This window comes from Acetobacter sp. AC2005, assembly GCF_037901235.1.
GTDB classification, from domain to species: Bacteria; Pseudomonadota; Alphaproteobacteria; order Acetobacterales; family Acetobacteraceae; genus Acetobacter; species Acetobacter oryzoeni.
Genome location: NZ_CP149625.1, coordinates 2,442,843 through 2,552,526 on the forward strand (window position 1 = coordinate 2,442,843; position 109,684 = coordinate 2,552,526).

The window sequence follows — 109,684 nt, forward strand, 5'->3', positions numbered from 1 at the left end:
GTATTCAGGATGGTCTTTCAGGTGCCGGGAGAGGTATGTCTTTCCTACGATACCTTTGAGCTTAAGCAACACATCCTTCAGCGTCATAAGATCAGGCAGCGTCTCACCCATTCCCGCCTCCTTCCAGTGCGTGGATACGCACTCTGATCTGCGGAAGTGTCTTTAAGGAGATAAGTTTGCGGCCACAGAACTGATCACCGCTAACAGTTTCACCTACGTAGCTGTCGGCCTGAACAATATCGGTCAGAATACGGCTCTTGAACACCCATTCATCCTCACCCTTGATTCCTAGAAGAAGACTGAGCGTCACGCTTGGCCCATCTGTAGGCTCGACACCTTCTGGTAGAACAGAGCGCAGCACATCAGGATGAGCAACCCAATCCTCCAAGAACGCCACGGCCTTCCGAAGATCCTCCACTTCGCATCCTTTATGACCGGCGCGGTAAACATACTGGAACGCCTGTGCCATGTTGCCGGACATGTAACGGGTTACATCCCAGACATGCAGGCCACTTTCTGTTTTGTAGTGGTCGGGGGTTATGGCGTTCATGAGGTTGCCTTTTTGGTTGGTGGAGTAAATCGAGGAATCAGCATCCATGCCTCGATATCGACCTCAGCAATATTATCGCCCATCATATCAACCCAACCATCCTCGCCTTGAGGAAACTCATTGTTGGCAAGCATGGTATCGCCATTCTTCAAATGAACAACGATTGTCTGGCGGAAGCCGGGAGCTTTCTTGATGTCGGTGTTCCAAGCCGCTGCATCTGCTGCTTCAAGAGCAACTCGCGCATAGCACCGGGCGACTTCTTGACGGTTATCTCCCATGTTTTCCCATTTCAGGGGCTTTCCGTTGCGCTCATATACATATTCGGCAATCGCCCGTGCAGCCGCCTCAATGCGTGCGTCAGTCATGCCCACCTCCTTTTCCGTGCAACCCGTTGGCCCTTGCGCTGCTGTGCTGGTGTTTGGTCGCCAGCTCCAAACCAGTAGTAAACCGGGAACGTCCCTTCATCACGGGCGCGCATGAAATCGCCACCGATACGGCACCTGCGCCCTTTTGCGTCAAAGCAAGCTGGGTTTGTACCGCCAATCCATGACGTTGCTTTGTTTATCCATGTCTGGAAGGTATCAAACTGACCATCTGGCTCACGGTCTGGCTGTTTGTTGGTCATTTCCCGGCCGCCATAGCTGCATCAATGGCGGCGCGTAAATTGCGTTCCGCTTCTGGTTTATGGCTTAGGGTACAAACCCCGCAGCCAATACCCGTATCGTATTTTTTTGGCTCGTATACATGAATGCAGCACTGGCCCAACCACTCCAACCGCCGCGTATCAGCCGCACATTCTGCCCGGGCGCGTTCCTCGGCCTCTTGGGTGTATTTGTTCGCAATGGCGATGCACTCATGTATATCCGTATGTTTATTGAATAAGGCGTATGCTAGAGCGGATACCTGTTCCTTTCTCGTCCTCATGGCGCGGATCCTAGATTGCGGATTTTTTCTGCTATTCCCGCAAGGGCTAGATATCGACCTGTAAGAAAGGCATCATCTGCAATGCTGCCTTTATCTGGCGTGAATTCATCACATATTTTCGCACACCGCTGCCGGTCGGAATTGAGGGGAGTGTATCGGTCGGGAAGGCCTGTAGTCTCCGTATCAAAAAAGAGGATCATGCGAATTCTCCTTCATTGAGGGCGCTCGCTTTGGCAGAGGCGGCTTGTTTGACATTTTCCGATTGCGCAGCATCGAACTGGTCAAGCTGGGAGAGCAAAAGCCGGTAATTGTTCGAGCCTGTGATCTTTTGGAGAGCTGCAACATCAGCTGCATTATTGATTGCTGCCATTGCGCGCTGGGAGCGCTCTTGCAGGTCTGCTGGGGGTTGTGGCTTCTCAGTCCGCAACGGCTTGACCGTGTAAAGCTTCTTGCTTCCACGCGTAACTTGCAGGCCAAGAGCAACATTTTCGTCAATATTGCTCATATGGCTGACACGAATACCGCCTACTTTAATGCCGCCAAACTTTACTTCTGGGTCACGGTAAAGCGTGCAGGATTTCCCTGCATATGTTTTCCCATCATTGCCCCAGATAGCCACCAGAACGCGGCGCATGGATTTGCACGGATACCATGGCTTGCCATTGCAGCCTTTATAAAACACAGCGATAGGCTGGTCCGCATTGCCTTGCTTTACATCTTCAATGGTAATCGTAATCGGGCCGCCTAGCAGATCATCTGCATTAAGCTGATCTGACTTAGCGATGATGGTTTTTGATAGATCGACCATTATACCATGATCTCCTCAGGATTTTCCCGCCGTTCCGTGTCGATCAGGCGCAGGTCTGGGTTATGTAGGGCGGCCTCATATTCGGCCTGGTAGCTTTTGATCTTGGCTTCGAGGTGTGCAGCTGCATCCAGCAGAAGCGCCTGAAACTTCGGGTCTGAGTAAACACGTTTGACCATCATCTTTCCGCCGCCAAGGGCAGGGAAGCTGATGAAGTCTAGCCAGCGCCTACCAGAGACCATTAAGCCGGTCTGTATCTGGGGCATGTATTCGATAGGCACGTTCTGGGAGCAGATTGTCTGCATTTGCAGTCCTGAAAGCCGTGACTTGCATTCAATCAGACCGTCTTCACCCACAAGTCCGTCTGGCGAATAACCAAGGGTGAATCCCCATTTATCATTCGTCATAAAGCCAATTTCGGATACAGGTGCGACATGCTTGGAATAGAGGATCTTCGCCTCCATTTCGTCTTCATGTCCGCGCTGCATCGCAAAGGTCTGGAAACTTTCATCTCCAATTCCATTTACGCGCTGGCCCAGAATGTCCAGAATGACGCGCTCGGCCGTATCGTTCTTTGCAATGGCAGAGCAAGTCTTGGTGAGTAGCTTACCGATTAGGCTTGCGGTCAACACTCCACAACGCGCCTGAAACCACTCATCTGTTCCTTGCTCCAGATCCTTGTAGATTTTGAGAGCCATCACGCAGCCTCCAGAGCACGAAACGGATGCGCACTCCTTACGGCTTCCATGGCGTCCCAATTTTGCAATTCCAGCCGCACGTATTCACGTGTCAGATTGGAAAGTGCCTTCATTGCCATGTCGCGTTTATCATCTGGGACATGCTGCAGAATAAGCGAGTGCACGACTGCTTCGTGTTCATTCCACGCGCTCATGCCGCACACTCCGCAACTTTGCGCATGTCGTCATTATGCGACAGGGCAGCAGACTTAATGCTTTCCTTCCGCTTTTCGCGTAGTTCACGCACTGCGCAGACCATATCGCCGATAGCTTCTTCTGAGTATTCGATCATCGTGTCTGCAAAACCGCGGTCTGAAAACTCATCCCGCTGCATACGCATGATGATCTGGCAGTGCTGATCTATTGCCGCTTCATATTCACGGATTTCACGCGCTACATGCGCTGGCACATCGTCTGTATTAAACATGCCATCACGCACGGCGTTTGCGTACGCCTTGTTTGTGTAAGCCATTTTCTACTCCTTTGTGGAGAAACATTCGGCCAATGCGGCCATGCAACCCGCTGCGGACAGCGGGAAACATTGCGGCATCAGTAGGGGTAGGGAGCGCCGAACAGATTGCAGCCGATCATGACGACCAGCTCGATCAGGTATTCAGCAATTTTGCGGCCCGGTTCCGTGAAAACGATGAGCGCGAACAGGCCGTAGAAAAACACAGCCAGACAGAACAACTGCCCCAGTGCCGTAAACTGCAACCAGTCGCATACATCCCGCGCACCGCTTCCAATGCGTTCTGGCCATTCTTTGTTTTGGAGAGTGTTCATCGCCCATCACCTTTTGTTCGTGATGGGTTATTATGTCGCTCATACCGACATATCTTGTCAACAAGAAATGTCGCACATTACGACATTGGCACATAAAAAATATCCCGCTCCGAATTTGGGGCGGGATGATTGGCGTGACTTTGCCCGTGCTTGGGCGAGAAAAGGGCAGGGATTGGGCAAAAAATCCCGCCGGGTTAGGGCGGGATTTCTGTCTCAGCTAGTCTACCGTTCCTCGTCGGCCCCTTCTTTCGATTCTTCATCGTCTTCGGCGTCGCAATATTGCGATTCCAGAAGAATGACATAAAAACCGACAGGCCACCAATGGGGGAATGGTAGACCAGCGATAGTGAGGCGGGGCATTTCTTTCTCCCTTCTGCCTGACACTAAAACTGTATAACAGAAATTCATGCCGGAAGGGGGAGAAAGATGGAGCCCAAGCTATCAAGCTAATTACGGAGAGCCTGAGGTTTTGGGTAGTGTGGGAGATGTGCCTAGCGAAGAATGAAATTCGTATAGGTCACGTGTGAATGAAGGAAAGTCCCTTAAAAATCGCTCCAGCTATTGCTAGCAATGCAGCAATCTGGGCGAGAGATGGCAGCTTAGCGATGCGACCTTTCATCTCGGCTACTTCGACGCGAACATTTGACAGATCGTCTTTGGTCGCCATAGTTGTTTTAATTTCGGCAAGCGTCACCTGTATGGCATTCAGGGCGTCCTGAACCTTATCCATCTTGTCTTCAAGTTTGCCTATGCGTCTTTCCATATCTGAATCATGGGGAGGGCCACCGCCGCCGTCAATACCTGATGGCGGGGTTCCGCTTCCAGAGAAAACATCTCTTATTACGTTGTCAGCCATCAGCTGAAGTCCACTATAGGTGCAAAAAATTCGTGAATGAATCCGCAATGACCGCAGGCTGCCGCGTAGGTTGGGTAATATTGCCCAAGAGTCGATGTAGGGATCACTGTTGTTTCATGCTTATACCCTATAAGCTGAAACCCGCCCACCGTGCCGCACATAACACATTTTAGGACAATTCTACGCTCGTTCAAAAAGTCCAGTAACCGCTTTTGTCGAAGGTAAAATGCCTGATCTCCAGCATTCATAGGAGCCATATTAATAGGTGTATGGGGAGGAATATTATTATTATTCATCTGAGTGTCTTCCTCGTTCGCTTGCTATCTGGGTTTGATATGCTATTGATGTTCACGTTTCGTTCTGACATACTCGCCACATGTTACGGGCACACAGAATCACTGGCGAGGGGTTAAGCAGCATCGGTATCGATGGCGGCCTGTATCAGAGCAAGCGCCATCCGTCTTTGTTTCTCGTTCATGTCGCGCCAGAGCCCGAGCCAAGCAGCCTCCTCAGCATTATCGAGAGTTTGCGCAGACGTGTTCGGAGAAGGAATGCCTCGATAAAGGTAGTCCATGCTAACCTGATAAAAATCAGCTAGGGCACAAAATGTCTGAAATCCGGGGTCTTTCCCGTTTTCAATTTCAGTAAGATGGTTGCGGCTTATTCCAATAGCCTCTGCGGCAGCCGCCTGCACTAGACCCTTAGCCCGCCGCAGCGCCCTGAGACGGGCACCCATTGTTTCCGCATGATTCATAAGTGAACATTCGCATGTAATGAAAAATTACGAGTCGGTATTAGCGACATTTTTTATTGACCGAGAATGTCGGTATGTGCGACATTCGGGGCATGGAACCTAAAGAGCTTTTCAAGAGAGCGGGTGGCTGTGCTGCGGTTGCCACGAAACTCGGTCTCCGCGCCCACTCAACCGTTCTTGGGTGGAAGCGCATCCCCCCCCATCATTGCCCCACTATTGAGCGTATCTTCGGCATCCCCCGCGAAGAACTGCGCCCCGACCTGTTCAAGCGCACCCCAGTAAGGGATGCCGCCCAATGACTGCCGACATCGTTCCCTTCAAGATTGAGCGGCAGGACGATGGCGAACTGCGCATCAGTGATGTGGAGCTTTCCAATCATCTTGGGTATGCCGAAGTGCGTAACTTTCGAAAAGTAATTCGGAAAAACCTTGATGATATAAAGGAACTCGACTTTTGCGCCACACTGGCGCAAAAGTCCTCTGGTGGCCGCCCCGAGAAAATCTACTGGTTGACAGAGCGGCAAGCCGTTCACATGACCTACAGAGCAGATACACCAGAAGCGCGTCAAATAGCTATTCTTCTGACTAAGGCTTTTGTGGCCCTGCGCCGCAAGGCAGAACGACACCTTCCGCTTCCTGAGTTCTTCCGTCTTCAACTCATTAACGATCAGGTGCGCCAGTGGCAGCGGGAATATCCCGCTACGTTCTTTATTGAACTGCATCGTGTTCTTGGGTTGCGGCGTCCAGCCATTGGCAATCACTCTAACTGTTCTCATTTCATCAATCGCTACGTGTATCAATTTCTGTTTGGAGCGCTTGGCTTAGATGCCATACGCAGCGCCAACCCAGCAGATGAGGAACATGTACGCGCTCACAAGCATCATCAGGTGCTTAGGGAGAAGCATATGCCTCGCCTAAGGCAACATCTCGACAAAGTTGGTGCATTACTCGCCAACGCAGTTTCGATTTCTCATTTCGATGACATGTTCAATCGCTCTTTCCCATCAGTGGATACGCAAATTGGCTTCATGTTTGCGGAAACTCCGCTGCTGGCTATTTCTCGCACCCCAGCGCAGGAGGCTACGCGATGAGTTACGTTGCTGAATCAATCCATAATATGACGAAAGAGGATCAGCGTGCATGGGCCCTTATGCAAACTGGCCCCGGCCTTATGGTAGATCGCATTGCCGAGGCCGAAGAACTCCTTAATTGGCTTCTTTCTGCACCAGTTCCCTCAACAGTTTCTCAATCCTCTGAAGGGTTGCTGTCTGCTTTGCCATTTCAAGATGCATCCTCTCAAGAACAGCTTGGTTCGGGTGTGGTTTTTCAAGCGCCATCGAATTCATCCTCTCCAAAAGATGGTGAAAGCGTGGGGGAGGTTACGACTCCCTCACGCACTGAAACGGTAACCCCATACACCCAGCCGGTCATGCAGCCTTGTACGCATACCCGTACGGACGGGGAGGGTGTGTGATGAGGGCGTGGACTGCGGCGGAAGTGAAATCCCTCGAACGCATGGTGAATGCGGGGAAAAGTTGGGCAGCGATCTGCTCCGCGCTCAACCGCACTGTGGGTAGCTGCCAGTGGAAGGCAAGCTCCGCATTAGTGATTTCTGATGAAGTCAAGAAAAAGCGTTTGGAAGACAGCTTGAAAAGGCGCGGGGAAGCGCAGCGGGGCGCTGTTACTAAACTGAAGGAAAAAATGACCTCCATTGGTAATACTCATGTGCGTTCTGAAAATCCCAATTTTCGCACGCGCCCATGCAGCAGATGCCATAAGGTTTTTACAACGCGCCATAAATGCCGCTTCCTTTGTGATAGCTGCAATTCATATGCTTCCAGCATGGGTTGGTTCTAATGGCCGGCTCCGTAAACAAGGTCACGCTTGTTGGCAATCTGGGCAAAGATCCGGATGTGCGTACCACGCAGGGCGGCGCGAAGATCGTGTCTTTCTCGCTGGCCACCAGTGACACATGGAATGACCGCGCATCTGGCGAAAAACGCGAGCGCACCGAGTGGCACAGAGTCTCTATTTTCAATGAACGTCTTGCAGATGTAGCCGAGCGCTTCCTGCGTAAGGGCCGCAAGGTATATCTGGAAGGCTCCCTGCAAACCCGCAAATGGACGGATCAAGGCGGCGTAGAGCGCTTTACAACGGAAGTCGTTCTTGCGGCTTATCGTGGCGAGTTGGTGCTGCTGGATAATAAAGACGCAGGCGATGCCCCGCGCCAACAGCAGGGCCGCAGCCAGAACAATCAGCAGTCCGGTGGATGGGATAGCCCGCAAGGCAATCCCGATCTGGACGATGACATTCCGTTCTGAGCCTAACCAATGCACGCCGCATCAACCCCCAGCTTGTCGGCTACGTCCTGTAGCAAAAGCACGCGCTGCCTGATGGTGGCGTGGGGGTTGAGCTGCGCCCAGATGATCGCGTTGCGCACAATGGCGTTCCAAAGGAACGGCGTGCCGTGCGGGATGTCTGGGGCTGTATCGCAGGCATTCAGTAAATCGGGGGAGTATGTGCCCCCGAATTCTACAGTTCCGAATTCAGTCTCCTTCTTCATCGTTTCTCCGATCTCCCGTTCTTGCAAAACGGAGAATGGACGATGAGCATGGAACTTTTTAGGGAAAATCTTTCCCGAAATGTCACCCCAATTCCCTCGAACGAAACATGCGCTGAAACGGTCAGTGAGGCCATGCAGCGCCGTTACGGGGATTTACGAAACGCTGCCAAACGAGTGTCACGCGCACGCGGCTGGTCGGTAAAAGCTTTCAAAAATTGGTTCTACGGCATGAATGCGCCTCGCATGCAGGACTTGATTGTCCTGATGGCGGACTGCCCTGAGCTGGAGAAGAAGGTCGGCCAGATGGTCGAAGAAACAAGGAAATGCCTACAGCAATCCAAACTCTGAAATGGCGTGGCTTCGGCTTTGACCGGGGCGATGGGTTCTTTGAGATCCGCATGGGCCTGCTTGGTTTCGCTTTTTTGCGGCAGGACGTTTGGGTTTCGTTGCGCGCAGAACGTGAAAGTTTTGAGGTTCTTGCGCGTGAGAACGAAAGGCTTCGTGCTGAACTAGACAAGACGAGCGACAGGCTGCGGGCGGTCATTATTGCAGCTTCTCCGTCAACACGGATTACGTGGGGAGGTGGAGAATGAAGCGCGGCAACAGCATGGATGATGCTGATGTTTTCAGAATTGTTGACCGCGCAATCAACAAAGCCGGGTCGCAATCAGCCTTCGCAAGAAAGGTTGGGATAACCCGTTCAGCACTCTGCAAGCAACACAATGCCAAAACGGCCAAGGGATATACCAATGAGGTTCTTCTCGCCGCCGGGATCAAGCGCTTTCAGCCGCCTGCCGAATATTACCTGATGGATGAAATCTGATGACTGAATTTCCAAAAGATCACAATGAGACTGCCAACGTTGGCGGCATTGCCGCTGACCGCCTGCGCTCTATAATCGAACGCGTTGAGCGCCTGGAAGAAGAGCGCAAGGCTCTGGCAGGAGACATTAAGGACGTATTCACCGAAGCGAAATCCGCTGGCTTCGATGTGAAAGTGCTGCGTCAGATCATCCGTATTCGTAAGCAGGAGCCTGCCGAAGTGGAAGAACAGGAAACCTTGCTTGACGTTTATCGCCGTGCGCTTGGGATGTAAGCCATGTTGAAAACGCTCCTATCCCCAGACGCTAAACTCCAGCGTGAGAACACTCAACTGCGGGCAGAAAATGCCCGCTTTCTGGAGGCTGTCACGCGCCGGAATGCTGAAAACATCAGATTGCGCGAAGAAAACCGGCAGCTCCGTTTGCAGAACAATGCGCTACGCCTTGGCCGCCGCCGTGATGGCGCAGGACGGTTCGCATGAGGGTAATTCGCTTTGAGCTTCCTGAACCCTATCCATTGCTAAACCACAGCATAGGCCAAAGCCGTTTTGCGCTTACACGGATGCGCCAGAAGATGGCCCGCGCTGTTGCCTGCGCGACTGTTAACATGCGCGTTCCTGAGCCATTTCAGAAAGCGCATGTATCTATTGAGCGTCATTCCTGTGGCACGCCGGATCATGACGGCGTACAGGGTGGGGCCAAGTTCCTGATTGATAGCCTAACCACACCAAAGTTGCTCAATGTAAGGAAGCCGGGAGCGCGCCAGCGTGTGCGGAATAAACGCGGTCTGGGCTTCATTGTGGACGATGGGCCGGAATATGCCACGTTCGATATTCGCGCTGTCAAAAGCCGTTTATGCGACCAAAAAACAGTGGTGACGATTACGGAGATATTGCCGTGATTATCAGTAATTTTTCACCTGCGACCCCGTACCCAACGGGGCGCAACCCTGCTAACATGACGAAGGCCGCCCGGCTCCCCCGAACCAGCGGCCTTCTGACCACAATCTTGGAGTAGCAAGACGATGGCTAATCACGCTATAACACCAGTGTACAATGATTTAAAGCTGATTTCCACCCCTGAAAACATCATCAGGACAGAAGGTATGCGCCGAATATTGGCCTGCCGGCGTGCGCTCATGTCTGCGCTGAAAGATGCCATCAACTATGGCTATTCAGATGCCGAGATAGATGAACTGTATGAGACAGAGGCATCTGTTTTCAAGAATATGCGTGAATGGGAGGCGCTGTAATGAGCGCCCGGGCGAGAGATTGGGCCTATTCTGTGCATCTGCCTATTTGTCAGAAATTCGTGCTTGTGGCGCTTGCTGAGCGTGCGAATGACGATGGGCTTGCTTGGCCGTCTGTGCGCACCATTTGCGACATGACTGGGGCCTGTGACAAGGCTGTTCGGAACGCCCTCAAGCAGCTTGAGCAGGGGGAATTTATTACTCGTGTTTCGAGTGGAACGCGCTCCAAAACATACCGTCTGAGCATCGAAAGCCAGAATGAGATACCGGTATCTGGTACCGATCAACCGGTACGAGATACCAGTCAACCGGTACGAGATACCGCGGTACCAGATACCGGTTACCCGGTACCACATACCACCCAACCGGTATCTGGTACCGGTCAGACCGGTACGACGTACCGACAAACCGTAAAGAACCGTAAAGAACCATTAAGCGCTAAGCATGCGCCGGACGCTGATTGGGTGAGTGCAAACTGGATGCGTCTTGGCAACGAGGTTCTCGATGCGGCTGGCGTTGATCCGGCGAAGCCGATGGTTCGAACGGGAGAGGTTCGCCAATGGCTGGCTGATGCCCGAGACCGGGGTTACGGATACGATGCTGCCCGAGAGGTGATCCTTTCTGCCATTCGCGAGAAATGCGAGCGCGGTGCCGGGCAAGGCAAGCCGCCGGCATGGTTCCGCATTCCCGTGCAGGAAGCTCTGGCCTCTGGCGCCATTGCCGCTTCTGAGGCGACTGCCGCTGCAGCGGAGCCAGAATGGACGCGCCAGATGGGCAAGGATTACACGCTCTACGCTCGCAATGCGATCGGGCGTCAGGAGCGGCCCATTTCGATGCGTGAGTTTCAAACCGCGTGGATGGCGCAGCACAACATTCCGCAGGGAGAGGCGGCATGAGCGGCACATTTGACAGGGCAGAGCTAGGCGCTGAAATGCCGTTCGATCTGCAAGCTGAGCAAGCCATACTTGGCGGGGTTATGACAAATTCCCGCGTTTATGACGATGTTTGCGATGTGCTGGAGCCGCGATATTTCTACTCTCCGCTCAACCGTCTGATCTACGAAACATCCGAACGCCTGATCATCGCCGGGACAGAGCCAAACCCGATCATGCTCCGGCAGGTCTTGGTCGGCAGCCCGGAAGTGGAGGCCGCCGGTGGATGGGAGAAGATTGCTCCGATCATCACCGGAAGCCTTGTGGGTGTGATGGGAAACCGGCGTTACGCGGAAACGGTGCGGGATCTGTGGGTGCGTAGGCAGATGCTCGAACTGTCGGGTGATATGCGGGAAATGGTGACACGCCCAGATGGTAGGACGGCGCAGGATGTTGTCGATCACGTTGAGGAAGCCATGCTGACCATCAGCCGTGATCGTTCGGACATTCGGACGGTTGGCGTGAGTGATTCCATGGCGTCCGTGCTAGAGGCGGCGCAAAGGGCTTCGCAGATTGATGGCGTAATCGGAACACCAACTGGATATGCTCGGTTCGATGCTATGTCCGGGGGTCTGGAAAACGGCACGCTGACCATTCTGGCAGGCCGTCCAGCAATGGGGAAAACCGCAGCGGGGGTTGGCATTGCCATTCGGGCAGCCAAAGCAACGGGCAAGCAGGTTCTCTACTGGTCTGGCGAAGTGAGTGACCGGCAGATTTCCCAGCGCCTCCTTGCTGCAAAAACCAATATTCCCGTTCAGTGCATCCGTTCCGGAAAGAACCGCGGCGAAGAAGTCGGGCAAGGCGAATACGCGTCAGGCACACCGTTGAGGCAGGAGCAGTGGGATCGAATTGTATCAGCCCAGCTAGACGCTGCTAAGATCCCGCTGGTGATCAACGATACTCCGGCAATCACGGTCGCAAAGCTCTACAGCGTTGCGCGGCGTATGGCGCGCTCCAAGAAGGGGCTAGCCATGGTTGTGGTGGATTATCTGGCGCTGATGCGTGGCTCCCAAACAGCGCGAAAGCAAGGACGCTATGCAGAAGTTTCCGAAATCTCCGCCGATCTGTTGGCCATGGCAAAATCTCTGAACGTGCCAGTGATCGCGTTGCAGCAGTTGAACCGAGACGTGGAAAAACGGGACAACAAGCGGCCAACAGGGGCTGACCTGCGAGATAGCGGCAACTTGGAGCAGGACGCCTCCATGATCGTGCTGCTTTACCGGGAGGAATACTATCTCGCGAAAGAGGGGCTGCCGGAGCAGAAGCAGGGCGAGACGATGGATAAATTCATGCAGCGGCAGGAGGACTACTACCGCAAGCTGGATGCATCGCGAGGTAAGGCCGTCTGGATTGTGGACAAGAATCGCCAAGGCAGCACCGGCGATATCCCAATGCTGTTCAATGGGCCGCAAACATGGTTCCGCGACATGTCCGAGGGTGAAGAAAGCCCAGCATGGTAAAAACAGCCACGAGGTTTCACGGAGAGCGTGGTTAGAGCATGAGAACGATAAATGACAGCAGAAGCGGATATGGCGCACTCTGCGGGAAGATATGGGGATTTTAGGGGTATGTTGATAATCGGAGATTTTGTGGGTGCCGACCTAATAGGCTGGCACGAATGGCCGACAAACCGGCGTGAAACAGCGCAAGAGCCACACACCAATCTGCCGCCCATACACGAGCCAGAGCCGGGGTTGCTGGATGAGGAAATCCTGCCGCTTCGGGATGATTGGATGAAGGGGCCGAAAGGGTAAGTTTTCCCTGTACTTTCTGGGCAATTCGTGATTCCATCAACGTATGAATTGGCGCGAAAACCTACCAGACTTTCTGAAGCCCGGTAACGTGGGAACATACGCTCCACCGGTTGATTGGAATGTGGCCTGTGCATTGCAGAATGTGCGGGCTGGCGTGCCTTTGACTGAGGCGCAGAAAGAGTTGGTCAAGAATGCGCGCGACTGACCGCACACCGCCACGCATCGTGATCGGGCTTTGGCTGATGTTGGCGTTTTTTGAAATTGTTGCAGGATTGGGTGGGTAATTATTCCTTCGCTTCTTCCCCTTTCATTCTTTGAACTTGCCCAGGTAATTCATAAAGGTAGACAAGCATCATGCGTGTAAGATTGCCAAGGTCTGCAATTTCTTGGGGAGAAGGCTCGTCTTCATCGTGTGCTGATTCGTTGCCTATTATTCGGATGTGGTCTGCCCAATCGCGGATATCGGGTGTGAGTAGTTGGTTTTCAGCAAGTATTCGTATGCGAGCAGCAAGCGATTTCCCAGAAGCTCCGGGAATATCCCGAGCTTTATCTTTAGTGGCCAATTCAAGCGAGCGTCGATATGTCATGCCGGCAGCACAAACATTACCAGAGATCCGGCTACGCTCTCCTTCAATGAAGGCCCTTTCCACATTATCTGGCAGGAAGAGAGGCGCAGTCGGTTTGGGAGGCGGTGGTGATATATTAGAAACTTTAACACGCGCAGTAATGTCGACATCTCGGCTCAATGCGATATTTAACGGCAACGTAATTATATGCGCATTGCTGCTTAGGAGATTCCTTGGCGCATCAGTGATTTTTAATCCGACAGGCAGGAAGCACCCTCGGCAGAAACAGGCAAGATTGTAAGATCTTCCGCCGCCTCCATCGGAATCAAGATATCCACAAATATCCATCGTAATGTTTTTTTGAGAGCAGCGAGGGCAGTCAAGAGCAATGGTCGCCATACAAATCAATCCACAGAATGTTGCGCACCAGTTAGCCGAAAGATTGGTCAGACGGACATGCGCGACTTCTGATCCAGCTTCAAGAGCTAGTGCCTTAATGAATGAGTATCGTCTCGCTTCTCCAGATGTCCAGAGGGCTCTCGTTATAGCTCTTATTTCGCGCGTAGCTATAAAAGGGGAATAAACGTGAATAAAGTAATCGCCCGGCCACGCTGCATTATCCCCCACGCGCAAGATAATGGGCCTACGCCTGAACGGGCGGCGAAATCTGTTTTCACTCGGGGTAATCCACCCCGCGTGCTGACAACCGTGCAATCATTGCTTAACGCTGGCGATATCACGCAGGACGATGCAAACGCAGGTGAGCGTTGGTATAGGGATTATACCTTCGCGTATGAAGGCATCATCGAATTTCCAGAAAATCATGTGTCGGACACAACTGTGAAGCATGATGATCTTTCTTGGAATATGACGCGGGCAAATGCCGCAGGGCGGTTGTTCGATGTGCGCAGGGCTTTGGGTGAGCGGGCAAACCAGATCCTACGGTTGATGTTGGTGGATGAGTTGAGTTTTCGGCAGTTGGGGGAAATGTTCTTTCCGCGCGTATCATCAGGGTCCGCCCATAGAAAAATATCGGCACAATGCGCAATGCTGCTGGGCCAGTTGAACGAGTTCTATAGGTCGCTGCGGTGCAAAAATAAAAAGACTTGTACCCCTAGCGAGGTTTCTGTATACGTTTAACCACAATGCAATAACTACGTTCACAAGCCGCCACAGTGCGGCTTTTTCTTTACCCGGACAAAATGCAGATACTCAGGCATGGCGACATCGTGCGTTTCAAGCGCTGTGACGCCCTGTGTGTTGGCATCGTGTCCGGCCTGTCGCTTCTTTGCGGCATCATGCCTGCAACAGAAAATACATGGCACCGTGCTGACCTTCCGCTGTCGATGCTGGAATGCGCGAACGCGGGGCTTCGTCCTGATGTGCGTATCCGGTGTTGGCCACGGTTTGGTTTGATGCGCGGGAATGTATCAGGGCGCGCTTCCAATGCGCTGCTGATTGCAGTCGGTGGGCGTGTTCAGCGCGAAGCAATGTTGCGGCAGTTCGAAAACAGTTTCGGGGGCGGCCATCCTTTAACGATGTAGCGCGCATCGCCATCCTGTTCTCTCTAACCGTTGGCTCCCGTGTAGTAGGTATTGGTCAACGGCATGGGCAAAACGTGCCGCCTTAAATTAGCAGCGTTAAGACAGGAAGCGCATTTTTCATTCTGGAGTGTTGGATATGGCCGGACGGCCCAGCAAGTACCAAGAAGGATTTGCTGAGCAGGCAAGGAAGTTGTGCCTTCTCGGTGCAACAGATCAGGATTTAGCAGATTTTTTCGAGGTAAGTGAGCAGACAATAAATGCCTGGAAATCTGCGCATCCTGAATTTCTTGAGTCCATAAAAAAGGGGAAAGATTTAGCCGACGCTGAGGTGGCTGATCGTCTTTTCCAGCGCGCTCTTGGATATTCTCATAAGGCAGTGAAGATCTTTAATGATCAAGGGCGCCCTTTGGTTGTTGATTATGAAGAGCATTATCCCCCCGATACTGCCGCAGGTATCTTTTGGCTAAAAAACCGCCAGAAAGACAAATGGCGCGATAAGATTACTCAAGAGCATTCCGGCCCAGACGGTGGCCCGATAGAAGTGAAGGGCGGCGGCGTTTCCGGCTTGCTCAACGCGGCATTACAGGAAGATGGCTCTAACTCAGGCTGATATTGCTGATTACCGCAAACTGCGCGGTATCTGGCGTAAAGATCCTGTTCTGTATGCTCGCCAGCGCTTGGGGCTTAACCCGACCACGCAATAGCGTCAGTTGCTGGAGGCTATTGCCCCGCCGGGTGCCAAGGTATCGGTGCGGGCAGGTCATGGCGTCGGCAAGTCGGGCTCTACGTCTGCGGCGATCTGGTGGCATCTGGAGTGTTACGAATACTGCCGCATTCCATGCACGGCCCCGACTGCGTCACAGCTTTACAACGTTCTTTGGGCGGAGCTTTCCAAGTGGGGGCGTCGGTCTGAAGAGCGAGCGCGTGCAGATGGCCTGCCGGAAGAATTGTGGCTGGCAAACCTGTTTGACCGCAATCAGGACAGGATATCCGACAAGGGCCAGCCCGCTGAGTGGTACGCTGTTGCCCGCACAAGCCGCCGGGAATCTCCTGACGCATTGCAGGGCTTTCATGCTTCTGACGTGCAGATCACGGATGATAACAGGGCGGTAGAGCGTTCATCGTCTGGTGGCTCAATCATGTTCGTGATTGAAGAAGCCAGCGGCGTCCCTGATGAGATATTCGAGGTTGCGGAAGGTGCGCTTTCTTCCCACGGTGCGCGCCTGCTTATGGTCGGCAACCCAACGCGCAACACAGGCTTCTTTGCGCGTTCTCAGAAGCAGGACAGGGCGCTGTACACGGCGCTTCATTTTCGCTGTTCTGACAGCCCGTTGGTTGATCCCAGCTACCGCGCCAATCTGGTGCGCAAGTATGGGGAAGGTTCAAACGTTGTTCGTGTGCGTGCTGATGGGGATTTCCCCAAGCAGGACGACGACGTTCTGATTCCGTTGGAAACGGCAGAAGCGGCGCTTGCGCGTGAACCTGCCAGCGGGAAATACGAGCGCAGGTTGGGTGTGGACGTTGCCCGCTTTGGTGATGACAGAACAACATTTGTTCTGCGTGAAGGCCCGCGCGTTGAGAAAATAGAAATCAGGGCCAAGCAGGATACGATGGCCACAGCCGGAATGGCGGCAGATTTCTTTCGCCGCTGGGACGCTGACAGCATTTACGTTGACGTTGTTGGTGTGGGTGCTGGCGTTGCTGATCGGTTGCGTGAACAGAAGTTGCCGGTCGTGGACGTGAACGTGGCCTGCCGTGCGCCTGATGAGGTTGTCGCGGATGATGCCAAGCCTGCAAAACTGCGCGATTATCTGTGGCTGCAGGTGGCCGCTTGGTTGCGTGCTGGGGATGCCTCCATTCAGGCTGACAGCAAAGACAACGCAGAAGATCTGGCCGCCGAACTTTCAACGGTTCGGTACGGTCTGGACAGTTCCGGCAATCTTCTGGTGGAAAGTAAGGACGCCATGAAAAAGCGTGGTCTGCGTTCTCCTGATATTGCCGATGCTTTGGGGCTTACTTTTGCGCCGGAGCCTAAGAAGGCTTTTAACTTCAACTCCATACTGAACCGTATTTAATGCTCTCTCGTATCCGCTCACTGTTCCGGCCATCCATTGAGCCGGACCCGCCGCGTGTGCGTGATGAGCCGCGTCTTGTGACCGACGGAAAGGAAAAGCTGGACTGGGGCCGGATCGCCCCGAGCGTTGGTGCGCCGTCATTGCGCGATGCGTTCAAACCCTACAAGCCCCCACCGGGCGTGCAGGGGAATGGGCAAGCGCCGCTAGCCATGGACAGCGGAGCTGCGACCGGCTCTGCGCTCATGAGTTGGATTGGGGAGGCCGTTTCCGAAGGGGTTGTTTTCCTCGGATACCCGCGCCTTGCTGAAATGGCGCAGCGGGCTGAATACCGCAATATGGTGGAAATCCTTGCCACGGAATCAACCCGTGAATGGATTGACTTCCAAGCTGTTGGCAAGGACGATAAAGGCCAGCGTATCGAGCAGTTGCGCAATGAGTTCATCCGCCTGAAAGTGCGTGAGCGTTTTCGGGAAATGTCCGAAATGGACGGATATTACGGGCTGGGCCTGCTGTATGTGGATGTGGGGCAGGCGCGCATGAGCGATATAGTTTCCACGCCTTTACTGCTTCGTCCCGAAACATTCAGGAAGGGATCGCTAAGGGAGTTGGTTGCTGTCGATCCGATCTGGGCTGCCCCAAATCAATACAGCACGTCAACGCCGCTCGCTTCTGATTTTTACAAACCCTCTACGTGGTGGGTGCAGGGCACGAATGTGCATCACACGCGGCTGCTGCGGTTTGTGTCGCGTGATGTGCCAGACATCCTTAAGCCGACATATAACTTTGGTGGTCTTTCACTGGCTCAGATGGCCAAACCATATGTCGATAACTGGCTGCGCACTCGCCAGAGTGTTTCCGATCTGATCAACGCCTTTTCGGTTGTGGCTCTGTCCACAAACATGACGTCCTATCAGCAGGATCCAGAAGGGTTGCTTGCCCGCGTGGAGGCATTTAATCGCTTTCGCTCTAATCGCGGCACGTTCTTGCTGGACAAGGATAGTGAGGAAATCCAAATCCTGAATGCTGCGTTGGCTGGACTGGATAAGCTGCAAGCGCAGGCTCAGGAGCAAATGTGTTCAGTGGCCCAGACTCCGCTTGTGAAGTTCACAGGCATTACACCCAGCGGCCTGAACGCTTCTTCTGATGGCGAAATCCGGGTGTTTTACGACCGCGTGCACGCTTATCAGGAAAACACATTCCGCGGTCCTCTCACAACGATCATGCATATGTGCATGTTGAACCTGTGGGGCGAAATAGACCCCGGCATTACGTTCGAGTTCAATACGCTGTGGCAGGCGACCGATGAAGAAGCCGCAGCCATCGAAAAGACCAAGGCTGATATTGATGCCGAGTATATTGATCGGGGCGTAATCTCGAACAGTGAGGCGCGGGACAGGATCGCGGCTGATCCCGAGAGTATTTATCAAGGCGTGGTAGAGCGAGGCAGTGAAGCGCCAGAAGTTCCTGATGGGGGCGATAATCTTTCATGACGACACGCTTTATTGCTCAATCCGTAGAGCCGGATGGGCGCAAAAAGCGTGCGCCAAATGTGCGGCCCGTCTTTTCCAATCAGGGTATCCGGGCGAAGTATCATGCTGTTCTGGTGCATCATATTTCCCGCATGCGGCAGGACGTTCTCAAGCGCGTCTTAGCTGCGTATGAGCAGTTTGACGCACAGCAGGCGCAGGATGAAACGCCACTAGAACGCCTTAAGCGCACGTTCTCGAATATTCTGGGGCAATGGCAAGAGCACTTTGACAAGCACGCCGAAAGTCTCGCCTCGCAGTTTGTGCAGCAGGCTTCCGGCCATGCGACCAGAAGCGTTCGGAACAGTCTGCGCGATCTTGGTTTTACGGTGCAGTTTCAGGCAACACCTGCCGTAAAGGAAGCGGTAAACCGGGCTCTCACTGAAAACATTGGTCTGATTAAATCCATACCGACTGAATGTCTGGATGAGGTTCAGGAACTGGTGGAAAAGTCTGCTTTGGCCGGGCGTGACCTTGGCACGCTCACCGATGAGATCAAGCGCCGGTTTGATGTTGCTGATAGCCGAGCGGCTCTGATTGCCAGAGACCAGAACAACAAAGTTTCGGCCAGCATAACGCGCAGACGACAGCAGGATCTAGGTATCTCGGAAGGTATCTGGCTGCACTCTGGCGCAAGCAGACACCCGCGACCCGAGCATGTGGCCGCTAACGGCAAGCGGTTCAATCTGGAGAAGGGGCTTTATCTCGACGGGCATTGGACGATGCCCGGTGAAGATATCAACTGCGGGTGCACATGGCGGCCTATTTTACCGGGGTTTAACGATGGTTAATACAGACCGCGTGCAAATTGCACTGGATGCGGTGCAGAGCGTGCGCGAGAAATCGCCTGAAGGACACTTGCGGATTACGCAATGCGTTCTCTCCAGCGCATGCGTATGCCCTTACTATGGGCGTGAAATACCGGGCTGGCGTGAGTTGGGGCTTGAGCCTGAAACGATCTACCAGCTCTACCGCGACCCGACAGCGCTGGCGCAGGCCGCCGATACCATGCGCGGCAAGCCGGTTCTATTCACGCACCAGCCTGTTTCTGCTGAGGATCATCCTGCGGAGATTACAGTCGGCAGCGTGACAGATGCGCGGTTTGAAGATCCTGACCTTGTTGGCTCGTTCACGGTCTGGACGCAGGACGCTATCGACGCAATCGAAAGCGGAGAATTGAAGGCTGTATCAGCGGGGTATGCGTACAAGGCGATCCCGCAAGGTGGGGTGCTGAACGGCCAGCCCTACAGCCTGACGATGGTTGATATCGTGTTCAACCATCTCGCACTTGTCGCAACGCCGCGTGTTCCTCACGCAATCATTGGAGATGCGGCGCTTTCTTCCACGGAGAATACATTGTCACAGACAAATGGAACGGCGCTGGAAAAGCGCCGCACTAAACTGCTGGAGGCTATCAAGCCACTTCTGGCCGCAGATACAGACATTGAGGTCTGCAAAAAGGCCATCGATGACGCAACATCAGCCACACCTCTGCCACAGGGAGCCCCTGAACCCGGAAAGGGAGCAAGGGACGGCGATGTTGCAGACGCACTGCGCAATCTTCTTGCGACCCGCGTGCCTGACGACATCCTGGATCAGGTTCTGGCGCTGTTTCAAAATAGTGAAACGGACGGTGGTCTGAACGTAGGCGGCACGGACGATGATCCGCAGGAGATGGCCGAACGTATGAAGGCCGCTGGCCTTACTGATGATCAGATTGCCAAATGCATCGCCGCTATGACCACGCAGGGTCAGGATGACACTCCGGGCGAACGTGAGGCCGCAGGAGCAGCGCGTGCAGATGCCGAGAAAGAAGCGGCCCGTCGTGCGGAAGCTGCTGGCGCTGCGCGTGAGGATAAAGAACGCGGAATGGATAAAGGTATTACCAAACAGGCGATGGATGCGGCTCTCGCCAATGTTGCCGCAACAGTAGAGCGCAACACGATTGCCCGCATGAATGCACTTCATGCCGCGCGGGATGCCGTGAAGCCTTTTGCCGGTGAAGTAGCGCTAGATAGTGCTGCGGCTGTGTATCGCTTTGCCCTGAAAGAAATGGGCTTGGATTGCACAGGCATTCCTGATGCCGGGCTTGAGCCACTGTTCAAGCAGGCCGCGCAATTACGCACTCAGGTAACTGACGCTCCGGCAAAAAAGATCGCGCAAGACAGCAAAGGCACTGCTGATTTCCGCGAGAACTTCGGCCTCAACCGCATTCAGGTGAAGGGATAATCACATGGCATTTCAGCAGCAGGTAAATGTTGAGCCCGCACTTGGCGTTGCGGGGGATTTCGCATCCATGAACCCAACGGCGAATACGCTGGCGGGTGAGGGCGCGCTGGTCGCAGGCGCTGGCGGTGTAACTGTTGGCAAGTTCGGGTGGATTCAGGCAGACGGCCAGACCGTTCTGAACGCGCCACCGTCAGGCTCAAAGGCTGCTCCCGATGGCTTTGTGCATCGTGACCTTACTGCCCAGATCGACAATTTTTACGATGAAGCCGGGATGGTTGTCCCCGAAGGTTTCATGGTCAGCCTGTATCAGGCTGGTGATTTCTTCGCCAACACATCCACCGCAGCCACGCGCGGGCAGAAGATCTTTGCGTCCACCACGGACGGCAGCGGTTCCACCGGTGCAGCCGGGGCTACGGTTGCCGGTTCTGTCGAAACCAAATTCTACGCCGCCAACACATGCGCTGCTGGCGAGCTTGTTAAAATCTCCACGTGGGATCATTCATAATGGATAATTTTCAGGCACAACTGGCGGAGCTTAACCGCCTGGGCTTTGTGATGCCCGATGCAAAGGGCATGATCAAAGACAACGCGCTTCTGGCCACCGATGCCATGGCGATGGATGCCCAGCCTACACTTTCCACGACAGCCAACGCGGGCATTCCCGCGTTCATGTCTGCGTGGATTGACCCCAATCTGATCAAGGTCGCGTTCTCCCCCATGCGTGGCGGTGAGATTGCGGGTGAGGTCAAGAAAGGGGATTGGGTTACCAAAACAGCCGTGTTCCCCATGGTCGAAACCACGGGTGAAGTTTCCAGCTATGGTGACTGGAACAACAACGGTCAGGTGAACCTGAATCCGAACTTCCCTGATCGGCAGTCCTATCATTATCAGGTCTTTGCGACTTGGGGTGAGCAGGAACTGGATCTTGCTGGACAGGCGCGCATTCAGTGGGCTGCTGGCCTACGAGAAGCCGCAGCGCTCAAGCTGAACAAGTTTCAGAACAAGACCTACTTCTTCGGTATCGATGGTCTGCGCCTCTACGGTTACCTGAACGACCCGCGCCTGAACGCGGCTATCGTGCCAGAAACCAAGGCGGCAGGCGGCACATCATGGAAAAACGCCACGCCGGAAGAGCGGCAGGATGATGTGATCGACCTCATCAACCAGCTGCGTAAGCAGACTGCCGGCATGGTGACGACTGACAGCGCCATTACCATTGGTCTGTCTCCTACCAGCATGGGTCTGCTGACCCGTAAAAACCAGTTCGGCATGTCTGCGCTTTCGCTGCTGACGGACACCTACAAGAAGCTCCGCTTTGTTGAGGCTGTCGAATTTGGCGATGAAATTGGCCAGACCGTACAGACCATGATTGCCGTGGTTGACCAGGTCGATACGCAGAAAACTGCCGAAGCAGCTTTTACCGAAAAGCTGCGCACGCACGCCATTGTTACGGAATCCTCTGCGTGGAAGCAGAAGATGTCTCAGGGCACATGGGGCGCGATCATCTACATGCCTGCGGGCGTTGCAACCATGGCGGGGATTTAAGACATGAGCGGCACAACATCCAGCGCCATCGTTATCGGCTGCAAGCTGGCCAACGGCGTTATCCTGCGGCTGAAAAATAAGCCGGGCGTAGAATACAAGCTGAACGGTGCCAATGCTGCACGCGTGATTGGCGGGTATGGCCTTACCACTGTCCCGTCTGATTTCTGGGATGCTTGGGTGAAAGAGAAGGCTGGCTTTCCGCCTTTGGAAAATAAACTGATCTTCGCGCAGCCAACAGTGGCCAAGGCGGAAGGACAGGCCAAAGAGCAGGAAGCAGTTAAGGCGGGCACAGAACCGCTTGACCCTCAGAAGCCCGCTCCGGGCATTACCCCAGCCAAGTAAGGTGCAGGCGTGGCGATAGCGCAGTTTGATTATACAAAATGGTCGGCGCGTTATCCCACGCTGGCCACTTATGTGAATGCAGGACTTGGCGGCGCTTTGTGGGAAGAGGCTGGTTTGTACCTCAACAATACAGACGCTTCACCTGTGCAGGACGTGGGCAGGCGTGGCGTTTTGCTGGGGATGATCACGGCCCATCTGGCACAGCTTAATTTAAGCGCGCAGCAAGGTGGTTCTGATGTGGTGGGACGCATCGCATCGGCATCAGAAGGGAGCGTATCGCTTTCGGCTGATATGGGGCCTGTCACCAATTCTCAGGCATGGTGGGTGCAAACCAAGTGGGGCGCGGCCTATTGGGCGGCAACGACTTTCTTGCGTAGAGCGCGATACGTTCCGGGTCGCCCGCAGCCCGCGTGGTCATGGCCGTAAAGGCAAAGGTGCGTGGAGGCGCAAAGCTGCGTGCGTATTTGCAGCAGCTTGAGCGCAATTCAGAAACAGCCCGTGTGGCGCGTGTAGGTTTTCTGGAAGGTTCCACGTATCCAGACGGCACGCCTGTTGCCGAGATTGCTTCTATTCAGGAGTTTGGTGCATCAATCGATCATCCCGGCGGCACGAAATACATCACGGATGCTGTGGTCGGAAAGCGTGGGGCAGAGCGCATTGGTACGCGGTTTGTGGGCAAAAGTTTCCAGGGTGAAACCAAGACAACAGCCGCGCATAAAATCGTTATCCCGCCACGGCCATTCTTTCGGACCGCCATAGCCAAAAACAAACAGGCGTGGGCCGATGCGCTGGCAATAAGCATGAAGCGCACGGGCATGGATTCCGCCACGTCTCTTGGTCGCGTGGCTATGCTGATGGTGTCGGATATTCAGAAGTCCATCATTGATTGGTCAGACCCACCGAACGCGCCCAGCACGATACGCAAGAAGGGTTACAACAACCCGTTGGAACATACCCGCACGATGCTCCGGGCAGTTGATGGCGAGGTGAAGTGATGAACCTTTTCGGGCCAGTAACGGGTATCATCTCTGCGGTTAATCCATGCATACAGGCCACCTTGCGGGCCAGCAATGGCAGCGAGACGCTCCCTAGTGGGCGTGTGGCCCCCGAATACACTGAGGCTTTGATCACCATTCAGGTGCAGGCGGCCAGCAGTGAGGATTTGCAGCAGGTCGCCAATCTCAACCAGTCCACAGATGTGCGCTCAGTTTACGTTTACGGGCACATCAAGGGCATAGACCGAGCTCATCAATTTGGTGGCGATATCCTTGTTTTTGATGATTCAGAATGGCTGGTTGTCGGCCAGCCCGAGCAATGGGGCAGCGGTGAATGGTGCAGGCTGATAGTGGCGCGACAGATCCCATCACAGCAAGCCTGTCCGAAGACGATGTAACGACAGCACTGCGGGCCTTTCTGCTTTCCATTCTTCCTTCGGGAACAGAGGTGAGGCTAGGTCAGCAGAACCGCGTTGCTGCGCCTCTTGGCCTGTTTGTGCTGATGACCATTGTTGTGCGGCAGCAGATTGCCACTAACGGCTCTAAATACGGCACAGATACGCGGACAGTGAGCAGGCAGGAGCATCTAACTGTGCAGGTTAGCGTGTTCGGTCCCGGGGCAGGCGACATGATTGAACGCATTGTGACGCTGTTCCGTGATCCGTATGCCTGCCAATTCTTCCAGCAGGAACGGCCACAAGGCGATGTAACGCCGCTTTATGCGGATGATCCCCGGCAGACGGGATTCATAAATGGTGAGCACCAGTATGAAGATAACTGGAATGCAGACCTGCACTTGCAAGCCAATTACCGCTTCACGCTTCCACAACAGTTTGCTGACTCCGCTCATATCGATCTGATTGAAGCAGAGGCGGCCAGCAACGAGACACAGGCATGACATTATCAATCAAAAGCATCGTCAGCGTAACGCCGAGCGTTATCTCGCCCAGCGGCACGGTTAACATCCTTAAGGGGATGGTGTTTTCTACGAATACCTCTTTGGATGCAGGAGTGAGTTCCTTCACTACAGCGGCTGATGTGGCGACCAAGTGCGGGGTGAACAGTATTGAGGCCAGCATCGCCAGCATTTACTTTGGCTCGTATTCTGGTTCGCTGGATGCGCCGTCCACCCTGTATTTCTACCAGCTTCCATCTTCTCCGGCAGATGCAGATTACGGCACATATCTTTCTGCCGCAGCGGATGCAGAGGGTGATTGGTCTGGTTTCATGTTCGCTCAGGAGCCAGACGCTACGGCCAAGACAGCCATTGCCGCGTGGATGGCTGCTAACCCTAACCGCTATTGGGGCGTTATTCAGGACGCAGATGCAAACATCCTGACAGCCAATGCGACCGCCACATTCGGGGCGACTGTAAAGGCCAAAAACACACCGGGCCTAACATGCGTGTGTAACGCGGATGGCAATGGCACGTTGATTGCTGCGGCTGCACTTTCATGGGCAGCGTCCATCAACCCCAATCGGGCTAATGGCCGGGCAACGCTGATGTTCCGTCAGTTCTCTGGACTTACACCGTCCAACATTTCCAACGCACAGGCCACGAACCTGCTGGGGAATGGTTACTGCTTCTACGGCAACTACAAAGCCAATGATACATCCTTCAACTGGTTCGTGGATGGCTCTGTGTCTGGCCCGTTTGCGTGGGCTGATAGCTATCTGAACCAGATATGGATGAATGCAGATTTCCAGATCAATCTGGCGGACATGTTCTCCAACGTTGGGCTTATCCCGTACGATGCGGTTGGGGACGGCATTATTTCAACGTCTGTGCAGCCCACTATTGATCTGGCGCTTTCCTTTGGCGCTATTCAGGCAGGCGTGACGCTCTCTGATGATGAAGCCCTGCAGGTCAATTCCAAGGCTGGGAAAGCTATCAGCACAACGCTGCAAACTCAGGGCTGGTATCTTATCCCCGGCGCATCCACAGCCACAGCAGCAACACGGGCCAAGCGCGGCACAGTGGATGGCATGTTCTTCTATACGGACGGCGAAAGCGTGCAGTCCATCAACCTTTCGTCTGCTGAGGTGCAGTAAGCATGTCTGATTATGATATCACAGCCGCTAATTCGGTTTTTACCATTACCGTGCCGGGGCTTTATAATGCCCCGATCACGTTGGAGAACTATGCGGCAGATCGCGCCTTTGAAACGGAAGCGGTTGAGCAGGCCGAAACGGCCATGAGCATTGATGGCTACCTGAACGCAGGCTGGGTGCCTAACCCCATTGCGCAAACCATCAGTCTTGCTGCGGCCAGCTCCAGTTCCCGTATCTTTGAGGCCGTCGTGGCAGCGCAGGCCACAGCGCGCAGCCTCTATCGCTTGAGCGCGGAAATCCAGCTTCCTTCCATCGGCAAGAAATACACCATGGTGCGCGGCCTTGTGCGCTCTGCGGTTGTTATTCCATCCGCTGCCCGCGTGTTGGAAGCGCAGACGTTTGAACTGTTATGGGAGCGGGTTATCCCGGCCGCGCTGTAATGGCTATCAAGGAAGTCACTGTTACGTGCCAGCGGGAAGGTGCTGACAAGGGCAAGATGTTTGTCATTACCCGCATGTCTGCCTTTGAGGCGGATAAGTGGGGACGGCATTGCTTGCAGGCGGCTATATCAAGCGGCGCTGATATTCCCGGAGCTGCTTCTGGTTCCGGTGTTGCCGGGCTTGCCGCCGCGGGCATCAGCATCTTCGGGATGATGGCGCCAGAGAAGATGGACGAACTGCTTGCGCGTCTGATGCAGTGTGTGAGCGTGCAGCCAGACCCGGGCAACCCAAGTGTGCGGCGCCCTCTGCATGAAAGCGATATTGAAGAAATCCCCACGGTCGGATGGCTCCAGAAGGAGGCCTTCGCGTTGCATGTGGATTTTTTCAAGGGCGTCGGCCAGTTGTTCTCCCTTCTGTCCGTTCTGCTGCAAATGGGACACAGCGCCCCGTCGCCCGATATGCCAACGTCAATGAACGCCATGCCCTCGTAATTCAGCAGGGCCTCGCCTCGCTGCATGAACTGCAAACGGTTTATGACAGCGAGGATTTTGAGGATTTATTGGAGATGGCTGTAGTGCGCCGGTTTAATGCGAGTTGAAGATGTCCGAAGAAAAAATAGAACGCCGCTTTGAAATTTCAGAGCGAGTTACATTCCATGTGTTGGAAAGGATTATATCCGTTACGCATTGCTCGGGTGCGGAAAATGCGAGTTACAGCAACACAAGTGGACGCTCTGCTTCATTCCGCACAAAGGAAGAAGCAGAGGAGTATGTGCGGTTACTGGGAGGGTGATGTTAGTAGGGTGGATTGGTCCACGTTCGGTTCTGACTATTAAACCAATCTACGCAGTCTTTGGAGAACCATCCTGAATTACTTTTTGTGCATCTATTAATTAGAATTCTATCACCATTATGACTTCTAATGGTCAGGAACGGCTTTAACTTGTTCATGATATCCGTCTCTGAAAAGCGGACCGTATCAACAAACCATACTGATTCCACAGGATGGCACCATATCCCACTGATACCTTTGATTGCCTCATAAAGCTTAGGATATTCAAAGTTATCTGCGACTTTAATGTCGTAGGTAATCATATAAACTGCCATTTTCTTCCTCCTTATCGGAGCAGGGTGGCAGTACCTTTCAGAGTCCGCCAAACCGTACAAATGAGGGGCTGGGTTTCTGTTTTTGGTAGGGGCTGGGAAGTAAGCAATTTACCTGTTATCAGCCCCTTATGAGACGACTGGCCCTGATATTTTTCTGCACTCTGTGCGTAACCCCTCTTCATGCAGAAGAAGATAACTGCAACGATTTTGGTGCAAATGGCCATTTGCCAAATATCGTAAACCCCAAGTTAAGCGCAGGCACTAAGCTGCTGTGCAACAAAGGGTATGCAGCCTTGGCTTCGTCCGTATCGCACGAGCCTCTTTGGTCAGCCGAGCATCTCTGGTCGGATGATGTAGAGGCGGCGGAAAGGCTAAAAAGGACAGGCCACTTCTATGCAGACACTCGGTTTGCGGGCAGCGCGGATTTACAGGACTATTATAACTCCATTTATGACCGTGGACATATGGCACCGAGTGGTGACCAACCTACAGAAGCATCCCAGGCAGAGACTTATGCACTCTCAAATGTGGTGCCTCAGACGGCCAGTCTGAATGAAGGCATCTGGTCACGTGTGGAGCGGCGTGTGCGGGATATGGCAGATGATGAAGGAGAGCTGTATGTGGTGACAGGCCCCGCTTTTCATTTGCGACCCATTCAGACCATGGGGCATGATCGCGTGTACGTGCCGTCCTCAACGTGGAAAGCAGTCTATTCGCCCAGCAAGAATAAAGCGTCAGCGTATGTGTGTAAAAACGCGCAACAACACCCACACTGCACGCAGGTTACAGTCGCAACACTTATACGGAATGTCGGGATTGACCCGTTTCCAGGAGTGTCAGCGCAGATTAAGGTGCAAGCGTGGAAGTTGCCTGCGCCTTAAGGGGTGGATTTGTAGAATATATCTAAGACGTCCGGTAGGGTGCTTTGCTTACTCGTTACTGAATAACTGTAGCGCAACTTTATCATGTTCTGGTGTGTAAGCATTAAGATTGTAAGCGGAGACAAAGTAATCTTCATCCGGGGTACCACTCCCATTCTGCTTGGCGAGAATGGGAGGCAGGTATTCTCCATCTTTAAGAGTGCTTTCAGATAGAAGCCTTTGGTACCTTCCTTTGTACCACTCTAGGTCGGATGTAGAGAACGGCTCTGTCAAAGGGGGGAGTTTCGTCATGTTTCACCGGATGAATAAAAGATAATAATAAGGGGTGATACCGTTTCCGATATCACCCTTGTCGCTTATTTGCGACGGAATGGACGAGGTAAGTGCCCGAAACGCTTACCAGTTTTTATTTCCGAGATGCGTCCCGGGTTCACATCAAAGTCTGCGGCAATGCGGTTTAGAAACTCGCCCGAAGCAATTCGCTGAATAATTATGGTTGCTTCTGCTTCAGTCAGCGTTTTAGATGGCTGACGAGGGTTGTAGTTAGGGATTACACTCATTGTGTTTTCTCTTATAGGATTAAGAGAACCGCCCTTGACGCATGTTACTTGCGTTGGCATTAAGCCCGCGCTATCACTGTAGCAACATTTCCGCGACGGTTCCAATTGGTAGCGGAATAAAAGGGGGATGGCCTTGCAGGGCTGTCCCCTTTCTTTTGTCTAACAACATAAATAACAGTACTTTAATTAAGTACCTAGACTGAATCGTAAAAAAATTTTCAGTTCATTTCCAAAAGTGGCATATTATTGAAGTCATTTTGTTTTATTTTGTATCAAATTTAGTCTGGCATTGACGAAGTGAGTGATAGTAACGCCGTCGATTACTTGCCGGCCGTCTATTATCTCCCTGACCACGCGGCCTCACAACCCTTGGACCGCCTCCCAAAAAATGAGACTCTGGACGCTCTCCAGTAGGAAAGAAACATGGCAACTGTAGTTGATGCTCTTGTGGTTGAACTCGGGCTTGACCCGAAGGCGCTGAGAAAAGGCGCGCAGCAGGTTCAAACGCTGTTCGGGAATGTGACGGCAGGCGCGGGCAAGATGAGTGCTGGCGTCTCCAAGGCCACGGACACGGCGGCAGACTCTTTCCGGCATCTGGAGCGCAATGCTCTGGCTTTCTTTGCTGTTCTGACGGGCGGCAAGGCGCTTAAGGCGTTCGTGTCTGATACCACGGCCAGCAACGTGGCGGCAGGCCAGCTTGCCAGAAACCTTGGCACGTCAGTCAACACGCTGACAGCCTGGCAGAAGGTTGCGGAAGCAGCGGGCGGCAGTGCGTCCGATATGTCCTCCAGCCTTGGTTCTCTTGTCTCGCAATTCCAGACCATTGATGGCCGCCGCAACCTTGGCATGGCCTTCGGGCAGATGGGCGTCCGACTGGAAGATGCCCACGGCAGGCTACGCGACTTCAACGCGCTGCTTCCTGACATGGCGCGCGCGGCACAGCGTCTTGGCCCGCAGCTTTTCTCTACGCTGGCAGGGCAGGCGGGGTTCTCGCAGGGCGCCATCAATATGCTGGAGCTTGGCCCCAAGCGTATTGAGGCGCTGTATAAATCCCTCAAGCAGTATGAGCCCACAGAGCGAGACAGCCGCGCATCCGGGCAGCTTCTGGCTGACTGGACGAAGCTGACGGCGCAGTCTGAATCCTTCGGGCGCTCGATCATGACCGACTTAAGCCCAGAAGTGCATCATCTGATGACGCTCATTGGCGGCGTGATTGATAAGAACCAAGGCTGGCTGCGGCAGGATATCGACCAGTATGTCACCCGTTTTGGTGATGCCATCGAGCATGTGGACTGGCAGGGCGTGGGCGATGAACTGAAACGCTGGTGGGATTATCTGAAGGGGATAGACTGGGCAGAGATCGAGAAGCGTGTTGAGGGATTTGCCACGGATGCTGACAGCGCGGCTAAGGCTGTTGGGGGGTGGACAGAGGTTGCCAAGATCTTATTTGACCTTTGGGTTGGTAAGAAATTTTTTGAAGTTTTGGCGAATGTGCGGACATTGGCTACCGCTTCAGGGGCCGGGCTGGGAACGCTTTCCAAGCTGCTAGCTGCAGCAGGCGCTCACGAAGTATTAAAATATCTTGATCCCAATGATGATTTGGGAACGTGGATAGACAAGCATATTCCGGGTGCATCGGCGTTAGATAATTTTGCCTCACACTTTGGCCTAGGTAGGTCATATGCCACGCAGGGTGCCCAGAAAGTGTTGAAAGGCGCTGACCCTGCCGCCATGATTAAGTTTACGAATATGGCGATGGCAAGTGGGTGGAGTAAGGAGCAGGCGACGGGGTTACTTGCAAATGCGATGACCGAAAGCAGCTTAAACCCAATGGCGGTTAATGGAGTAGCTTATGGGTTGATGCAATGGCATCCCGATAGGCAGGCTGCGTACGCAAAATTGTATGGCCATACCATGCAGTCTGTACATGACAAAGAAGCGGCCATGCGAGAGCAAATGGACTTTGCCAATTGGGAGCTTACCCATACGGAAAAAGGGGCAGGCGATCTACTAAGGCAGGCTAATAATGCAGGAGTGGCCGCAGCTATTGTTTCAAGTTATTTTGAGAGGCCAAAGGATGTTAGCGGGGAGATTGCGAAGCGAGGCGCGCTAGCGGATTATCTTGCATCCCCCAATAGCGTTGTGGGGGCAGCGCTTTCTAACGGGCCACTAACTCCATCTGTATCTCCACAACCAGCCGCTGGCGGAGATAGTTTGTCTCGTTACATGGATAGCATGAGGGCTTCAATAAATGCCCCCACGCCATCTGGAAGTTCTGGCGATACGAGTAATACGATCACCAATAACTTCAACATACATGCGCCTAATAGCGACCCAAAAGCCATTGCCAGAGAGGCGCGGAGTGCCTTTGATAGCGTGACCTTTAGGGCGCGTCAGGCCAATATACGGCTGACTTAATTTGTGCTTACGGGCATATGCCGCCGGAAAGTATTAACGATGCCGCAGATTGATCACCGTTAATGGCTCTGGCGGCCATTTTGCCACACGCTGTATCAGGCGACTTAGCATAGGCGTAAGCGGCATTGCTTGCGTCTGCGTTATCCATACCCATCTGCAAAAGCTGCGCTTCTGCTTTCTGCATAATAATATCATCAGCGTTTTCCGATGTATTATTAAGCTTCAATTCATAATAGGGATCTGTCGATATTTTATGAATTGTGCAGTTTAATATTCTAATGTGGTCTGCTGGATAAACTCCGCCACCATGCACGGCATAGGTGAGGGGGGTTCCATCAGGCTTGCCTTCATATTCGTGTAGTTGCTCAATGACGGTGCCTGCTTTCCCATCATATGAATTATCGGGAATGTCTTGAGTTACTACCCCTTTGCATTCATCTGCTAAGGCCGGTGTTTCGTTCGCTAGTAAAAGCATTGCAGACATCAGAAAGTATTTTTTCAAGATGATCGTCCTTCAAGTGTATAAATCATGAAAATTTAAAATGGCGGAATATTTCATCTGCCGTATCAGCAAGTTGTGCATGATGGATTAAATAAACACCTGTTGTAGCGGCGGCCTCTCGGGCTGAAGCTGAAAAAGTCGAGTTTGTAACAACAATGGCAGCTTGAGCTCCTCGGTGAGTTTTTGCTGTATATACTTGCTGCACAGCTGCATTTCCAACGGTCCCGCTATAAAGTTTGCATTGCACGACAATCTTCACGCCTTCTTTTTGTGCAATAACGTCCGCACCTTGGTCGCCGCTTTGCTTTGTGGCTTGGGCATCCCATCCTGCGTTTCTTAATATAAGCGCGCAATATTGTTCATAATCAAAAGGATCCATACGTGGATCAAAAACTGTTGGATCACTGCGATACGCTGTTGTGATTGTGTCAGCTTGCAATGGTTCGGAAGCGATCTGCTCAATTAAAAGCCCGGCAGCAGCACGCAATTTGTCGCGTCTTTTTTCATCTTGTATGCGAGAGGAAATGATTGGAGAAATGCGTGTATTGATAAAGTAATTTATTTCTTTGGCCCATTTTGTGACGTCAACGGTCCCATATGCGTCAGCAGTTAATTTCTGAGTTCTCGCTATTTGAAGGTTCTTTTTTTGCGTATAAATCTCGGTTCTAATTAAATCCCATGTAGCTTCATATTCATTCTTTTTGATCTTATGACGAAAGAATATAAAAGCCATTACAAGAACAGTGACAATAATCATCCATAGGAAAGATTTGCTGCTTTCTTTCTCATTGGTTGGAGTCACAGATGATGTATATTCCGGCTCACTTTTTGAGGTGGCCTGTACAACCGGTGTTGAAGCCATGAGCTTGAGGGCATCATCATCGGAAAGGAACCCTGTAGGATTATGGTATCCGGTGTTTTTTTGCCATTTTATAATAGCAGCACGGGTGCTTTCCCCATATACACCATCGGCAACACTTCCTGCCGGCATATAGCCGAGATTAATGAGTTGTTGCTGTAGTTTGATATGTTCATTGATATCGCGATTGGCTTCTTCCAAGGGGGCGCCAGATAACCTTGTTTTGTATTTGTCTGTGATTTCCACCATTTTGGAAATATAGCAATCTGGGTCTGCTTTGGGCGCCCCTTCCATAGGCGTAGATGTGTCTATGCAAGCCTTTAAAGCTCCATCGTCAGATACGACCTGCTGCTTAAGTGTTTTCCAACCAGCTTTGCCAACGATCTGCCGCAGGGCGTAGTATGTTTGATCAAAGATCAACTCATGTTTTGCGGCGTTGCTATTTTCACATAGCAATGTGGCAATGCTATCTTTGGAGTGATCAACGCTACAGTCAAAATCAGGATTGTAATGGCCGAATGCTTCTAGTCCTGAAGAACTTTCTGCGGCAGCAGGATGCACCAAGGATGGTGTGACAGGAAAAGATTTTGACGAATGACTTCCATTAGAATGAGATAAGGCAAAAATACCGCCAAAAATAATCGCGACACCAATAATTCCACTTAAACGTTGCTCTGCTTTCTTGCGGCGATAGTATTGTCTATTATAGGCCGCTTTCTTGTAGTCTTTAGCCCAGAATGGTTTTGAGCTTCTGCGGCCCATAACTTCCCCCAAAAAGCTCCGTCATACCTTTAGAAGAAGATTTTGGGGAGTCATGAGGGGGTGAATCTCAGCATTACTGTCTTACAATTCTTTCCATTGCTGCAATGCGCAGTTGGTAATCAGATTTCTTTTCGTAAGATACAGCCATAACAAAGGCAATAATCCAGCCTATGAGTGTCCAGCCAAAGCATAAATTTACTACAAAAACAGCCGCCTTTTTTGTGGAATCACGAAAACACGCCACAAAGAAGGGAAGGCAATATATTCCCATGAAAACAAATAATACGATTAACCAATGCCATACAGAAAAAGTGCTCTGCGGTAATGTTTGAAGGTTATCCTGCATTCTATCCCCCCCTAAAACCCCCGCACCATAGCCCCGTGACGCCACGTTGAGGAGTCACGCTTGGCCCAAATCCTTATGGACTAAACCCATGCCAGATCTAGATAAAACAGCCATGGCCTGTGCTGCGCGAGACTTTCCGTGGCATCCTCTATCAAAAGGCGAGACCCCACCGGAATGGGCGCTTGCGTATATGGAGCCCAGGTCCTCTTTGTGCCTTCAGTTGGACGCAGCAAATGATATGGTAATCGTTGGCTGGCGTTTTCATACAAAGGCGGAACTGGACGCCTGCCTAAAAGATCACCCGGATTTGCCAGTCAGAAGGTTTTGAAGGGCATCACCGCCAGCTTGCAATGCTTTGGGGCAACTAAATATTCTTCCTGAGCCGGGGTGCTTGCATTTGTCTTGCTCAATAATGGGGACGCCAAAAGACATGCGGGCAGGGTTTAAGATAATTTTAGCGTCACATTCTGGGCAGCGTAATTCAGGCATCAGAATCCATCCTTTAAAATAAGATGCTCTACGTTACCCGTACTACGCGCCTTGTGGGAGTCTGGGTTCTTGTACTCCGTGGTCATTGGTACTAGGCTGTCCAAATTGGACAGGGTAGGGAAAGCATCATGACTGATACCAGCGTGCATCATGAGCAGATTTATATAGTCGATCGCTACTGGACAGAATTTGGGAATAGAGGGCTTACCCTGTACGTTTCAGCTAAACCAAACTTTATTCCCTCTGGTGATTTTATTGGCGTGTTGAGCGATAATCCGCGCGTTGAAATTGTCTTTAGGGAATTAGGCATCATTAACCGGGAAAGAGTTTTTGAAGCCATTGGAAGTCGTGAGGAAGGAAAGCAATCCCAGCCTTCGTCACTTCCGTTAAGGCCGCTTGTAACACGACAGTAGAGCCTTTTGAGATTGCCTCTGGTTTAGGCTCTGACTTACTGTCTTTTTCACTCATACGCATTTTCTTAACAAAGGAGGCGATATGTCACTCGCACACGAATGGGCTATGGAAAAAGCCATTGAACTACACAAGGGCACGGGGGTCTCAGCAGAAGATTTGGCTGCTACCGCTGAGACCATTCGCCGCTATTGCGCGGGGGATTGTGAGGGCAAAACGCCCCCCGTAAGTTTAGCCCCCCTTGTCTGCATTAATGGTGATGTTGCTATTGTTGGGGAAGTCAATCTTCCTTCTTAGAGAGCAATTTATGTCCCTCAACATAATGGGTTGCAGCAGGAAGGACTATAGGCTCATGGCATCGGGGGCATTTCTTGTCAGTAAGCCTTACTTTCCCTGTTGTAGTAAGATTTTCTGGCCACTCAATAGTCAATTCCATAGTTAGCCCACAGTCGCAAATATAATCTGCAGTGACCTGAAGATTTACTTTTGCTGTAAGTTTTCCCGTTTTTGGATCAAAAACGATTTTGTTCATCCGACTCCTCCTTCCCGCAGAGTTTGCCCGTACGGGGAGGGGTTGGGGAGTCTGGAGAGGTGTCTGGATTGGAAAGGCTTAAATCAAACGTTCTGATAATTTCCCTAAGTGGAAAAGATAAGCCTTGCTTTTCCTTATCTAATCTTTTGGGGAAGGCTATTTAAGGCATTAAACGGGACGAAACACGGCCAAAAAGCCTTGAGTGAAATGGATGCGTGACAACTAGCCATATGGCGGCGATGTCTTCCGTTATATAAAAGAATCCTCTTACGTTTGGAGGTAGCTGTGACTAAGCCTGAGAAATTTAAGCCGCAATGGGCTAAAGACATTATTGAGGCAAGAAAGAAAAAAGGCTTAACCCAATCTGGACTTGCGCAAGCTATCAAGGTCTCTCAATCCACTATTACGGACTGGGAGAGGGGGAAGAGTAGGCCTTCTGGCGAAAATTTAACAGTTCTTAAGAATTTTCTTGGCCTTTCCTATTTTGGGCACGACGGCTTCTATCAAGAGGCTATCAAGGGCATTAATTTAGGCCTCCCACTTACAGAAACACCATTTGAACAGGCGAATCAAAGAGAGCAGATAGATATCTTTTTTTATGCGCTGTTCTTTATGGTTGAAAAAATTATCGAGAGGAAATTCCCGGTAAGTTTTTCTCGCGTAGCTGCGCAAGGTATGAGGTCATGGGTAAGATTCCATGATCCTATCCGCGATAGAAGATTGGGGCGTCCGTTAGCGGAATGCCTAGATAAAGATATAGAACAAATTGCAAAAGCCGAATACGCTAAGGCGGAAGATGACGCCTGCGCGCGCACCATGACACATGATGAATATTGGACTTGGAGAGAGGCGCGTAGGAAAAAAAATACCGGAGACAGTTGACCGGTATTTGGTATATGGAATATACCTTGATTCCTGTGAGGTTCTTGTTATCTCATAGGTATAAAGGAAAGGCACGATGAATAAATACCGGAAGCCATCTCCGGTTAGTGTTCAAATGCACATTCGCGTAAAGCCCGAGATCAAGCTATGGCTTGAGAAAAGAGCTATGTGGAGTGTCAATACTTTGAACGCAGAGGTAGCAAAAATACTAGAAGAAAAAATGGCAGCGGAGCCTATCGCCAAACAGTTCTCCGCCGCCACAAGCAGCAAATAGGATATATTCGCTATGACGAATGATAGCATGTCAAGAAAGCCTTTTTCAATACCAGCGCACACTCACCAAGTTTGCGGGAAACCTGTGCGTTATTTCGCACCGGTAAACGGTAGCCTTGATTTCCCGTTTGTATCTCTTGACGATCTACTTAATGCGATGCCGATTCCAGATGATCAGAAGAGGATTGTCGCGGACAAGTTGGCTATTGGTGAATACGCTGACGCAGTAAGGGTCATAAATACCCACGGCGGTCAGGCCACGATTGTTCCTCATTACATATACAATGGCCTTATTCACGCCTTTACCGAAAATGGGCTTATCTCTCCGAGGTTCGGTGCTCAGATAACGATAGGATCATACTCAGCCTTTAAAAATATCAATAAAGGAATGTCTGCACAGGAGCGCGTGTCCGCATTGTTTTCGATTGTTAAGCAAGATCGCGATGATGATGTGGCAATTGAAGGGGGCGCAGCATGAGCCAGATCATAATCAACAACCACGAAATCAACGTGGTCGAGTATAAAGGCCAGCGTGTCATTACCTTCAAGATGATGGACGAGCTGCACGAGCGCCCGACAGGGACGGCTAGGCGGAATTTCAACACCAACAAAGTGCGGCTGATAGAGGGCGAAGATTACTTCAAAGTTTGTGCAGACGAAATTCGTACGCACAAAATTGTCGAGATTTCCGCCAAGTCGCATGAGGACGTAACCCTCCTAACAGAAGCTGGTTATTCCATGCTAGTTAAGTCCTTCATGGATGATCTGGCTTGGCAGGTGCAGAAGGAGTTGGTGAAGGGATATTTCCGGGCGAAAGGGATGATCTCTCAGAAAAAAGAGATCGACCACGTTACTCGTATTCGCAAAGCTATCGCCCTGCATGGTTCGGCTCTGGCCTTCAACAAACGCCAAGGAATGGACCTGACGCAAGCGCGATTAAAAGCGGTCTCCACCGTTAAAGAGAAAATGGGTATTGATCTTCCGAAGGAGCTGGGATGGCAACCACAGCCATTAGCTGTTCAAGAGCGCACAATGAACGCTACCCAGATTGGTGCTGAACTGGGCATCAAGAACACCCAAGTTAACCAGCTTCTTGCCGATCAAGGATATCATACCGGTTTGCGTGATGCGAAGCAGAGGCGCGTTTGGAAGCCTACCAATAAAGGAATGCCTTTTGGGCGTTACGAAGATAAGGCAAAGGCGCATTCCGCAGGGACTGTGCAGCCTTGGGTTTGGTATCCTTCGATAGTCGAGGAACTGCGCCCTTTCGTCCCAACGCCAGCGTAAGCGCCGTAAAGGCCAGCCATCCCTTCGGGGGTGGCAACGCTGGTGTGTTTGATAAAGCGGCTGCTGCTTTTAACCTGCAGAATGATGAGCGAACAAACCTTCAGATCATGCAGGGCATTAGTGCCCGACTAAAAGCCCAGAATGCTTCGAAGGGAAGGATGAACGCAATGGGCCTATCTATGGCACTTCTGAACATGCAGATGGCACTGCCGGGAGGAGACGGCTCATTCCGCGTTGGCCGCAATAGGCGCCGGGAGATCATGCTCGCTATGGGTAAAGCGCTGATGCAACTCTGGCACGATCTTGAGGAAGAAGAGCGGGCTAGTGTGGGGCAGAAGGCCCTGGCTTGAGGGAGAGGCGGCCTTTGGGCCGCCTTTTTCTTGTACAATCCCCCAAAACATGAGATTCTAAAGCAATGCCATTGCTTCCTGTCGTCATGCCTGAAATCTGGGATATTCCTGCTGCGGTAGGCGTACCTGCGCTGCTGGGCCAATCCATCTCTGCGGGTGTTGAGGCATCCGCTTCCACGCTACTCGGCACGATGCTGGATGAATACCTTATCCAGAATGCGGCCAGCCAGTGGGGTATTTTCACGCAAGCAGGAGATGCCGTTCTGACCTCTGCGCATGTGCGTGGGATAGATATTAACCGTAGCTATATGCTGTCCACGGCACCGATAGAAAACGGCGCATTCACCACGTATGACAAGAACAGGATACCGGGCAGATATGTTGTCGAGATGGTCTGCGATGGATCATCTTTTGATTACGGCAGCGCGAGTGCGATTGAAGATCTTCTGAGCGGAATAGGTGCGGGTGGAACTTCCCAGGCGGCAACTCTCAAAAGCATTTTTGTCGCAACACTGGAACAGCTTGCGGCAGATCTTAATCTTTACAGCGTGGTAACGCCTGAGGGGGAATATACCAACGTCAATGTGGTGGGCTACCACATCCGGCGCGCATCAGAGCGCGGTGCTTCCATGATTACGGCAGAGGTCTTCCTGCAAGAGGTAAGGGTGAGCGCCGAAGCTGCATACACCTTAACTGCACAGCCGCAGGGAGAGGCAGCACAGAACGGCGGGAATGTGCAGTCAGAAGACGCAGATGATGATGCGCTCAATGCGGTTACGCCAACGGGGATATTTTAATGTCATCCGCATACACTATCCCTCTCAATGCGGTTGCTTTTCAGAAGATACAAACGCCGCTTTCCGGGCAAACAATCCGCTTTGATATCCAGCAGCGCAGCACGGGCCTGTATGCCAACATCTGGCTGAATGGTACCATGAAGGTGGCTGGCGTATTATGTCAGGATAGAACATGGCTGGTGCGGGAAGCGTATTTCGGCTTCCCGGGTGATTTTACCTTTGTGGATACGCAGGGTACATCAGACCCGGAATATAGCGCATTGGGCACGCGGTATCTGCTGGTTTATCAGGAAGGCCAGAATGTCTGACGCCATCAAAAAGCGCGAGATCGAGGTCACGTTTACCTTGGATCAGGGCGGGTTTGCAGACGGCACCAACAATACGCTGACCATAACAGGCCATCGTGTTTCCTGTGAGGTCGTCAGTGCTTCCAATGAAACGGGCATGATGTGCGCCTTGCGTATCGAGGGCATGAAACTGTCTGATATGAACAGGCTCTCTGTTATTCAGGCAGGTATCGTTAGCCAGAGCCAGAATACGGTATCCGTAAAGGCAGGCAATCGCGGAGAGAAAAAGGCCCTTGTCTTCACTGGCGGCGTGATCGAAGCCTTTGCAGATTTCAGTGGGGCACCCAATGTCGCCTTTATCGTCAACGCGCAATCCACTGTAGATGCCGCTTCTGCATCAGTGTCGGCCACGGCCTTTGGTAATGATGTGCCTGTTGCCACCATTTTGGAAACCATAGCGGGCAAGATCGGTTTTTCGTTCCGCAATTACGGCATTACATCCGTTCTCAAAGGCGGCGTGACCTACAAGGGGTGTGCGCTGGAACAGATTGCAGCCGTGCAGGCGGCCACTCGCATTCAATACCATTTGGGGTTTGGCGTTCTTTCGGCGTGGCCAGCAGGCGTGACATCATCGACTGAGAGTGAAATTCTGGAGATATCCTCATCTACCGGGCTGATAGGATACCCAAGCTACAGCCAGTACGGCGTAACACTGCGGACAGTCTTTAACCCTGAAATTGCATTTCACGATACGTTCAAACTCAGCAGCCAGTATTCTCCAGCAGCGTGGGTGAATGCCTACGGCCAGATGCGTTCTGTTGATGGTTCCCAGAATATCTATCCGCCGTCCAATGGCCAGTGGGTTGTGCTGCGTCTGCAGCATGATTTGCAGACCGAGGAAGAAAACGGCTCATGGTTCACCTTTATTGAGGCTGCGCGGCCTGAAATAGCTGGGCAGGTAAGTGGCTTTGCAAGATAAACCCACTGTTGGCTCCATGCAGCCATCGGATATTGCGAGTGACTTCAACGTCACCAATGCAGTTATCCGCCGCGCGCTCTCCATGATGGGGGCTGATACACTTGTGCAGGTTAAGGCCGTACGCAGCACAGGCCTTAACCCTGTTGGGTACGTCGATATCTGGCCGATTGTTCACCAGCAGGACGGGCAAGGGAACGTTGTCCCGCATGAGGTTATCTACAATGTGCCATACCTGCGCATACAGGGCGGGAAGCGTGCATTTATCTGCGATCCACAAGAGGGTGATATCGGCGCAGCTATCATCTGCGGGCGTGATATTTCCAGTGCGAAAGCCAATCGTACGGCATCAGCGCCGGGGTCATACCGGCAGCATGATATGGCCGATGCGCTTTATGTCGGGGGTTATCTGAACGGCGCGCCAGAAGAATACATCGGCTGGGTCGGTGGTGATGTGCACGTTAAAACAGCCGGTAAGTTCATTGTTGACGCAGCGGATTGCGAAATTAACTGTGATGTTAAGGTTTCAGGGGATGTGACTGCAGGAGATATCAGCTTGCAAAGCCATACGCATGGCGGCGTGCAAACAGGCAGCGGGGCAACTGGCAAACCAGAATAGGCTTGTACCCTAGCGAGGTTTATGCCATCCTCTCTCTATCATCGCCCGTTTTGTAATTAGGCCGCTCCGCATGGGGCGGCTTTTTTGTTGGTATCATGGCATCTACCCTCCTTCTTGACCGCACAACGTGGGATCTAGCTGTTGATGCTTCAGGAAACATTGCCATGGCGTCTGCGCCTTACGCCACGGCGCAGGATATTTCTTCTGCTGTGCGCGTATTCCAAGGCGAATGCTGGTATAATACTGCCTTGGGCTTGCCCTATCTCAATAAAATCTTGGGCAGGAATCAGTCGGTTTCAGTATTCCGTTCGAATGTTGAGCAGGTGGCTGCGACAGTCCCAGAAGTAGCGTCTGTAAAATGCGTGCTTTCTCGAATGAATGCATCGCGTCAACTCTCTGGGGTTATTCTTTTCACGACTGACAGCGGGAGCACGTCTAGTGTCAGCTTCTGAAACAGGCACAACGTCAGTCCCAGCCCCATCTTTTACTGATGCCGGGTTTGTCGCGCCATCCGAAAGCGATATGCTGTCAGGCGCATTGGCAGATATTAACGCGGCTTTTGGGAATATGCTGAATACCGCGCTTTCCACGCCGCAGGGGCAGTTGGCGATGTCGCTCACTGCCATTCTTGGTGATGCGTATGACCAGATGCTTGCACTCTTTAACGGTGTAGATCCTGATCGGGCGTCAGGCCGGATGCAGGATGCCGTCGGCAAGCTGTATTTCATGACGCGGCGCGGAGCGACTGCAACGGTCGTGACTGTTGTCTGCACAGGTGCGGCCGGAACAGTTATCCCAGAAGGAACGCTCATTCAGGACGGCAACGGGAAGACGTATGCGGCAGATGGTGCCATCACGATTGATGCGACGGGCACGGGCACAGGAACATTCTCCTGCACTCAAACAGGCGCGATTGAATGCGCTTCCAGCAGTGTATCGGTTTATCAGTCCGTGGTGGGCTTATCATCCGTTACAAACCCATCTGCTGGGGTAACAGGCTCCGATGAAGAAAGCCGAGTGGAGTTCGAGCAGCGCAGGCAAGAAAGCGTTGCGGCAAATTCCGTTGGCTCTCTGGACGCTGTTCTTGGTGCGGTAGAGGCGGTTAGCGGCGTAACGGATGCATATGTGACCGACAACAGCACTGATGCGGCGGAAACAACCAATGGTGTTTCCATCGCGGCGCATAGCTTGTTTGTATGCGTAAATGGCGGTGCGGATGAAGATATTGCTCGCGCTATACTAAGCAAAAAGCCACCAGGTTGCGGCTATACCGGCGCTAGCAGCGTGACCGTGACTGACCCAAATAGTGGCTACACTACAGCGCCAAGCTATACGGTGCAGTTTACGCGCGCCACGCCTACACCAGTTTACATTGCTGTAACGCTTAAAAGCGGATCTTCTGTTCCTTCAACGGCAACAGGAGATGTGCAGGCGGCCATAATTTCCGCTTTCAATGGTGGCGATGGTGGCACGCGGGCACGTATTGCCAGTTTACTCTTTGCCAGCCGGTATTACGGGCCAATAGCCGCCTTGGGATCATGGGTGCAGATTGTCGAAATCACCATAGGCATAGCGGCCAACCCAACCGGGTTTACACTGCAAATGCAGGCCGATCAGATACCCACCATAGAAGCGGCCAACATCACTGTCGCAATCGCGTGACATGCAAAACGTCCAGCAAACAATACTGTCTCAGTATTCATCATCTCCAACCATTAGCTCTTTGATTGAGGGGTGGAATCAGGCGCTAGACCCAGCGTCTCTGATAGATGCGTGGTACACGGATGTCTGGGATTTGGATACTGCCCGCGGGTATGGGCTAGATGTATGGGGCCGCATTGTTGGTGTCAGCCGCGTTCTCAAGATCACATCCAGTAAATACTTTGGGTTTTCCGAAGCGAATGATCTGACGGAAGAAGGGTTTAACAACGCACCTTTTTTCGCGGGAAATGCGGCGACAGACAATTATAGCCTGTCTGATGATGGGTATCGCCAGCTCATAAAAGCCAAAGCACTGGCCAACATCACTGACGGCTCAGTTTTCTCAATTAACAAGATCCTGACAACGCTCTTTGCGGGGCAGGGGGATGCCTATGTGCAGGACAACGGCAATATGAGCATGACTTACGTGTTCAATTTTGTGCCGACTGATGTGCAGGTTTCCATCATCGAAAACTCTGGCGCACTGCCTAGGCCTGCCGGTGTTGCAATCTCCTATTCAATAAAAAGTTCTTCCTGATGAAACAGTCTGATGATCTGGGGCTTTTTAACGCCCTTATTGCGGCGGCAGCGGCATCTGGAAACGTGGCAATTGTTCCAGACACGCAGGCCACAGCAGGAGATGGTAGCGCCAGCATTGCACTGGGGTTTCCCCCAGAGACCTTTATTGACCGTGCAGCAGGCGGCTCACCCCCTCGGGGCGCGGATATGAACGGGTTTCTGCACCGTCTTTCTCGTGCCATTCAGGTTTTGCAGGCAGGTTACGTTGGGCCTTTTAATGCTGCCTTTGCGCAGGCCATCGGCGGGTATCCTGCTGGCGCCATTGTTTCAGGGGCTACCCCCGGCTCCTTCTGGGTTTCTACGGCAGATAGCAATATCACAACGCCTGGGGCAAATGGTGCGACATGGAAAAGTCTTTTTGACGGGTATCTGACTGCTGCAATCGCGGCCAATACATACGTGAAAAAATCCGGCGATACCATGAGCGGGATATTGAATAATTCTTCATGGGTTGCTGGCGGGGTTGGTGGTGGATGGAATAATAATTCACCAGCAATTGGTGAAATTGTGTTTACCAATGGTATTGAATTCGGAAATCCGGCTGATAATGGGGATTTCCGAGGCACATGGTCTGTCACTGATGTTCACGGGAATGGGGCAGCAGATCAGTCTGGCTTAAACCTAACGGGTTACGATGCTACCGGCGTAACATATCAGTGGTATTTCTCATGGAATGGGAATATCACTACCCCAAAAGGGCTGGTTGCTTTTCAGTCTGACGTTACTGCTGAAGCAAGCGCACGCAATACAGCGATCACAAATGAAGCCGAAGCGCGGACTGATGCTGATACCAACCTGCAAACGCAGATTGACGGGAAACAAGCGGCGGGGAATTATGTTTTAGCAGATGTTCCCGGCGCAATTATTGAAACATTTACCGCAACAGTTTCTGGCAATAATCAAACTATCCAACTTCCACGCGAATATTCAAAAACCATTTTTGTGGCTGCCCAAAACGGCACTGACGGAAATGGCTTTGGTATGACAAATGTTGTGAGTTGGACGGAAAGCACGGCGCTTGTGTCTGTTGCTTCTTATCATACAGGGGCGCCCCAGAGCGCGACCATTACGCAAACATTTATTGTGATTGCCGTTCCATGACCGCGCCAATCCCATCCCCTATATGGCAACCAGCCTGTGCGCGGACCATCGCAATACCGGAAGCTACAAATTTGCGGGCTAGGGGGCTGGTAGCGAGCACTATTCTACTTTCATGGGCCCCAAAAAGTAGCGCGGAAAACTTTGATTTTTCGCTTGATGCATCGAAAATTCTTTGCTGCACGAACGATTACATATCTCATGTTTCAGCATCGGTTCTAACGGCGCAAGGGCTGCCCACAGACCTATCTGTTTCATGGTCCAGTATTGTAAATGGCCTGGCCTGCGTTTTCTTGGGTGGAGGTGAGCCGGGCACTACACAGACAGTCAACGTAGAAATAACAACGCAGCAAGGGCGGGTCATTTCTCAGGACGTCTTGATCGCAATTGCCAGCGGAACGATTAGCGCTCCTAACCCAGTTCCGGCGCTTTCAGACGGAACGCCTGTCCCCCCGAATGCTATACGCTTGCCAGATAGCAGCATTTTGTCGTTGAGGACCTCTGTCACAGATCAGACCTATTTTGATTTGCTATTGCCAGACGGAACATCTTTGCAAAACAGCATGATGACCAATACCCCATATCTGTCAGATCTGCTGTTACCAGGTGGGGCTGCATTACAGGGTGCAGACGGCAATGCCTTGGGAATTGATGCGGTAGACACGCAAACGGAACTTATCGGCCCATTGGGTGCGATAGAAATGCAAACCAACACAGATATTCTGCTGATCGCCTGATCAGTTTTTAAAATCCAACGAAAAATTACCGGCCTTTGAGCCGGTTTTTTTGTGCCCAAATTTAGGTGGAAAATGTCCGGTACAACCCAATCTGGAACTCCAATTACTGCCCTGAAAGTTGCTACGGCCGTTGCCGCAACCGATAACGTTCTGGGTGTTGTTAAAAACACTGACGGGACGCAGGAAGCGCAGCAAGTCCCCGTAGGCGTGATTGGCGCTGCCGTATCTGAGGCAGCAGGGATCCCTGCTGCAGTTCAGGCTGCGGAGAATGCGGCAACAACAGCACAGGCTGCATCTGATGCATCTTACAAAAATGCCACGCAGGCGGTGAATGACAAGCTAGGGGTTGCTGGTGGCGCGGCTCAGTTGGACAACAAAGCTCAGCTGCTTTTGCAAGGCGAAAGCGCTCTCGGCATCACCCCCGCCACAGCCGCTTCTGGCACAACACCTGCTACCCCCTCAAAGCTCAAGCCCCTGCTGCCGCTCGATGAGACGGCAACGGTTGGGAATGCGGGCAATACACTGGGTGACGCCGTTTCTCAGGCCGCAGGTGCTGTGCAGGCTGCGGGCGGTGATGCATCTAAAGCTATCGCCATCCCATCTGGGGCGAGTTCACCGCGAGCCATTGCAGATCATGTGGCTGCACGTATCGGTGCGCAGGATTTTACAGGGACTACCCAGACAGCGCAGTTGGTGGCAGCAGAAAATATGCTGGGCGCGGCGGATCGGCCCGTTCAACATTTTGCTCCGGGGACAAATCTTGTAGCTGATGGAGCTCAAACTACTATTGATGCCAATCAGACTGTGATTGCTGGTGAGAATTGCAATATTTCCGGAGCTGGCCGCAGGGCGGTTCATTCAGAAATTCTGCCGCCGCCAGAAATGTTTCCTGCGAATGTAAAGCCCCGACATTTAACGCAGTTTTACAAAGCTTGCCGTTCAGGTAAGGCAACTGTCATTGTATTGAGTGACAGTATTTATTCTCCTGGCGCTGATTTAACAACAATGTCAGAGAGCCCGTTTTATACGCTCTGTGACGAGATTATGCGTCAAAATCCCGGCGTTGATTTTACATTTGTCAACATGGGCATTGGCGGGCAGACGTATAATGGCATGGTCTCATCCGGCGATGTTACCAGCCAAATGCCGTGGAATGATATCCCTGCCGGTGTAACGTGGTTACAGGCGTGTGGTAATCTCAATCCAGATCTGGTGTATGTCCATTCTGGCGGGAACGATCAGTGGGGGTTTAGTCCTGCAAATTTCAATACGGTTTATAATTTTTTCAAAGGGCTTTCTACGCCGCCGTCACTGGTCTACGGCATTCCATACCAGCCATCCCTGACCAGTTCCGTAAATGATTATCACGACGATGAAGTGCAGAAAGGCATGTGGTGGGCGTGCACCTACGTGCGTAGTTTCTGCATCGTAAATGACGTCGGTTTTGTGGATGAGCTGCGCTGGCAGACAATGTGCCGTGATGGCATTGACCCGTGCGATATGTCTCTCACAATGGTTAATCTGGATGGCTCTACAGCCCCAACCACATGGCAAAGCAGTGTTGGCACAAAGGCTGGTTGGGCGTTTCCTGCCTTGAAAAATGATAACGGGGTGGCTGCTAACGACTGCACGGATTTCCGGTTGGCAGGAACATTCCCTGGAACTGGGACATTGCCCGGTATGATTAACGTTGTTCTCTCTCCGGGGAATAAATCTCAACTTTGGATTATGTTTGATAGTGACCGCAATATCACTGCCAAATACACTGACAGCACAAGTTTGTGGACTATTCCGGTTACAGGGATAAAGGCAAAAACTGGCGATTTGCAGTTCGCCCTGACCAGCAAAAATGGTCGCCTGCAATTTCTGGTTCTGAACGCCAAAACAAACACTGACTGGACGTTTAATGATATTGGGGCAAAACAATTGTCCCTTGGCTATGAAACTGTTTTTGACACTGAAATTGTAAAATTTGGTGGCCCGTATACGCCTGTCATTACCACTGACACAGATAGCCAGATGCAGGTTGATGGCCTGTGGATTTCTTCATCATGGGATATTACGGAAAACTGCCGTCGTTACCGACCTATTACGACCAATAACGCTCTTTATCAGCACACAACAAATGCAGGGGGGAGCAGTGCATACCATATGAATACGTATGGGGTGCGGATGATATTAGGGCATCTGCTGCGTGCAGTGGATTGGGCAACACCAAAAGATATTGTTGGCACGAGCCTAAATGTTTCCGGTGCAGTTGCCTCAAATGGCGTCACCATCGGGGCACAGCTTCTACAAAAACTGGGTTTATCAATTTCCGTAAATAGCATAGGTCAGGCGACTTACGACTACACGCAGCAGGATGGGCAACCATTTCAGATACAGTCGTATGCTCGTCTAATGTCTGGAGCAGTTAATTCTAATATTGGTATAAACGGGTTAGTATACCAAATTGGTGCAGACGGTAGCCTGACATGGGGGACATACATAGTAGGAATGGGTGGTGTTGGTATGTATGGCACAAAACCTCCTACATCACAGCCTGTCATCACAGGCACCAAGCCAACCGATGCTATCGTGCAACAACTCTTAGCGGCAATGGTCGCAATGGGCATCGTTAAAGATTCCACGACATAACTTCTGTCAAATGGAATAACTTTTTTCGGACAATTAAATGACAGATGAACAGAGCGCGGGCACCTCCTGCGTGGCTGATAATGACCTGCGTCAAATTGTTGCAGGTCACTCACTGGAAATCACCGACATCAAGGGGCGACTTGGCAATCTTGAAGAAGGTCAGCATGGCCTCATGCGTGAGATTGTAGCTGTAAGAGCTGAGGGCAATGCGCGTCAGCAGGCTACCAATGCTGGCATGGACCGGATTGGTATTCAGGTTGCTGATCTAACGCGCCAACTAGCTGCCTATACCGGAGCACAGCAAGAACAAAACCGCCTTGCAGAAGCCAATTTAAGGCGTTGGCGTTTGCGGGCTGTAATTATTGGTCTGGTGTGTACGGTTGGTGCTGCCATTTGTTCCACGCTGCTTTCCGATCAGGAGGTCGCCAGCACCATTTGGGTGAAGTGGCTGCACTGGCGTGAGCCGTGGGATGTGCCAACGCAGCCCGTACCCCAGCCACAGACAACGCAGTTTATTCTACCCCCGCGTGAAATGGAGGTGGCATGATCCCCGCATCATGGATGTCAGACCCCGTGCAGATCGGTGCCCGCACAGCATGGGGTGAGGCGAGGGGCGAAGGTAATAACGGGATGGCCGCAGTGCTGTGTGTTGGCCGTAACCGCGTCAGCCGTCCTGCATGGTGGGGGCATGATCTGTGCAGCGTGTTCCTACATCCGTGGCAATTTTCCTGCTGGAATGCAGCGGATGTGAACCTGCCCAAACTCCTGACTGTTACGGATGTGGACCCGCAGTTTCGCGAGGCTACCGCCTTGGCGCAGGCACTTGTGGGCGGACATCTCACCGACATGACGAAAGGAGCGGATCACTACTATGACACGCGCTCCCCACGCCCTGCTTGGGCCTCTTCGCAATTCTACTGCTGCACGATTGGCCATCATGCGTTTTACCGCGTGGGGCCTTTTGGAGAAGGCTGATGACAAAAGAAGATATCAAAGAAATTGCGCGCGCCGTAGCAGAGGAACTGGAGGCTCGGCTTTTCCATCGTATCCATCGCAGCCCAAACGGGAACCTCGTGATTGAAATGGTGGAAGTCAATGCGCTGCCTGTCAGTTTGCGGGGAGGTGTGTCGCATGGCTGACACACCTGTAAAAACCAACATTGCTCAGACAGCAAAAGCCGTTGCCGCAGGCTTATCCATGCCCACGCTCATTGCTGCCCTGCCGCAGCCCGAAGCTACATGGGTGCTGTATGCCTGCGCTGTGTTTGCTTCGGCAGGATTTGCGGCAACCCTGATCCCGCTTCCGGCTAATCAGTCCGGAAAGCTGTGGCTGGTTTACCGAATCATCAACTTCCTTGCTCTTAACTGGAAGTACGCAGCCAACGCAGCCGTCATGCTGCGAGGTGCAGCGTCCTCCAAATCCGAACCGCCCAAAGCTGGGCCCGGTTCTGTTGTGACCATTCCGAAAGACGATACGAAATGAAGAAAGCACTTCTCGCTCTGGGGCTGCTGCCTCTCCTTGCTGCCTGTGGCACGACAAAGCAGGCCAAGTTAAATCAGGCGGTTTTCGATGTGGACAGCGCTTACCATGTGCTGGCCAATCCGATGCCGGATGTAATGGCAGGTAAGGTGCCGGGCGTGGCTCTGACTGATACGCAGAAGGCTATTGCCAAGCGTGCCAGTCAGTCTGTGTTCAACGAAATCCAGTCGCTGGAAACCTCTATTGAGGGCGGCGACAGCATCACGCAAACAGCAGTGTCCGCTTTGCAGACAGACTTCGCATCATTCGAAACCTGCTGGGCAGGCCTGAAAACCGGCACCACGCCGGACGCCTGCGCAGCTATTGGTGGGAGCAAATAACATGAACGCAGCAGAAATCAGCGCCATCCTTGGCGTAGTAACCACCGTGGCCGGTCTGGCCGAAAAATACGGCCCGGAAGTGTATGAAACGGTGAAGCAGGCCATCGAGCAGTCCAAGAGCAAAACAGGCCCCACCGTGGCGGATATTGAAGCCATCTTTGCCAAGTGCAAGGCTGACAACGCGGCCATCCAGTCTGCATGACGCCGGACTTTGAGTGCGGGATGGTTTTGGGTGGCGGGGGAGTTACCTTCGCCATCGTTCTCTTTGTTTGGATAGACAGCGTGCTGCGCGAACATTCCAGTTTTTGGCGGAATATCAGGGGCGGCACCGAATAGTTGCCGGGCTTCCACCGGCTGCCTGCGTCCTAAGTTGTCGCAGTCTCCCACGCCACCAAGAGGACGGGGTTATATGCTGCGGGCAGGGCTTGATACCTGCTGTCGGAGTAGTTCAGGCACTCCGCGTCGGGCGCTCGGATCGAACGAGCAGCTACCCCTGTCCCCAAGCGTGTCCTTCCACGCCGCCGCAGCCCCGTGATTCTAGTACGGGTTGGGGATGGGTACAAGGGAAAAGGAATCGGAAAATAGTGGCACGGATTTGGCACGGATTTTGATGAAAAAACGTGGTGCAAAATGACATTCCGTGGTTCAGAGTGACACACTCACACCAGCAAAGAATTGGCTAAAACCCGCCGAAAACTAGGAAAAACCGTGGTGGGTGCGACAGGGATTGAACCTGTGACCCCCGCCGTGTGAAGGCGATGCTCTACCGCTGAGCTACGCACCCGGTTTGTGCGAGCTTAATATCTGTCTCCCAGGCATTTGGCAAGGGGCTTCTTACGTAAAAAGTGTAAAAAAAACAGGGTAATGGCATTGCTTTGCATCATTAAAGCGGAGAAATTCTTGATTATGCTATTGCGAGAAAAAAGTCAGCGCAGTTTTCAGATGAACCGGCAACTCGGTAGTTCTCTTGCCGTTGTGGCGGGGACTGTAAACGTGCTGGGTTTTCTGCAATTTGGATATTACTGCGCCAATATGACAGGCAATGCATCCAGCTTGGCTCTTAAGATAAATGCTTTAGATATGAGAGCAGCTTTTTTAAGTTTGGCTTTAATTGTCAGCTTTGTTTTAGGTGCGATTGTTTGCACCATTCTTGTTAACATGGGGCGTCGCAAAGGGTGGGGCGCGGTATATGCTTTCAGCTTGGTTTTAGAGGCAGCTATTCTGGTAGCCTTAGGCGTGAAATCCATTTGGTTTACACAGGTTGGCGTGCCTGATGGTGGGGCTGCGTTAGTTCTAAGTTTTGTTATGGGCTTACAAAACGCTACAGTCACCCGTATTTCAGGATCCGTTGTGCGTACAACTCACGTTACTGGAATGTTGACGGATCTTGGAATAGAAATATCGGATTGGCTTGAATCTTTTTATCATCAAGTTGAGAGTGAATATTTGGATGTTATTAAAAAACGCTTATGGTTGCATGCACAAATAGTGGTTTGTTTTATTGTGGGTGGTGTATTGGGTGCCTTAGGATATGCCTATTGCCAAAAATATATTCTATTTATAGTTGCAATTGTTCTAATTGCTTTGGCAGCGCCGGGCATTATTGAAAATGCCCGGATATCTGCTGAGAAAAAGTAATATTGATTTCGTTTATTTTAGAAAGCCAACAAGTTTTTCAGCTTCGGAAACAATAGGTTCCGCAATGCTCTGTGCGCGTTGTGCGCCTGAACGCAATGTATTCAGCAAATAGCTTTCATCCTGCAAAAGCCGTGTCGTTTCTTGCCCTATGGGGGCAATGGCGTTGACAACAATTTCTGTTAGCGCAGCTTTAAATGGGCCAAAGCCTTGTCCCGCATGTTCTTGTAGTACCTGCTCAGCAGAAATATCGGCCAAGGCTGCGTAAATGGAAACAAGATTTTTTGCTTCCGGACGATCCGCAAGGCCTGTGATATCTTCAGGTAGAGGTTCAGAGTCAGTTTTTGCACGGCGGATTTTTAAAGCAATTGCATCAGCATCGTCTGTTAATTCAATCCGGCTTTGTGCTGAGGGGTCCGATTTGGACATCTTTTTGGTGCCATCACGTAAGCTCATGATACGCGCAGCTGTGGGTGGAATAAGAGGTTCTACCTGTGGAAAAAACTCTACCTTGTAATCATGGTTGAATTTTTGGGCGATATCATTGGTAAGCTCCAGGTGTTGTTTCTGGTCTTCGCCCACCGGAACATGCGTCGCTTTATACGCCAAAATATCCGCGGCCATAAGGTTGGGATAAACATATAAACCAGCCGAATGATTTTCGCGGTCTTTCCCTGCTTTATCCTTAAATTGCGTCATGCGGTTCAGCCAACCTATCCGAGCAACGCAATTAAAAATCCACGCCAGCCGCGCATGGGCTGAAACTGCAGACTGGTTGAAGAGGATGTGCTTGTCAGCATCAATGCCCGCAGCAAGCAGGATAGCAGCCTGTGTTAAGGTATGTTCGCGTAGTTTTTCCGGGTCCTGCCACACGGTAATAGCGTGCATGTCTACAAGGCAAAAAATGCATTCATAGTTTGCCTGCAAATTAACCCAGTTTCGAATTGCCCCAAGATAATTGCCAAGTTGGGGAACACCAGATGGCTGAATACCAGAAAAAATACGCTGCATAAGAAAAGTATCACCACATGTTATGGGAACAGATTATGGGATTGGATGTGTGCGATCCAGTTCTTCCCGTTCGCCTGCCACTTTGCCAGCTGATTTTCTGTCAGCCCGCGCCGTTGCAATCTCTGCCGCGCTTATTGTTGGGGCAGGTTTTAGGTTTCCACGTTGTGAAAGCCAAGTCAGAATAGCCGCTACTTCTTCATCTTTAAGGTAGCGGAAGGGAGGCATTTCTGCGCTATAAGGCGCACCATTGGCTTTTATAGGCCCGCTTACGCCATTCATAAGCACATCAGCCAGATATTTGCGCCCTTCTGGGGTGCTGGCAATCTGGTCAATGCGGTTGACAAGTGGGGGAACAGAGCCCGGCATGCCATCACCACCATGATGGCAAATGCCGCAATTGGTGCCGTAAAGGCTGGAGCCGCTTTTAGGAGAGCATGCGGCTACAAAAAGCAACATGCCACTACATAAAAGGCGATACGCAAAGCGTGAAGCAAGCATGGGCAAAAACCCAAGCGGGTTCCTGAACTTCAGAAACCCACATTATCAGGAGAGTTTATATCAGGGCGAATTATGTGCATGTTCCACACCCAAAAGCTGGATGCGGAAAATGAGCGGGCTGTCAGAAGGGATAATACCCATGGATTTATGCCCATAACCAAGTTCTGGTGGCACATACAGCATCCACGTATCACCAACATGCATCAAGGGCAGAGCTTCCATCCAGCCCTGAATCAGACCTGCAAGAGGCATTTGCATATAGGCACCGCTGCCGTGCTGATCAGAACTATCAAAGATAGAACCATCTGGCAGTCGGCCTTCATAAATAAGCATCATGCCGTCACCCGGGCGAGGCTGCTCACCATCCTTGGGGCCGGATTCTAGAACTTTATAGGCCAAGCCATCTTTCAGAACAGTTACGCCTGGTGCTGAGCGCAGCTTTTCCATCTGCTGAGCAGGCGTAAGTTCCTGTTCTTCCTTGTGAGAACCACAGGCCGTAAGAGATACGGCCAAGCTGGCCGCAAGCATGCAGGGGATAAGAGAAAAGCGACGGATCATGATCTTCTTCAACACCTTCTGATGGATGGTGGAAAAGTGGTGCCCTATAGAGCACCACCTTTACGCCCGATCTGCGCGCCCAGACGCAGGCGGAGTGCATTCAGCTTGATAAAGCCTTGAGCATCCTGCTGGTTGTATGCGCCTTCATCGTCTTCAAACGTCACAACACGGGCATCATACAGGCTGTTCGGGCTTTCACGCCCAACACAGATAACATTGCCCTTGTACAGTTTGAGGCGAACATGCCCAGTAACGGAATGCTGGGAGGCATCAATAAGAGCCTGCAGCATCCGTCGTTCTGGGGAGAACCAGAGGCCATTATACAGAATGGAAGCGTAGCGCGGCATCAGGCTATCTTTAAGATGCATGGCTTCGCGATCCAGCGTGATGGATTCCATGCTGCGATGGGCTGTCAGCAGGATGGTGCCACCGGGTGTTTCATAAATCCCGCGGGATTTCATGCCAACAAAGCGGTTTTCCACCATGTCCAAACGGCCGATACCGTTTTCTTTGCCCAACTCGTTCAGACGGGTCAGCAACGTAGCGGGAGACATAGCTACGCCATTAATGGCAACGGGGTCACCGCTTACAAAATCAATGGTGATTTCTGTGGGCTTATCTGGTGCTGCTTCTGGAGAGATTGTGCGCTGAAACACAATTTCTTCTGGAGCAACGGCAGGGTCTTCCAGAACTTTCCCTTCTGAAGAAGAATGCAGCAGGTTGGCATCTACAGAGAAGGGGGCTTCACCGCGCTTGTCTTTGGCAATCGGAATCTGATTTTCTTCAGCAAAAGCCAGCAGACGCGTGCGGGATGTCAGATCCCATTCCCGCCAAGGGGCAATAACCGTGATGTCTGGCTTAAGGGCATAATATGCCAGCTCAAAACGAACCTGATCGTTGCCTTTGCCGGTTGCGCCATGTGCCACGGCATCTGCGCCAACTGCTTCTGCAATTTCAATTTGGCGCTGTGCAATCAATGGGCGCGCAATGGATGTGCCCAGAAGATACTGGCCTTCGTACAGGGTATTGGCCCGGAACATGGGAAAGACAAAGTCCTTCACAAATGTTTCGCGCAGATCTTCAACAAAGATTTCTTTTACGCCAAACATTTCCGCTTTTTTGCGGGCTGGTTCCAGTTCTTCCCCTTGGCCCAGGTCAGCCGTAAAGGTAACAACCTCGCAACCATAGGTGTTCTGGAGCCAGCGGAGGATAACAGACGTATCCAAGCCACCAGAGTAAGCCAGAACAACCTTTTTAACGTCTTTCCGGGCGGAAGTCGGGCCCATGAGGCAGATCTCCTGATATATAAATCTGTAACTATGGCTTTCCTCCTATCACTGCAGGAGGCGCGTAACCAGAGTGCATTCGCCCACCAAGGGCTGTTTATGCGGAAAAATTATTCCGAAACAGGTACAGAACTTGCGCGGGCGCGTTCACTTGCCGTTTTTAATTGCCCGCAGGCAGCCAGAATGTCTCGTCCACGAGGGGTGCGAATAGGAGAAGCAAATCCTGCATTCATAACAATTTCTGCAAACCGGTTTTGCTGCTCCCGCGTGGAGGGCTTGTAATCGCTACCCGGCCACGGATTGAACGGAATAAGGTTTACTTTTGCTGGAATGCCAGAAATCAGGCGCACAAGCTCGCGCGCATCGGCTTCACTATCGTTGATGCCGCGCAGCATAATGTATTCAAACGTAATGCGGCGGGCATTGCTGGCAGCGGGGTAGCGCCGGCAGGCTGCCAGCACTTCCTCAATTGGGTACTTTCTGTTGAGCGGCACAATTTCATCGCGCAGATCATTTCGAACGGCGTGCAGGGAAACCGCCAGATTGATCCCGAGTTCATCTCCGCACCGATCCATGAGAGGCACAACGCCAGAGGTGGAAAGTGTGATGCGCCGACGAGAAAGCCCAATGCCTTCGCCATCCATGATGATTTTCATGGCTTTGGCGACATTTTCATAATTGTAAAGTGGCTCCCCCATACCCATCAGCACGATGGTGGAGAGAAGGCGAGGCGTTTCGCCTTTGGGGCTGGGCCATTCTCCGTAGGAATCTCGCGCAGCCATGAACTGGCTGACAATTTCTGCCGCCCCGAGGTTACGCACCAGCTTTTGCGTGCCTGTATGACAAAAGGTGCAGGAAAGTGTGCACCCAACTTGCGATGAGATACAGACTGCTCCCCGGTCTTCCCGCCTATCAGGGATGTAAACTGTTTCAGCTTCCTGCCCATCACGAAAACGGAACAGAAATTTACGTGTTTCATCCGATGATGTTTGTACAGTCGCTGCTTCTGGGCGCCCGATAATAAAACGTTCAGCCAATTTTTGCTGAAGCGGCTTGGCGATAGTGCTCATCCGAGAAAAGTCGGTTACACCTTGATGATAAATCCAGTGCCAGAGCTGTTTGGTGCGGAAGGGTTTTTCACCAATTTCCGTCAGAATATCCGTGAGTTCATCGCGTGAAAGCCCAACCAGATCTCTCCGTCCATCGGATAGAGTGGCGGATGGGGGGCTAAAAAGCGCAGCCTTGGCCAAAATGCGTGAACGTTCTTCCGCGTTCAGATCGGTAAGGGCTGAACTGTTAGCGTCAGCTGATGTGGAAGTATAAGTGCGGGAAGACATTGCGGACATGCTGCTACATAAAGGAAAAGGAAAGCGGGTATAACAAAAAAAGAGGCTGATAGATACCAGCCTCTTTTATATATGCGCACCAGTATACGTTATAGGCAGCAACTCTTACGCGTTAATTGCTCTCTTTAAGGGCCGAGCGTAGCCAGGGAGCAATGGTGATTTTGGAAGCATCCATACCATCCAGAATCATGCCAATAGTTTGTGCGGAATATGAATCAGGCTTGGTATCAGCAGAGATAGGGAAGGCTGGCCGTGCAATTTCCAAAGTCATGGCAGGTTCTGCTGCATCTGCGGAGTTAGCGCTAGCAGGAGTGAAGCCATCCGTCTGAATATTGGCAGATACAGTAACTTCCCGCGCATCAGGGTTTTGGCCAAAATATAGATACGCATATGTTGCCGCGGCAGAAAGAACATCTTTCATGGCCAGCCGATAGCGATTGTTCGTATTGGAATCATGCGCTTGGAGTGTTGCTGGATCTGCCTGAATTGAAAGCGTGCCTGCGCGGACATCATCATGCAGGATCAAGCCGTCCTGTTCATATCCACGTAATAGCGTATTCCCAACTTCCGTTGCCTGCATACTTTGAACAGAATCAGAAGTGTGGGATGCAGAATGAAAAACTGGAGCTGCCAGTGCTTGGCTGCTGGTAAATGCAAGGCAGGCGACGCCAAACAGACCTGCAATTTTGCGCATGAGATGCTTGCCCTTATTCTTAGTGATAACTGATGGAATGATCACAAAGAAATGTGGCAAAAAAATTGATGTGCTGCCATGCAAAAAAGGCAGGGAAACCTGAAAATTTAATTTAGTGTTACAATTGGCCGTGCTGGTTAGGTGCGTTGAGCTGCAATAAGGAACTCTCTATTCCCTTCTGGCCCAGTAATAGGGCTAGGTTCAATGCCCAGCACTTTCCAGCCCGGGAGGGCGCTCCACCAAGAAAAAATGGTTTCGCAAACAGCGTCATGCACCGCAGGGTCCCGCACAACGCCTTTGGCTCCGATTTGATCGCGCCCAGCTTCAAATTGGGGCTTGATCAACGCGACAGCCCAAGCATTTTCTGAGGTAAGAGCCAGTGCAGCAGGAAGCACCGTGCGCAGGCCGATAAAGCTGGCATCACATACAACCACGGAAGGGGCTTCCGGTATGGTTGTGTTATCCAGATATCGGGCGTTGCACTTTTCCAGCACAGTTACGCGTGGGTCAGACCGCAGTTTCCACGCTAGTTGCCCGTGCCCGACATCAACGGCGTAAACATGCTTGGCACCATGGGTAAGGAGCACATCTGTAAACCCACCGGTTGAAGCGCCAACATCCAAGCAGATCCGTCCTTCTGGGGAAAGGCCAAAGTGCTCAATGGCATGAGCCAGCTTGCAGCCGCCGCGGGACACCCAAGGATGCTCCTGCCCACGCACTTGCAACGGCGCATCTTCAGGAACCTGATCTCCGGCTTTGGCAACACGTTTTTCACCAGAAAACACAAGCCCAGCCATAATGAGAGCTTGTGCTTTTGTGCGGCTTTCAACCAGCCCCCTGTCTACAAGAAGCTGGTCAACACGACGTCGTGCCATATCAAATCAGGCCATCTGTTCCGTAAAATCAACGCCCAACGCGCTTAGAGCGGTTCCGACGATGTGTGGTGCGGAGAGGCCGGCCTCGGCGTATTGGGCGGCCTGGGTGTTATGGTCGATGAAGCGGTCTGGCAGGGTGAGGGGGCGGAAACGCACGTTATCAAGCAGGCCGGTGCGGGCCAGATGGTGCCCGACAAGGGAGCCAAAGCCACCTTCCGAACCTTCCTCAATGGTAATCAGCACGGCATGGTTGCGGGCCAGATTTTCCACCAGTTCCGTATCAAACGGCTTGGCAAAGCGGGCATCCGCCACGGTGGGCGGCAGGCCACGGGCGGCCAGCATGTCTGCAGCTTTCAGGCACTCGGCCAGGCGCGGGCCAAGCGAGAGAATGGCCACGCCACCTTTTTCTGGCCCGGACTGCCCACCCATTTCACGAATGATGCGGCCTTTGCCAATTTCCAGCGGTGTGCCTTCTGCGGGCAGGTCCAGCCCAAGGCCACTGCCACGCGGGTAGCGCAGGGCAATCGGGCCTTCATCAAACAGGGCGGCGGTGGCCGTCATGTGCAGCAGTTCCAGCTCATCCGATGGGGCCATGATGGTCATGCCCGGCAGGCAGCCCAGATAGGCAATGTCGAAGGAGCCTGCATGGGTGGCGCCATCGGCACCCACCAGTCCGGCGCGGTCAATGGCAAAGCGCACGGGCAGCTTTTGCAGCACCACATCGTGCATCACCTGATCATAGGCGCGCTGGAGGAAGGTGGAATAGATGGCGCAGAACGGGCGCAGCCCTTCGGTGGCCATGCCAGCGGCAAAGGTTACGGCATGCTGCTCGGCAATGCCCACATCAAAGAACCGGTCCGGGTAGGCCTTGGCAAAGGCATCCAGCCCCGTGCCAGAAGGCATGGCGGCGGTAATGGCGGCAATCTTGTTATCGGTGGCGGCACGGCGTGTGAGCTCGCGGGAGAACACGGAGGTGTAGCTTGGCGGGCCTGCGGGGCCCTTTTTCTGCTCACCGGTGACCACGTTGAACTTGGCAACGGCGTGATACTTGTCTCCGGCTTTTTCGGCTGGCTGATAGCCGTGGCCTTTTTCCGTGATGACATGCAGCATGATGGGGCCGTTATCCGTATCGCGCAGGTTGCGCAGGATAGAGACCAGCTGCGGCAGATCATGCCCATCCACGGGGCCAACGTAGTAAAAGCCCAGCTCTTCAAACAGCGTGCCGCCGGTAATCATGCCGCGGGCATATTCATCGGCCTTGCGGGCCGTGCGTTCCACAGGGGCGGGCAGTTTTTTCACAAACTTGCCAGCCAGTTCGCGCAGCCCCATGAACTTGCGGGAAGACATCAGGCGCGACAGGTAGTTCGACATGGCCCCCACAGGTGGGGCAATGGACATCTCGTTGTCGTTCAGGATGACAATCAGCCGCTCGGCACCGGGGCCAGCCACGGCGGCGTTGTTCATGGCCTCATACGCCATGCCGGCGGAAATGGAGCCATCGCCAATCACGGCAATCACATTGCGTTCGTGGTAGCTGGGGTCTTCCTCCGCCCGCAGGTGGTGGGCCACGGCCATGCCGAGTCCGGCGGAAATGGAGGTGGAGGAATGGGCCGCGCCAAACGGATCGTATTGGCTTTCTGCGCGGCGGGTAAAGCCGGACAGGCCGCCCGGCTGGCGCAGGGTGCGGATACGGTCACGCCGGCCGGTCAGAATCTTGTGGGGGTAGGCCTGATGGCCCACATCCCAGATCACCTTGTCATCTGGGGTATCAAACACCGCATGCAGGGCAACCGTCAGCTCCACAACACCCAAGGAGGCCCCAAGATGCCCCCCTGTGGTGGAAACCGCGTCCACCGTTTCGGCCCGCAGTTCATCCGCAACCTGCTTGAGCTGCTCAACCGAGAGATTGCGCAGGTCCGCCGGATACTCAACCCGGTCCAGCGCAGGAAAACGCCCTAACGTCGGAATCGGTGAAGTGTGGGGCTGATTGGTCATGAGTTCAGTTTTTCCGTTCGATCACATAATAGGCCAGATCACGCAGACGATCTGCCTGTGCACCAAAGGGTTCCAGATCGGCAATGGCTTCTTCTGTTACGCGCAGAGCTTCTGCTTTGGCGCCTTCAATACCCAGCAGGGCCACGAAGGTGGACTTGCCTGAGGCTTCATCCTTACCGGCAGTCTTGCCAAGTTCTTCTGCCGTGGCTGTTGCGTCCAGCACGTCATCTGCAATCTGGAAGGCTGCGCCAATATTTGCACCATAGGAGCGCAGGCGGCGGCGCAGATCAGGGGATGCCTGACCCAGAATGGCACCAGATTCTGCGGAATAGCGGATCAGGCAGCCGGTTTTCAATGCGTGAAGATGGCGGACTTCTTCAAGCGGAAGTGCGCGGCCTTCGCCTTCCATGTCAATCATCTGGCCACCAACCATGCCAGCAGCGCCAGAAGCTTCGGCAAAGGCGGAAATCAGATCAATACGCACGTTTGCATCCGTATGGGTCTGGCTGGCGGCTAGAATTTCGAATGCTTTGGTTTGAAGGGCATCTCCGGCCAGAATGGCTGTGGCCTCATCAAACTTGCGGTGCGTGGAAGGCTGACCACGGCGCATATCATCATCGTCCATGGCTGGAAGATCATCATGCACCAGTGAGTAAGCGTGCAGCATTTCAACAGACGCAGCAACGCGTGCGGACTGACTTTCTGGAACGCCAAAAAGGCTGGCCGTTACAATGGCAAGATAACCACGTAACCGCTTACCCCCACCAAGTGTTGCGTAGCGCATGGCTTCAATTAGCCTCGCATCGCCTCCGGTTGTGAGGGGGAGCAAGGTATCAATCGTGTGTTCAATAACGCGGGCGCGCGCACCCATATCCTGCTTGAGCAGGGCGCCATTATCTGATGCACGATTGATAGAGGGGTGTGTCGGGTTTGTCATCGACATCTCAGTCCATAGGTTTCATGTTCAGCGTTCCATCAGACCGCTGCACGATCGCCTGCACGCGGGCCTCAGCCTCGCTAAGCTTGGCCTCACAATGTTGCCGTAGGGCGGCCCCGCGTTCGTAGGCCGTTATTGCATCTTCCAACTTTAGCTGCCCACCTTCCAAACCGCGCACAATTTTTTCCAGCTCGGAAAGCGCATCTTCGAAAGACAGTGATTTGATGTTGTCCGACATGGCGCGGGGGTTCCTATCCGTCATGAGGGGCAGGCAATAGCCCGATATGCAGGGGTCTGCCAAGTCTTGGGTGGTGTGTGACAGGCAGGATTTTTTTAGTTTGGCTTGTTTGTGGGCGCGCTGGTGCGACATTTTACGGTAAAACAGAACACACTGTTTTCATCTGTAAAGGCGATAAGAGCGTGGCCGGTTTCACGGCAGAATACCTGAAAGTCGGTTATGGAAGCGCGGTCCGTTGCTAATATTCGAAGCCGTTCCCCTGGTTGCATGGTGCGGAGAACGCGATTGGCCTTGAGCACAGGAAGTGGACAATTCAGCCCGCGTGCGTCAAGAACAGTTTCATTCATCTTGGCTGATTCCTGCTGTAGAGGGTTGATGGCGCAGTGTTTGCAAAGTGTGCCACTTTCTTTTGTAGTAGGAAACATTCTGTTAAAAGTTTAATAAAAACAGCAGGTTATAAAGTATGTCGGACTACCGTCTGGGAATCGATATTGGGGGCACCAAGATCGAAATCGTCGCTCTTGATGCCGAAGGGCAGGTGGTTTTGCGGCATCGCGTTAGCAACCCAGGTACTTATCAGGGGCTGCTGAGTGAAGTGAAAAAACTGGTTGATGATGCGCATGCCCGCACAAACCCATATGCCACTGTTGGGGTGGGTATTCCCGGTGCTGTGGATGCGCATACCCGCCTTGTAAAAAATGCGAATGCGACCTGGCTGAACGGTCAGCCTTTTGCTGATGACTTGCAGGATGTTTTGGGTTTTCCCGTTCGTGTTGAGAATGATGCCAACTGTTTTGCTTTGTCGGAAGCAACCGATGGAGCTGCGGCTGGGTGCCATGTGGTGTTTGGTGTGATTCTTGGTTCAGGCATGGGCGGCGGCATTATTGTTGATGGCAAACCCTTGAAAGGGTTGCATGACATTGCCGGAGAGTGGGGCCACACCCCCTTGCCATGGGTGCGGGAAGATGAATTTCCTATGCCAAAGTGTTTTTGTGGCAATTCTGGTTGTCTGGAGCGGTTTTTGTGCGGCCCTGCCTTAGCTGAGGCCTGGAAGGGCGCAGGAAACCGCAGTGTGCAGGGTATTGAAGAGGCTGCGGCGTCTGGTGACCAAGCGGCTCAGCGTGCTTTGGATTTGTATGTAGATAGGTTGGGTCGTGCTTGCGCACTTATCGTGAATATTCTTGATCCGGATGCCATTGTTCTGGGTGGCGGGGTATCAAACCTGAATTGCCTTTATGAACGCGTACCGGATGTTATGAAGCGATATGTGATTACGCCTGAGTGCAAGACCAAATTGTTGAAAAACAAGCATGGCGATAGCTCAGGCGTAAGAGGGGCAGCTTGGCTGTGGGGATAAAGTGAAGCCGCAGACCGTATAAACTATGCGGTCTGCGTATTGATGCGGTCTGGGCGAAAGCCGGTTGCCACAACGTAAAGCTCACTGGAATCTTTACGGCTTGCAGGCGGTTTGGCGTGCCGAACCTGCGTAAATGCCTGTTTCATGATGTTGAGCATGGCTTTTTCGGAACCGCCCTGAAACACCTTGGCAACAAATCCGCCACCTTCTGCCAAAATATCAAAGGCAAAATGCAAGGCTTCTTCTGCTAGTCCAATAATCCGCACGTGGTCTGTGGGGGCATGGCCCGTTGTGTTGGGGGCCATGTCAGACACAACCAGATCAGCTTTGCCGCCCAACATGGAAATAAGGCGTGCGTCCATTTCTGGGTCCGTAAAATCGCCTTCAATAATTTCTGCACCAGCTACAGGTTCTACGGGCAGAAGATCTACCCCGACCACTTGTGAAGCGCCGCGTTTGACTAGAACCTGTGTCCATCCACCAGGGGCAGCGCCAAGGTCTACAACACGCATACCGGGCCGGATGAGGTGGAAACGATCATCAAGTTCAATCAGCTTGAACGCCGCGCGTGAACGCCAGCCTTGTTTGTGTGCGGCCTGCACGTAAGGATCATTCAATTGCCGAGAGAGCCAGCGTTGCTGTGCGGTTGTACGCCCTCGTGCCGTGCGCAATGAGACCGACTGTGCCCGCATTTTTTGCGGGGCATCGGAATCGTTTTGTACCAAGCGGCTGCCGGGTGTTGCGCTGCTTTTGCGGGCACGGCCAGGTACGCGCAACGTGGAGTTGCCGGTGGAACGGTTTTTGTTTTCAGTCATAAGCCTGTTGCCTGCATAGAGTGGCGAAGGTGAGGGGGGATGGACAAAGACGCACGATTGCGACGAGAAGCCATGCCCGATTTGCCTCGGATCATACGCAAAACCATGCCATCGCGCAGCCCTCTGTCTGCAACAATAATATCTTCTACAGGCCAGATATCATGAATGGCCTCAAAAATGGCGCAGCCGGGTAACACAAAAGGTGCGCGATCGGGGCCGATACAAGGGTGTCGGGCTATGCCATCTGCTCCCATTTTTTGCAAAGTGCGCACTGCCAATCTGGCACTGGATGCAGGAAGTAAGGAGCCATCTACGGCGGCACGCGCATAGCGCGGCAGATTTAAGATAAGGCTTGCCAGTGTTGTGACTGTACCGCTGGTGCCGATCAGGCGTGTTTGTTTGCGTCTGATTTCCGGCCTGATCCGATAGACGTTTTCAAACTCACGTAGATGATGGCGCGTATGTTCAACCATTTTTCTGTAAGCCCGGTCATCCGTGCTGTATGCATGACCAAACTGCTCGGAAAGTGTGATGACACCGACCGGTAAGCTGAGATAGCCAATCAGCTCTTCTGTCTGACGTGTTGAATCTGTGCGTACCCATGCAATTTCAGTTGAGCCGCCGCCAATATCAAACAATAAAGCGCGATTGCGCGGGGGGCCAAAACGTGGGTTGTGCAAAAGATTTGCACAGCTTTCGACAGCAAGGCAGGCTTCTTCTCGCCCGGAAATGATTTTGATATCAAATCCCGTCTGCTGATGAACGTGCTGCAGAAAGGCCTGCCCATTTTCTGCGCGACGGCAAGCTTCTGTTGCCACGGCGCGAATTTCCCGCACGGGCCATCTGCTTAAACGTTCTGCGCATGTTTGTAGCGCCTCCAGGGTACGATCCATGGCTGCTTCATGCAGTTTCCCGCTATGATGCAGGCCTTCTCCAAGCCGCACCATACGACTATAACTATCTACAACCCTAAACCCACCCGCTGTTTGGGTTGCAACCATTAAGCGGCAGTTATTTGTTCCCAGATCAAGCGCGGCAAAAAGATCTTCCTCTCCACCAAGGGGCGGAGAGGACGACACAAATCTACCAGACCGGCCGGTCCAGGAAGGGGGACGATCCATCTGTCCGGTCCTTAAACAAGAGGTTAAACCATATTGTCTCTTATTTTGGGCTCTCACGCGCAGGGAGCAAGACAAATATGTGACAAAATGAAAATTCTTTTGGAAAAGGGGGTTGCGCACCCCAAAGTAGAATGCTAGATGAGCCTCACCGAACGGAAACGCTCTGTAAGAGCTTCTGTAAGGCCCAGTTTGCTGGGGGATAGTTTAGCGGTAGAACTACCGGATCTGACCCGGTCAGCCCTGGTTCGAATCCAGGTCCCCCAGCCAATTCTTTCCTATAAAATTTATACCTATGTAAGTATTGGCTTGCTCTGCCAATGTTTTATGTTGTTCCGGAATTATCTGCTTTTTACGGTAATGTTTTGGAATAGATGTAAATATCACTTAAAAAATTAAAATAATTCTGCATATTTCTGAGAATGATATTGCGTTCAGGTGTGTGTTATTTATTGCGTGTTATGCTTAATTTTGGGGTGTATTTTAAGTATTCATTTAAAAATAAAATTTTCACTCAAGTTGTGGAATGTCTGTATATTTATAAATACAGTTAAAACATAAAATAATGTGATCCGTATCAAAGACGCTCCATCAGGAAAAATGTAGATAACCTTCATTCTGTTTTTTAATAAAACATTCAGGATGGTTTACATGGCCTTGGGGCGCAGAGAGTTTTTACGGAACACTGGTGCATGTGTGGCAGGTGCCAGTGCTGTAGCGCTTGGTTTTGTGCCGCCAGTTAAAGCTCTGGCGCAGGAAACCCGTCAGTACAAACTGCTGCGTGCCAAAGAAACCCGTAACAACTGTACTTACTGTTCGGTTGGATGTGGTTTGCTTATGTATTCATTGGGAGATGGTGCTAAAAACGCCAAGCCCAGCATTTTCCATATTGAAGGTGATCCAGACCATCCTGTCAGCCGGGGGTCTTTGTGCCCAAAAGGCGCAGGGTTGGTGGATTTTATTCACAGTGAAACGCGCCTGCAATATCCTTCATATCGCGCGCCCGGCAGTCGGGAATGGAAGCGCATAAGCTGGACAGAAGCAACAGATCGCATTGCCCGCCTTTTGAAGGATGATCGGGATAAAAACTTTATCCAGCGCAATGAAAAAGGTGAACTGGTTAATCGCTGGCTGAGCACAGGCATGCTGGCATCTTCTGCTGCCAGTAATGAAACTGGGCTGCTGGATTTCAAATTTGCGCGGGCGTTGGGTATTCTGGGGCTGGATTGCCAGGCACGGCTTTGTCATGCCCCCACGGTTTCTGCGTTAGGTGCCAGCTTCGGCCGCGGTGCAATGACCAACAACTGGGTGGATATTAAAAACGCCAATGTTGTTCTGATTATGGGGGGCAACCCAGCAGAAGCACATCCTGTTGGTTTCAAATGGGTGATGGAAGCCAAAACCCGCAATGGTGCCCAGGTTATGGTGGTTGATCCGCGGTTTAACCGAAGCGCCGCCGTTGCAGATTTTTATGCGCCAATCCGTGCGGGTTCAGATGCTGCTTTTATGCTGGGCGTTATTAACTATCTGCTGACGCATGATAAAATTCAGCATGAATATGTAAAAGCTTACACAAACGCCGCGTTAATCGTGCGCGAAGACTTTCAGTTTCATGAAGGTTTGTTCTCGGGGTACGATGCCGCTACGCGCAGCTACGCTACAACCTCGTGGGATTATGAGCGTGATGAACAGGGTTTTGCAAAGCAGGACCTTACATTCCAGAATCCTCGTTGCGTGCTGAATCTTTTGCGCGACTATACCAGCCGCTACACACCTGAACTTGTTTCTCAGATTACAGGCACGCCGGAAAAAGATTTCCTGCATGTGTGTGAAACTTTGGCCTCCACTAGCGTGCCAGATCGCACATCGACATTCCTGTTTGCTCTAGGATGGACGCACCATACCAACGGATCTCAGATCATTCGTGCAGCATCTATGGTGCAAATGTTGTTGGGTAACGTGGGAATGCCCGGTGGTGGCCTGAATGCTCTGCGCGGACATTCCAATATTCAGGGGTATACAGACCTCGGGTTACTTTCAACGCGCCTGCCCGGGTACATGAATCTGCCTAAAGACAGCCAGCAAACATTGAATGCCTATCTGCAGGCAGTCACTCCAAAGGCAGATGAGCCAAAGGAAGTAAATTACTGGCATAATGCGCCCAAGTTTTTTGTAAGCCTGATGAAAACCCTATGGGGAGATAACGCTACAGCTTCCAATAACTGGGGGTATGATTGGCTGCCAAAGTGGGACCGCAGTTACGATATGCTGGCCTATTTTGAGCGTATGCAGCAAGGCAAGGTAAACGGTTACATTGCGCAGGGCTTTAACCCGCTTGCGGCCATGCCGGATAAAAACCGTATGCGTGATGGCTTGGCCAAGCTGCGTTTCCTCGTCACCATAGATCCGCTGGATACAGAAACGTCCAATTTCTGGCAGGATGAGGGCATTTACAATGATGTAAGGCCCGAAGATATCCAGACAGAAGTTTTCCGTCTGCCTTCTTCCTGTTTTGCAGAAGAAAACGGTTCAGTCGTCAATTCTGCACGTTGGCTACAATGGCATTATGCCGGCACGCAGCCACCGGGAGAGGCTTGGAATGACGGGCGCATTCTGGGCACCATCTTTACCAAGTTACGGGCCCTGTATGCGAAGGAAGGCGGTGTATGCCCGGAACCTGTTCTGAACATGCAGTGGAATTATCAGGATCCGGAAGACCCCACGCCGGAGGAAGTGGCGAAGGAAGCCAACGGTTATGCCTTGGCGGATATTCAGGATGCCACAGGCAAGGTGGTTGCCAGAAAAGGGGAGTTGCTGCCTGATTTTTCCGTGCTGAAGGATGATGGCACAACAGCCAGTTATTGCTGGGTGTTTGCGGGTTCATGGACAGAAGCCGGTAACCAGATGGCTCGGCGCGATAATACGGATACAGGTCTTGGCAATACGCCGGGTTGGGCGTGGGCTTGGCCTGCAAACCGGCGCTTGCTTTACAATCGTGCATCGTTGGACCCTCAAGGGCGTCCGTGGGATCCACGCCGCAAGATTATTGAATGGAATGGCCAGCGTTGGGGTGGGGCGGATGTGCCTGATTACCCACTTACATCTCCACCGGGTAGCGGTGTTGGGCCGTTTATTATGCAGAGTGAAGGTGTCGGCCGTCTGTTTGCTGGGGCATCGTTGGTGGATGGGCCTTTCCCCGAACATTACGAACCCACAGAAAGCCCGGTATTGGCCCCTGCGTTGGGCAGCAAAGTAAGGCACAACCCGGTGGCTAGGCAGTTTGCCGATGAAATACCGCGTATGGGCAATCCTTCCGAGTTTCCGTATGTGGCCACAACGTACTCTATTACAGAGCTATTCCGGCACTGGACAAAACATTCACACCTCAATGCCATTATGCAGCCAGAGCAGTTTGTTGAAATTGGCGAACGTCTGGCTAGCAAGCTTGGTGTTTCCGCCGGTGATACGGTGCGGGTATCTTCCCGCCGAGGGTATATTGAGGCCAAGGCCGTAGTTACCAAGCGGCTCAAACGCCTGAATGTGATGGGGCAGGAGGTCGATCAGGTTGGGGTGCCCTGCCACTGGGGCTTTAAGGGCGCCACGCGTAAGGGCTTTTTGGCCAATACGCTGACACCAGCCATGGGCGATGCAAATTCTCAAACACCAGAATTCAAGGCCTTTCTTGTTAATGTTGAAAAAGTCTGAGGTGCGCTGATGAGCATGCAGTCACAGGACATCATTCGCCGTTCCGCCACCAATGGGCTTACACCATCACCTCAGGCACGGCGGCATGAGCAGGAAGTTGCCAAGCTGATAGACGTTTCCCTCTGCACGGGGTGCAAGGGGTGTCAGGTTGCCTGTTCGGAATGGAATGATCTACGAGATGAGGTTGGTCACAACGTAGGGGTGTATGATAACCCGGCAGACCTGACAGCAGAAACATGGACCGTCATCCGCTTTGATGAGGTGGAGGATGAAGGCGGTAAGCTGGAATGGTTGCTGCGCAAAGAAGGCTGTATGCACTGCGAGGACCCGGGCTGCCTGAAGGCGTGTCCAAGCCCCGGTGCTATTTTGCAGTTTGCCAATGGCATTGTGGATTTTCAGTCTGAACAGTGCATTGGCTGTGGGTACTGCATTGCGGGCTGCCCGTTTGATATTCCTCGTATCAACCCAAAAGATAACAAGGCGTATAAATGCACCTTGTGTGCAGATAGGGTTGCCGTAGGGCAGGAACCCGCTTGCGTAAAAACCTGCCCAACCGGCGCTATATCCTTTGGTTCCAAAGCGGAAATGAAGGATCTGGCGCAAACCCGTGTGGAAGACCTGAAAAACCGTGGGCATGAAGGCGCAGGATTATATGATCCACCGGGTGTAGGCGGCACACACGTTATGTATGTGCTGACGCATGCCGATAACCCAACCCTTTACCACAGGCTACCAGCCGAACCTCATATCAGCCCGGTTGTGCGTGGTTGGAAGGAATGGCTAAAACCGGTGGGTGCGCTGGGCTTTATTGCCACATTGGCTGGGGCTTTTGCGCATTACATGGCTGTTGGCCCCAATACTACAGATGAAACGGCACCGGAGGTTCCTGAAAAGGAACTGGTAGAGGCTGGCGAAAAACCGGACCAAAACGGGAGGGATGCGTAATGGATACTAAAAATCTTGTTCTGCGCACAAAGTTTATGGACCGGCTTTGCCATTGGACAATGGTTGCCTGTTTTTTTCTGGTCGCGCTTTCTGGAATCTCGTGGTTTTTCCCTAGCCTGAACTGGCTTGGTTATGTGCTCGGGCCACCACAGATGGCACGGCTGCTGCATCCGTTTCTCGGTATTACAGTTTTTGTATTGCTGATGTGCATGTGCGTGTGCTTTGTGCACCATAACCTGTTTGTGCGTACGGATATTACGTGGTTTCGCCATATTGTTGATGTGCTGATGAACAAGCATGGCGAGAAACTGCAGATTGGCAAATACAATGCCGGGCAGAAAATACTGTTCTGGGGCATTATGTCACTTATCAGCCTGCTGCTTGTAAGTGGGTTAATGATCTGGCGTGCTTATTTTGCCATGTATTTTCCCATACCTGTGGTGCGGCTGGCTTTGCTGGCGCATTCTGTTGCCGGGCTTGGGCTTATTCTGCTGGTGCTTGGGCATATCTATATGGGCATATGGGTGCGGGGTTCTATTGGGGGCATGGTTACAGGCTACGTATCTCGTGCATGGGCGCGGCAGCATCATGATCGGTGGTATGAAGAGGAAGTATTACCTGCTGAAACATCTTCTGCAAAACGGCCACACTAATGCGTTCTGAAACCGATATTGTTCCGCTGGATAAACGCACACCCGGCGTGCAGGCTATTGAACCACTGATTTTTCCGGTGCTGGAAGCTGTATATACACGCAGGGAAAAACGGCTCCGCTTGTTGGCAGAGCAACTGGGTGAAGCGGAGGGGGGATATTTTAAGTTCCTCTCTTATCTTGTGGAAGCGCAGCAGATTTTAAAACATATGCCACTTGGTGCAGCAGATGTTTCTGCTATTCGTGCGGTGCCCAAACAAGGGTGTGATCAAGATCAGCTTGAAAAGCTGTTGCTGGAAATACCATCATGGCAACAGGCGTTTTTATTTTTGGTGCAGCAGGTGGGCTGTGTTGTGCCAGAAACAACGCGCACAATGTTGGAAAAGTGTGGGCAGGATATTCCAGATTTAACAAAGCAGGCTGCCAGCTTGTTGTGTGGAGAGTATGCACAGGTTAATGCCGGGTTGGCCGTTATACTCTGGGCTGCTTTGTCTGTTTGTTGGGCGCAGGCTGTAGAACAAGATCAGAAACATATTCAGCAGGAACAACTTGTTGGAGAAGCCAGAGTATGCCCCTGTTGTGGTGCTCAGCCGGTAGCTAGCCTTGTATTGGGGGGAGACCGTGAGGGGCTGCGTTACCTTCAATGCAGTTTGTGTGAGACACGTTGGCACAGGGTGCGTAGTATCTGTGTGGAATGTGGTGCATCTGCTCATCTTGAACACTGGGCATTTGATGATTTGAAAGCTCCTGTTCAGATAGAAAGTTGCGGAGATTGCAAAACATATCTGAAGGTTTTGCGGTTGGATTATGATCCAGAACTAGATGCACTTGCGGATGATCTGGGTAGCTTTGCTTTGGATACAGCCGTAGAGCAGCAGGGCTTTGCACGCGCAGGTTTAAATCCGTTCTCATTTCCGGGGTAATGGCTGTATGGTTGGTTCTTTATTAGCCTCAGCTGTTTTAGAACAAAAATGTACGGCGCCAGAGATGGTGGCGTATGATGAAGCACAGGCGCTTCTTGTAGCCTGCACGCAAAATATACCGTTACTTGCACCAGAATTTGTATCTATCTCACAGGCATGCGGTCGTGTTCTTGCCGAGGATATAAGGGCAGAGGTGCCACGCCCCGAAGCTGATATCTCAGCAATGGATGGGTATGCATTCCGCTGTGCAGATATGGAAAAGGCGGGTGATATAGGTTTGCCTCTTTCTGGGCAAATCGTAGCAGGGGACACTCCACCACCTTTGGAACAAGGTGTTGCATATAGCATTCTAACAGGTGCGCGCATTCCTGCTGGGGCAGATTGTGTTGTGGCTCAGGAGCGCACATCCATAACGAACGGACATGTGCATTTACTGGAGCAGAATGCCAGAAATGGTTTGAACATTCGGCGAAGTGGGGAAGAGTTTTGTAAAGGTGACATGTTGCTTGGGCGTGGCCAAAGGCTGGATTGGCGGCATCTACCCCTATTGGCGCACCAAGGTAAGGAACAAGTAGCTGTCTATAAACGTCCGAAAATTTGTGTTGTGGCTAATGGAGCAGAGTTTGGTGCAACAGCAACGGATTGCCGCACGGAACTGAATACGCAGCTATTGGCAGCAATGCTGCAAAGTGAAGGTGTGTTGGTTACGTGTGGTGTGTGTAGGTCAGACAGTAAAGAGGATTTACACAAGCTGCTTCATCAGTGTGCGCAGGACGCTGATATTCTTATCACTACAGGTGGTATTTCTGTTGGGCAAACCGATCATGTTCTGCCTGTCCTCAGCCAAATGGGTGCCACGTGTCTTTTTCGACGCGTTAAAATGCGCCCCGGTAAGCCCATGACAGTTATGCAACTAGGCCAGAAAATGGTGTTCTGTTTGCCGGGAAACCCAGGGGCTGCAGCTATATGTGCGCAACTGTTCGTTGTGCCATTTTTGCATGGTCTGACTGGCGTAAAGCAGGGAAAAAATGCAAGTAAGCCTATAGAAGGAAAAAGCAGTTTTTCTTATGTTGCGGCAACAGATACAACCTGCTTTTTGCCAGTACATTTTACGGAAAATAGGGGAGAAAACCTTATAAACCTTGTGCGGTCTGTTGGAGCCTCTGATATTCTTTGCCTCACACGGGCTAGCGGTCTTCTCAAAGTTTCGGCTGGTCAATCCTTGCAGGATGGAGATGTCTGCGAGGTCATGCCTTTTACAGTTTAATTTATACTTTCAACGCATAAGCGTGTTTACGGATATATGCTGCAATAGCCATTGTATCATTCAGATCCAGAAGAGTGAGACTGTCCGGAACATCTGGTATGTTGGGCCTGTCTGATGCGATAGCAACAATGCCCGGTGTTTGTGGGTACAAAGGGTCTTTCCCTATAGTGGGTCTCCATACTTCCAGGCAGATAGGTACGGTTACATGAAAGCCTTCTACCAACACCAGATCAACAGCCTGCATGCTCTGAAGTAGGTCAGATATGGTGGGTAGGCTATTGCATTCATGCTGAAGCACCCATCGTTCAGGGGTGGCGAGCATAACTTCTGTTGCACCATTTTGTCTGTGCACAAACGTATCTTTACCTGGTTTGTCCATGTCTACACCATGATGCGTGTGCTTGATGGTTGAGACACGCAAACCAAGATGACAAAATGCAGGAAGTAATCGTGATATCAAATGCGTTTTGCCAGACCCACTACGGCCGATAATGCCAAAAATAAGCTGCGTACGTTGAGACATCATGCTTGCAAAACCAATGAGAGATCTAAAAGATCCTTAGATTTTAGAATGTGCAAAACGTAAAAACTAGAATTAACAAGAAAGATATTTTTAAAAATGGTGGAACAGGCATGAAAATAGCAGGACTGGTGTTGGCTGGCGGACAGGCTAGCCGGATGCATGGGCAGGATAAGGCCTTTTTGGATACGGGAAAGGGTCTTGCCTTAGATTGTGTTTTTGCACGATTGCAGCAGGAGTGTAGTGCTGTAGCCATTAGCGCTAATGGTGATCCCGCACGGTTTGGTGCATGGGAATGTCCTGTTTTGCCAGATAGCCTATACAATGTAGGGCCACTGGCAGGCGTGTTAAGCGGCTTGGAATGGGCAGAAAAAAATGAGTACAATATGCTCATAACAATACCGGTAGATACGCCGTTTACTCCAGCCGGGCTTGTGGATGCACTTATGCCTGCACCTTCGTATGCACGTTGTGGGGGGCAGTCTCATCCATTGGTGGCAGCATGGCCTGTTTCCGCTAGGCCTGTATTGGCGGCGCAGTTATCTTTTCTGACACAGGAGAACAAAAAGCATCAAACACGTGTGCGCACATTAGCAAATACCTTGGGGGCGCGTGCTGTAGATTTTCCTTTAGTAGAGGGAATGGATCTTTTTATGAATATCAACACGCCGCAAGATCTCATGCTTGCGCAAAAATATTGCGCTTCTGTGTGTAATGCTGATGCTGCAAAAGGCAATGGATGATGGTGGAAGATATCTCCTTTCCTGTAGCTTTGTCGTATGAAGCAGAACGGATAAGCTGGCAGCAAGGCGATGACATTGCGATTAGTGCGCGAGAGTGCATTACGCTTATGGCCGCAGAGGAAGTGCCGCTAGCTCTGGTATATAATGGTATTGATTACGCGGTTATGATGATAACGCCGCATGATGTAGATGATTTTGTTGCAGGATTTTCTTTTACAGAAAATGTTATTTCTTCCTTTGTGGATTTACGACACATAAAAGTAACGGCACAGCCTGATGGTTTGCGTGCTGATGTGCGGGTAAATGCCGAAGCCTTGCGCAAGGTGTTGGCGCGTACGCGTCGTCCGATAGCTGGGCGGACAGGGTGCGGAATTTGTGGCGCTGATATGGAGAGTATAACAAACCGCAACGTATGCGGTGTAAGCGGGCAGGAGCCTGATGCAGGTGCAATCCATAAAGCGCTGGAAAATTTACGGAGCCATCAGGTTTTAAATAAAGGCATAGGTATGCTGCACGCGGCAGCATGGTGTCTGCCTAATGGCCATATTGTGCATGTGCGAGAAGATGTTGGCCGCCATAATGCGTTGGATAAACTGATAGGTTACGGGCTAAGGAATCAAGTGGATTTCACGCAGGGATTCTGTTTTTTAACAAGTCGCTGTTCTTATGAGATGGCAGCAAAAGCCATTGCTGCAGGTATGTCTGCCGTGGTGTCGCTGTCTGCGCCTACAGCACTTGCGGTGCGCACGGCACGTGCCGCAGGGTTGGTTCTCATTTCTCCAGCACGGTCAACCGGCATGTATGTGGTTTCTCCCGCCCCATAGAATTGAGAGAGTATCTGTTAGGACGGGAGGAGTTATTGCTTACGCCAAGCCTTCTGCTTTAAGCGCAGCCTGTGTGGCGGGGCGATTGAACACTTTGTCTCTGAGTGCACGTGCTTTGGGGTAAGCTGTCAAATCAATTTCCAAAGGTGTCGCCCAGCTTAAAATTACGGCCATAAGAGCATCTGGCTGACTAAAACCAGCAGGAAGCAAATAGTCTGTGCCATTGCTTTCCAGCAATTGCTCAAGCTGCTCCAACCGCCGGATGACTGTTTTTAGGCAAAGCGCATGTGTGGTGTCAGATAGATCTGGGGTGAAGAGCATGCCAAAAGCACTGTGTACGTCTTCACAAAAACCCAGTGCTTCCAGCATGCGTGAGCGATCTAATGAACCTTCTGCCGGCCGAAAGGCCGCAATATCAGAAAGATTCCCAATGTAGGGTAAAATAGCTACGTTCTGTGTAAGCACCACACCGGGTGAAATTTCGATGGCAGGCACAGCACCGCGTGGGTTGATCTTGAGATAATCTTTACCGTCTTCCAATGTCTTGGTTTTCAAGTCCACTTTTTCCAGACCAAAGGGAAGGCGTGTTTCGTTGAGAATAATATGAGAGGCTAAAGAGCATGCGCCCGGAGTGTAATATAATTTTATCATAGTGTTTTTGTCCTTTTTATTGGGTTTCTGTCACACATAATTCGACTTCAGCATATTAACGGCTATTTCTGTCCAGCGTTCATCTTCTTATTTTGAATTATTATGAATGCCTCATATGCCGCATGAAAGATTTTGGTTTTTCAGGCTTTTGCGGAACATCTGCGATATTGATACAGAGGCTCCGTTCATTGGGGAGTAGCCACCCTCTATTACAAGAGGGGTCTTCGTCAACACACTTGGTCAGTCGACCATGGCGGAGACAGCGTTTTTTTAAAAACGCCCAGCAAGACCAACGGCATTATCGCTTCCGCTGTGGCCGGGGGGCGATGCATGCTGTTTTGCGTTTTGCGGCCCTTGGACTTGCTCATGACTGGTATTTTCACACTCGGTGTTCTGGGGCTTTCCCTTTCTGTGGATGCTTTTGCAGCCGCAGTTGGTAAGGGTGCCAGTGCCAAACATGCACGTTGGAACGATGCCCTGCGTATTGGTGCTGTGTTTGGTTTTTTTGAGGCCATTACCCCTGTTGTGGGCTGGGTGCTTGGGCTGGCCCTAAGCACATGGATTGCCGCAGTGGACCATTGGATAGCCTTTGCGCTGCTGTGCGGCATAGGTGGCAACATGATCCGCCTGGCCATGAAAGATGAACCAGAAGAAGAGGCGCAAGCTGAACAGCCCAAAACTGCAAGCCGTGGTGTGTTGGGGCTGATTGGAACAGCTTTGGCAACCAGCATAGATGCAACCGCGGTAGGGGTTAGCTTGGGTGTTATGCAGGTGAATATTTTATCAGCTTGCTTGGTGATTGGTGCCGTTACCACGGTTATGGCAACGGCAGGAGTTATGCTGGGCCGGCACGCCAGTGTATGGATTGGCCGTTATGCAGAAATCTGTGGCGGAATAGCTCTGATGCTTATTGGCTGTTCGATCCTATACACGCACCTTACCTCTGCCGCGGGGTAAGGTAAAAAGTTAACCACATGCCGCAGCGGCAGCGCGGATACCTGCGGCAGTCATGCCAGCCGTCAGCCGGGATGTTTGATCAATATCGACTAAAGGGTTGCGTGCGATATACAGCAACCCTTCTAAAGCTGTTGTTAAAACAGCGGCTGCAATAAAATCCATGCGTTCAGGAGATGTGTTTTTCATGGGGACCACCCTGAGCAGATTTTGCTTCAGGTCATCCAGCATTTCCCGTGTTTCACTCATATTAAAGAGCTTGGCTCTGATATGATGCTGGTTGAGCTCTAAAAAATGTGGTGCACCATGAATACTTAGAAGCTCGCGAAAAGCCGCATACTGACTTTTCTGAAGCATTGTATCCAGATTATTTTCCTCGCTACGTGCCAGGCGCGCAGCATCTCTTACACGCTGTGCAACTTTTACGAGGATAATATCAAAGATGGTTTCTTTGGTTTTATAATAATTATAGAAACTTCCCGGTGAGACATTGCTAAGGGCAACAATGTCTCTTACCGTTGCTGCATCCAAGCCGATACTAGAAAAAACTTTCCATGCAGCGCTTTCAAAGGCGTCTTGCTTGAATGCGCGCGTCATTTCGCGTTTTTGAGAAGCGCGATAGGACTTTTTGGGTCTGGTTGTTGTTGGTTTAGCCTTGGTAACGGGCTTTTGCGGGTGGTCCGTCAATTTTTTACAAACTCCAGTGTCCTTCTCGCCCTTTGTTTACAGTAAAATTCTCCTATCTGAAAGCGGCAATAAAATAAGATTTAAAAAAGAGATATTTTTTCAATACATCATAGAATAAAATGAAATATTTAAGTAAACAAAAATAAAAAACTAAAATAAATTATGCCTGAAAATCAAAAGAATACGTAAGATTCATGCATTATTGCGGTTCTTTCCAATCATTAACATTTAAATAACCTTTTTGACCATGATCCATTTTACGAAATTCATCATTGAGAACAGCGTCTTGGGCTGATGTTGGAAGCATGGCAAAGCCTCGTGATGAAAAATCATTTCTGGAAGCCAGAATTTTTCTTACTTCTGTATCAAATTCATCAAAGGAGAGGCGGCCATCATGGTTGGTATCGGCATCGTTAAAATCTTTTTGCCGATCTTGTTCAGAATAAGCGCTGGAGATGGTTTCTGCACAAAGTTTTCCGGGGCAGAAATTAAAAATAATGACAGATATTGCAATAATTTTTTGAGGAAGATTATGCCAGCGGCATAGATCAAAAAATCTATGAAAATCAGGATGTTTTATAGCTATAAAGGAAAGGTTTCTTTTCACAAAAACATTTGCCTGCATGTTGCGCCTAAGCTCCTTATTTTAGCAGAATGAAAGGGACTTGTGCGACAAATCTTAAAAAATGAATAATATGTCAAGTTAGTATTTTTTCGAATACAGCACTATTTTGGTTCTTATTTTCTTTATGAATAGGAATTATCGTCAAAAATTGTTTTTAATGAAACTTATTTGCAAAGAAATAATACCAATAAGACGGTAATTTCATCAATTTAAAGTTGACGTATTATTCGATTTTTGTCTTCCTGCACAAAGCGCATTGCGGTGCATGCACATGTTTCAGAAATCTGTTCCGTAAATGCGCGTTGCTTGCGCACGGTCACCCTAATGGCCACGAGGTCGGGAGAGAACTTACATGACTATAAAGCTGCACGACATGACACAGGTCATGCAGGAGACAACACGGAAAGGTGTTGGGAGTTCTCGATGGCAAAGGCCGGTTTACAAACACTTTCTGCCGCCTTGTAATCATGCCTGCCCTGCGGGGGAAGATATTCAGGGGTGGCTGGCGCATGCGCAGGCCGGAGATTACGAAAAAGCATGGTACGCACTTACCGAAAATAACCCGATGCCCGCCGTGCATGGCAGGGCCTGCTATCACCCATGCGAAAGTGCATGTAACCGAGGCAGCTTGGATGATGCAGTTTCCATTCATGCTGTAGAGCGTTTTTTGGGTGACTTGGCAGTGCAGAATGGCTGGCATTTTCAGTCTGCGGCACCTACAGGCAAAAAAGTACTGGTTATAGGTAGTGGACCAGCAGGGCTTTCCTGCGCCTATCACCTTGCCAGGTTAGGGCATCAGGTTGAGATATATGAGGCTGCAGCAGAGCCGGGCGGAATGATGATGCATGGCATCCCCGCCTACAGGCTACCGCGCCAGCCTCTTAAAGATGAAATTGCCAGAATAACATCCATGCCGGGCGTTACATTGCGTTGTGGTATGCGGGTTGATGACGTTGCGCAGGCGCGTCAGCAAGGTGGGTTTGATGCCGTATTTGTGGCTGTCGGTGCCCAGTTGGCTAACCATCTTAATATCCCGGCAACGGACGGCAAGAAGCTGGTGGATGCTGTCAGTTTGCTGGATGAAGTGAGTAAAGGTGAAAAGCCCCAGTTAGGCCGCACCGTTGCCATTGTTGGTGGTGGCAACGTAGCAATGGATGCCGCCCGCACAGCAGAACGCTTGGGCGCCAAAGATACGGTTTTGATTTTCCGTTATGACCCCCAGCACATGGAAGCCCTACCAAGCGAGGCTGAAGCTGCTTTTGCAGAAGGGGTTAAAATTGAATGGCTGAGCGTTGCTGACCATTTTGGTGCAGACGGCGTAACGGTTGAAAAAGTGACCATGAATCCAGATGGCAGCGTAACCCCTACAGGGCAGACCGCGCATTTGCCTGCAGAGGCAATGGTTATGGCTGTTGGGCAGCATAGTGATCTGACATTGCTCAAAACAGCGCCTGCTATCAGCATAAATAAAGATGATACCGTTGCGGTAGATACCTCAACCCTCATGACCGGGCAGGAAGGTGTTTTTGCAGGAGGAGACTGCATAGGTGGTGCTCGCACCATGACAACCGCAACAGGCCACGGCAAACTTGCTGCGCGTGCTATCAATGCTTATTTGGCCGAGCAGCGTTATGTGCATCCCGCAGCGCATCCTCTTGTTTCATTTGATATGCTGCATCTGCCAGATTACGCACAGGCAGACCGAAGCAGGCAGCCAGAGCGCCCCTTAACAGAGCGTGCCGGGTTTGATGAAATATTCGCCGGTTTGGATGAAAAAACAGCCCGTTATGAAGCTGGTAGATGCCTTTCCTGCGGTAACTGTTTTGAATGTGACAATTGCTATGCATCCTGCCCAGAGCAAGCCATTACACGGCTAGGAGCGGGGAAGGGATATGCCGTTGCCATGGATATGTGCACAGGCTGCGCTGTTTGCGCAGAACAGTGCCCCTGCCATGCCATTGAGATGGACCCGGAACCTGTAGAGGCTACGCCACCTAAGGGAAGTTTGGGTGAGCCCGTTATGCCAACACGCTTTAAGGTGCGTGCATAAAATGGAGAATGTCATGACCGAACAACTCCAGACAATGGATGGCAATACATCTGTTGCGCATATTGCTTACCGTGTGAACGAAGTCTGTGCGATTTACCCTATCACGCCCTCATCCCCCATGGCGGAACTGGCAGATACGTGGTCTGATCAAGGTGTGCAGAATATCTGGGGTGAAGTGCCCGTTGTGCAGGAAATGCAGGCAGAAGGCGGGGCAGCCGGGTGTGTGCATGGTGCTTTGCAGACTGGGGCACTTACCACAACGTTTACGGCCTCTCAGGGCCTTATGCTCATGCTGCCAAATATGTTCAAAATTGCAGGTGAGCTGACATCAACAGTTTTCTATGTAGCTGCGCGCGCGCTGGCGGCTGGTGCTTCCTCCATTTTTGGTGATCACCAGGATATTATGGCCACTCGCACAACAGGCTTTGCCATGTTGGGGGCGGGTTCTGTGCAGGAATCCCATGATCTGGCGCTGGTTGCACAGGCAGCCACTCTGGCTGCGCGTATTCCCTTTATCCATTTTGCAGATGGTTTTCGTACATCACACGAATACAACAGCCTTGTTGTGGTGTTGGATGATGTCATTCGCCAAATGATAGATGATCGGCTGGTGCATGCGCATCGGCAACGTGCGCTTAACCCGGAACATCCATTCATACGTGGTACCTGGCAAAACCCGGATACCTATTTCCAGACCAGAGAAGCCGTTAATCCATTTTATGAGCGCGTACCTGCCATTGTGCAGGATGCCATGGACAAGTTTGCGTCTCTTACGGGGCGTCAATATAGCCTGTTCCATTATACTGGTGCGCCAGATGCGGAGCGCGTTGTTATTTCCATGGGCTCCGGCTCCGAAGTGGTGCGGGAAACTGCAAAATGGCTGAACGCACAGGGGGAAAAAGTAGGCGCATTGCAAGTGCGTTTGTTCCGCCCGTTTTCTGCAGAACATTTTCTAAAAGCCTTACCCCCAAGTGTAAAATCTATTGCAGTGCTAGATCGCACCAAAGAACCCGGTGCCCCCATGGAACCACTGCATGCAGATGTTGTAAGCGTGTTGGCAGAAGGGGTGGGGAATGGTCAGTTCTCACATATGCCGCGCGTTATTGGTGGGAGGTATGGGCTTTCTTCGCGTGATTTCAACCCGGCCATGGCACGGGCCGTTTTTGATGAACTCAAAAAACCAACGCCCAAGAACCACTTTACAGTGGGTATTATTGACGATGTTTCCCATACAAATCTGGAGTATGATGAAACCTTCGATATAGAACCAGAAGGCACTGTGCGCTGTCTGTTTTATGGTTTGGGTGCTGATGGCACGGTGGGAGCCAATAAAAACAGTGTGAAAATCCTGAGTGAAAAACCGGGATGGTATGCGCAGGCTTATTTTGATTATGACTCCCACAAATCTGGAGGGGAAACGGCATCTCACCTTCGGTTTGGAAAATCTCCTATTCAGGCACCTTACCTTATCCGACATGCAGATTTTGTTGCTTGTCATAAGTTCGATTTTCTGTTCCGGCGCGATATTCTGGGTGCCGCCAATAACGGAGCCACGTTTCTGCTGAACAGCCCCTATGCGGCAGACAAGGTTTGGGAACAGCTACCACGCAAGGTGCAGGATCAGATTGTTGGTAAAAAGCTGCGGTTTTTTGTTATTGATGCGTCAGACGTTGCGCTAAAGCTCGGCTTGGGGCCACGTGTTAATACCATTTTGCAAACATGCTTCTTCCATCTCTCCAATGTTTTGCCACCGGATGAAGCTATTTCTGAAATCAAAAAGTCCATTCAGAAAACCTATGGTGCAAAAGGTGATAGTGTTGTGCTGCTCAATTTCCGTGCAGTGGATGCCGCTGTAGCAGCCCTGCATGAAGTTGCTGTGCCAGCCAAGGCTGATGGCACTTTGCCTATGCCACCGGTTGTGCCTGCATCTGCTCCAGTGTTTGTGCAGCAGGTTACGGCAGAAATTATGGCGGGCAGGGGCGAGAGTATTCCTGTAAGTCGTATTCCGGCAGACGGTACTTTCCCCGGAGGCACAACCCAGTACGAAAAACGAAATATTGCCGTAGAAGTGCCAATCTGGAACCCGGATACGTGCATTCAGTGCGGGCAGTGTAGTATTGTATGCCCACACAGCGTGATCCGAGCCAAGACATACGAAGACAAAGATCTGGCAGGCGCTCCAGAAAGCTTTAAATCAGCGCCAGTCAATGCAAGAGGGTATCCAGATTCCCGCTTTACGCTCCAGTTTTATGTAGAAGACTGCACGGGTTGTGGTGTGTGTGTTGAAAACTGCCCGGCAATTAACCCGGATGGAGAAACGCGCGCCATCAATATGGGAGAAAAGCTGCCTATTCTGGAACAGGAACGCGGGAATATCGCGTTTTTTGAACATTTGCCAGAAGTGGATCGGGCTGCGATTAACGAAGCCAACGTGCGTGGTGTGCAGTTTTTGGAACCGCTGTTTGAATTTAGCGGCGCCTGTGCTGGATGTGGTGAGACACCATACCTAAAGCTGATCTCCCAACTTTTTGGAGATAGGTTGCAAATTGCCAACGCCACAGGCTGTTCGGCCATTTATGCGGGCAATACACCTGCACATGCATGGAAAGCCAATGCGCAGGGGCGTGGCGTTGCGTGGTCGAACTCATTGTTTGAAGACAATGCAGAATTCGGCCTTGGTTTCCGTCTGGCGGCAGATAAACAGGAATCTCTGGCACGGCAATTGCTGCAAAAACAGGCTGATATTGTGGGGCAGGATCTGGCAACGGCTATCCTGAACGCGCCACAGATTACAGAAAGCGAATTTGCGCTCCAACGTGCGCGTGTAAGTGCGCTGCGAAGCAAGCTGGAGGCTGTTCATACACCTGATGCTGCCATGTTGCTTTCTGTGGCGGATTTTCTGATCCGGCGTTCCATCTGGATTGTTGGGGGCGATGGCTGGGCATACGATATTGATTACGGCGGCCTGGACCATGTGTTGGCGCAAGGGCGTAATGTAAACGTGATTGTGCTGGATACAGAGGTGTATTCCAACACGGGTGGGCAATCCTCCAAAGCCACTCCATTGGGGGCAGCAGCCAAATTTGCGGCAGGTGGCAAACGTGTGCCGCGTAAGGATCTGGCCTTGCAGACCATTGCCTACGGCAATGTGTATGTGGCCCAGATTGCGCTGGGGGCCAACCCGGAGCAGGCTATTATCGCAATGCGAGAAGCCGAAGCGTATGAGGGACCATCTCTTATTCTGGCGTATTCGCAGTGTATTGCGCATGGCATAGATATGCGTACGGGTATGAAGCAGCAGGCACGTGCTGTGGCATCGGGGTATTGGCCATTGTTCCGGTTTGATCCTACCATGCGCAAAAGAGGCCTTAACCCATTCCGGCTTGATTCCACCCGCCCGCGTATTCCGTTGGAAGATTATGCGTATCGTGAACTGCGTTATAAAACCCTTACCCGTACGCATCCAGAAAGTGCCGCGCATTTGTTGCATCAAGCGCAGGCAGCCGCCAACGAGCGCTACCGGATTTACGAAGATATGGCCGCCCGTGATGGCAGCCGCTTCCTCCCCCACTGGGAAGATGTGAACTGAGGCGATTACGGGAGTATTATGGCAATGGATATTCGTACAAACTATCTTGGGCTGGAATTGCCTCACCCTGTTGTGGCTTCGGCATCGCCTCTTACTGCAGATTTGGAAGGGATTTTGCGTTTGGCAGATGCCGGGGCTTCCGCCATTGTTATGGCCTCGGTGTTTGAAGAGGATATTCAGGCGCAGGAACTGGCAGAAGCTGCATTGTGGGAAACGGGAGAAAATTCCCAGCCAGAAGCAACAGGGTATTTCCCCGCGATGCATCATGCTTCTCCGTTGGATGGAAGGCTGGCTGTGCTGCGAAGTGCAGCAGAAAGAGCTGGTGTGCCTATTATCGCCAGCCTGAATGGCTGCACGCCTGCGGGATGGTTGCGCTTTGCCAAGGATATGGAGCAGGCAGGAGCGGCGGCCATAGAATTGAACTTCTGGCATGTGCCAACCAACCCCGATGAAACGGGCACGCAGGTGGAAGAGCGCTGTATGCAGGTGCTGCGTGATGTAAAGGCACAGGTTAAAGTGCCGGTAAGCGTTAAGCTTTCTCCCTTTTTCAGCTCCCCGGGGAATATGGTGAAACGTCTATCAGAAAATGGAGCAGGCGGTATTGTTCTGTTCAATAGTTTTTACGAGCCCGGATTACGGTCATTAACAGAGAGTGCAGAAGTGGATTTTGTTCCAAGTTCTGCATATGAATTACGGTTACCGCTTATGTGGGCAGCTCTGCTTTCAGAACGTTGTCAGGCTGATCTGGCAATTTCCGGCGGGGTCCATTCCGGTATGGATGTTGCCAAATGTCTCTTAGCTGGTGCTGATGTCGCTATGGTAACATCGGTTCTGCTGCAGAAGGGGCCGAACTATATCTCCATTCTTCTGCAAGAACTGCGGGAATGGATGTCTGAGCAGAATTTGGGTTCTGTAAAGGCATTCAAGGGGCGAATGGCAGCCAGAGGCACAGCAACCCAGGCAGAAGAGTTTTTGCGCACACAATACAGGCATATTTTATCTGCCCATATCACTGATATTAAACAGTAATTGCAGAGATGAATAAGATGAATAACATTCCTTCAAGCAAAACACAGATTTCGCAATATACGCATGATACTGCAGAAATGCCTGTAAGTTCAGCCCCCACCAGTCATCAGGCGTTTGAGCAATTGGTCTCACGCGCTGTTCAATTGCCGGGGCAGGTGCCTGTTGGTATTGTCTGGCCGTGTGAACAGCATGCCCTTGAAGGCGCAATGGATGCCGCTCAGCAGAATATTATAGAGCCTGTTTTGATAGGAGATAAGGACACAATCACATCTGTGGCGAAGGCAAGTGGTATTACATTAGATAAAGCTGTTTTTATTGATGCGGCAACACCGGCAGAGGCTGCCCAGAAAGCAACGGCCTTGGTAAGGCAGGGGCGCGTAAAAGCGTTGATGAAAGGTAGTCTGCATACAGATATTTTTATGCATGCCATTGTTGAGGCGGATAGCGGATTACGTACTAACAGGCGTATTAGCCACGTGTTCTTGTTGGCTGTGCCCGGGTATGAGGATTTATTGTTTGTAACAGATGCCGCTATCAATATTTTCCCAGATCTGGATGTAAAACGGGATATTGTTCAAAACGCGATAGATCTGCACAACGGGCTGGGTCTGGGTGCTCCGCGTGTTGCTATTCTTTCTGCAGTAGAAACAGTTAATTCCAAAATACCCGGCACAGTTGATGCCGCATGTTTATGCAAGATGGCAGAGCGTGGGCAAATACAAGGGGGTGTTCTGGATGGCCCCTTGGCTATGGATAATGCTGTAAATATTGAAGCTGCAAAAATAAAGAACATTGTCTCACCCGTAGCAGGGCGCGCGCAAATTCTGGTGGCTCCAGATCTGGAATCCGGCAATATGCTGGCCAAGAATATGATTTTTATGTCTGGTGCAGATTCCGCAGGAATTGTTCTGGGCGCAGCGGTTCCCGTATTGCTTACTAGCCGGGCAAACAGTGTGCAGGCGCGTTTGGCATCTATAGCCATTGGGGCGCTTTATGCTCATCATCTTGCCGGTGGGCAGGGCTGAAAATAGCCTTATAACAAGGAAGAATATCCGTGCAGGATGTAGTTGTTGTTTTTAATAGCGGATCTTCAAGCCTGAAGCTGACGATTTACGCTTTCTCGGGCAAAGTAGATCCGCAGGTTCTGCTGCATGGAGAAATTGAGGAGTTCCCAGATCATTCTCAGTTTACGGCCAAAGATGTGGGGGGAAAGCTTCTTGCGCAGGAAAAATGGCCAGAAACGGGGCTGCATATTTTCAGCCACCTTTTTCATTGGTTTGAACAATATTCCGGCCAAGGGCGTGTACTGGCAGTAGGGCACCGGATTGTGCATGGCGGTGCAGAGTTTCTGCAGCCGGTTAAAATTACGCTGGATACGCTCAAGCAACTGGATAAACTCACACCGTTTGATCCGTTGCATCAGGCAGCTACGTTGGCGCCTGCAAAAGCTATTTTTGAAAAGCGGCCTGATATTTTGCAGGTGGCGTGTTTTGATACCACCTTTCATCAAACCATCCCGGAAATGGCGCGCTTGTTGCCACTTCCTCGCCGTTATGCAGAGCATGGCATACGCCGTTACGGGTTTCATGGTATTTCATACAGTTATATTGCAGGCCGTTTGGCAGAGGTTGATCCTGCATTAGCGCAAGGGCGTACTATTGTTGCGCATTTGGGAAGCGGCGCCAGCCTGTGTGCATTGCGCCATGGTAAGAGCACGGAAACAACTATGGGGTTTTCCGCCCTTGATGGGTTAATGATGGGTACGCGCTGCGGTGCAATAGATCCGGGTGCTCTGCTTTACATGGTGCAGTCTGAAAAAGCAGATTGGAAAACGCTGGTCACCACGCTCTATCATCAATCGGGGCTATTAGGTGTTTCGGGTGTATCGTCCGATATGCGTATTTTGCGTGCGACATTGGCGCAAAGTCAGGATGCCTTACAGCGTAAGAATATTACAGAGGCGCTCGGGCTGTTTGTTTACAGGATTGTGCAGGAAATTGGTGCATTAACCGCTGTTATGGGTGGGTTGGACGGCATCGTGTTTACAGCAGGTATTGGTGAGCATGATCAGAATCTCCGTGCAGATGTCTGTCAGGCATTGGCGTGGATGGGCGTGCAGATTGATGAAACCGCTAATGCGGCCCATGCGCCGGTTATCAGCAAAGCCAGTAGTAAAATAAAAATCCGTGTCATACCTACAAATGAAGAGCTGCAAATATATCGCAGTGTTCTTCCTTTTCTTGATTTAGGAAAATAAAATTAACTATATTTCTGAGTCGAGAAAATAATTTTCGTAGAAGTTTGGATAATATTTCTGCATTCTATTTCCTGATAAAGGATTGGGAAAGGTATTTGTATGCCCCGTTGGGTATGGTTGGCCGGAAGTGTTCTGGCTGTTTCCGCTGTGGCCGCTGGCGTGCTGGTTGCTGGCCTACCACACTATAATCTGGCGCATATTGCATCAGATAAACTCAGTGCGTCACTTGGTCGCAAAACTCAGATTGAGGCTTTGCATGTGTGTTTTGGCCGATGGGTTACGGTAGATCTGGACAATCTGCATCTGGCCAACATTCCCCAAGGCAGCCGCGCAGATATGATAACCCTGAAGCATCTGCACGCTCAAATTCTGCTTAGCTCTTTACTGAGTGGAGATATGCAGGCGCGAGATGTGAAAATTGATGGGTTTTCAGGCCTGTTCGAGCGTACGCCTGAACGTGAACCTAACTGGAGGTTCGGTAAAAAGGTTTCTTCAACGCCATCCAAACCCAAAGAACCAAGCGGGAAAGTATGGTTTCCTGGGCTACGTGATGCAACCATTATCGATAGTGAGGTTATTTATCGCTCTGCACATGGGCAGAGCTACGTAACGGGCCTTAAAGCGGTTACCTTGCATTCAACAAGCGACAGCACACCGTTGGTGATGGATGTAAACGGCGCCTATAATGGTACGCCCGTAACATTACAGGCCAATATGCAGCCAATAGATGTTTTACGCCAAGCGGGTAAACCTTATGGAACTGACATCCATGCGGCATCAGGTGACTTATCGCTCCACCTGAATGGCACCATGACCGATCTGTTTGATTTTGATGGTATTGATGCAAAGCTGGATTTGCAGACAGCAACATCGCGCCCGATCATGGCTTTTGCAGGGGAAGCTGATAGTAAGATTACGCAGCCCGTGAAGCTATCTGGGCACTTCATGCATAAAGGGGATGTATGGCATCTGGACCATACAACTGGTTCGCTGAAGGAAAGCCCGATTAGCAATGCGGATGTAACATTTACAGAAGGGGCCACAGGGCAGCCAGATAAGGTTTCTGGCTCCATGGCTTTTTCCCGCCTAAACCTGAATGCTCTTTTGGGAAGCTCTTCCGAAAAACCCAAAACATCTTCTAGCGGTATTGATGTGCCGCTACAGGTGCCGTTACATCCTGATCCCCTTATCAACGTAACACTTGCGGCAGATACAGTGCTGTATAATGCACTTGTTTTTAAACAGGCTCAGATCAGTCTCAGCCAAATGCCTGGGCGTGTTGATGTCAGTTCTATGAAGTTAAACTGGCTTGGTGCCAGTATTCAGGCAACCGGCCACCTGTTGGCTGGTCAGAATGGCACGCGCGTGCAGGCCACGGTGAATGTAGATAACGGAGATATAGACCAGTTTCGTAAGCAGGCGGGGTTTGCACCTTTTCCTGTTGGTGGGAAGTTGAATATCCGCGTTCTTACACATGCAGATAATATTCAAACTTTAAATGAAGCCTCACGTCTGGCCAATGTAACAGCTGCCGTAGGCATGAATACGGGCACAATCTCTCAAGAAGTGATGGATATTGCGACAACGGATGTTGGGGCTCTCTTTCGTCAAAGTAAAGGCAAGGTCGGAGTATCATGTCTGCTGGGTGCGTTGGAAATGCACCAAGGCAAAGGCGTTGTGCAGCCATTGCGTATAAAATCAGATTCAGGAAGTATTGTAGGGAAAGCCGAGTTTGATTTGAATAAAAAAGCATTTGAGCTGGTTTTTGCCAGTAATGGTGCCAAAGGTATGCTGGCTATGGAAATTCCCGTTATGGTAAGCGGCTCTTTTAGCAGCCCACATGTAGGGTTAGCCAAATGGTCTGGCCGGGGACGAGAACTTTTGAAAGAAGCAGATATGGCGGCACTTTTACCCCCTGAACTCAAAAGCTTTACGGCTGGTTCAGCCTGTAGCCGTGGGACGAATGCAAAATAATGATACCAGAGACATCTGTTCCCGCACAAAAGCCAGAATTGGCTACAGGAACCCGCCCAGTGCTGGTGGCTCTGTTTGCCTGCACCCTTGTGTTGGGTGCTGTGTGGATTTTAGAACCTTTTATTCCCGCTCTTATTTGGGCTGGCACTATTGCGGTAACCATGTGGCCGTTGCTGTTGCGGTTGCAGGCATGGTTACACGGTAGCCGTAAAATGGCTATTTCCTGCACACTTTTGGTTGCTCTGGCCTTGTTTGTGCTGCCATTTTGGATGGCCGTTTCTACGGTGGTCAAGCACGCTGATGCATTTGGCCGGATTATTCCTTACATCAAATCCTTAAAGTTACCTGACTTGCCAGAAAAGCTGCTCCATCTGCCTATGGTAGGTGAGTATTTGGGTAAATGGTGGCAGCATCTGCAGAACATGAAGCCAATGGATATTGTGCAGCAGGCAGTGCCGCAGCCAGACCAGATCATGCATTACCTTATGTCTTATGCTGGCAGTATTGGAATGCTTGCAGTACAGTTTTTGCTAACTTTGATTATACTTACTGCATTTCTTGCAAAGGCTGAATACCTCATTACTACCTCAGAAAGGTTGGTAGGAACGTTATCAGGCAAGCGCGGGCAGGAAATGCTGGAACTGGCTGTGCGTACCATCAGGGGGGTGGCGCTGGGGGTTACTCTTACCGCTATTGTTGAAAGTCTGGTGGGCGGCGGCGGCATGTATCTTACAGGCGTGCCTTGGGCCAGTATTCTTACAGCAGTTACCTTTATGGCATGTCTATTGCAGGCAGGGCCGGGGGTTACACTTTTTCCTGCCGTTATCTGGGTTTACTTTGATAAGGGAATGGTATCCGCAATTGTTCTGCTTGCCATAACTTTCTTGACCATTTTTCTGGACAATATGCTGCGGCCTTATTTGATCCGCAAACAGGCAGATGTTCCGTTGGTTCTTATCATGATGGGCGTTATTGGCGGGTTGGCTGCCTTGGGTTTGGCTGGTATTTTTGTTGGACCGATGATCCTTTCCATTACCTATACATTGATTAAGCAATGGATGGAAAGTAATCAGGAGGCCTGATTGTAAAATCATACCCCCAATATCTGTGCATCAATATAAGATATTGGGGGTGTTTTAGGCTTATTTATTTGGCTTGGTGGTGAATACACAAGCGGCCAGAGTAATCATAACAACCTGCAAAATACCGCTCTGCACCGCATCTTTTTTATCTTGGTGCTGAACAGCCTTACGGCTACGCACGCCAGCAATTCCGTGGCTGGCAATCAGGCTGAGCCCCAACCAAGGCCGATATGTTTTACCCCAACCGTCTTTACGCAGCAGGCAGAAACCAAGAATGCCGACCAAGCCGGCAGACCCCATTGTAGCCAAATGAACAGATTTTTCTTGGCCATCCAGTTCCTTATCTTTGCTGCATGCTGCCATAGCGGTCCATGCTGCACTTAGGCCAATAGCTGTAGCTTTTAGAGTGGGAAATATACACTTTTTAATAAGACTCATAGAAATCTATCCTTCAGGCATCATCTTGATTCCATTAAGATTTGGGACTTCGATATGGAATTTGCAAGATTATCAAAGATACCCTGCCATGGCCTGATGGCAGGGCAGAAGGTAAGGGCCCAAGTGGGGATGGAGTTTGCGCCATAAAGGGCAAAGCAGCGTAAACTACAAAAAATTATGTTGATAATGATTCTTAATAATGTATTTGTGCAACGTGTTCTACTTTAACCTACCTGAAAGAGAGCGTGGGCTTTCCGCATGAGGTTCGTAACTTTCTATATACGCATGTGCGGGGAGAGCATGGTGAAATCTTTTCTGCCCGAACGAGATACCGAGGGTAAGTATGTGGCCTGAATACATGATGTGGATTGCAACAGGGGCTACTGTTCTCGGGTGCTGTTTGCTTTATGCCACTTCGCGCAATCAATACGTATTTTCTGTGCCGCTTCATCCAAAAAGTTTATACAGAGCAATAGGGTGGGGGGCGCAGGCGCTTTCTTTTTGCTGTCTCTGGCAGATCAAAAGCGCAACAACTGCATTGTTTATGCAAATACTGTTGATGATGCTTGTATGGCTTGTTTTTCCATTTGCTGTTGTTTTGCTGAAACAGCGGTAAGCATTTATGATGCCTAGATACACTTATACAAGCCAGAACTGGCTCTCCAAAGTTACAGCTGCTGTTGTTCCGGGTAATCTTCTTACATTTGGCCTTGTCGGGGTTATTGGTCTTCTTTCCCATGCAGACAGTGATCCACGTAAGGCATCTGCTCAGTTTTTAACGTGGCTAACGGTTTTGCTGTGGTGCACTATTTTGTCAACTTGCTTTTTATTTTCTAATGGCAAGCGTGCTTGGAATTACCTGTCGGTTGCTGCCTTATGTGTTTGGGGCCTGTTTTTTGTTTTAAAGGCTCTATAGCATGAAAATACGTGCAGATATTGTGCAGATGTATCGGGATATCCACAGTTGGGTGGGTATTCTGGCGGGGTTGTTCCTGTTTGTGTCGTTTTACGCTGGAGGTATCAGCGTTTTTGAAGCCCCTCTACAAAATTGGCTTACAAAACCAGTTGTTTTGCCTGCTCCGGTAACTGTGGAGCAGGTGCCCGATCTTATGCAAAAAGCATTTGCGGCTTATCCTGAGGCACAGCAGGAATATACGGTTGTGTTGTCTCCTACGGTTTCTTTTCCTGCTAGGTTGATGTGGCCTGTGCATGCGGGGCAAAGGCATGCAGGCCCTGTGGATATGATAGCGGCTTCACTTGATGCAGAAGGGCATTTAGTGACAGCAAAACACAAGCCATCTGAAGTGGCTCATTTTATAGATGAGCTGCACGAAAACGTAGGCTTGCCTGTTTTTATGCCTTACAGCAGATGGTTTATGGGCATTATTGCGCTGTTGTATGCCGTTGCGCTGGTATCTGGTGTAATTGCATTTTTACCTATGCTGGTAAAAAATATTTTTGCTTTGCGGCTTATCCAGGGGGCATGGAAGAAATGGCTGGATATCCATAACCTTTTAGGTATTTTCAGCCTGCCTTTTCATGTCATTATTGCGCTTTCATCTGTGCTTTTTGCTTATCATGGTTTGATTCATAATATGCAAACCATCATGTTTTCAGCTCCAACTGCTTTTCATGATCGTCATGCACCTGCAGGACGTATGGGGCATCAGGTGGTTGCGCATTCTTTAACCCCTTCCATGCCTCCATCAGAAATTGTGCAGGCTTTACAAAAACAGGCTCCCGAGTTTGTACCCGATGTTTTGAATTACACGTTAACAGATAAATCAAAACAAACTTTATTCGTTATCGGGCATGATGAACACTATATGATGCGTGGTCCAGCAGGTGGTCTGGCGGAACTGGATCCAGCCTCTGGGAAAATACTTTCTGCAGAGTATATGCCGGGGCTTCAGTCGGCATCATTTAGCATTTTAACCACGCTGTTTGCGCTACATTTTGGAAGCTTTGGTGGGAATACAGTTAAATTTGGATATCTGATATTAGGCTTTGCCGGAGCATTTCTTTTTTATTCCGGCAACAGATTATGGTTGATATCCCGATATCGAAAAGAGCAGAAAAACGGGGCAACAGAACCAAGTAAGGGCACGAAATTTCTTACACGTATAACATATGGCTGTATTTTTGGCTGTATTTCAGGAATTTCTGTTCTTATGAGCGCAGCGCTTCTAACGCCTTATTGCGAAAGTTATCTAGGTGTCAGTCTGATTTATTATGCTATTTTTTGCATGTGCCTTGGGGTGTCTTTTATGGCGCCAGATCCAGTACGCATACGCATGCTGGGAATATGCGCTGCCATAACAACTCTTGCCATTCCTTTAATATATATTTGTAAATATTTTGTATTTTAAGGCTCTTAATCTGCGGGTGTATATCGTGTTGTAATGATATACACCCGCAGAGCACTTTTGGGCTTATAGAATGTAATGCTTTAACGTGGGGCCAGAAGGCGGAAGAGGGGCCCAGTCAATATTGTGGAAACAACCGCCAACACCATTAAAGAAGCAAAAGCAAAATCAGACAGCATGCCCTGTTCATGTAAAATAGTGGCTGCAACAATTTCCATCAGCCCCTTGCATTGCAGAAGTGCTCCAATACCCAAAGCCTGTCTGGGTTTAAGCCCAGGGGCAGGGGGAAACACGTAAACCGCCCCAATCTTGCTAAGGATGGATATGCCCACCAAAGCAAAAGAGGCAATGATGGAAGGCCATGTGAGAGCATCCCCATTTATGCGCAGGCCGCTATGGCCGAAGAACATGGGGGCTAGCCAGATAAGAGCAAATGTTCCCACTTGTTCTATGGGCAGACGTCTCACCCAACTGGGCGGCATGATGGCACCGGCAAAATATGCGCCTATCAATTCATGCAACCCAAGTTGCATGCTGGCCCATGATCCAGCAGCCAGATAAACAGGAACAGTTACCCAGATAACCCACGCAGGTGGGTGACGAAAATGGCGAGAGGCCCAGTTGCCAGCAGCAGCCAGCGTAGCAAGTAATGCCACGGCCAGAAACTCCAGCCCTGTCCACCCATGCAGAGAGGCGGTGCCTCTATGCGCAAACTGTAAAATGGCAAGGCCAACCCATAAGGCAGCATCATCTACCACAGCAAGCTTAAGCGCCAATTGCCCTAACGGGCGTTGGGAGGCATCAAGTTCTCTGACCACTCCAATCAAAACAGGGAGTGCGCTTACGGAAATGCACAAGCCGATAGATGCGGCGGCAATAAGAGGTGAGGCCAGAGGGGCTTGCCATCCATGCAAGGGCAGAAAACAGGTGTAGGCTAAGAAAGACCCCAGCAGGAAAGGAATGCCTAAAGCCACACCTGCTCCAGCTAGTAGTCGGCCGAGAGAGGGAGAGGCAATGGCATGGGCAGAAGTATCACCTTCTGGGTGCTGCCACATTTCCAAGCCAGCCGTAAAAGCCAGAACCAGTACAGCAATCCACCCAATGGTATCACCATAAGAAGAAGGAATACCGAGCTCTTTAATTGGTGCGTGCCATACAGCCAGCAAAATGCCAATAAGGATAGGCAATACAACAATAGGCAATGCTTTATGCAGAAGGCGCCACAGCACCCAAGGAAGGAAAACAAAAATTGTGGCATCTGTGAAAAGCGATGTCATTGCTGTGTCGTTCCGTCCCTTGTTGTTGAAGAATGATCCTTTGTAATCGAAAACCACGATGGTATGCAAATTTCGCATATCAGAGAGCGAGCGCATGTTGCGCATGCACAGGTTTGTGAGGAATTACAAACGTGCATGCATAAGAACTATACTGGAAGTATATCTAAAATATAAGCATTTGTAATATGTAAAAAGAGATCAATATTTTATGTCCATTTGGGTTTTGCAAAGTTATTGAATATTTAAGGGTTTTGTGAAGAGTGCATTATACGCAAAGCGCAAAGTTTGCCTAACCAACGCAACATATAGGCAGGAGTTGCTTGTATGTTGGAGCGTAAACTCAGTCCTTTAAGTTTGAAAAAACAGAATATTTTTGCAAGGCCAACTGTGTTGGACGCTGTGTTTATTTTGCGCCTGGAAGATTGCTATTTTGCGCACGGTATATTATTTCTGGTTCGAAACGTACGTATTGGTCTTGCAATTACGGTGAAGGCATCATGCTGCTGGGTACTTTTGTATTTGGCTGGAGGTAAGTGCTGATCAATATGTTTCGTATTCGTCACTATTTCTGATGCGCAAGAGAAGTGATACATGCGACAGACTATGACTAATCGAAGTGCCTTCAAATTTGTATTGCTATCATGTTGTGCTGCATTTTTATGTGAAGCAGGTACGTCAGTAGCCCACGCACAAGTTTCTGCGCCGGCACAGGTGCAGGTAGGAGACATAGCCAAAACCCTTAAGCCAGAAGAGGCGGAAAAGGGCGCAGGCACCCCAACAGATGGGGAAGAACCACCTGTGACTTCTCTTTCTGAAGAGGAAGAGGCCATGAAGCCTAAGGCGGGTAATCTGTTCCATGTCAAACCCGGTCATACCCCCACATATTGGGAAGGGCTGGAAGGGCACGTCTCTATTGAAGCGGGGATTTCAGGCAACCCCTGGACACGCTCAGGACGCAACTTTGCGCAGTACTATTCAGATCGGGCGAATACGGTCACACTGAACCAGATTATTGGGTCATTATCTCACCCTGTTACGTCTGTAGGTAGTGGGTATGGCATCGGCTTTGTGCTGGAAGCCATGTATGGTTCCGATGCGCGGTTTGACCCCACAATCGGGATGGGCTCTGGCTCCCTGCATGGGCTGTATCAGTGGGCGCCCACACAGGCTCATCTGGACGTACATCTACCGTGGATCTTCAAGCGTGGCATTGATGTGCAGATCGGCCAGATGTACGGCATTATGGGCGCAGAAGGCACGCCCGCTCTTGCACGACCCTTTTACACATATAATTACGCATCCGATTATATCGTGCCGTTCCAAACGGTGGGTATTCTGGCCACTATGCATCTGACACGCCACATGGACTGGATTTTGGGAGTAGATGCGGGGAACTCCACAACCTTTGGTGCCTCTGGCAACAACAATAAGCCCAAGGGCTATTTTGGTCTGGCCTGGAACAAGCTGATGGATGGCAAGTTGGATGTGCATGCCATCGGGCACTTTGGGCCACAGGGCAACAATGGCCGCACCATTGTGTCACCTACGGGATGGGTGAGTGCGGGCATTGGCAAGCAGGCCAATAGTCTCATGCAGTATAATGCGGATGTCATGGCCACGTATCATATCAATGATAAAATGACCGTTTCCGTGGATGGCACCTATCTGCACGATGATTCCCTGCGTGATGATGCTTATGGGGTGACAACCTATTTTTCCTACGACATTCACCCATGGCTGACATTTAATGCGCGTGGTGAGGTCTTCCGAGACAACACTGGCGGGGTTATTACGGAATATTCCAGCTTCAATTCTCTCACGCAGGCGCTCAGCAACCAGCCTTTCCCGTATTATAACGCTCTGCCGACAACTTATGGAGAACTAACGGTAGGTGTTGCCTACAGGCCGGAATTTGTAAACAAAAGGCTGGCTTTGGGGGGCTTTACCATCCGACCGGAAATCCGGCTGGACAAATCTCTTAACGGCACACATCCGTTTAACCAGGCCGGCACGGTACAGAACCCAACCGTTAATAATGGTACAAATAACATGCTTTGGTTCAGTTGTGATGCAACTTGGTCTTTCTAAGATATCTTCTTAAATACAGAGGTGATAAGAATACGGGAGATATAAACGCAAAATCTTCCGTATTTTTAGGGATGTATTTTGTAAAGTGGAAGAATGATGCATCTGCCTGAATATGTCAGGCAACGCTATTTTTGCTTCCATAGAACAGTCGGCCTCACCAACTGTCTCATGTGTGAGACAGTTGGTAACATTTTCTACAAACTCGCGTGAAAAACAGGACAAAAGTGTGACGATATTGCGTCCTTTTGTGTTGTGCAGGGCCATTGGCCGCTGCGAGGGCATGGTGTTTCAGGATCATGCTGTCGTAACGGCTCATGAAACTGTAGAAAGAGCACGAGTATGCGAGAGAGTCAGACGAGGTTATTCTCGCTCATAACCTCTATTCTGCTTGCCATTGTGGGGCTTTTCCTCTTCTTTGGCGGCGCGGAACTTCTGTTCCTTGGTGGTTCCTGGTTTTATATTATTGCTGGCGGTGTCATGCTGGGGGCCGCTCTCAGCGGTTTTCGCAAGCCTGCTCTGGCTATGCGGCTGTATGCAGCTTTACTGCTTGTGGCCACTATCTGGTCTTTGTGCGAAGTCGGCCTCAATATTTGGGGGCTGGAAGTTCGCTTGTTTACGCTTATCGGGCTAGGTGCCTGGCTGCTGCTGCCGGGTGTTTGGCGTTCGGGCAATAGCTGGCTGACTGATAAGCGCGAAGTTCTGGGTTCCTTGGTGGTGTCTTGCCTTGTTGTTGTGGCAAGTTGCTTCAGCTCTTATTCCATTGATGGCACAGTGCCCGCAGACCGTATGACGGCAAGCGGCCAGTCTGATGAAACATCAGCAGGAGTGCCTGATGGAGACTGGACAGCCTATGGCCGCACCGTTGGTGGAGACCGTTACACACCATTGGGGCAGATTACAGCTTCCAATATCTCGCATCTGAAGCGTGCATGGGTTACCCGCACCGGAGACGTGCAGCAAGCGGGTGAAGGCACTGTAGCAGGGCCAGACCAAGGGCATGAGTTCAATCTGGAACTCACCCCCATTAAGGTTGGTGATACACTTTACATGTGCACGCCCCATAGTTGGGTGATGGCGCTGGATGCTGCCACAGGTAAAGTGAAATGGAAGTTTGATCCGCACCCCGCAACGGCAGATTTGGACAAAAACGTCTATCTGGCTTGCCGTGGTGTGTCTTACTACCATATCCCTGATGAAATTCAGACAAGCTGCCGTAACCGTATTTACTCACCTGTTGCTGACGTGCGCATGGTGGCCGTAAATGCAGAAACCGGTAAACCCTGTGAAGATTTTGGTGATCACGGCTTTATTTCCCTACGCCAGTATCTGGGCCATGTGCCGCACGGGTTCCATTTTGTAACTTCCCCCCCAATGGTGGCCAAAAACCGTGTGATCACTGGTGGGTGGATTTTTGATAACCAAGCCAATTTCGAGCCTTCCGGCGCTATCCGTGCGTTTGATGCCACAACGGGTGAAATTGCCTGGGCGTGGGATGCTGGCCATCAGCCAGAAACATGGAAACCCGGCCCGAATGATGAACTAACGCGTGATACCCCCAATGCTTGGGGTGTTTACACGGCAGACCTCAATCTGGGTCTTGTTTACATTCCTACAGGTAACTCTCCGCCGGATAACTGGGGTGGAAGCCGCCGTCCGTTTGACGATGCAACATCCTCTGCCACAATTGCGCTGGATATTGTAACGGGTGAACGTCGCTGGACCTATCAGACCGTGCATCACGATCTGTGGGATATGGATATTCCCTCCGGCCCATCTATGGTTGAATTGCCCGGCCCGAATGGTGAGCAAATTCCTGCGCTGGTGCAGAGCACCAAACGTGGTGAGTTCTTTGTTCTGGACCGCCGCACCGGCACACCTGTTCCGGGGTATCCGGTTGAAGAAAAGCCGGTTCCTACAGCGGGCCATGCGCCGGATGATCGTGTATCTCCTACACAGCCTTATCCTGTTGGTATGCCTTCTCTCACACCAGCCAATCTTAAAGAGTCCGATATGTGGGGGGCAACGCTGCTTGATCAGATGATCTGCCGTATCCAGTATCGTCAATCTGCTTACGAAGGGCAGTTCACACCACCGCATGTGGGTAAAACAACCATTGTTTATCCTGCGTTCTACGGTGTTGTAGACTGGCAGGGTATTACCATTGACCCGCAGCGTAAGATCATGCTGGCCAATGCAAGCTACCTGCCTTTCCGTATCAAGCTGGAAAAACGTACGGGAATGGAGCAGGCTGGTACGCTGCCAAAGTGGACTGGCAGTGGAGAAGAACCAGCACCTAAAGGTGATGCTCTTTCTGTTTCTCCAGATTACGGCACGCCCTATATTGCGCTTACCAACCCGTGGCTGAACCCACTGCAGATCCCCTGTAAGGGGCCTGTCTGGGGCACGCTGACAGCAATTGATTTGGTAACCAAAAAGATTGTCTGGCAGCATCCCGTTGGCACAACGCGTGATACCGGGCCTTTCCGTACTCATAACAACCTGCCTTTGCCTACCGGTATGTATAATATTGGCGGCAATATTGTTACCAAAGGTGGCGTTGTATTTATGGGTGCCACAGCAGATGACTATCTGCGTGCCTTTGATCTGGCGAGCGGCAAGGTAATCTGGCGTGATCGTCTGCCAGCAGGCGGCCAGGCAACACCAATGAGCTACGAAGCTGGTGGCAAACAGTATGTGCTGATTGCAGCCGGTGGCCACGGTGGCCTTGGCACCAGAAGCGGTGATTACATTATCGCTTACACACTTGATGGTGAGAAAGCTTCTCCCGCTCAGTAACGCGTTACTACATTGGGGTTCCAGTTTATCTGGAACCCCGCATCACGCGTTTATTTGATTGTTACTGTTACTTATCGGAATATTCAGATGCGTTTGATAGAAGGCGGGGAGCGTCTGCTTTCCCTCGTGCGTTTCGTCATGCCTACTGTGATCGTGTGTCACGTAGTTCCTGCGCGAGCTGCGGATATCACGTTGGGCATTATTGGCCCCCATGAATATGACCTTCATGTAGATTTCAAGCCGTTTAACGTGCTTGTGCAGTATGGCGATGGAAACGCCGCAGGCCATAGTTACGGCAGTGGTGGGCAGCGTACGCCAACCGGTGGCAGCCACACATGGTCGGGTATGACAAAATATGTGCATTTCCGTAGTTTTGAAGCCATCCCTCATGTTGGATTTGCTTTTGAGCTAATCCAGACAGAAAGCTATAAACTGGCAGATGGCACAAATTACGGTGGGTTAGGGCCAACTATTGTTGGGCCAGCTGCATGGTTTAAGCCTAATAAGCACAGTACTTTTGGTATACAGACCTTTATGCAAACGCCATATGGCACAAGAGATGCAACATCCACGAATTATTGGTCCAATATATCCAGTTTAATATTTGATTATGAATGGAAGCATTTCAGTTTTGATGGTGATGCCGGTACGGTTGTTGGTTCTACAAAGCACCAAAAAGACCAGCATAGTTATTCACCTGGCGTAGTGTTTTACACCAACCTGCGCTTTAGCTGGAAAGCGACCAAGAAGTTTGAGCCATTTCTTGCGTTTGATTGGCAGAATGTTACTGGAACGCGCGATAACACGCTCCGCCAGTATCTGGATAATTCTAACAGCCGCGAAATAGCTCTGGGGCCGGGGCTTATGTACAATATTAACCAGCACTTTTCGCTAACAGCCCGCTACTCGCACTCTCTTGAAGGGCGCAATACACCAGAAACTAATGCTTATTACATAAAGTTCGTTTACCTTTGACAGTAGGTTTTATTTTTAAATAACGAAAACTTTACTTTGTTCAAGCAGGTAAAAAATAAAATACACAACATACCTATGAGAGTTATGTTTTTTATGTATAAGAGGAAGGCAACGTTAGGAAAGTCTTTAATATGTCCTTGTCGGATATGGTAGAGCCCCCCGCGATGAATACATGGCCTTTTTCTCAACGCACTGATTCTAAATCAGAAAGTCCAGAAGAAACAGTCCAGAAATCATGGATACGTTGCGAGACATCCTACCAGCTAGATCCTTCCCAAAAATGGAAGGCAGACGTGTTGTGTGGTGCAGAGTTTCGGCATGTCAGTAGCCGGTCCGCATTGCTTTTGCGTCAAGCTTCAGAAGAAATGCAGCACCTTTTTACTTTGGTGCAAGGCTTGGGCCTTATGGTGTTGTTGGCTGACCCCAACGCCATGATTTTGGCGCGTTGTGCGGATGAAACGCACCTTTCTGTTTGTCGGCGTCTTAACCTGCGTGAAGGGGCGATCTGGAACGAAGCTATTGCAGGCACAAATGGTATTGGCACTTGCGTAGAGGATAGATGCCCAATCTTTCTGGGGCGTGGTGCGCATTGGCGCTTTTGTTTTTCCTTGCTGATCAGTTATGCTGTGCCGATATTTGATGCACAGGGGCGGGTAGCAGGGGCTCTCAACCTTGCTTCTATGAACGGCAAAACAGAAAAACCAATTGATAAATTGCTTATGGAAACACTTGCCCAGTCTGGTCGGCGTATTGAAGAACAGCTTTTCCGTAATAGTTATGCAGGGCAAAAAATCCTGACATTAGGTTCTGTAAGAGGGTGCTCAGCGCCTTTGGTTTCTATTAACGATCAAGGGGAAATTACGGGTGCAACATATGCTGCGCGTGAATGGATGGGCTGGACAGATCAAACCATTGCGCAACATCCCAACCTGCTAAATGAGCTGGAAGAGGGTTCGGAAATAAGTTTCCAGAAGGCAGAAGAAAACGTTATCCGCTCTGCTTTAGCTGTTTCTCAGGGGAATGTCACGCAGGCAGCTCGTGGTTTGGGAATTAGCCGTGCAACGCTTTATCGCAAGATGAAGAGCTTTGGTATTAACTAAAGCCCTTTACTGGAACGGGAAGTAGCGGAAAGTTACATATACTGTGTTGCCCGATGTGGCTGGATCTACACTATTGCCATGCCCGTCATTCCCTTTAAAGGCGAATTTACGCACAAAAGTATATTGCAAGCCTGCCATCATGCTTCCGTAACGGCCTTGTAAAAAATGCCACCAGCCGCCAGCGGTAAAGGAGGCAAGGGTGTGTGTTTGAGCACTACATACCCCAAATTCTACATCGCATCCGGCCAGATCCAGATCGTTTACGCCATAACCATATTGCTTGCCATCTGCGCCAATATAACGTTTGCGGCCAGAGGCTTCTACACCCCCATAAGTGTAAAGCAGCACGGAAGAATTGGGGTGCCCCACCAAGCCGAGTGATCCCATAATTTCTGGAACAGGCGTAAGCTGCCCTCGGCCATTAAAGGTTGTATCCGGTATCTGTGTTGGCCCATAGCGGCCAATGCCATCACCGGCCAGAACATCACCAGTAAGATGCAAGCGGTTCGTACCCAGAGGGGCTGTCATACCCGCACCTACGCCACCGCCAAAATGCGTATGCTTTTTGGTGGTTGTTGCACCCGGTTCTACCGCAAGGGAGCGGAACCAGCGTGCAAGGCCAAACACTTCATAATGACCGAAGGATGTATCTGCTGCGGCCTTCAAAATCATGTCGGGCACAGGGTTGTAGGAATAATTTGTGGCCGCGTTTAGCAGCATCCCCCCGGTATTGGCATAGTAAACACGAGCACCGTCTGCTTGCCCACGCGCAGCGGGAATGGTGCTGCCAGAACTAATGGTGGAAGAAAAGCCAACAGTAGCCTGAGGGTCTTCAATAGAGAGACCCAGCCAGTATTTCTGGTTCCAGTCTTTGCCAATTCGGATTTGTGGCACGCGTGTAAAAACAATGCCCGGCAACTGGTTGTTATCCGTAACAGCGGGCAGTTCTTCTTGGCGGGGAATAATGCCTTTGGCGTAGTTTGTGGCCAGGCTCCATGCTTGCCCCATAAGAATATGTAAGCCCCAATCTTTTTGGGTGAATGTAAAGTAACTTTGCCGCAAGCGTGGCGTATAGCCGTTAATCTGTACGCTGTTAGTTGTGCTGCCAGAACCTGCAAAATCACTTTCAACATAAGCCTGTAAGCGGGAGGATTTGCTTGGGTTGGCTTCCATCAAAATAGATAGGCGGCTGAGCTGGGCAGAAAGTCGTTCTTCAGACAGCCCATGGTTGGGGCTGTTAGCGTAAGGAAAATTGCCCCAGCCCGTTGCAGGGCCGCTGGTCATGTTCGAACTACGCCAGATGTTGGACATGTCTATAAAACCGCCAAGTTTTACAGATATGCCACCAATACTAAAAATAGGCGGCAGCCTATCAACTTCTGTTTGTGTAATAGCCGTTGGGCTGGAAGATGAGAGATCAATTGAAGAATGGCTTTTTTCGTCCGCATCTGCGCCAGCGTTTGCATCGGATCCAGAGGCTCCGGGTAGCCATTTAAAACCTAGGCCACCTTTGGCTGTGCCCCCATGTGTATCGGCGGCTGTTTTAACTGGGCCTTCATCTGGAGAGAACCGAATGGAAGGATCTTCTCGGTCTGCTTGGTTTGCGTAAGCAGTGGCAAGCTTATTGCCAGTATGTGGGGCAGAAGGTGAAGGCGTGTTGCGGGCAACATTATGCGTGGGGGCGGAGGGGCCTGCATGCCGTTTGGCCTGACGGGATTCAATAGCTTCTACCTGCGCGGCCAACCGGCGCATTTCCGCCTTGATGGCTGCCAGTTCCTGCGCATCATCTGCCAGAGCGGGGGCAGAAAGCAGCATGGTGCAGGTAAAAACGCTCCCTGTCAGTAACAGTTTTCTCATATTTTCCACGGTATGTGCACGTTGAATGCTGTACCATTTCACGATGAAATTATTTGCATGATAATTGTTTGTGTAATCATGCATTGAGCCAAGTCCATGAGGGCGCAAAACGTCACGCCCTTTTGAATGATATAAACAAAGCGTGTAGAATAAACGTTTGGCTATAGCAAGTCTATGAAGAGGCCAAATTCATAGCAGAAATGCATCCCGGTTTTTCTGGTGCTTACTTCAGTAAAAAATCATCAAAATACAAATATAAGTAAATTTTAAAAAACTTATAAATATCTGACTGAAAATTATAATCGTCTAAATGTGATGGTCGTGGCCTCATTTTTAGGCGCGGAAGAGGTCTATGCTGCTCAAACCAGAAAGCTGGCGGAACGTAACGCAACGGGCCAGCAGGGAGGTAATGTATTATGAGCAATAATCCGCAAATTCGTTTTTGCCCCGTAGGTATTCAGGCCACAGGTGTTCGGCAGGAACGAGACTCAATGGGCACTATAGATGTTCCGGCAGATAAATACTGGGGCGCACAAACCCAGCGTAGTCTGGTGCACTTTTCCATTGGTACAGAGCGTATGCCTCTTCCACTTTACCATGCTTACGGCATTGTCAAAAAAGCAGCTGCATTGGTGAACGCAGCAGAAGGGCGTATGCCGCAATGGAAGGCGGATCTGATAGCCACGGTTGCAGATGAAGTGACCGCGGGCAAGCTGGATGCACATTTTCCGCTGTTTGTCTGGCAGACAGGGTCTGGCACCCAAACAAATATGAATGTGAATGAGGTTATTGCAAACCGTGCCATTCAACTTGTAGGTGGCAAAATTGGCTCCAAAACGCCTGTTCACCCCAATGATGATGTGAATATGGGCCAATCCAGCAACGATTCATTTCCTACGGCCATGCATGTTGTGACATTGCTGGAAATTGAAAATCGACTTTTGCCCAGTGTAGAAAAGCTTATAGAAGCCTTGCGCCAGAAGGCTGAGCAATGGATGGACGTTGTTAAAATTGGCCGTACCCATTTGCAGGATGCCGTGCCTTTAACAGTAGGGCAGGAGTGGTCTGGCTGGGTGCAGATGCTTGAAGATGCACTTTGCGGCCTGCGTAAAGATCGTAAAGCTTTGTTCGAACTTGCCGCTGGGGGCACTGCTGTGGGCACGGGGCTGAATGCACCGGCAGGTTTTAGTAAGGCTATAGCTGCACGTATAGCAGAACTCACAAAACAGCCCTTTGTTACAGCACCTAACAAGTTTGCCGCATTAAGTGGGTTGGATGCCATGGCCAGAACATCCGCAGGTTTGCGGGGCTTGGCAGTGCCATTGCTGAAAATTGCCAATGATATGCGCTGGCTGGCTTCCGGCCCTCGTTGTGGGTTGGGCGAGCTGCATCTGCCGGAAAATGAACCCGGATCTTCCATCATGCCCGGCAAGGTGAACCCAACCCAATGTGAGGCAATGGTGATGATTGCCACGCAGGTGCTGGGCAATGACAATACGATTGCTTTTGCGGCTAGTCAGGGCCAGTTGGATCTGAATGTTATGCGGCCGGTCATATTGGCCAACTGTCTTGCCTGTATCCGTATTCTGGCAGATGGCTGTCATAATTTCCGCATTTTCTCTGTGGAAGGCACACAACTGAACGAAAAGCGGCTCAAGCAGAATGTGGGCGGGTCCGTTATGCTTGTTACGGCATTGGCTCCTGTCATTGGGTATGACAAAGCTGCAGAAATTGCGCACATTGCCATGGAGCATGATCTTTCCCTTAAGGATGCAGCCTTGAAATCCGGCTACGTAGATGCCGCCACCTTCGATAAGGTGGTGAACCCACTTGATATGGTGGGGGAAGGCGTTGCTGGTGCCTGAATACTGCAGGGTTTACAGTGTGGGGAGAGTTCTTCTCTCCCCTTTATTTTACGGTAAAATCAAAAACGACCACATTCGCTAGCTGTCAGGTTGTGAGACGTCATTGGGATGATGTAGCGTGGGCGATACCGCGTTATGCTTCGTTGTTTTCTTCCGTTTGCAGGGAGACCGAATGATGCTTCAGATCCACCCACAGGCACGCACGACACCGGCTGTCCGGGCTGAGATAGCTCGTTCGTCAGAACCGACATCCGTGCTCGCCAGACGCTACGGGATCAGCGATGAAACAGTCCGCAAGTGGCGCAGGCGTGGTTCGGACGCCTGTCAGGACCGCAGCAGCCGTCCCTGGAGGCTGGCCTGGAAAGCCTCGGAGGAGGAGCGCGCCATTGTCTGTCAGCTTCGGCGTTCTACCGGTTTTGGTCTGGATGATCTGACCTTTGTCTTACGGCATTTCCTGCCGCATCTGAACCGGGACAATATCTGGCGGATACTGAAAGACGCCGGATTGAACAGGCTGCCTCCTGTTCCAAAGGCCGGACCAGTTCGGGGACAGGGAAAGTTCCGCGATTACGATCCCGGTTATGTCCATATCGATGTGAAACATCTGCCAAAATTACAGACAGCAGATGGGGACCGGCGGAAACGTTTTCTGTATGTCGCCATCGATCGCTGTTCCCGTTCAGTGCACCTGGCTGTTTATGACGCGGAAAATGCGGATAATTCCGTTGATTTCCTCAATGCCGTCAAATCGGCCTTTCCTTTCCGGATCACCCATATCCTGACCGATCGTGGCTCCTGCTTTACAGCGGACGCCTTCGAAAAAGCCTGTCATGACATGGGAATCGACCGACGCCGGACCAAGGCTTACTCCCCTCAGACCAATGGAATGGTGGAACGCTTCAATGGCCGTGTCGCTACAGAAGTACTGCAGGTCTGTGTCTCAAACCATGAAGATCTGGAAATTCTGCTCAGAGGCTTCTGTTTCGCCTACAATCATCGCCCGCAGCGTGTTCTGGGCGGCATCGCTCCCGCCCAATGCATCATCTCATGGCTTGAAAAACATCCCGCGTCACGTAATCAAGACTATATCAAACCGGCTGGTCGTGACATCATGAAACAGGTCGACGAAATCCTTGATTACGCCAATGACGTCTCACAACCTGACAGCTAGAAATGGTGCGGCAAACTTTTTGAACGCATCATGCGCGGGGTCAAAACAGCCACTCGTATGTACAATAGGGCGGCCGACATAGTAATTACGATCACCTTCTGAGCGGAAGGTCACAAGGTATCCGTAATCCAGCCCTAGATCAGCATTTTCCCCACTGTTTTGTGGCCCAGCCTCCAAGCTGGCAACAACGGATGCGCCGTTCGGGCGGCGTGAGTGTGTTGCCAGTTCCAGAAAGCGACGTGTCACTTCCTGCTTTTCTGCGGTAGTTGCCGTGGGGCGGAATTGAAACATAACCATGTGGCGCACAGTGCCCGGGCGAAAATCTGGTGCAGTAAAGCGCTGTTCGCCTATCTGCTTTATCAGCGCCTGCGTGGCTTGTGCGGCAGGATCCAGCGCTGTCTCACGCGCACGAGCATACGTAGGATAAAGGTTTGATACAGAAAAAAACAAACCAGCTATCAAGCCCAAACGGATGGGGGAAGTGGATATTATACTCATCTGTATTTCATACCACAGATTACAGTTAAGAGACGCAAAACCACGCTGTGCTTCGAAACGGAATAGGCATGTATGCCCGGCTTTTTGACAAGCAGGGCTTGTGTTGCGTAACAGGGCGGCCGTGAAGAGAGATTTTGTATCCGCCGCAGCCAGAAAAGGAGGCAGATAGCGTGACACAGCGTTTTACGCCACCAGAGGTTAAAGGGTGGTGTCCGGGCCTGTTTGCCCCCATGCAGGCCAAAGATGGTTGGCTGGTGCGGGTAAGGCCTGCCTTTGGTCGGATAACTGCGGCGCAGGCCGTTTTTCTGGCACAGATTGCAGAGCGTGAGGGCAATGGGCTGATCTGCCTTACCAACCGCGCCAGTCTGCAATTACGTGGTTTTTCTCATAATAACGCTTTGCGTTTTCCCGAACTGGCCGTTCTGGCAGGCTTGGGTATGGCCAATCCTGAGCATGAAAAGCGTTTGGCATTATTGGTATCTCCCTTAGCGGGGTGTGATCCTTCCTGTGCCCCGGATACATTGGAATGTGCCGCAGCTTTGCGAGCAGCTTTGTGTCATGCCAATAATCTTTCTCCATTGCCGGATAAGTTCGGTTTTGCCGTAGATGGTGGGGGGCTGTTTAGTGTCGGGCTGTTAAAGGCAGATATTACGCTGCAGGCCAATGGGGCAGGGCTATGGTCTGTTGTATGTGGCAATCAGAAAAGCAAGCCTGCATCTGTTCAGGCTGCTGTTGAATTGGCCATCAAACTGGCTCAGGCCTTTATCGCTATTCCCAAAAGTAAACGGCCTGCACGATATCCAGAAACGGGTAAAATGCTCTTTCAGGCCGTTAATGAGCAAGGCAATCCGGTAGAAGTTCTGGCGGCAGATGCGCCTGATTCAGCTTTGTTGGCGGGTAAAATAGGACAAGCTTTATATGCCCTCAATGCGCCACTAGGCATTTTAACATCTGCCATGCTGCGAAGTTGTGCCAATCACGCACGAAACGGAGATGGCATTCTGCGGCTTACGCCGTGGCACAGCATTATTCTGCATGGTCTGTCATACCCGCCACATGTGGTGGGTATGGTGGCTACAAGCACCAATCCTATTTTGCGGGTTTCTGCCTGTATGGGCAATGCAGGGTGCGCACAGGCAGAAGGTGAAACCCAAGATCTGGCAAGAACACTGGCGCATGGTTTGAAGGCAGAGGAAAGCCTGCATGTATCGGGGTGCAGTAAAGGCTGTGCGCATCCTGCAAAAGCAAGTTGGACAGTGGTTGCCGCCCAAAATGGCTACGGGCTTATCTGCAATGGCACGGCATCGGGGCCTGTCATGCGATTTTTTCCAGATGACAGAGCAGTCGAAGACTATTTTATAGGCACCAAGCCACAGGAAAGGATAATGAATGGCCGCGTATGAGTATATCAAGGATGGAGCAGCTATTTACGAACGCTCCTTCGCGACCATTCGGGCAGAAGCTGATCTTTCTGCCTTTACGCCAGAAGAAGCGCAGGTTGTTGTGCGCATTATTCATGCCTGTGGCATGGTGGAAATGGCGCAATCTGTCAGCATGACGGCAGATTTTGTTACAGCTGCCCGCACAGCCCTGAAAAAAGGCTGCAATATTTTGTGTGATTCCGAAATGGTAGCGCACGGGGTAACGCGGGCGCGTTTGCCTGCTGATAATGCGGTTATTTGCACGCTGCGTGATAGCCGCACGCCAGAACTGGCCCGCCAGATTGGCAACACCCGCTCAGCTGCCGCGCTGAATTTGTGGGGTGAAAAGCTGGCCGGTGCAGTGGTTGCCATTGGCAATGCGCCAACTGCGTTATTCCATTTGCTGGAAATGTTGGATGCAGGAGCACCGTATCCGGCAGCTATTATTGGGCTGCCTGTAGGTTTTGTGGGGGCCATGGAATCCAAGGAAGCTCTTTCCCTCCGTAAGGATGTGCCTTGGCTTGTGGTGCGAGGCCGCCCGGGGGGAAGTGCCATGGCTGCTGCTGCTGTAAATGCTCTGGCCTGTGAGCGTGAATAAATGACACGCGGCATATTGCAGGTTGTTGGCGTAGGGCCGGGTGATCCAGAACTCATGACTGTTCGGGCAGTTCGGCTGGTGCAGGCGGCAAAGGTGGTGGCATATTTCTGCCGGCATGACAGGCCGGGCCATGCACGCACCATTGCACGTGCGCATATTGCCCCGGATGCTGAGGAATTGCGGCTGGAATATCCATTTACAACAGAAATCTCTGTTGCCAATCCAGCATATCATGGGGGCATGGGTCAGTTTTATGATGAATGCGCACATAATCTGGCGCAACGGTTAGATAAAGGGCAGGACGTTGTTCTGTTATGTGAGGGCGATCCCTTCCTTTACGGCTCGGCCATGTATCTTTTTGACCGGCTAAAAGCTGGTTTTGAAACCGAGGTTGTGCCCGGTATTATGGCCATGAATGGGTGCTGGACACAGGCGCATCTGCCCATAACACATGGAGATGACGTGTTGTGCGTTCTTCCCGCCACGTTGCCAGAAGAAAAGCTGACCAACTGGCTAGAGCAGGCAGATGCCGCAGTTATCATGAAAACAGGCCGTAACATGCCGCAGGTTAAGCGGGCGCTGGAAAAAGCAGGCCGTTTGTCAGATGCCGTATATGTTGAACGTGGCACGCAGGAAAATACCCGTATGTGTGCTTTGCAGGAGCAGGAAGATAGCGTGCCTTATTTCTCGCTGGTTTTGCTGCCTGGTCGAAAAGGTGTGAGATGAAGGGCAGTGTTACCATTGTAGGGTTGGGGCCGGGTAACAGCCTTCAGCGTACCCCGCAGGCAGATCAGGCCTTGGCTAAAGCAACAGATCTGGTTGGGTATGGTCCGTATGTAAACCGGGTAGAAGCCCCTCCGCATGTTGTTCGTCATGCCTCAGACAACAGGGTGGAGCTGGATCGTGCCCGGCATGCTTTGGAAATGGCAGAGCAGGGGCGGCATGTGGCTGTTGTTTCTGGCGGAGATGCCGGCGTGTTTGGCATGGCTAGCGCTGTGTTTGAGGCCTTGGAGCAAGGGCCGGATAAATGGCGCGCGCTGGATATCAGCGTTGTTCCCGGCCTGAGTGCTGTTCTGGCAGCGGCGGCGCGGTTAGGGGCCCCCTTGGGTGGGGATTTCTGCGTGATGTCCCTTTCAGATAACCTCAAACCTTGGGATGTGGTGCTTGAACGTTTGCGGCTGGCAGCACAGGCTGGCTTTGTGATTGCGCTGTATAATCCACGCTCTCACGCCCGTCCATGGCAGTTGGGGGAGGCATTGGAGCATTTACGGGGTGTTTTGCCCCCCACTATTCCCGTTGCTTTTGCACGCGCCATAGGGCGGCCTGATGAGGCAGTAAGGCTTTCCACTCTACAGGAAGCCAATGCCGAATGGGCCGATATGAGCACATTGGTGCTGATAGGCTGCAAAGCCAGCCGTTTGGTGGATCGGCCCAATGGTGAACCGTGGTTCTATACTTTACGGCGGGTTGATGCTGCCTGATGCGCCTGTAACCATGCCATGGCTTGCTGGGCCGTTTCTACGGTGGGGATGTTAGGGCAAGCCGCTGGGCGATCAATCATCAGGACGGGAATACGCAGCAGGCGTGCAGCCTCCAGCTTGGGGTATGTTGCACTGCCGCCAGAGTTTTTTGAAACCAGAAGTGTGATGCCGTAATCCTGCATCAGCTTGGCTTCATTTTGCACATCAAAAGGACCGCGATCCAGCAGGATGGTTGCATGCGGAGGTAAGGAAGTAGGATCTGGCGCATCAATAGAGCGGATGAGGTAATGATGCTGTGGCGCAATTTTAAACGGCGCCAACTCCTTACGGCCTGTCGTTAAAAAAATACGCTGTGGTGCCGTGTTCCATTTTGGGGAATTGGCTAATAGATTGGCCGTTTCTGCCAGATTGGCGGCATGGAGCCATGTATCGCCCGGCATTTCCTGCCAGCCCGATCGTTCCAAACGCAACAAAGGTGTTTGCGTAGCGGCACAGGCCGTGGCGGCATGTTGGCTCATGGTGGCCGCAAAAGGGTGAGTGGCATCTATTACGGCGTTGATGGCGTGAGTTTTTAGCCACGTGCTCAGCCCGCCAGAGCCACCAAATCCGCCAATCCGCACGGATAACGTGGGCAAGTGCGGCTGCTTGGTTACTCCGGCAAGAGAAAGCGTGGCACTGATAGAAGGCTCCTGTTCCAGATAACGGCACAAAGCAGAGGCTTCCGTAGTGCCTCCCAGAACAAGAACGTGAAAATTATTGGAAGACGAAGGCATTAGGCACAAGCTTTACAGCATGAAAAACAAAAGTGTTGTAAAAGCCGAGGCCGTTGCCGCGCAAGTATGTGCCAAAAAGGAATGGATGAATGACCGAGCAGCCCCAGCATGCGCCACAAATACCGTGGTTAACCCTGATCGGGATTGGGGAAGATGGTGTAGAAGGTCTTTCTCCCGTTGCACGCGCCATTCTTGCACAAGCGGATTTTGTGGTGGGTGGTGCGCGCCATCTGGAACTAGCAGCCGCATTGGTGCAGGGAAAAACACTTGCATGGCCCACGCCTTTTGAGCGCGGAATAGATGCCATTCTTGCCCGGAAGGGTTTACCTACTGTGGTTCTGGCATCTGGTAACCCATTCTTTTTTGGTGTGGGGAGCACACTGGCGCGTTCTATCCCTCCGCAGGAAATGCTGTGCTTACCGGCGCCATCTTCTGTGGCCTTGGCATGCAGTCGGCTTGGATGGGCAGAGCAGGATTGCCGCGTGGTATCCTTATGTGGCCGGCCCATAGAGCAGCTTTATCCAGCTTTGCAGCCATCTGGCCGCGTTATTGTGCTGTCTGGGGATGAAAATACGCCGCATGTTGTGGCTAACTGGCTTGTTAGTAAAGGATTGGGGGCTACGCGTTGCCATGTGCTGGAACGGCTGGGTGGCCCACATGAAGCTGTACACAGTTTTTATGCCCATGAAGGTGCGCCAGATAAGCTCCAGCGGCTTAATCTGATCGCGCTGGAGATAGATGCTCAAAGCGCTTCCCACACTTTGCCACTAATCAACGGGCTGCCCGATACGTGCTTCGAACATGATGGTCAGCTTACAAAGCGGGAAATTCGTGCAGTTACGCTGTCATCCCTCGCACCTCGGGCAGGCGAATTATTGTGGGATATTGGTGGAGGAGCAGGTTCCATCAGTATTGAATGGATGTTGGCCTCTCCGTTCTGCCGTGCAGTGTGTATTGAAGCGCAGCCAGAACGGGTTGCGCGCATTGCACGTAATGCGGCCGCTCTTGGTGTGCCGGGGCTAGATGTACGGCAAGCCCGAGCGCCAGAAGGCATGGAAGATTTGCTAAAGCCCGATGCCATTTTTATTGGCGGCGGAGCAAGCCGTGCTGGCGTGTTGGAAACCGCATGGCAGGCCCTTAAACCCGGTGGGCGT

Annotated in this window: 128 protein-coding genes, 2 tRNA genes and 1 riboswitch (2 of these 131 only partly in view); of the genes, 87 read left to right on the forward strand and 43 right to left on the reverse strand. The window is 51.3% G+C overall.

Translation table 11 applies throughout. The annotated features are described in order from the left end of the window. The 12 genes from QQM41_RS11595 to QQM41_RS11650 form a co-directional block, all read right to left on the reverse strand. Nucleotides 1-111, reverse strand: partial view of a hypothetical protein gene (locus tag QQM41_RS11595; protein ID WP_339077203.1) — the 5' end (the start) only. It extends 264 nt beyond the left edge of the window; the window shows 111 of its 375 coding nt (coding positions 1-111); it begins with the start codon at nucleotides 109-111; its stop codon lies off the left edge, out of view. Beyond that, nucleotides 104-550, reverse strand: coding sequence for a DUF3310 domain-containing protein (locus QQM41_RS11600; protein WP_339077204.1), 447 nt, complete (start codon nucleotides 548-550; stop codon nucleotides 104-106). Before QQM41_RS11600 ends, QQM41_RS11595 begins: the two co-directional genes overlap by 8 nt. Continuing rightward, a complete protein-coding gene (locus QQM41_RS11605) occupies nucleotides 547-915 on the reverse strand; it encodes a hypothetical protein (protein ID WP_339077205.1) in 369 nt (122 codons plus the stop codon). The genes QQM41_RS11600 and QQM41_RS11605 overlap by 4 nt, the downstream gene beginning before the upstream one ends. Continuing rightward, a complete protein-coding gene (locus tag QQM41_RS11610; protein ID WP_339077206.1) occupies nucleotides 912-1,175 on the reverse strand; it encodes a hypothetical protein in 264 nt (87 codons plus the stop codon). The genes QQM41_RS11605 and QQM41_RS11610 overlap by 4 nt, the downstream gene beginning before the upstream one ends. Before the next feature lie 295 nt (nucleotides 1,176-1,470). Further along, nucleotides 1,471-1,674, reverse strand: a complete 204-nt coding sequence (locus QQM41_RS11615) for a hypothetical protein (protein ID WP_339077207.1) — start codon at nucleotides 1,672-1,674, stop codon at nucleotides 1,471-1,473. Beyond that, on the reverse strand, nucleotides 1,671-2,282 hold the full coding sequence (locus QQM41_RS11620) for a hypothetical protein (protein WP_087651786.1): 612 nt from the start codon (nucleotides 2,280-2,282) through the stop codon (nucleotides 1,671-1,673). Before QQM41_RS11620 ends, QQM41_RS11615 begins: the two co-directional genes overlap by 4 nt. After that, nucleotides 2,282-2,977, reverse strand: coding sequence for a lambda exonuclease family protein (locus QQM41_RS11625; protein ID WP_339077208.1), 696 nt, complete (start codon nucleotides 2,975-2,977; stop codon nucleotides 2,282-2,284). The genes QQM41_RS11620 and QQM41_RS11625 overlap by 1 nt, the downstream gene beginning before the upstream one ends. Beyond that, entirely contained in the window at nucleotides 2,977-3,171 is a 195-nt protein-coding gene (locus QQM41_RS11630; RefSeq protein ID WP_339077209.1) for a hypothetical protein, read from the reverse strand. Before QQM41_RS11630 ends, QQM41_RS11625 begins: the two co-directional genes overlap by 1 nt. After that, nucleotides 3,168-3,488, reverse strand: a complete 321-nt coding sequence (locus QQM41_RS11635; protein ID WP_339077210.1) for a hypothetical protein — start codon at nucleotides 3,486-3,488, stop codon at nucleotides 3,168-3,170. The genes QQM41_RS11630 and QQM41_RS11635 overlap by 4 nt, the downstream gene beginning before the upstream one ends. 77 nt (nucleotides 3,489-3,565) lie before the next feature. Further along, the gene (locus tag QQM41_RS11640; RefSeq protein WP_124307091.1) at nucleotides 3,566-3,799 is read right to left on the reverse strand and encodes a hypothetical protein; all 234 of its coding nucleotides are present in this window, start codon (nucleotides 3,797-3,799) and stop codon (nucleotides 3,566-3,568) included. A 517-nt stretch (nucleotides 3,800-4,316) separates the two neighbouring features. Then, nucleotides 4,317-4,655 (reverse strand): hypothetical protein, encoded by a 339-nt coding sequence (locus QQM41_RS11645; protein WP_339077211.1) that lies wholly within the window; start codon nucleotides 4,653-4,655, stop codon nucleotides 4,317-4,319. Nucleotides 4,656-5,064: 409 nt separating this feature from the next. Beyond that, nucleotides 5,065-5,409: a helix-turn-helix domain-containing protein gene (locus QQM41_RS11650; RefSeq protein ID WP_050819969.1), complete on the reverse strand. Its 345-nt coding sequence runs from the start codon at nucleotides 5,407-5,409 to the stop codon at nucleotides 5,065-5,067. A 92-nt stretch (nucleotides 5,410-5,501) separates the two neighbouring features. On the opposite strand from QQM41_RS11650, the gene QQM41_RS15730 reads away from it, so the two are divergent. Genes QQM41_RS15730 through QQM41_RS11660 form a run of 3 tightly spaced genes read left to right on the forward strand, consistent with a single transcriptional unit; the run spans nucleotide 5,502 to nucleotide 6,882 of the window. Then, nucleotides 5,502-5,708: a YdaS family helix-turn-helix protein gene (locus QQM41_RS15730; protein ID WP_373878374.1), complete on the forward strand. Its 207-nt coding sequence runs from the start codon at nucleotides 5,502-5,504 to the stop codon at nucleotides 5,706-5,708. Further along, a complete protein-coding gene (locus QQM41_RS11655) occupies nucleotides 5,705-6,499 on the forward strand; it encodes a P63C domain-containing protein (protein ID WP_339077212.1) in 795 nt (264 codons plus the stop codon). The genes QQM41_RS15730 and QQM41_RS11655 overlap by 4 nt, the downstream gene beginning before the upstream one ends. Then, the gene (locus QQM41_RS11660) at nucleotides 6,496-6,882 is read left to right on the forward strand and encodes a hypothetical protein (RefSeq protein WP_339077213.1); all 387 of its coding nucleotides are present in this window, start codon (nucleotides 6,496-6,498) and stop codon (nucleotides 6,880-6,882) included. The genes QQM41_RS11655 and QQM41_RS11660 overlap by 4 nt, the downstream gene beginning before the upstream one ends. A gap of 128 nt (nucleotides 6,883-7,010) precedes the next feature. Here QQM41_RS11660 and QQM41_RS11665 read toward each other — a convergent pair whose 3' ends face one another. Next, entirely contained in the window at nucleotides 7,011-7,205 is a 195-nt protein-coding gene (locus QQM41_RS11665) for a hypothetical protein (protein WP_339077215.1), read from the reverse strand. Between the two features lie 59 nt (nucleotides 7,206-7,264). Between QQM41_RS11665 and ssb the strand changes: the two genes are divergently transcribed. Further along, nucleotides 7,265-7,729, forward strand: coding sequence for a single-stranded DNA-binding protein (gene ssb, locus QQM41_RS11670; RefSeq protein WP_339077216.1), 465 nt, complete (start codon nucleotides 7,265-7,267; stop codon nucleotides 7,727-7,729). A 2-nt stretch (nucleotides 7,730-7,731) separates the two neighbouring features. Here ssb and QQM41_RS11675 read toward each other — a convergent pair whose 3' ends face one another. Further along, nucleotides 7,732-7,971 carry a hypothetical protein gene (locus tag QQM41_RS11675; RefSeq protein ID WP_339077217.1) on the reverse strand — a complete coding sequence of 80 codons (240 nt, stop codon included), beginning with the start codon at nucleotides 7,969-7,971 and terminating at the stop codon, nucleotides 7,732-7,734. 42 nt (nucleotides 7,972-8,013) lie between these two features. Here QQM41_RS11675 and QQM41_RS11680 point away from each other — a divergent pair, with 42 nt between their 5' ends. The 10 genes from QQM41_RS11680 to QQM41_RS11725 all read left to right on the forward strand — a co-directional run bounded on the left by QQM41_RS11680 (nucleotide 8,014) and on the right by QQM41_RS11725 (nucleotide 12,726). Beyond that, nucleotides 8,014-8,319 (forward strand): hypothetical protein, encoded by a 306-nt coding sequence (locus QQM41_RS11680; protein WP_339077219.1) that lies wholly within the window; start codon nucleotides 8,014-8,016, stop codon nucleotides 8,317-8,319. Beyond that, the gene (locus QQM41_RS11685) at nucleotides 8,295-8,564 is read left to right on the forward strand and encodes a hypothetical protein (protein ID WP_339077220.1); all 270 of its coding nucleotides are present in this window, start codon (nucleotides 8,295-8,297) and stop codon (nucleotides 8,562-8,564) included. Before QQM41_RS11680 ends, QQM41_RS11685 begins: the two co-directional genes overlap by 25 nt. Continuing rightward, a complete protein-coding gene (locus QQM41_RS11690; RefSeq protein ID WP_339077221.1) occupies nucleotides 8,561-8,794 on the forward strand; it encodes a hypothetical protein in 234 nt (77 codons plus the stop codon). The genes QQM41_RS11685 and QQM41_RS11690 overlap by 4 nt, the downstream gene beginning before the upstream one ends. After that, nucleotides 8,794-9,066 (forward strand): DUF2312 domain-containing protein, encoded by a 273-nt coding sequence (locus QQM41_RS11695; protein ID WP_339077222.1) that lies wholly within the window; start codon nucleotides 8,794-8,796, stop codon nucleotides 9,064-9,066. Before QQM41_RS11690 ends, QQM41_RS11695 begins: the two co-directional genes overlap by 1 nt. A gap of 3 nt (nucleotides 9,067-9,069) precedes the next feature. After that, nucleotides 9,070-9,273 carry a hypothetical protein gene (locus QQM41_RS11700; RefSeq protein WP_088364744.1) on the forward strand — a complete coding sequence of 68 codons (204 nt, stop codon included), beginning with the start codon at nucleotides 9,070-9,072 and terminating at the stop codon, nucleotides 9,271-9,273. Continuing rightward, entirely contained in the window at nucleotides 9,270-9,692 is a 423-nt protein-coding gene (locus QQM41_RS11705) for a hypothetical protein (protein WP_070323762.1), read from the forward strand. The genes QQM41_RS11700 and QQM41_RS11705 overlap by 4 nt, the downstream gene beginning before the upstream one ends. 123 nt (nucleotides 9,693-9,815) lie before the next feature. Continuing rightward, nucleotides 9,816-10,043, forward strand: a complete 228-nt coding sequence (locus QQM41_RS11710) for a hypothetical protein (protein WP_088364743.1) — start codon at nucleotides 9,816-9,818, stop codon at nucleotides 10,041-10,043. Further along, nucleotides 10,043-10,936: a helix-turn-helix domain-containing protein gene (locus QQM41_RS11715; RefSeq protein ID WP_339077223.1), complete on the forward strand. Its 894-nt coding sequence runs from the start codon at nucleotides 10,043-10,045 to the stop codon at nucleotides 10,934-10,936. Before QQM41_RS11710 ends, QQM41_RS11715 begins: the two co-directional genes overlap by 1 nt. Then, nucleotides 10,933-12,432 (forward strand): replicative DNA helicase, encoded by a 1,500-nt coding sequence (locus tag QQM41_RS11720; protein ID WP_339077224.1) that lies wholly within the window; start codon nucleotides 10,933-10,935, stop codon nucleotides 12,430-12,432. The genes QQM41_RS11715 and QQM41_RS11720 overlap by 4 nt, the downstream gene beginning before the upstream one ends. 108 nt (nucleotides 12,433-12,540) lie before the next feature. Beyond that, nucleotides 12,541-12,726, forward strand: coding sequence for a hypothetical protein (locus QQM41_RS11725; RefSeq protein WP_339077225.1), 186 nt, complete (start codon nucleotides 12,541-12,543; stop codon nucleotides 12,724-12,726). Between the two features lie 284 nt (nucleotides 12,727-13,010). Here QQM41_RS11725 and QQM41_RS11730 read toward each other — a convergent pair whose 3' ends face one another. Then, nucleotides 13,011-13,691: a DUF4145 domain-containing protein gene (locus tag QQM41_RS11730; protein WP_339077226.1), complete on the reverse strand. Its 681-nt coding sequence runs from the start codon at nucleotides 13,689-13,691 to the stop codon at nucleotides 13,011-13,013. 297 nt (nucleotides 13,692-13,988) lie between these two features. Here QQM41_RS11730 and QQM41_RS11735 point away from each other — a divergent pair, with 297 nt between their 5' ends. The 18 genes from QQM41_RS11735 (at nucleotide 13,989) to QQM41_RS11820 (ending at nucleotide 28,027) form a co-directional block, all read left to right on the forward strand. Continuing rightward, complete coding sequence (locus QQM41_RS11735) at nucleotides 13,989-14,432, forward strand: hypothetical protein (protein ID WP_155468006.1); 444 nt, start codon at nucleotides 13,989-13,991, stop codon at nucleotides 14,430-14,432. 35 nt (nucleotides 14,433-14,467) lie between these two features. After that, complete coding sequence (locus QQM41_RS11740; protein ID WP_339077227.1) at nucleotides 14,468-14,836, forward strand: hypothetical protein; 369 nt, start codon at nucleotides 14,468-14,470, stop codon at nucleotides 14,834-14,836. A gap of 136 nt (nucleotides 14,837-14,972) precedes the next feature. Further along, the gene (locus QQM41_RS11745; protein WP_019089341.1) at nucleotides 14,973-15,446 is read left to right on the forward strand and encodes a hypothetical protein; all 474 of its coding nucleotides are present in this window, start codon (nucleotides 14,973-14,975) and stop codon (nucleotides 15,444-15,446) included. A gap of 100 nt (nucleotides 15,447-15,546) precedes the next feature. After that, nucleotides 15,547-16,911: a hypothetical protein gene (locus tag QQM41_RS11750; protein ID WP_339077228.1), complete on the forward strand. Its 1,365-nt coding sequence runs from the start codon at nucleotides 15,547-15,549 to the stop codon at nucleotides 16,909-16,911. After that, complete coding sequence (locus QQM41_RS11755; RefSeq protein WP_339077229.1) at nucleotides 16,911-18,401, forward strand: DUF1073 domain-containing protein; 1,491 nt, start codon at nucleotides 16,911-16,913, stop codon at nucleotides 18,399-18,401. The genes QQM41_RS11750 and QQM41_RS11755 overlap by 1 nt, the downstream gene beginning before the upstream one ends. Continuing rightward, nucleotides 18,398-19,228, forward strand: coding sequence for a phage minor head protein (locus tag QQM41_RS11760; RefSeq protein ID WP_339077230.1), 831 nt, complete (start codon nucleotides 18,398-18,400; stop codon nucleotides 19,226-19,228). The genes QQM41_RS11755 and QQM41_RS11760 overlap by 4 nt, the downstream gene beginning before the upstream one ends. Continuing rightward, nucleotides 19,221-20,666, forward strand: a complete 1,446-nt coding sequence (locus QQM41_RS15735) for a DUF2213 domain-containing protein (protein WP_408874565.1) — start codon at nucleotides 19,221-19,223, stop codon at nucleotides 20,664-20,666. Before QQM41_RS11760 ends, QQM41_RS15735 begins: the two co-directional genes overlap by 8 nt. A 4-nt stretch (nucleotides 20,667-20,670) precedes the next feature. Beyond that, a complete protein-coding gene (locus QQM41_RS11770) occupies nucleotides 20,671-21,171 on the forward strand; it encodes a hypothetical protein (RefSeq protein WP_339077231.1) in 501 nt (166 codons plus the stop codon). After that, the gene (locus QQM41_RS11775) at nucleotides 21,171-22,211 is read left to right on the forward strand and encodes a major capsid family protein (RefSeq protein WP_339077232.1); all 1,041 of its coding nucleotides are present in this window, start codon (nucleotides 21,171-21,173) and stop codon (nucleotides 22,209-22,211) included. Before QQM41_RS11770 ends, QQM41_RS11775 begins: the two co-directional genes overlap by 1 nt. Before the next feature lie 3 nt (nucleotides 22,212-22,214). Beyond that, on the forward strand, nucleotides 22,215-22,553 hold the full coding sequence (locus tag QQM41_RS11780) for a hypothetical protein (protein ID WP_339077233.1): 339 nt from the start codon (nucleotides 22,215-22,217) through the stop codon (nucleotides 22,551-22,553). 9 nt (nucleotides 22,554-22,562) lie between these two features. Further along, complete coding sequence (locus tag QQM41_RS11785) at nucleotides 22,563-22,979, forward strand: DUF4054 domain-containing protein (protein WP_339077234.1); 417 nt, start codon at nucleotides 22,563-22,565, stop codon at nucleotides 22,977-22,979. Then, nucleotides 22,970-23,548, forward strand: coding sequence for a hypothetical protein (locus QQM41_RS11790; protein ID WP_339077235.1), 579 nt, complete (start codon nucleotides 22,970-22,972; stop codon nucleotides 23,546-23,548). Before QQM41_RS11785 ends, QQM41_RS11790 begins: the two co-directional genes overlap by 10 nt. After that, nucleotides 23,548-23,946, forward strand: a complete 399-nt coding sequence (locus tag QQM41_RS11795) for a hypothetical protein (RefSeq protein WP_088364723.1) — start codon at nucleotides 23,548-23,550, stop codon at nucleotides 23,944-23,946. The genes QQM41_RS11790 and QQM41_RS11795 overlap by 1 nt, the downstream gene beginning before the upstream one ends. Then, nucleotides 23,883-24,446: an LIC_12616 family protein gene (locus tag QQM41_RS11800; RefSeq protein WP_339077236.1), complete on the forward strand. Its 564-nt coding sequence runs from the start codon at nucleotides 23,883-23,885 to the stop codon at nucleotides 24,444-24,446. The genes QQM41_RS11795 and QQM41_RS11800 overlap by 64 nt, the downstream gene beginning before the upstream one ends. Then, the gene (locus tag QQM41_RS11805; protein ID WP_339077237.1) at nucleotides 24,443-25,600 is read left to right on the forward strand and encodes a DUF3383 family protein; all 1,158 of its coding nucleotides are present in this window, start codon (nucleotides 24,443-24,445) and stop codon (nucleotides 25,598-25,600) included. Before QQM41_RS11800 ends, QQM41_RS11805 begins: the two co-directional genes overlap by 4 nt. A 2-nt stretch (nucleotides 25,601-25,602) precedes the next feature. Then, entirely contained in the window at nucleotides 25,603-26,040 is a 438-nt protein-coding gene (locus QQM41_RS11810; protein WP_339077238.1) for a phage tail fiber protein, read from the forward strand. Then, nucleotides 26,040-26,531, forward strand: a complete 492-nt coding sequence (locus tag QQM41_RS11815) for a hypothetical protein (RefSeq protein WP_339077239.1) — start codon at nucleotides 26,040-26,042, stop codon at nucleotides 26,529-26,531. Before QQM41_RS11810 ends, QQM41_RS11815 begins: the two co-directional genes overlap by 1 nt. A gap of 743 nt (nucleotides 26,532-27,274) precedes the next feature. Next, nucleotides 27,275-28,027: a DNA/RNA non-specific endonuclease gene (locus tag QQM41_RS11820; RefSeq protein ID WP_339077240.1), complete on the forward strand. Its 753-nt coding sequence runs from the start codon at nucleotides 27,275-27,277 to the stop codon at nucleotides 28,025-28,027. Between the two features lie 356 nt (nucleotides 28,028-28,383). Here the strand turns inward: QQM41_RS11820 and QQM41_RS11825 are convergent, their stop codons facing one another. Continuing rightward, a complete protein-coding gene (locus QQM41_RS11825; protein WP_157884475.1) occupies nucleotides 28,384-28,587 on the reverse strand; it encodes a hypothetical protein in 204 nt (67 codons plus the stop codon). 423 nt (nucleotides 28,588-29,010) lie between these two features. Between QQM41_RS11825 and QQM41_RS11830 the strand changes: the two genes are divergently transcribed. Then, entirely contained in the window at nucleotides 29,011-31,005 is a 1,995-nt protein-coding gene (locus tag QQM41_RS11830; protein ID WP_339077241.1) for a phage tail tip lysozyme, read from the forward strand. Between the two features lie 7 nt (nucleotides 31,006-31,012). On the opposite strand, the gene QQM41_RS11835 is transcribed toward QQM41_RS11830, so the two are convergent. The 3 genes from QQM41_RS11835 to QQM41_RS11845 form a co-directional block, all read right to left on the reverse strand. After that, entirely contained in the window at nucleotides 31,013-31,507 is a 495-nt protein-coding gene (locus tag QQM41_RS11835; protein WP_339077242.1) for a hypothetical protein, read from the reverse strand. A 25-nt stretch (nucleotides 31,508-31,532) separates the two neighbouring features. Further along, nucleotides 31,533-33,128 (reverse strand): restriction endonuclease, encoded by a 1,596-nt coding sequence (locus QQM41_RS11840; protein ID WP_339077243.1) that lies wholly within the window; start codon nucleotides 33,126-33,128, stop codon nucleotides 31,533-31,535. A 73-nt stretch (nucleotides 33,129-33,201) separates the two neighbouring features. Further along, nucleotides 33,202-33,474, reverse strand: coding sequence for a superinfection immunity protein (locus tag QQM41_RS11845; RefSeq protein WP_087651727.1), 273 nt, complete (start codon nucleotides 33,472-33,474; stop codon nucleotides 33,202-33,204). Between the two features lie 617 nt (nucleotides 33,475-34,091). Here QQM41_RS11845 and QQM41_RS11850 point away from each other — a divergent pair. Together QQM41_RS11850 and QQM41_RS11855 are read left to right on the forward strand one after the other, a co-directional pair. Continuing rightward, nucleotides 34,092-34,376: a hypothetical protein gene (locus QQM41_RS11850; RefSeq protein ID WP_339077244.1), complete on the forward strand. Its 285-nt coding sequence runs from the start codon at nucleotides 34,092-34,094 to the stop codon at nucleotides 34,374-34,376. Nucleotides 34,377-34,458: 82 nt separating this feature from the next. Continuing rightward, nucleotides 34,459-34,671 carry a hypothetical protein gene (locus QQM41_RS11855; protein ID WP_339077245.1) on the forward strand — a complete coding sequence of 71 codons (213 nt, stop codon included), beginning with the start codon at nucleotides 34,459-34,461 and terminating at the stop codon, nucleotides 34,669-34,671. Here the strand turns inward: QQM41_RS11855 and QQM41_RS11860 are convergent. Further along, complete coding sequence (locus tag QQM41_RS11860; RefSeq protein ID WP_339077246.1) at nucleotides 34,655-34,906, reverse strand: hypothetical protein; 252 nt, start codon at nucleotides 34,904-34,906, stop codon at nucleotides 34,655-34,657. The genes QQM41_RS11855 and QQM41_RS11860 overlap by 17 nt on opposite strands. 285 nt (nucleotides 34,907-35,191) lie before the next feature. Between QQM41_RS11860 and QQM41_RS11865 the strand changes: the two genes are divergently transcribed. The 21 genes from QQM41_RS11865 to QQM41_RS11965 all read left to right on the forward strand — a co-directional run bounded on the left by QQM41_RS11865 (nucleotide 35,192) and on the right by QQM41_RS11965 (nucleotide 49,190). Beyond that, nucleotides 35,192-35,788 carry a helix-turn-helix transcriptional regulator gene (locus QQM41_RS11865; protein ID WP_196218926.1) on the forward strand — a complete coding sequence of 199 codons (597 nt, stop codon included), beginning with the start codon at nucleotides 35,192-35,194 and terminating at the stop codon, nucleotides 35,786-35,788. A 76-nt stretch (nucleotides 35,789-35,864) separates the two neighbouring features. Continuing rightward, nucleotides 35,865-36,062 carry a hypothetical protein gene (locus tag QQM41_RS11870; protein ID WP_019089476.1) on the forward strand — a complete coding sequence of 66 codons (198 nt, stop codon included), beginning with the start codon at nucleotides 35,865-35,867 and terminating at the stop codon, nucleotides 36,060-36,062. 12 nt (nucleotides 36,063-36,074) lie between these two features. Further along, complete coding sequence (locus tag QQM41_RS11875; RefSeq protein ID WP_339077247.1) at nucleotides 36,075-36,539, forward strand: hypothetical protein; 465 nt, start codon at nucleotides 36,075-36,077, stop codon at nucleotides 36,537-36,539. Further along, entirely contained in the window at nucleotides 36,536-37,348 is an 813-nt protein-coding gene (locus tag QQM41_RS11880) for an ORF6N domain-containing protein (RefSeq protein WP_339077248.1), read from the forward strand. Before QQM41_RS11875 ends, QQM41_RS11880 begins: the two co-directional genes overlap by 4 nt. A gap of 44 nt (nucleotides 37,349-37,392) precedes the next feature. Further along, nucleotides 37,393-37,698 (forward strand): hypothetical protein, encoded by a 306-nt coding sequence (locus QQM41_RS11885; RefSeq protein WP_339077249.1) that lies wholly within the window; start codon nucleotides 37,393-37,395, stop codon nucleotides 37,696-37,698. Between the two features lie 65 nt (nucleotides 37,699-37,763). Further along, complete coding sequence (locus tag QQM41_RS11890; protein WP_339077250.1) at nucleotides 37,764-38,495, forward strand: hypothetical protein; 732 nt, start codon at nucleotides 37,764-37,766, stop codon at nucleotides 38,493-38,495. Then, nucleotides 38,495-38,803, forward strand: a complete 309-nt coding sequence (locus QQM41_RS11895; RefSeq protein ID WP_339077251.1) for a hypothetical protein — start codon at nucleotides 38,495-38,497, stop codon at nucleotides 38,801-38,803. The genes QQM41_RS11890 and QQM41_RS11895 overlap by 1 nt, the downstream gene beginning before the upstream one ends. Then, nucleotides 38,796-39,761, forward strand: coding sequence for a baseplate hub protein (locus QQM41_RS11900; protein WP_339077252.1), 966 nt, complete (start codon nucleotides 38,796-38,798; stop codon nucleotides 39,759-39,761). The genes QQM41_RS11895 and QQM41_RS11900 overlap by 8 nt, the downstream gene beginning before the upstream one ends. Next, nucleotides 39,745-40,377: a Gp138 family membrane-puncturing spike protein gene (locus tag QQM41_RS11905; RefSeq protein ID WP_339077253.1), complete on the forward strand. Its 633-nt coding sequence runs from the start codon at nucleotides 39,745-39,747 to the stop codon at nucleotides 40,375-40,377. The genes QQM41_RS11900 and QQM41_RS11905 overlap by 17 nt, the downstream gene beginning before the upstream one ends. 164 nt (nucleotides 40,378-40,541) lie before the next feature. Then, nucleotides 40,542-40,829: a hypothetical protein gene (locus QQM41_RS11910; RefSeq protein ID WP_339077254.1), complete on the forward strand. Its 288-nt coding sequence runs from the start codon at nucleotides 40,542-40,544 to the stop codon at nucleotides 40,827-40,829. After that, complete coding sequence (locus tag QQM41_RS11915) at nucleotides 40,816-42,039, forward strand: baseplate J/gp47 family protein (protein ID WP_339077255.1); 1,224 nt, start codon at nucleotides 40,816-40,818, stop codon at nucleotides 42,037-42,039. Before QQM41_RS11910 ends, QQM41_RS11915 begins: the two co-directional genes overlap by 14 nt. A 1-nt stretch (nucleotide 42,040) precedes the next feature. Continuing rightward, nucleotides 42,041-42,616 carry a DUF2612 domain-containing protein gene (locus QQM41_RS11920; protein ID WP_087651735.1) on the forward strand — a complete coding sequence of 192 codons (576 nt, stop codon included), beginning with the start codon at nucleotides 42,041-42,043 and terminating at the stop codon, nucleotides 42,614-42,616. Beyond that, nucleotides 42,616-43,758 (forward strand): hypothetical protein, encoded by a 1,143-nt coding sequence (locus tag QQM41_RS11925; protein ID WP_087651736.1) that lies wholly within the window; start codon nucleotides 42,616-42,618, stop codon nucleotides 43,756-43,758. Before QQM41_RS11920 ends, QQM41_RS11925 begins: the two co-directional genes overlap by 1 nt. 374 nt (nucleotides 43,759-44,132) lie before the next feature. After that, nucleotides 44,133-44,492: a hypothetical protein gene (locus tag QQM41_RS11930; RefSeq protein ID WP_339077256.1), complete on the forward strand. Its 360-nt coding sequence runs from the start codon at nucleotides 44,133-44,135 to the stop codon at nucleotides 44,490-44,492. A 366-nt stretch (nucleotides 44,493-44,858) separates the two neighbouring features. Next, nucleotides 44,859-47,129: a hypothetical protein gene (locus tag QQM41_RS11935; RefSeq protein WP_339077257.1), complete on the forward strand. Its 2,271-nt coding sequence runs from the start codon at nucleotides 44,859-44,861 to the stop codon at nucleotides 47,127-47,129. A gap of 37 nt (nucleotides 47,130-47,166) precedes the next feature. Further along, nucleotides 47,167-47,676, forward strand: coding sequence for a hypothetical protein (locus QQM41_RS11940; RefSeq protein ID WP_339077258.1), 510 nt, complete (start codon nucleotides 47,167-47,169; stop codon nucleotides 47,674-47,676). Next, entirely contained in the window at nucleotides 47,673-48,104 is a 432-nt protein-coding gene (locus tag QQM41_RS11945) for a cell wall hydrolase (protein WP_339077259.1), read from the forward strand. The genes QQM41_RS11940 and QQM41_RS11945 overlap by 4 nt, the downstream gene beginning before the upstream one ends. After that, on the forward strand, nucleotides 48,104-48,268 hold the full coding sequence (locus QQM41_RS11950) for a hypothetical protein (protein ID WP_339077260.1): 165 nt from the start codon (nucleotides 48,104-48,106) through the stop codon (nucleotides 48,266-48,268). Before QQM41_RS11945 ends, QQM41_RS11950 begins: the two co-directional genes overlap by 1 nt. Then, entirely contained in the window at nucleotides 48,261-48,611 is a 351-nt protein-coding gene (locus tag QQM41_RS11955; RefSeq protein WP_339077261.1) for a hypothetical protein, read from the forward strand. Before QQM41_RS11950 ends, QQM41_RS11955 begins: the two co-directional genes overlap by 8 nt. Then, a complete protein-coding gene (locus QQM41_RS11960) occupies nucleotides 48,608-48,988 on the forward strand; it encodes a hypothetical protein (protein ID WP_339077262.1) in 381 nt (126 codons plus the stop codon). The genes QQM41_RS11955 and QQM41_RS11960 overlap by 4 nt, the downstream gene beginning before the upstream one ends. A gap of 1 nt (nucleotide 48,989) precedes the next feature. Further along, complete coding sequence (locus tag QQM41_RS11965) at nucleotides 48,990-49,190, forward strand: hypothetical protein (RefSeq protein WP_003623730.1); 201 nt, start codon at nucleotides 48,990-48,992, stop codon at nucleotides 49,188-49,190. 507 nt (nucleotides 49,191-49,697) lie between these two features. Here the strand turns inward: QQM41_RS11965 and QQM41_RS11970 are convergent. Further along, a tRNA-Val gene (locus tag QQM41_RS11970) sits at nucleotides 49,698-49,772 on the reverse strand. A 122-nt stretch (nucleotides 49,773-49,894) separates the two neighbouring features. Between QQM41_RS11970 and QQM41_RS11975 the strand changes: the two genes are divergently transcribed. Continuing rightward, entirely contained in the window at nucleotides 49,895-50,626 is a 732-nt protein-coding gene (locus QQM41_RS11975; RefSeq protein WP_339078118.1) for a YoaK family protein, read from the forward strand. A 12-nt stretch (nucleotides 50,627-50,638) separates the two neighbouring features. On the opposite strand, the gene trpS is transcribed toward QQM41_RS11975, so the two are convergent. The 11 genes from trpS to QQM41_RS12030 all read right to left on the reverse strand — a co-directional run bounded on the left by trpS (nucleotide 50,639) and on the right by QQM41_RS12030 (nucleotide 60,408). Next, a complete protein-coding gene (gene trpS / locus QQM41_RS11980) occupies nucleotides 50,639-51,634 on the reverse strand; it encodes a tryptophan--tRNA ligase (RefSeq protein WP_087652056.1) in 996 nt (331 codons plus the stop codon). Between the two features lie 33 nt (nucleotides 51,635-51,667). After that, nucleotides 51,668-52,132, reverse strand: a complete 465-nt coding sequence (locus QQM41_RS11985; protein ID WP_050819906.1) for a cytochrome c — start codon at nucleotides 52,130-52,132, stop codon at nucleotides 51,668-51,670. 60 nt (nucleotides 52,133-52,192) lie between these two features. After that, entirely contained in the window at nucleotides 52,193-52,690 is a 498-nt protein-coding gene (locus tag QQM41_RS11990; protein WP_012813070.1) for an FKBP-type peptidyl-prolyl cis-trans isomerase, read from the reverse strand. Between the two features lie 44 nt (nucleotides 52,691-52,734). After that, nucleotides 52,735-53,976, reverse strand: coding sequence for an argininosuccinate synthase (locus tag QQM41_RS11995; protein ID WP_339077263.1), 1,242 nt, complete (start codon nucleotides 53,974-53,976; stop codon nucleotides 52,735-52,737). Nucleotides 53,977-54,086: 110 nt separating this feature from the next. Further along, complete coding sequence (gene rlmN / locus QQM41_RS12000) at nucleotides 54,087-55,313, reverse strand: 23S rRNA (adenine(2503)-C(2))-methyltransferase RlmN (protein ID WP_003623869.1); 1,227 nt, start codon at nucleotides 55,311-55,313, stop codon at nucleotides 54,087-54,089. A gap of 121 nt (nucleotides 55,314-55,434) precedes the next feature. Then, nucleotides 55,435-56,016: a hypothetical protein gene (locus tag QQM41_RS12005; RefSeq protein ID WP_339077264.1), complete on the reverse strand. Its 582-nt coding sequence runs from the start codon at nucleotides 56,014-56,016 to the stop codon at nucleotides 55,435-55,437. Between the two features lie 137 nt (nucleotides 56,017-56,153). Further along, nucleotides 56,154-56,891 carry a TlyA family RNA methyltransferase gene (locus QQM41_RS12010; RefSeq protein ID WP_339077265.1) on the reverse strand — a complete coding sequence of 246 codons (738 nt, stop codon included), beginning with the start codon at nucleotides 56,889-56,891 and terminating at the stop codon, nucleotides 56,154-56,156. A gap of 6 nt (nucleotides 56,892-56,897) precedes the next feature. Further along, nucleotides 56,898-58,886: a 1-deoxy-D-xylulose-5-phosphate synthase gene (gene dxs, locus QQM41_RS12015; protein WP_339077266.1), complete on the reverse strand. Its 1,989-nt coding sequence runs from the start codon at nucleotides 58,884-58,886 to the stop codon at nucleotides 56,898-56,900. Between the two features lie 4 nt (nucleotides 58,887-58,890). Beyond that, a complete protein-coding gene (locus QQM41_RS12020; RefSeq protein ID WP_020943963.1) occupies nucleotides 58,891-59,829 on the reverse strand; it encodes a polyprenyl synthetase family protein in 939 nt (312 codons plus the stop codon). A 1-nt stretch (nucleotide 59,830) separates the two neighbouring features. Next, nucleotides 59,831-60,085 carry an exodeoxyribonuclease VII small subunit gene (locus QQM41_RS12025; RefSeq protein WP_003630879.1) on the reverse strand — a complete coding sequence of 85 codons (255 nt, stop codon included), beginning with the start codon at nucleotides 60,083-60,085 and terminating at the stop codon, nucleotides 59,831-59,833. 71 nt (nucleotides 60,086-60,156) lie between these two features. After that, complete coding sequence (locus tag QQM41_RS12030) at nucleotides 60,157-60,408, reverse strand: sulfurtransferase TusA family protein (RefSeq protein WP_339077267.1); 252 nt, start codon at nucleotides 60,406-60,408, stop codon at nucleotides 60,157-60,159. Between the two features lie 116 nt (nucleotides 60,409-60,524). On the opposite strand from QQM41_RS12030, the gene QQM41_RS12035 reads away from it, so the two are divergent. Next, nucleotides 60,525-61,418, forward strand: coding sequence for an ROK family protein (locus QQM41_RS12035; RefSeq protein ID WP_339077268.1), 894 nt, complete (start codon nucleotides 60,525-60,527; stop codon nucleotides 61,416-61,418). Between the two features lie 23 nt (nucleotides 61,419-61,441). Here QQM41_RS12035 and QQM41_RS12040 read toward each other — a convergent pair whose 3' ends face one another. Together QQM41_RS12040 and QQM41_RS12045 are read right to left on the reverse strand one after the other, a co-directional pair. Continuing rightward, nucleotides 61,442-62,233, reverse strand: a complete 792-nt coding sequence (locus tag QQM41_RS12040; protein WP_050819899.1) for an RlmE family RNA methyltransferase — start codon at nucleotides 62,231-62,233, stop codon at nucleotides 61,442-61,444. Continuing rightward, a complete protein-coding gene (locus QQM41_RS12045; protein WP_339077269.1) occupies nucleotides 62,230-63,474 on the reverse strand; it encodes a Ppx/GppA phosphatase family protein in 1,245 nt (414 codons plus the stop codon). The genes QQM41_RS12040 and QQM41_RS12045 overlap by 4 nt, the downstream gene beginning before the upstream one ends. Before the next feature lie 73 nt (nucleotides 63,475-63,547). On the opposite strand from QQM41_RS12045, the gene QQM41_RS12050 reads away from it, so the two are divergent. The 6 genes from QQM41_RS12050 to QQM41_RS12075 all read left to right on the forward strand — a co-directional run bounded on the left by QQM41_RS12050 (nucleotide 63,548) and on the right by QQM41_RS12075 (nucleotide 70,841). Then, nucleotides 63,548-63,621: transfer RNA gene (locus QQM41_RS12050), tRNA-Gln, on the forward strand. 381 nt (nucleotides 63,622-64,002) lie between these two features. Further along, nucleotides 64,003-67,056, forward strand: a complete 3,054-nt coding sequence (gene fdnG / locus QQM41_RS12055; RefSeq protein WP_339077270.1) for a formate dehydrogenase-N subunit alpha — start codon at nucleotides 64,003-64,005, stop codon at nucleotides 67,054-67,056. 9 nt (nucleotides 67,057-67,065) lie between these two features. Next, the gene (gene fdxH, locus QQM41_RS12060) at nucleotides 67,066-68,001 is read left to right on the forward strand and encodes a formate dehydrogenase subunit beta (RefSeq protein WP_339077271.1); all 936 of its coding nucleotides are present in this window, start codon (nucleotides 67,066-67,068) and stop codon (nucleotides 67,999-68,001) included. Further along, nucleotides 68,001-68,654 (forward strand): formate dehydrogenase subunit gamma, encoded by a 654-nt coding sequence (locus QQM41_RS12065; RefSeq protein WP_339077272.1) that lies wholly within the window; start codon nucleotides 68,001-68,003, stop codon nucleotides 68,652-68,654. The genes fdxH and QQM41_RS12065 overlap by 1 nt, the downstream gene beginning before the upstream one ends. Then, nucleotides 68,654-69,574, forward strand: a complete 921-nt coding sequence (fdhE, locus tag QQM41_RS12070; protein ID WP_339077273.1) for a formate dehydrogenase accessory protein FdhE — start codon at nucleotides 68,654-68,656, stop codon at nucleotides 69,572-69,574. Before QQM41_RS12065 ends, fdhE begins: the two co-directional genes overlap by 1 nt. 7 nt (nucleotides 69,575-69,581) lie before the next feature. Beyond that, entirely contained in the window at nucleotides 69,582-70,841 is a 1,260-nt protein-coding gene (locus tag QQM41_RS12075; RefSeq protein WP_339077274.1) for a molybdopterin molybdotransferase MoeA, read from the forward strand. Nucleotide 70,842: 1 nt separating this feature from the next. Here the strand turns inward: QQM41_RS12075 and mobB are convergent, their stop codons facing one another. Next, nucleotides 70,843-71,367 carry a molybdopterin-guanine dinucleotide biosynthesis protein B gene (gene mobB / locus QQM41_RS12080; RefSeq protein WP_339077275.1) on the reverse strand — a complete coding sequence of 175 codons (525 nt, stop codon included), beginning with the start codon at nucleotides 71,365-71,367 and terminating at the stop codon, nucleotides 70,843-70,845. Between the two features lie 107 nt (nucleotides 71,368-71,474). Here mobB and QQM41_RS12085 point away from each other — a divergent pair, with 107 nt between their 5' ends. Both QQM41_RS12085 and fdhD read left to right on the forward strand, forming a co-directional pair. After that, nucleotides 71,475-72,104 carry a molybdenum cofactor guanylyltransferase gene (locus QQM41_RS12085; RefSeq protein ID WP_339077276.1) on the forward strand — a complete coding sequence of 210 codons (630 nt, stop codon included), beginning with the start codon at nucleotides 71,475-71,477 and terminating at the stop codon, nucleotides 72,102-72,104. Beyond that, nucleotides 72,104-72,928 (forward strand): formate dehydrogenase accessory sulfurtransferase FdhD, encoded by an 825-nt coding sequence (fdhD, locus tag QQM41_RS12090; protein WP_339078119.1) that lies wholly within the window; start codon nucleotides 72,104-72,106, stop codon nucleotides 72,926-72,928. Before QQM41_RS12085 ends, fdhD begins: the two co-directional genes overlap by 1 nt. A 39-nt stretch (nucleotides 72,929-72,967) precedes the next feature. Here the strand turns inward: fdhD and QQM41_RS12095 are convergent, their stop codons facing one another. Then, nucleotides 72,968-73,579 (reverse strand): glutathione S-transferase family protein, encoded by a 612-nt coding sequence (locus QQM41_RS12095; protein WP_050819893.1) that lies wholly within the window; start codon nucleotides 73,577-73,579, stop codon nucleotides 72,968-72,970. Between the two features lie 178 nt (nucleotides 73,580-73,757). After that, a riboswitch (yybP-ykoY riboswitch) is annotated at nucleotides 73,758-73,941 on the forward strand. A 4-nt stretch (nucleotides 73,942-73,945) separates the two neighbouring features. Here QQM41_RS12095 and QQM41_RS12100 point away from each other — a divergent pair. Beyond that, nucleotides 73,946-74,536, forward strand: a complete 591-nt coding sequence (locus QQM41_RS12100; RefSeq protein WP_339077277.1) for a manganese efflux pump MntP family protein — start codon at nucleotides 73,946-73,948, stop codon at nucleotides 74,534-74,536. 9 nt (nucleotides 74,537-74,545) lie between these two features. Here the strand turns inward: QQM41_RS12100 and QQM41_RS12105 are convergent, their stop codons facing one another. Together QQM41_RS12105 and QQM41_RS12110 are read right to left on the reverse strand one after the other, a co-directional pair. After that, on the reverse strand, nucleotides 74,546-75,130 hold the full coding sequence (locus QQM41_RS12105; RefSeq protein ID WP_230844513.1) for a TetR/AcrR family transcriptional regulator: 585 nt from the start codon (nucleotides 75,128-75,130) through the stop codon (nucleotides 74,546-74,548). A 289-nt stretch (nucleotides 75,131-75,419) separates the two neighbouring features. Further along, nucleotides 75,420-75,845: an EF-hand domain-containing protein gene (locus QQM41_RS12110; RefSeq protein WP_339077278.1), complete on the reverse strand. Its 426-nt coding sequence runs from the start codon at nucleotides 75,843-75,845 to the stop codon at nucleotides 75,420-75,422. A 352-nt stretch (nucleotides 75,846-76,197) separates the two neighbouring features. Between QQM41_RS12110 and QQM41_RS12115 the strand changes: the two genes are divergently transcribed. The 7 genes from QQM41_RS12115 to QQM41_RS12145 all read left to right on the forward strand — a co-directional run bounded on the left by QQM41_RS12115 (nucleotide 76,198) and on the right by QQM41_RS12145 (nucleotide 87,826). Beyond that, nucleotides 76,198-77,895 (forward strand): NAD(P)-binding protein, encoded by a 1,698-nt coding sequence (locus QQM41_RS12115; protein WP_339077279.1) that lies wholly within the window; start codon nucleotides 76,198-76,200, stop codon nucleotides 77,893-77,895. Nucleotide 77,896: 1 nt separating this feature from the next. Next, nucleotides 77,897-81,484 (forward strand): pyruvate:ferredoxin (flavodoxin) oxidoreductase, encoded by a 3,588-nt coding sequence (nifJ, locus tag QQM41_RS12120; protein ID WP_339077280.1) that lies wholly within the window; start codon nucleotides 77,897-77,899, stop codon nucleotides 81,482-81,484. Nucleotides 81,485-81,502: 18 nt separating this feature from the next. Then, nucleotides 81,503-82,513, forward strand: a complete 1,011-nt coding sequence (locus tag QQM41_RS12125) for a dihydroorotate dehydrogenase-like protein (protein WP_339077282.1) — start codon at nucleotides 81,503-81,505, stop codon at nucleotides 82,511-82,513. A gap of 8 nt (nucleotides 82,514-82,521) precedes the next feature. Further along, on the forward strand, nucleotides 82,522-83,538 hold the full coding sequence (locus tag QQM41_RS12130) for a bifunctional enoyl-CoA hydratase/phosphate acetyltransferase (RefSeq protein WP_080986800.1): 1,017 nt from the start codon (nucleotides 82,522-82,524) through the stop codon (nucleotides 83,536-83,538). Nucleotides 83,539-83,567: 29 nt separating this feature from the next. Then, nucleotides 83,568-84,770, forward strand: coding sequence for an acetate/propionate family kinase (locus QQM41_RS12135; protein ID WP_339077283.1), 1,203 nt, complete (start codon nucleotides 83,568-83,570; stop codon nucleotides 84,768-84,770). 99 nt (nucleotides 84,771-84,869) lie between these two features. After that, nucleotides 84,870-86,744 (forward strand): AsmA-like C-terminal region-containing protein, encoded by a 1,875-nt coding sequence (locus tag QQM41_RS12140; protein WP_339077284.1) that lies wholly within the window; start codon nucleotides 84,870-84,872, stop codon nucleotides 86,742-86,744. Next, a complete protein-coding gene (locus tag QQM41_RS12145; protein ID WP_339077285.1) occupies nucleotides 86,744-87,826 on the forward strand; it encodes an AI-2E family transporter in 1,083 nt (360 codons plus the stop codon). The genes QQM41_RS12140 and QQM41_RS12145 overlap by 1 nt, the downstream gene beginning before the upstream one ends. 60 nt (nucleotides 87,827-87,886) lie before the next feature. Here the strand turns inward: QQM41_RS12145 and QQM41_RS12150 are convergent, their stop codons facing one another. Further along, nucleotides 87,887-88,264 (reverse strand): hypothetical protein, encoded by a 378-nt coding sequence (locus QQM41_RS12150; protein ID WP_196332552.1) that lies wholly within the window; start codon nucleotides 88,262-88,264, stop codon nucleotides 87,887-87,889. 358 nt (nucleotides 88,265-88,622) lie between these two features. Between QQM41_RS12150 and QQM41_RS12155 the strand changes: the two genes are divergently transcribed. Beyond that, nucleotides 88,623-88,880 carry a hypothetical protein gene (locus tag QQM41_RS12155; protein ID WP_339077286.1) on the forward strand — a complete coding sequence of 86 codons (258 nt, stop codon included), beginning with the start codon at nucleotides 88,623-88,625 and terminating at the stop codon, nucleotides 88,878-88,880. 352 nt (nucleotides 88,881-89,232) lie between these two features. Next, complete coding sequence (locus QQM41_RS12160) at nucleotides 89,233-90,633, forward strand: PepSY-associated TM helix domain-containing protein (protein ID WP_339077287.1); 1,401 nt, start codon at nucleotides 89,233-89,235, stop codon at nucleotides 90,631-90,633. An 80-nt stretch (nucleotides 90,634-90,713) separates the two neighbouring features. Here the strand turns inward: QQM41_RS12160 and QQM41_RS12165 are convergent, their stop codons facing one another. After that, nucleotides 90,714-91,985 carry a cation:proton antiporter gene (locus QQM41_RS12165; RefSeq protein ID WP_408874587.1) on the reverse strand — a complete coding sequence of 424 codons (1,272 nt, stop codon included), beginning with the start codon at nucleotides 91,983-91,985 and terminating at the stop codon, nucleotides 90,714-90,716. A 513-nt stretch (nucleotides 91,986-92,498) separates the two neighbouring features. Between QQM41_RS12165 and QQM41_RS12170 the strand changes: the two genes are divergently transcribed. The 4 genes from QQM41_RS12170 (at nucleotide 92,499) to QQM41_RS12185 (ending at nucleotide 98,866) form a co-directional block, all read left to right on the forward strand. Then, nucleotides 92,499-93,995: an outer membrane beta-barrel protein gene (locus QQM41_RS12170; RefSeq protein ID WP_050819881.1), complete on the forward strand. Its 1,497-nt coding sequence runs from the start codon at nucleotides 92,499-92,501 to the stop codon at nucleotides 93,993-93,995. Nucleotides 93,996-94,334: 339 nt separating this feature from the next. After that, nucleotides 94,335-96,791, forward strand: a complete 2,457-nt coding sequence (locus QQM41_RS12175; RefSeq protein WP_339077289.1) for a membrane-bound PQQ-dependent dehydrogenase, glucose/quinate/shikimate family — start codon at nucleotides 94,335-94,337, stop codon at nucleotides 96,789-96,791. Nucleotides 96,792-96,878: 87 nt separating this feature from the next. Beyond that, complete coding sequence (locus tag QQM41_RS12180) at nucleotides 96,879-97,766, forward strand: transporter (protein WP_339077290.1); 888 nt, start codon at nucleotides 96,879-96,881, stop codon at nucleotides 97,764-97,766. A gap of 131 nt (nucleotides 97,767-97,897) precedes the next feature. After that, the gene (locus tag QQM41_RS12185; protein ID WP_197687340.1) at nucleotides 97,898-98,866 is read left to right on the forward strand and encodes a helix-turn-helix domain-containing protein; all 969 of its coding nucleotides are present in this window, start codon (nucleotides 97,898-97,900) and stop codon (nucleotides 98,864-98,866) included. A gap of 6 nt (nucleotides 98,867-98,872) precedes the next feature. Here QQM41_RS12185 and QQM41_RS12190 read toward each other — a convergent pair whose 3' ends face one another. Further along, nucleotides 98,873-100,807: a hypothetical protein gene (locus QQM41_RS12190; RefSeq protein WP_339077291.1), complete on the reverse strand. Its 1,935-nt coding sequence runs from the start codon at nucleotides 100,805-100,807 to the stop codon at nucleotides 98,873-98,875. A 332-nt stretch (nucleotides 100,808-101,139) separates the two neighbouring features. Between QQM41_RS12190 and fumC the strand changes: the two genes are divergently transcribed. Together fumC and QQM41_RS12200 are read left to right on the forward strand one after the other, a co-directional pair. Further along, a complete protein-coding gene (gene fumC, locus QQM41_RS12195) occupies nucleotides 101,140-102,588 on the forward strand; it encodes a class II fumarate hydratase (protein ID WP_339077292.1) in 1,449 nt (482 codons plus the stop codon). Nucleotides 102,589-102,763: 175 nt separating this feature from the next. Then, nucleotides 102,764-103,759: an IS481 family transposase gene (locus QQM41_RS12200; protein ID WP_035366691.1), complete on the forward strand. Its 996-nt coding sequence runs from the start codon at nucleotides 102,764-102,766 to the stop codon at nucleotides 103,757-103,759. Here QQM41_RS12200 and QQM41_RS12205 read toward each other — a convergent pair. Next, the gene (locus QQM41_RS12205; RefSeq protein WP_339077293.1) at nucleotides 103,742-104,257 is read right to left on the reverse strand and encodes a Dabb family protein; all 516 of its coding nucleotides are present in this window, start codon (nucleotides 104,255-104,257) and stop codon (nucleotides 103,742-103,744) included. The two genes, QQM41_RS12200 and QQM41_RS12205, sit on opposite strands and share 18 nt — an antisense overlap. A gap of 170 nt (nucleotides 104,258-104,427) precedes the next feature. On the opposite strand from QQM41_RS12205, the gene cobG reads away from it, so the two are divergent. The 4 genes from cobG to cobJ are packed head-to-tail and all read left to right on the forward strand — an operon-like array spanning nucleotide 104,428 to nucleotide 107,757. Beyond that, entirely contained in the window at nucleotides 104,428-105,660 is a 1,233-nt protein-coding gene (gene cobG, locus QQM41_RS12210; protein WP_339077294.1) for a precorrin-3B synthase, read from the forward strand. Further along, nucleotides 105,647-106,276 carry a precorrin-8X methylmutase gene (locus tag QQM41_RS12215; RefSeq protein ID WP_339077295.1) on the forward strand — a complete coding sequence of 210 codons (630 nt, stop codon included), beginning with the start codon at nucleotides 105,647-105,649 and terminating at the stop codon, nucleotides 106,274-106,276. Before cobG ends, QQM41_RS12215 begins: the two co-directional genes overlap by 14 nt. Beyond that, complete coding sequence (locus QQM41_RS12220; protein ID WP_339077296.1) at nucleotides 106,277-107,002, forward strand: precorrin-2 C(20)-methyltransferase; 726 nt, start codon at nucleotides 106,277-106,279, stop codon at nucleotides 107,000-107,002. Then, nucleotides 106,999-107,757, forward strand: coding sequence for a precorrin-3B C(17)-methyltransferase (gene cobJ, locus QQM41_RS12225; RefSeq protein ID WP_339077297.1), 759 nt, complete (start codon nucleotides 106,999-107,001; stop codon nucleotides 107,755-107,757). The genes QQM41_RS12220 and cobJ overlap by 4 nt, the downstream gene beginning before the upstream one ends. Here the strand turns inward: cobJ and QQM41_RS12230 are convergent. Then, nucleotides 107,727-108,530: a cobalt-precorrin-6A reductase gene (locus tag QQM41_RS12230; RefSeq protein ID WP_339077298.1), complete on the reverse strand. Its 804-nt coding sequence runs from the start codon at nucleotides 108,528-108,530 to the stop codon at nucleotides 107,727-107,729. The two genes, cobJ and QQM41_RS12230, sit on opposite strands and share 31 nt — an antisense overlap. A gap of 89 nt (nucleotides 108,531-108,619) precedes the next feature. Here QQM41_RS12230 and cbiE point away from each other — a divergent pair, with 89 nt between their 5' ends. Next, nucleotides 108,620-109,684 carry the 5' portion of a precorrin-6y C5,15-methyltransferase (decarboxylating) subunit CbiE gene (gene cbiE / locus QQM41_RS12235; RefSeq protein ID WP_339077299.1) on the forward strand. 180 nt of this gene lie beyond the right edge of the window, so the window shows 1,065 of its 1,245 coding nt (coding positions 1-1,065); it begins with the start codon at nucleotides 108,620-108,622; its stop codon lies beyond the right edge, outside the window.

Bases quoted from the DNA above. Each gene is read 5' to 3' on its own strand.
- QQM41_RS11600 (WP_339077204.1), bottom strand. From the start codon at position 550: ATGAACGCCATAACCCCCGACCACTACAAAACAGAAAGTGGCCTGCAT.
- QQM41_RS11605 (WP_339077205.1), bottom strand. From the start codon at position 915: ATGACTGACGCACGCATTGAGGCGGCTGCACGGGCGATTGCCGAATAT.
- QQM41_RS11610 (WP_339077206.1), bottom strand. From the start codon at position 1,175: ATGACCAACAAACAGCCAGACCGTGAGCCAGATGGTCAGTTTGATACC.
- QQM41_RS11615 (WP_339077207.1), bottom strand. From the start codon at position 1,674: ATGATCCTCTTTTTTGATACGGAGACTACAGGCCTTCCCGACCGATAC.
- QQM41_RS11620 (WP_087651786.1), bottom strand. From the start codon at position 2,282: ATGGTCGATCTATCAAAAACCATCATCGCTAAGTCAGATCAGCTTAAT.
- QQM41_RS11625 (WP_339077208.1), bottom strand. From the start codon at position 2,977: ATGGCTCTCAAAATCTACAAGGATCTGGAGCAAGGAACAGATGAGTGG.
- QQM41_RS11630 (WP_339077209.1), bottom strand. From the start codon at position 3,171: ATGAGCGCGTGGAATGAACACGAAGCAGTCGTGCACTCGCTTATTCTG.
- QQM41_RS11635 (WP_339077210.1), bottom strand. From the start codon at position 3,488: ATGGCTTACACAAACAAGGCGTACGCAAACGCCGTGCGTGATGGCATG.
- QQM41_RS11640 (WP_124307091.1), bottom strand. From the start codon at position 3,799: ATGAACACTCTCCAAAACAAAGAATGGCCAGAACGCATTGGAAGCGGT.
- QQM41_RS11645 (WP_339077211.1), bottom strand. From the start codon at position 4,655: ATGGCTGACAACGTAATAAGAGATGTTTTCTCTGGAAGCGGAACCCCG.
- QQM41_RS11650 (WP_050819969.1), bottom strand. From the start codon at position 5,409: ATGAATCATGCGGAAACAATGGGTGCCCGTCTCAGGGCGCTGCGGCGG.
- QQM41_RS15730 (WP_373878374.1), top strand. From the start codon at position 5,502: ATGGAACCTAAAGAGCTTTTCAAGAGAGCGGGTGGCTGTGCTGCGGTT.
- QQM41_RS11655 (WP_339077212.1), top strand. From the start codon at position 5,705: ATGACTGCCGACATCGTTCCCTTCAAGATTGAGCGGCAGGACGATGGC.
- QQM41_RS11660 (WP_339077213.1), top strand. From the start codon at position 6,496: ATGAGTTACGTTGCTGAATCAATCCATAATATGACGAAAGAGGATCAG.
- QQM41_RS11665 (WP_339077215.1), bottom strand. From the start codon at position 7,205: ATGGCGCGTTGTAAAAACCTTATGGCATCTGCTGCATGGGCGCGTGCG.
- ssb (WP_339077216.1), top strand. From the start codon at position 7,265: ATGGCCGGCTCCGTAAACAAGGTCACGCTTGTTGGCAATCTGGGCAAA.
- QQM41_RS11675 (WP_339077217.1), bottom strand. From the start codon at position 7,971: ATGAAGAAGGAGACTGAATTCGGAACTGTAGAATTCGGGGGCACATAC.
- QQM41_RS11680 (WP_339077219.1), top strand. From the start codon at position 8,014: ATGAGCATGGAACTTTTTAGGGAAAATCTTTCCCGAAATGTCACCCCA.
- QQM41_RS11685 (WP_339077220.1), top strand. From the start codon at position 8,295: ATGCCTACAGCAATCCAAACTCTGAAATGGCGTGGCTTCGGCTTTGAC.
- QQM41_RS11690 (WP_339077221.1), top strand. From the start codon at position 8,561: ATGAAGCGCGGCAACAGCATGGATGATGCTGATGTTTTCAGAATTGTT.
- QQM41_RS11695 (WP_339077222.1), top strand. From the start codon at position 8,794: ATGACTGAATTTCCAAAAGATCACAATGAGACTGCCAACGTTGGCGGC.
- QQM41_RS11700 (WP_088364744.1), top strand. From the start codon at position 9,070: ATGTTGAAAACGCTCCTATCCCCAGACGCTAAACTCCAGCGTGAGAAC.
- QQM41_RS11705 (WP_070323762.1), top strand. From the start codon at position 9,270: ATGAGGGTAATTCGCTTTGAGCTTCCTGAACCCTATCCATTGCTAAAC.
- QQM41_RS11710 (WP_088364743.1), top strand. From the start codon at position 9,816: ATGGCTAATCACGCTATAACACCAGTGTACAATGATTTAAAGCTGATT.
- QQM41_RS11715 (WP_339077223.1), top strand. From the start codon at position 10,043: ATGAGCGCCCGGGCGAGAGATTGGGCCTATTCTGTGCATCTGCCTATT.
- QQM41_RS11720 (WP_339077224.1), top strand. From the start codon at position 10,933: ATGAGCGGCACATTTGACAGGGCAGAGCTAGGCGCTGAAATGCCGTTC.
- QQM41_RS11725 (WP_339077225.1), top strand. From the start codon at position 12,541: ATGTTGATAATCGGAGATTTTGTGGGTGCCGACCTAATAGGCTGGCAC.
- QQM41_RS11730 (WP_339077226.1), bottom strand. From the start codon at position 13,691: ATGGCGACCATTGCTCTTGACTGCCCTCGCTGCTCTCAAAAAAACATT.
- QQM41_RS11745 (WP_019089341.1), top strand. From the start codon at position 14,973: ATGGCCGGACGGCCCAGCAAGTACCAAGAAGGATTTGCTGAGCAGGCA.
- QQM41_RS11755 (WP_339077229.1), top strand. From the start codon at position 16,911: ATGCTCTCTCGTATCCGCTCACTGTTCCGGCCATCCATTGAGCCGGAC.
- QQM41_RS11760 (WP_339077230.1), top strand. From the start codon at position 18,398: ATGACGACACGCTTTATTGCTCAATCCGTAGAGCCGGATGGGCGCAAA.
- QQM41_RS15735 (WP_408874565.1), top strand. From the start codon at position 19,221: ATGGTTAATACAGACCGCGTGCAAATTGCACTGGATGCGGTGCAGAGC.
- QQM41_RS11770 (WP_339077231.1), top strand. From the start codon at position 20,671: ATGGCATTTCAGCAGCAGGTAAATGTTGAGCCCGCACTTGGCGTTGCG.
- QQM41_RS11775 (WP_339077232.1), top strand. From the start codon at position 21,171: ATGGATAATTTTCAGGCACAACTGGCGGAGCTTAACCGCCTGGGCTTT.
- QQM41_RS11780 (WP_339077233.1), top strand. From the start codon at position 22,215: ATGAGCGGCACAACATCCAGCGCCATCGTTATCGGCTGCAAGCTGGCC.
- QQM41_RS11790 (WP_339077235.1), top strand. From the start codon at position 22,970: ATGGCCGTAAAGGCAAAGGTGCGTGGAGGCGCAAAGCTGCGTGCGTAT.
- QQM41_RS11795 (WP_088364723.1), top strand. From the start codon at position 23,548: ATGAACCTTTTCGGGCCAGTAACGGGTATCATCTCTGCGGTTAATCCA.
- QQM41_RS11800 (WP_339077236.1), top strand. From the start codon at position 23,883: ATGGTGCAGGCTGATAGTGGCGCGACAGATCCCATCACAGCAAGCCTG.
- QQM41_RS11805 (WP_339077237.1), top strand. From the start codon at position 24,443: ATGACATTATCAATCAAAAGCATCGTCAGCGTAACGCCGAGCGTTATC.
- QQM41_RS11810 (WP_339077238.1), top strand. From the start codon at position 25,603: ATGTCTGATTATGATATCACAGCCGCTAATTCGGTTTTTACCATTACC.
- QQM41_RS11815 (WP_339077239.1), top strand. From the start codon at position 26,040: ATGGCTATCAAGGAAGTCACTGTTACGTGCCAGCGGGAAGGTGCTGAC.
- QQM41_RS11820 (WP_339077240.1), top strand. From the start codon at position 27,275: ATGAGACGACTGGCCCTGATATTTTTCTGCACTCTGTGCGTAACCCCT.
- QQM41_RS11825 (WP_157884475.1), bottom strand. From the start codon at position 28,587: ATGAGTGTAATCCCTAACTACAACCCTCGTCAGCCATCTAAAACGCTG.
- QQM41_RS11830 (WP_339077241.1), top strand. From the start codon at position 29,011: ATGGCAACTGTAGTTGATGCTCTTGTGGTTGAACTCGGGCTTGACCCG.
- QQM41_RS11840 (WP_339077243.1), bottom strand. From the start codon at position 33,128: ATGGGCCGCAGAAGCTCAAAACCATTCTGGGCTAAAGACTACAAGAAA.
- QQM41_RS11845 (WP_087651727.1), bottom strand. From the start codon at position 33,474: ATGCAGGATAACCTTCAAACATTACCGCAGAGCACTTTTTCTGTATGG.
- QQM41_RS11850 (WP_339077244.1), top strand. From the start codon at position 34,092: ATGACTGATACCAGCGTGCATCATGAGCAGATTTATATAGTCGATCGC.
- QQM41_RS11855 (WP_339077245.1), top strand. From the start codon at position 34,459: ATGTCACTCGCACACGAATGGGCTATGGAAAAAGCCATTGAACTACAC.
- QQM41_RS11860 (WP_339077246.1), bottom strand. From the start codon at position 34,906: ATGAACAAAATCGTTTTTGATCCAAAAACGGGAAAACTTACAGCAAAA.
- QQM41_RS11870 (WP_019089476.1), top strand. From the start codon at position 35,865: ATGAATAAATACCGGAAGCCATCTCCGGTTAGTGTTCAAATGCACATT.
- QQM41_RS11875 (WP_339077247.1), top strand. From the start codon at position 36,075: ATGACGAATGATAGCATGTCAAGAAAGCCTTTTTCAATACCAGCGCAC.
- QQM41_RS11880 (WP_339077248.1), top strand. From the start codon at position 36,536: ATGAGCCAGATCATAATCAACAACCACGAAATCAACGTGGTCGAGTAT.
- QQM41_RS11890 (WP_339077250.1), top strand. From the start codon at position 37,764: ATGCCATTGCTTCCTGTCGTCATGCCTGAAATCTGGGATATTCCTGCT.
- QQM41_RS11895 (WP_339077251.1), top strand. From the start codon at position 38,495: ATGTCATCCGCATACACTATCCCTCTCAATGCGGTTGCTTTTCAGAAG.
- QQM41_RS11900 (WP_339077252.1), top strand. From the start codon at position 38,796: ATGTCTGACGCCATCAAAAAGCGCGAGATCGAGGTCACGTTTACCTTG.
- QQM41_RS11910 (WP_339077254.1), top strand. From the start codon at position 40,542: ATGGCGTCTGCGCCTTACGCCACGGCGCAGGATATTTCTTCTGCTGTG.
- QQM41_RS11920 (WP_087651735.1), top strand. From the start codon at position 42,041: ATGCAAAACGTCCAGCAAACAATACTGTCTCAGTATTCATCATCTCCA.
- QQM41_RS11925 (WP_087651736.1), top strand. From the start codon at position 42,616: ATGAAACAGTCTGATGATCTGGGGCTTTTTAACGCCCTTATTGCGGCG.
- QQM41_RS11940 (WP_339077258.1), top strand. From the start codon at position 47,167: ATGACAGATGAACAGAGCGCGGGCACCTCCTGCGTGGCTGATAATGAC.
- QQM41_RS11945 (WP_339077259.1), top strand. From the start codon at position 47,673: ATGATCCCCGCATCATGGATGTCAGACCCCGTGCAGATCGGTGCCCGC.
- QQM41_RS11950 (WP_339077260.1), top strand. From the start codon at position 48,104: ATGACAAAAGAAGATATCAAAGAAATTGCGCGCGCCGTAGCAGAGGAA.
- QQM41_RS11955 (WP_339077261.1), top strand. From the start codon at position 48,261: ATGGCTGACACACCTGTAAAAACCAACATTGCTCAGACAGCAAAAGCC.
- QQM41_RS11960 (WP_339077262.1), top strand. From the start codon at position 48,608: ATGAAGAAAGCACTTCTCGCTCTGGGGCTGCTGCCTCTCCTTGCTGCC.
- QQM41_RS11965 (WP_003623730.1), top strand. From the start codon at position 48,990: ATGAACGCAGCAGAAATCAGCGCCATCCTTGGCGTAGTAACCACCGTG.
- QQM41_RS11975 (WP_339078118.1), top strand. From the start codon at position 49,895: ATGCTATTGCGAGAAAAAAGTCAGCGCAGTTTTCAGATGAACCGGCAA.
- trpS (WP_087652056.1), bottom strand. From the start codon at position 51,634: ATGCAGCGTATTTTTTCTGGTATTCAGCCATCTGGTGTTCCCCAACTT.
- QQM41_RS11985 (WP_050819906.1), bottom strand. From the start codon at position 52,132: ATGCTTGCTTCACGCTTTGCGTATCGCCTTTTATGTAGTGGCATGTTG.
- QQM41_RS11990 (WP_012813070.1), bottom strand. From the start codon at position 52,690: ATGATCCGTCGCTTTTCTCTTATCCCCTGCATGCTTGCGGCCAGCTTG.
- QQM41_RS11995 (WP_339077263.1), bottom strand. From the start codon at position 53,976: ATGGGCCCGACTTCCGCCCGGAAAGACGTTAAAAAGGTTGTTCTGGCT.
- rlmN (WP_003623869.1), bottom strand. From the start codon at position 55,313: ATGTCTTCCCGCACTTATACTTCCACATCAGCTGACGCTAACAGTTCA.
- QQM41_RS12005 (WP_339077264.1), bottom strand. From the start codon at position 56,016: ATGCGCAAAATTGCAGGTCTGTTTGGCGTCGCCTGCCTTGCATTTACC.
- QQM41_RS12010 (WP_339077265.1), bottom strand. From the start codon at position 56,891: ATGGCACGACGTCGTGTTGACCAGCTTCTTGTAGACAGGGGGCTGGTT.
- dxs (WP_339077266.1), bottom strand. From the start codon at position 58,886: ATGACCAATCAGCCCCACACTTCACCGATTCCGACGTTAGGGCGTTTT.
- QQM41_RS12020 (WP_020943963.1), bottom strand. From the start codon at position 59,829: ATGTCGATGACAAACCCGACACACCCCTCTATCAATCGTGCATCAGAT.
- QQM41_RS12025 (WP_003630879.1), bottom strand. From the start codon at position 60,085: ATGACGGATAGGAACCCCCGCGCCATGTCGGACAACATCAAATCACTG.
- QQM41_RS12030 (WP_339077267.1), bottom strand. From the start codon at position 60,408: ATGAATGAAACTGTTCTTGACGCACGCGGGCTGAATTGTCCACTTCCT.
- QQM41_RS12035 (WP_339077268.1), top strand. From the start codon at position 60,525: ATGTCGGACTACCGTCTGGGAATCGATATTGGGGGCACCAAGATCGAA.
- QQM41_RS12040 (WP_050819899.1), bottom strand. From the start codon at position 62,233: ATGACTGAAAACAAAAACCGTTCCACCGGCAACTCCACGTTGCGCGTA.
- fdnG (WP_339077270.1), top strand. From the start codon at position 64,003: ATGGCCTTGGGGCGCAGAGAGTTTTTACGGAACACTGGTGCATGTGTG.
- fdxH (WP_339077271.1), top strand. From the start codon at position 67,066: ATGAGCATGCAGTCACAGGACATCATTCGCCGTTCCGCCACCAATGGG.
- QQM41_RS12065 (WP_339077272.1), top strand. From the start codon at position 68,001: ATGGATACTAAAAATCTTGTTCTGCGCACAAAGTTTATGGACCGGCTT.
- fdhE (WP_339077273.1), top strand. From the start codon at position 68,654: ATGCGTTCTGAAACCGATATTGTTCCGCTGGATAAACGCACACCCGGC.
- QQM41_RS12075 (WP_339077274.1), top strand. From the start codon at position 69,582: ATGGTTGGTTCTTTATTAGCCTCAGCTGTTTTAGAACAAAAATGTACG.
- mobB (WP_339077275.1), bottom strand. From the start codon at position 71,367: ATGATGTCTCAACGTACGCAGCTTATTTTTGGCATTATCGGCCGTAGT.
- QQM41_RS12085 (WP_339077276.1), top strand. From the start codon at position 71,475: ATGAAAATAGCAGGACTGGTGTTGGCTGGCGGACAGGCTAGCCGGATG.
- fdhD (WP_339078119.1), top strand. From the start codon at position 72,104: ATGGTGGAAGATATCTCCTTTCCTGTAGCTTTGTCGTATGAAGCAGAA.
- QQM41_RS12095 (WP_050819893.1), bottom strand. From the start codon at position 73,579: ATGATAAAATTATATTACACTCCGGGCGCATGCTCTTTAGCCTCTCAT.
- QQM41_RS12100 (WP_339077277.1), top strand. From the start codon at position 73,946: ATGACTGGTATTTTCACACTCGGTGTTCTGGGGCTTTCCCTTTCTGTG.
- QQM41_RS12105 (WP_230844513.1), bottom strand. From the start codon at position 75,130: ATGACGCGCGCATTCAAGCAAGACGCCTTTGAAAGCGCTGCATGGAAA.
- QQM41_RS12110 (WP_339077278.1), bottom strand. From the start codon at position 75,845: ATGCAGGCAAATGTTTTTGTGAAAAGAAACCTTTCCTTTATAGCTATA.
- QQM41_RS12115 (WP_339077279.1), top strand. From the start codon at position 76,198: ATGACTATAAAGCTGCACGACATGACACAGGTCATGCAGGAGACAACA.
- nifJ (WP_339077280.1), top strand. From the start codon at position 77,897: ATGGAGAATGTCATGACCGAACAACTCCAGACAATGGATGGCAATACA.
- QQM41_RS12125 (WP_339077282.1), top strand. From the start codon at position 81,503: ATGGCAATGGATATTCGTACAAACTATCTTGGGCTGGAATTGCCTCAC.
- QQM41_RS12130 (WP_080986800.1), top strand. From the start codon at position 82,522: ATGAATAAGATGAATAACATTCCTTCAAGCAAAACACAGATTTCGCAA.
- QQM41_RS12140 (WP_339077284.1), top strand. From the start codon at position 84,870: ATGCCCCGTTGGGTATGGTTGGCCGGAAGTGTTCTGGCTGTTTCCGCT.
- QQM41_RS12145 (WP_339077285.1), top strand. From the start codon at position 86,744: ATGATACCAGAGACATCTGTTCCCGCACAAAAGCCAGAATTGGCTACA.
- QQM41_RS12150 (WP_196332552.1), bottom strand. From the start codon at position 88,264: ATGAGTCTTATTAAAAAGTGTATATTTCCCACTCTAAAAGCTACAGCT.
- QQM41_RS12155 (WP_339077286.1), top strand. From the start codon at position 88,623: ATGATGTGGATTGCAACAGGGGCTACTGTTCTCGGGTGCTGTTTGCTT.
- QQM41_RS12165 (WP_408874587.1), bottom strand. From the start codon at position 91,985: ATGCGAAATTTGCATACCATCGTGGTTTTCGATTACAAAGGATCATTC.
- QQM41_RS12170 (WP_050819881.1), top strand. From the start codon at position 92,499: ATGCGACAGACTATGACTAATCGAAGTGCCTTCAAATTTGTATTGCTA.
- QQM41_RS12175 (WP_339077289.1), top strand. From the start codon at position 94,335: ATGCGAGAGAGTCAGACGAGGTTATTCTCGCTCATAACCTCTATTCTG.
- QQM41_RS12180 (WP_339077290.1), top strand. From the start codon at position 96,879: ATGCGTTTGATAGAAGGCGGGGAGCGTCTGCTTTCCCTCGTGCGTTTC.
- QQM41_RS12185 (WP_197687340.1), top strand. From the start codon at position 97,898: ATGTCCTTGTCGGATATGGTAGAGCCCCCCGCGATGAATACATGGCCT.
- QQM41_RS12190 (WP_339077291.1), bottom strand. From the start codon at position 100,807: ATGCATGATTACACAAACAATTATCATGCAAATAATTTCATCGTGAAA.
- fumC (WP_339077292.1), top strand. From the start codon at position 101,140: ATGAGCAATAATCCGCAAATTCGTTTTTGCCCCGTAGGTATTCAGGCC.
- QQM41_RS12200 (WP_035366691.1), top strand. From the start codon at position 102,764: ATGCTTCAGATCCACCCACAGGCACGCACGACACCGGCTGTCCGGGCT.
- QQM41_RS12205 (WP_339077293.1), bottom strand. From the start codon at position 104,257: ATGAGTATAATATCCACTTCCCCCATCCGTTTGGGCTTGATAGCTGGT.
- QQM41_RS12215 (WP_339077295.1), top strand. From the start codon at position 105,647: ATGGCCGCGTATGAGTATATCAAGGATGGAGCAGCTATTTACGAACGC.
- QQM41_RS12220 (WP_339077296.1), top strand. From the start codon at position 106,277: ATGACACGCGGCATATTGCAGGTTGTTGGCGTAGGGCCGGGTGATCCA.
- cobJ (WP_339077297.1), top strand. From the start codon at position 106,999: ATGAAGGGCAGTGTTACCATTGTAGGGTTGGGGCCGGGTAACAGCCTT.
- QQM41_RS12230 (WP_339077298.1), bottom strand. From the start codon at position 108,530: ATGCCTTCGTCTTCCAATAATTTTCACGTTCTTGTTCTGGGAGGCACT.